The sequence below is a fragment of the Bifidobacterium sp. ESL1133 genome (genome assembly GCF_058107325.1).
On the sequence record NZ_JBYLUI010000002.1, the window covers coordinates 230,686 to 346,028 of the forward strand.

Below are 115,343 nucleotides of genomic sequence, written 5' to 3' on the forward strand. Positions count from 1 at the left end.
GGCATCCGGATCGCTTTGCTCGTCGCCCGGCTGACCGTCCTTCGGGGTGCTGCTGTCGCCATCTTCAGACTTCTTGGAGTCCTGCTTCTGGCTCTCATCCTTGTTCTTATCGGCATGCTTGCCCGTGGATGTATCTCCATTGGCTTCATCGGGATCGACGCCGTTATACGGCAGCAGGCTACGATTTGCCTTGGCTTTATCCACGGTGCCGTCCTTGTTGACCGCACCATAGATGAGATTCATACCGTCTTCGGTATCAACGGTCTGTGGGCCGGTACCAGCGAAAAGCTGCATGCCCAAGCCGAGCAGGACGACAAGGACGAGCGCCCAGAGCCACGGGGACTGCCAGAATGACTTGTTGCCGTCCCCTTTGCCATCGTTACCGTTCTGGCCACCGTCCCCGCGTGAGAACGGATTGTTAAAGCGAGGGCCCTTATCGCCCGGAGCACCGTTGCCGGGGCGGCCACCGCCTTGTCCCGGATCACCTTGTGGGTTCGGGCTCATGTCGTTCATCTGGCCCTGTTGCCGAGGATCGCTCATGCCTGACCTCCTTCGTAGACTTCCGGTTTCAATACAGCTATCGAATCAAGATTGCGGAATCGTTCGGCATAGTCCAGACCGAAACCGACTACGAATTCATCCGGCACAGTGAACCCGGTATAGGCGATATCCACGTCCATTTCACGACGTTCTGGCTTTTCCAATAATGCAAAAACCTCCACCGAAGCCGCCCCGCGTTCAAGAAGCTCCTGCTTCAGCCATGTGAGTGTGCGGCCTGAGTCCACGATGTCCTCGACGATGAGCACATCCCTACCCTTCACATCGGTGGAAAGATCCTGGCGAACCTCGACGGTGCCTCGGCTTTCCGTTCCTGAGCCATAGCTTGACAGACTCATGAAATCCATCTCAACGTGAATACTCAACGCCTGGGAAAACGCAGCCATGGTATTTACGGCACCTTTGAGCACAGAGAGCAACAGTGGAGTGCGACCACGGTAGTCCTCGCTCACTTGGTCCGCCACTTCGTGGATTCTAGTCATGAGGCGCTCATGGGAGATCAGCTCATGGTCGATTTCTTCTTGTACATCAGCGATTCGCATGCGCTCCATTTTTGCACACGCGAATGACGTGTTTCTTGCGTTTTGCTGAATAACCTCTGGGAAGCGAAACTTGTCCTTGCCCATGCCAATGTGTGGCAAGCTGCTCTACCGCAGCCACATGGCGCGCAGAGAAGCGAACTCCTAGATATTCCAGCGCAAGTTTCACTACGCGCGAACGCATGGCCGGCGGTTGGTTTGCCAGTCCTATGGCATCGAGCCTTACGCAGGTTTCGCCTTCTCGACATGCCAACTGCTCATACAGGTGCACGGCGCTGGCGTTGAGGAAATCTTCGTCCGCTTGAGCCATCGCGGTTCCATGAGCCAAGTGGGAAGCGGCACCGGAACCGAAAAGCTGTTCGATGACCGGCATAAGCGTATGCCTGACGCGCGAGCGCAACGGGAATGTCACAGGAAGATCTTCACTGGCAGGCACGTGCTCGCCGTTGGTGGGATCGTCCCACCAACTGAGATTGAGGAGTTCACAGATCGATGTGGTGTCAGCACGCGTGAGTTCCATGAGCGGTCGGGCAAAAAGAACCGTCTTATAACGTTCAATGACACGTCGCATGCCGGCAAGTGACGTTGTTCCCCCCGATCGCAGCAACCCCATGAGCACAGTTTCCGCTTGGTCATCAAGCGTGTGAGCCAACAGTACTGCGGCGGCATCAAACCATTGAGCCACGCTCGCCAATGCCTGGTAACGAACCTCGCGAGCGGCGGCTTCCTCGCCGTCGCCACGGCTTTCATCCACATGCACCTCATGAATCACGACTGGGGAAAGGCCGAGCTGCAAGCAGTCGCGAGCCGCCTGACGCGCCGCTTGCGCCGACTCGATTTGTATGTGGTGGTCGACGATGACGGCACCGCAGCGCAAGCCCAGCGACGCGCACACTTTCTGACTCACCGCAGCCAGCGCCATGGAGTCCCTGCCACCGGAGCATGCCACCAGCACCAACGGAGCATCGGCTGCAGGCCTGTGGTCACCATGTTGTGCAAAACGCTCGTCTTGCGCGCGCAGACCTAGCGAGGACAGGCAGGAACGTACAGCACCCACGGCATGTTTGAGCGCCGGAGCATAAACCATATGTACCTCCCCCAATGTGCCTTACCATATCAATTCACTTTCGGATACCGTCACGTATCCGAGGGCTGCTTTCTGCCACACCGCTCGATATCTTCTAAAGTGCCACCGTACCGGCCTGCAATACCGAGCCACACATGCTATAGGTCGGCAAGACTGGCCATGAGCCGATCGACAGCCTGTTTGGCACCGCCCAAATCAGCCGGCCGGTTCACAATGACCGCGAAGGCCAGTACACCACCGTGTTTGCGCGACACGTTGCCGGCCATGGAAGTCACATCTTGCAATGACCCGGTTTTGACACGCAACAGCCCCGCTGCGGAATCGTCGGCAAGTCGATTTCTCGCCGTGCCGGCAAGCCCGGGAACGGACAGCCCCTCCGAAGCTCCTACCGCCGCGCCAGGCAGCAGATAGTGGGTCTGCACTTGTGCCAAAGTGAGCGCGCTGAGCGAAGATCCGGGCGAAAGCCCTGAACAATCCGCCATCGTAACGCCGTTGACGTCCAAGCCGAGTGCGGTGAGAGCGGAACGCACCGCTTGGACCGCACCGGCCGGCGAGTTGTCGGCGTGCGCGTGCAACGCCACCAAACGCCCGAATTCTTCGGCCAGTGTGTTGTCTGAATGCCGCAGAGCGAATCCGAGTATCTCGCTCAACGTGGCCGAGCGCACGTATCCCACACGTTTGGCTCCCCCTGCCTGCGGCACGTCGCTGCCGTCTTCTCCTGCTCCGCTTTGCGTCAGTTGTTCGGCAGTGGACGCCACACCGCCGAGCTCCACATTGATGCCGCGATCTTGCAGCAGCGAGGCAAACGTCTTCTGCGTATCGGCTGCTGTGGTGGTGGAGAGCGCTGGATAGTCGTTGAAGTCGTCGGGGCTGTGGGCAGTGCCACCCCATAACCGGCCACCGTCCACCGCCAACGAGGAGACACCGGTGAAGTAGTTGCCTTGGTCGTTGTTCTGCGCAATATGCTCCGGCGAGCGAACCGCACCGAACAGCGAATCATCACATACCAGTCTGACGCGGTTCACCCTCCCCTCTTTCAACGATGAAGCGACCTGATCCGCCAGTGAGGCCAGACCGGCACGACCGTTGACATGATTCGGGTCGTTCTGCCCCGCCCCGAGCAGCATGTCGCCGTTGCCTTTCAGCGTGAGCACCGCTTCTGCACCCACCGGGTGATCGAGATAGACATCGGTTTCGAAACGCGACCCCATGTCGAGCGTGGTGGCCGCAGCCAAAGCAGTCAGGGTTTTCATAGTGGACGCGGGTTCTCTCTGCGCATCCGGATTCAGCGAAGCGGCAACCTTGCCTTTCGCATCCACGACCACGACCGAAGCCGAGTCCCCCACTCCCGCAGAGGCAGCGAACGCATCGACCAGTTGCCTGGCTTGATCGGCATCTATGGGTTTGTCCAAGTCCGCTTGTTTCACCAGCTGGGAAGCAGGACGCACACTGAGCGGAGGTTGTGCCGAGGTGCCGGTCTGTGCCGAGGAGAAGGAAAGCGGACCTGGCACCAAGTCGAGCACATCTCCAGTCACATACCCCAACGTGAGCACTCCTGCGATCACAGAGGCAAGACCTACACGCCATGCTCGGCGCACGCTCATCGCCCTCCAGGCATAGTTGGCAGCCACGCGCGCGTCCGTCTGCTCACGAACTCTGGCGTCAGAGTCCATCCAGGCTTCCACCCAGTCCCCCGAATCGGCATTGATTTCCGCTTCCAACGTGGAGTCCACTCCCCCGGTGAAACCGGTCATGTCCTGGTACCCGCTCACGCTGTGGCCCCCTCGAAGGCCGCATCTCGCTTATCGCAATCCGTACCCGGTTCATCAGAGTGCATTGAACTGCCTTGAGCATCTGCACTGGCGATCTGAGCAGCATCCCGTTGCGCGGCCTCAATCGTCGCCTTGTGTTCAATCGGTTTCCAGTCGGCCTTTGAGAAGATGGCCTGGAAGGCGATCGGCACGTAGCTGAACATGTAGATCGGGAAACTGAGCACGTAAGCGAACAGTTCCTTGTTGGACGCACCGATCTGGTCGCGTTCCGCGAAGATGGTGAGAGCGGCCAAGCCCATCAGACCGAACATGCCCAGCACGCCTCCGGCCACCCAACTGACCAGAGAGCCGAGCTGCGAGGACCATGAGACGAAACCAAGCATGGCGAAAAGCGCACCAAGCACCACACGAATACCACTGAGCACCGTGAACGGGCAGATGATCAGCGTCAGATCGACTGCTGAAAAATCGCGCTCCCGCACCGCTCGTTTGATGAGCTGCGGCCCATAATAACGGAAAATCTGCAGGAATCCCTTACTCCAGCGCAACCGCTGGCGCCAGCTCTGCGTGAAGGTAACCGGCTGCTCATCGTAGAGGATGGCAGTGCCGCAATAACCAATGCGGTCACCGTGCAGTACGGAGTCCATAGTGAATTCGAGGTCTTCGGTGAGCAGATGGAATTTCCATCCGCCGTTGCGTTTCATCACGTCGTGAGAGAACATGAAGCCGGTACCACCCACATGGCAGCTTGAACCGAACATCATGCGTGAATTGTTCAGGAAACGGGATTCACGGATGAACCAAAGCGCCGATCCGGAAGACACCCAGTTATCAGCGAGATTCACGGAGTTGCGGTAGCTGGTAAGGATGCGGAACCCGGAGCAGAATGCCTTGTTCATCTCCTCGATGTAGTGGCTGTCAAGCAGGTTGTCTGCATCAAAGACGAAGAACGCCTCATAATCGTCCGCCTCACCGGTTTCGATCATGTGGGACAGCAGATAAGACAGCGCGTAGCCTTTGCCGACCTGGCTCGTATCTTGCCGTTGCACGACATGGCAGCCCAATTCCCTGGCCACCTCGGCGGTGCGATCGGTGCAGTTGTCTGCTACGACCCAGATGTCCACAAGTTGCGTAGGGTACGTCTGCGCACGGATTGAAGCGATGAGATTGGGCACCACATGCTCCTCGTTGCGCGCGGAGATAAGCACCGCATATCGGTTGCTCATGGGCGCCACCGGGAAAACGATCTGATGATGGAACAGCGACGCCAGAATGCATACGGCTTGGTAGATCAAGCTAACCGCACCCATGATGAACATGAGCACGTCAAGGATGGAGAGAAATACCATTTATCGCCACCTGTTCCTCGGGTTGTCCTCCGCATGTGGAGACGGAGTCGAATCGTCATCCTCGCCACTGCCGTCAGCGTCGACGCTCTCGCCTTGCTGGCCGGCACAGGCGTCGAGTTTATTGCCACCGTCAGCATCAGCATCAGCATCAGCATCAGCAGAGTCTGAACGACCCACAAGACCGTTCACAGCGAGGTGCATCGTCATAATGTTATCGGCAATATTGTTCTCCGCTGTCTCGACCTTGGCTCCGCCACGGGCCGACCCGTTGAGCATGCCTTTGGGAATGGCGACTGTGAGAGACTCATCCGCACTGGCACCACTATGCTCATCGCGTTCGGTGAGATTGTAGACCTCACGCTGCAGCGCACGCACCTCGTCGTTCACCGGCACTTTGGCACTCGACCCTTTCGCCGCTCTGGGCATGTGGTCCGCCACCGGTTTGATGATGTGCTCGTTGAACGCTTCGGCGCCTTCCACCACCTTCGACTTGGAGACCGGAGCGGGGTCGCTCATCAACGGAGATTCCACCAAGTCATAACGCTTGGTATACACCTTGAACAACGCTTGCAGACTGGCTGTGATGGGTAAAGCCAGGAACGCGCCAAGCGCTCCGAATACGCCACCGAGCACCAGAACCGACAGGAAGGCGATGGCGGGATTCAAGTCCATGGTGCGTTGGGAGATCTTGGGAGAGAGCACCAGGTTCTCAATCTGCTGGTAAATCACGATGAACACCACTACGGCAACCGCATACCCCAAGCCTCGCGACCCCCATGCAAACACCACCGGCAGCGCGCCGCCGATGTACGTGCCCACTGTAGGCACAAACTGAGCGGTGATACCACAGAACAAAGCCAAAGGCAGCCAGTTGGGCACTTGTATGGCCATAAGGAAGATCGACGTGCAGAATGCGTTGACCAGAGCCAGAATGGTCCGGGAGAACAGGAATCCGGAAATCTGATCCTGCACCACCGTCCAGACGAGCAGGAAGCGACGCTGAGCATTGGGCGCAAACCACTGGCACATGCTACGGCGCATCTTCGGACCCGCAGCGGAAATGTAATAGGTCACCATGAGCACCGTGAGCAAGTTGATAAGGAAGCTGAAGACGCTCATGGTGGTGTTCACCGCTTGCCCGGCGAAATCGGTAACCCACGAAGTCTGAATATTGTGGAGAATCTCAGTGCCCAAGTTTTTGATCTCCGGCAGTTCGAAATCGGTATAGTGCTCGGTGAATTCACGCAGCTGGTCATACAGCGCAGGCAGATCCCTGACCATGGAAATGACCTGGTCCACAAACACTTTGCCGAACATGGACAACAGCACGACCACCACGACGACCAAGCTCACGAGCACCACACCGGCCGCCACGCCTCGCTTCCAGCCGTGCCTGACCAAACGCACCACCAGAGGTTCCATGGCCAATGCCACGAACACGGAGATGACGATGTCGAGCACAATATAACTGACTTTGCTCCACGACTGCCAGACAAACACGGCAAGGAAGATTGCGATGGCCGTATACAGCAATGCCCGCCCCCACCAGTCCGGTGGGCGCCGGGAGTCACCTTTCGAAGGAAAAACCGCTCCGAAGTCAAATTTCCGAGTATCGTGTTCGCTCATACGCCCCATACTAGCAACGGGGTCTGGGCACGTGGACGGACACTGTGCATGCAGCGCAAAAACATCTCGTCTCCCGCCACGAACGCACACACCTCATGTTCGGCACTGTATGGTTCTTGCCTTACAGTAGAACACATGCTGAAGGTTTCGATCGTCATTCCCGCGTACAACGAGCACGAGCATATCGTCAACTGCTTGATGAACGCGACCTGCCAGAGCGTGGCACCTCACGAGGTCATCGTGGTGGACAACCGCTCCAGCGACGATACCCGAACCTTGGTGGAACAATTCATCGCCGAACACCCGCAAGCTCCGGTACGTCTGGAACAGCAAGACGAGGAGCAGGGACTCATCCCCACTCGCAACTACGGCCTGTCCATAGCCACCGGCGACATCTACGGACGCATCGACGCCGACTGCATGCTCAAGCCCGACTGGGTGGAAGTGGTGACAAACATCTTCGAGTCCGACCCGCAGGCCATGGGTGCCACAGGCCCAGCGGTCTACTATGACATGCCCGCACACCGCGTGGCGTTCGAGGGCGACAACGTGGTACGCCAGACCACCTACCGCGCCGACAACAACCAAGTGCTGCTGTTCGGCTCGAACATGGCTCTGCGCGCCAGTACATGGGAACAGATCAAAGACTCAGTATGCCGGGATAAGGCGGACGTGATGCACGAGGATATCGATATTTCCCTGCATATGATGGATCACAGCCTCAAAACCGTATATTCCAGTCGCATGATCTGCGGGGTCTCCGCAAGACGCATGGACACATCGTTCAACTCGTTCCGCGCCTACATGAAACGCTTCAAGAACACGTTCGACGCTCACCCCAACCACTCCAGAAAACACAGTACGGAGCGGGCACTCTTCGCGCTCTACCCGGCGCTGCGTCTCTTCTACCCTGTGTACCAGAAATATCTGGATGCCATGGACATCGACCCGGCGGAACGTATTTGGCTGAAAGAGCAAATCGAAATCGCAGAGCGCGCACAGGTACAACCTGAGCTACAGTCATAGGCACAGGTACCGCACAAGGAGCAGAGGAAGATATGCACGGTTTCCAGTTCGACATGTGGGATCAACAGGCAATCTATCTGCTGGCGGCGTTTGTGCTCTCCGTGGCCATCGGCATCGAACGCCAGGCGCGGCACAAGGACGCCGGTGCCAGAACCCACTCACTGGTCGGTGTGGGATCGGCATTGTTCGTCATCATCGGCAAGTACGGGTTCCTGGACATGCTCAGCATCGGTGTGAAGGCGGATCCGTCGCGCGTGGCCGCGCAAATCGTCTCTGGCATCGGGTTCATCGGTGCCGGCGTGGTGTTCACCCAGCGCAGTCACGTACGGGGCCTGACCACGGCCGCGTCCATTTGGATGACTGCGGCCATCGGTTCGGCCTGTGGCGCCGGTCTGCTCGTGCCGGCGGCCATCGGCACCGTCATTTACTTCCTGACTGTGCTGCTGGTGCCTTTTGTCATCAAAAAAGTAGCCCCTTCGGCAGGATCTGACGACTTGCTGCGCCTGCGCTATCTAGACGGACACGGCACGCTGCGTTCCATTCTTTCCGTATGTGCCTCGCATGGCGTGACGGTGGAAGGCTTTTCCACCCGCGCCACCGAACACGGGACAGACCACGACCCCAGCGGCGACGCCGGCAGCGATAACGGTGTCGTCTCCGCCAATCTGGCCATTCGTGGGCGTGACTCGGCAGAACTCATCGCCGACCTTTGTGGGCTCGATGGTGTGATTTCCGCTACACGGATCAACGGCGGCGAATAGCATTTTCGTTGAGTCAGCGAGGTTTAGCGCATATTCCCCAGTGTTTCCATAGGCGAACGCAGCAGCAGTTATCACGCCTGCACACGTACTATATACGCGTTGCTATATTAGGGAGCAACACTGAGCGGCAATACTGATACGAGCTACAACGGAAACGGCATGGAACACCACAGAATCGAGAGCGGCATGACACTTCGGCACGCAGCGCTACTGCAGCGGGACCTCAAGCGTGTGGTGGAGACCATGCACAACGAAGAGGATCATCTCACCCCATACCGAGATACCTACCGCACCCTGCTCGACAACCACGGCAAGATGATTCGGGCGTCGTTGGCATTGGTCTTCTCCTATGCTGCAGCGGCCGACACCACTACAGCCGATAAGCCGCAACCTGCACCACAACGTGTTATTCGAGCGGCGGCGGCCTTGGAAATGCTGCATTTGGCCACGCTGGTACATGATGACGTGCTCGATTCCGCCCCCATCCGTCGCGGCGAACCAACCGTGCAGGTGCTGCACGGCAACAAAGCCGCCATCTACTTGGGGGATCTGATCCTCGCCCGTTATATGGAAATCATGGCGGATGTGGCGCCCGATACCGCTTTCCTGGCCCACCAGGCACACACCGTGGGCGAAATCGTCTCGGGAGACCTGCTGCAGGAGTCCGCTCGTCACAATACATCCACCACCAAAACGCACTATGTGCGGGCCATCACCGGCAAGACGGCGGCTTTGTTCCGTTTGGCGTGCACCACCGGGCTGACACTCGGCTCAGCCGATGGTGCTGTATGCAGCAAAACCGCGCAGCAACAGGCGGCAAACTTCGGGGAAAACCTGGGCGTAGCATTCCAGATTGCCGACGACATCGAAGATTTCAACGTCGGTCACGACACCGGCAAGCCCAAGCTTGAGGATATTCGCGACGGCATCTACACGCTGCCCGTACTGCTCGCCCTGCAGTCAGACTGCAATTTCGAGGCGATTGTGCGGCAGGACGACCCACAGGCCGTACTGGCTTATCTCGACGAGCATCCTCAGTTCATCGAGCAGAGCCGAGACGAGGCGAAATCACGGTTGCAGGCTGCAAAGCAGGCGGTGAACGGCAGCATTGACGCACAAAGCACAACCGATGTTGATGCCGATACTGCCGGCATGAGCGATGCGGCAGTTTTCACCGACACCGGCATCGCCCCTTTGCTCAACAAGCTGGTCGATAAGTTCGCGGCCACACTGTAGGCGATATCTGTACAGATTCCGGCTTTCTGGGATTCTGACTTCGCAATTTCCTGCTTCCTGCTTCCCGATTCATCGCCTCCCGCTTCCCCGCTCCCGGCTCCCCAAGCCATCGCCTCCCGCTTCTCATCTCCACATGTAACGCATGTCACATGTGTAATATATGCTCAAAACAAGTTGTTTTATGCACTCACAGTGCTGCCAATCAACAGACCTTACACACAGTGCCACCAGAGGTGTTTGCGCAGGCACACGGAAACGGAGCAGTCACACCATGTCACTCTTCAGCACGTCACACCGCACAGGTACCGCGAACACACATCGTACTGCGGGAATGCTGTCCATCATCCTCGCCGCGTCCACCATCGCCCTTACAGGAGGCATCACCGCTTATGCCGCAGGCATCGGAGACAACGCCAACACCTCAGCGGCCGCTTCCAGCGATGCCAACCCCTCGGCAGCATTGAATATCACCCCCCCCCCGCGAGCCTGAAGCTCTAGATTCCAGCACACCGCTGCTTGCCACGGCCAACGAAGACCAGCCGCAATCAGCAGATGCCACCTCCACACGACCAGATGGCTCCTCGCAGCAACTTTCCGGCGACGGCCCCCTCGCCCTCCGGTTCCGGTGCCGCCATTTACGGTGCCACACCGTCAACGCAGGGCGATAAGCCCAGCCTCTCCACCATGGGCACCGGCATATGCAACGTGGGCCTGACTAACCTGTTCGGCCTCAGGATGGATTACTACAGCGGTCCCGCATACAACGCAATTACGGCCATTACCACTACAGCCGACAAACTCACCGGTTACTTGGGCAGCCAGTCACCGACAGCACAGACCTTCACTGCCACAGGATGCGACTACACCGCCACCAACACCGTACAGTTCCGATATTCCAACGGCAGTTCGGCTGGAGGTGACGTCAACCAGAGCATCATGTACGAAGTCGTAAGCGCCGGCTCCGTCACCTTCCAATTCGGCTCCGGCGGAGGAGGAGCCATCTCTCAGCCAGGTTTGCCCGGTAAACCAAGGCCCACCCCTACCAATCCTGTGCCCGCCGGCAGCGAATGGGGAGAACTCGTCCTCACCCTCAGAGGAGCGGACCGCCTCTGGAACACCCCGGTCGCTTGCAACCATGGTGGCGCTTGCGGTTCGTTCAAAGGCACGTGGCCTGTCCTCGTGAACTCGTTCAACTCATACTCGTTGAACGGCACCTACTACAACGCCGGAAACGCACAACCCGGCTACAGCGGCGTCTACGTGCCTGTCAAGCCCGGCTACGACGTCTCCGTCACCAACGGCAGTTGGAATCCCAGCACCCGCATCGTAACACCCAACGCACCGGTCAACGCAGCCGGCGCACCCGTCTACGGCACCGACCTGATGAGCGCCACCAACGCGGTAACTACCATCACCTATGTCAAACCGGCCGCCAACGCCACCGTCCACTGGAACGTGAACGGAGTCGAAAACACCGGCATGCAGCAGTCATTCAACGGGCGCCAGGACGATCCGCTCAGCGCCGTTTTGACTGCACGCATCCCTGCCGGCTACTACGCCCAACCAGCAAGCCCCGGCCTGTCCTGTAACGACACCACCTGCTCAATCAACACCACCTACCCCGCAGGGCATTCGGACTACTGGATCAACTGCCAACCACTGCCCGCCAAAGTGCAAACCAAAACTCAGACGCGCACCATCCACTACCAGTACCAGCACGACCATACCCAAGCGGCTCCTGACCGGGTGGACACCGTGACCTGGACTCGCGAACAACGCACCAACCCCGTCACCGGCACCGTCTCCTACACCAGCTGGGTTACCGCCAACAGCAACGACGGCACCACCAAAACCACCGGCTACTACCCGCAGGCAGACAGCCCGCACCTCGACGGTTGGACCACCCACACCCCGACCACCCAAGCGCAAACCACCGCCCACACCGATGGCACGCCTGTAGCAGACCCAGCTAATCCCGCCGCTCCTGTGAACCCCGAACTGACCAACCGCACCAGCGAGATCACCATCACCTACTACCCCGCCGTCAAAGCGCTCCCCTTCACTGGAGGCGCCACCACAGCGGCCATCATCGCGGTCGCGGGGCTCATCATCGCAGTCATATTCCTCGCCATCGCCTCAGCACTGAAGCACAAGCAACACCACACCACCGCTGATTGATCCCCACCACCTGCCCATACTGGCCGGTTGCATACCAGCTGCCCGTACCGACCGCGCACCCACCTCACCGAAACGTACCCATGTCCCACATATCTCAAGCGAATGGGTACGATTCGGTCAGATTACGCCGCAGTAATGAACGAAACGTACCCAATCACCACAGAACCCGAACACATAGGTACGTTTTCATCCAAATACTCACAATGAAACAAACGAAACGTACCCATATCATCCCACCAGACTTCCGTCGTCTGCCACAATCTCTCTCACTTCCGGCAGACGACGGAACCCGGGGTGGATACCGCAACTCCACAGCTGCCACCATCCACCCCACACAACCCAACGCATCACCACACAACCCAACGCATCACCACGCAACCCAACGCAACAAAACGCAACCCAACGCAACAAAACGCAACAGAACCGACGCTAGCCCTATTTCACCGTCGCTTCTGTAGCTCGCTAACGCCACCAAGCAACACAACCGACGCTAAATCTATTCCATCGACGGTTCCGCAGCGCAGCAACACCTCCACGCTACATAACCGTCACTAATCCTATTTCACCGACGGTTATGTAGCGCGATAACGCCACCAAGCAACAGAACCGTCGCTAACCCCACTTCATCGACGGTTCCGCCGCACATCAATACCTCCACGCAGCGGAACCGTCACTAACCGCATTTCATCGACGCTTCTGTAGCGCGCTAACACCACCACGCAACACAACCGACGTAAACCGCACTCCTACTGGCAATCCCGTAACTCGTTCGACATCGCTACATACCAACACCACGCAACAGAACCGTCACTGACTCCATTCCACCGACGGTTCCGCCGCACAACAACAACCCAACGCAACACAACCGACGCTAACCCTACTTCGCCGACGCTTCTGTAGCGCCGCTAACACCTCCACGCAACAAAACCGACGCTGACCCCATTTCACCGTCGGTTCCGCAGCGCGTTGGCATTACTGCAGCAGTACAACCATTACAATCAGACATCATCCCCGCCGAACCGCATCATCGCGGTCGGCATCGCAGATCACAAGCAACCGGCAATAACAAAACGGCGGAATACTCAACACGATACAGTCTCGAGTATTCCGCCGTAACGGTGCGCCAGACAGGATTCGAACCTGCGACCTGCTGATCCGTAGTCAGCTGCTCTAATCCACTGGGCTACTGGCGCGCATCGCCCAACAGCCAACGCCGAAAGGCAACTTGAATAGAATACCGCAACTCCTCAACTTTCGCCACCTCGGCGCGTCGAAACAGTGCGATACTCTTTCTCCTCCCTATCCCAGCGCAACAGTCAGCATGACTCCCGGCGCAACAGCCCGCACGATGTCACCCAAATAGCAGGCGCCGCCACACATGTTCACGCGCCTGCACTCAAGCATCCACTCTCACACATACACACGCTAGCATCCCTCTGCGCCGCAATGCCGCGCCTCAAGCATCCACATCCGTACATACACGCAAACGTCCGAACACAAACGTCCGATTTTTGCATAGGCGACCGCAGTACAGCGCACAATCGCAACCATTCAGGCACAACCAAGCACTCACGCCCAGTCACACATAACTGGCTACACACGTCAAGCACACGCACCCAGTCACGCACAACCAAGCCACGCAACCGGTCACCCAATCGAATCAGTCGCACGCACCAGTCACGAGCATTAGTCACGCACAACCAAGCACGCGCCCAGCCACGCACAATCAGTGCGTCTGGTCAAGCCCCGGGTAGAGCGGGAACTCGTGCGCAAGCTTTACCACTCGGGCACGCAGCGCGTCCACATCTGCGCTCTTGCCCTGAGCTAGCGCTGTACCAATCACGTCAGCGATTTCACGATACTGTTCCTCACCAAATCCGCGGGACGCCAGTGCGGAGGTGCCGATTCGCAGACCGGAAGCCACGGAGGCCGGGCGCGGGTCGAACGGCACTGTGTTGCGGTTGATGGTGATGCCGCATTGCGCCAGCAGATCCTCGCCCTGCTTACCGTCCATCTCACTGTTGCGCAGATCGACCATCACCAAGTGAACGTCGGTGCCACCGGTAAGCAGTGTGATGCCTTGCGCTTTCACGTCATCGGCAAGCAGGCGCTCGGCCAGAATCTTGGCCCCGTCGAGCGTGCGCTGCATGCGATCCTTGAACTCGGGCGTCGCCGCTTGGCCGAAAGCCACAGCCTTGGCGGCAATGACGTGCATGAGCGGGCCACCCTGCTGACCGGGGAACACAGCTGAGTTGAGCTTCTTGGCATACTCCTGCTTGGCCAGAATAAACCCGGATCGCGGACCGCCGAGCGTTTTGTGGGCCGTGGAAGAGACCACGTCGGCATAGGGCACGGGGCTGGGGTGCAAGCCGGTGGCCACAAGGCCGGAGAAGTGGGCCATGTCAACCCAGAACTTAGCGCCCACCTCGTCCGCAATCTCCTTCATCGCTTTGAAATCCTCGATGCGCGGGTATGCGCTCCAGCCGCCGATGATGAGCTGCGGGTGCACTTCCAACGCACGCTGACGGATGATCTCGGGGTCAATACGGAAGGTCTCCGGATTCACCCCATAGGCCTCAGCATTATAGAAGCGCCCTGAAAAGTTGATTTTCATGCCATGCGTCAAATGCCCGCCATGGTCGAGTGCCAACCCGAGCACCGTGTCTCCCGGCTTGACGAGCGCCTGGTAGACGGCGGCATTGGCCTGCGCGCCGGAGTGCGGCTGCACGTTGGCATATTCCGCACTATACAGGCTCTTGGCTCGCTCTTGTGCGATGGTCTCCACCTGATCGACCACCTCGCAACCACCGTAATAGCGCCTGCCCGGGTAACCTTCGGCATACTTGTTCGTAAGCACCGAGCCCTGGGCTTGCAGCACCGCGCGCGGCACGAAGTTCTCGGAGGCGATCATCTCCAACCCCTCCTGCTGGCGGCGCAACTCCTCGTCCAGCAAGGCCGCGATCTGCGGATCGGCTTCGGCGATGGGGGCGTTGAATGCGTCCGAGGCACGCTGTGCCAGTGGCTCATCACTATTGTTCGTAACTTCGGTCATATTGCCTCCTTGAGGAAAACTACCTGCCTAAAGAGCGCCGCAAATATCGGCACTAGCCTTTATCCGAGGCTAGCACATAAGGCACCGGCTACGCTCGGCAAGTCGCGCTTTCGCTCGCCGCCGTCATACATTTGCTTTATGACGCGCATATCGTTCAAAGTCGTCATTGCCGAGCAAGAGGTGAAATCAGAGCCGCCACACCGGCTGCCGCGCGTACGCCTCCTGCAATGAGTATGACCGTAACCATCGAATACCCTTGTTCAAGCAGCAGGCCGGAGCACCATGAACCCAGCGGTATGGCGGCATACGAGACCATTTCAGCAACGCGTCCCTCACCAACGTATTGCTGGTGAGGGACGCGTTGAGAAGATACCAAGGCTGAGAAGATGCCGGACCGAGCTGCTGACTTGGCCCGAGTCTCAGGCTCAGATCTCAGGCTGCGGTCTCGAGCTTCAGGTTTGAAAGCCCAAGGCTTGAAAGCATCAGAATTGAAGCATCAGGCCTTAGCAACACTGACGGCCAGCTCGGTAGCTGCAGCATCTGGGACCACACTGAACAAAGTCGCCAGTGTCTCCTCGGCGATGAGCGTGCGGAACTGCTCGACCTTCGCCTCATCGGCGGCAGGCACGGTGAGTTTCAGCGAGATGCGGTCGGCCACGTCAAGGCCGGCATCCTTGCGCGCGTCTTGCACAGCGCGGATGGCATCTCGAGCGTAGCCTTCGGCCAGCAGGTCATCGTTGAGCGCAGTGTTGAGAATGACGAAACCGCCGGAAGGCAATGCTGCGGAAACGTTGCTCTCGCGGTCGGCGTCGCTGGTCTCTTCAACCTGGTTGACCATCTCATACTCACCTGCCTCTAGCGCAATGTCGCCGTTCGGGGTGTGCACCACGGGAGCCCCGTCAGCGTTCACTTCCCAGTCCCCCGACTTGGAGGCACGAATGGCGAATTGCACTTGCTTGCCCAAACGCGGGCCGGCGGCGCGGGCGTTGACCTTCAGGTCGTGCACGATAGTCAACCCATGATCAGCAGCGTCGGCGAGCGCCGAGAATTCAACGGTTTTGACATTGAGCTCGGAGACCAGCAGCGACTCGTACGGCTCGAGCGCAGCAGGGTCGTCCACCAGCACAGTGAGCTTGGCGAGCGGCTGGCGCACACGAATCTGGCTGGCTTTGCGCAGGGAGAGCGTGCCTGAAACCACTTCGCGCACCTGCTCCATCGCGGCCACCAGAGCCGGGTCGTCTTGCAAGAGCTTCCCCAGTTCGGTGGGGCTGGCGCCAGCACTATCGGCCGCGCAACCGGCGCCTTGCTCATTGACAGCCAGGAACGGCCAGTCTGCCAGGTGCACAGACTCGCCGCCGGTCAGCCCGCGCCAAATGCTCTCGGCTTCCATCGGCGCGAGCGGTGCCATGACGCGCATGAGCACTTCGAGCACGGTGTACAGGGTGTTGAACGCCTGCTCGTCTTCGTTCCAGAAGCGGTCACGCGTGTTGCGAATGTACCAATTAGTGAGCACGTCGATGAAATCTTGGACTTCAGCGCACGCCTGCGAAATAGCGAAGTCGTCGAGCGAACGCTCCACATTGCTCACCAGGCGGCGCAGTCGAGCCAGCAGGTAGCGGTCCATGCGGGGCAAACCGGCCACCTCGTCGGCACGCAGCTGACGAGCCGCATAACCCTTGCCGTCGTTAGCCGCGTTGGCATAGAGCGTGAAGAAATAGTAGGAACTCCACAACGGCAGCATGACCTGACGCACCGTGTCGCGGATGCCGTCGGCGGTGACGATGAGATTGCCGCCGCGCAGGATGGGCGAGCTCATCAGGAACCAGCGCATGGCGTCAGATCCGTACTCGTTGAACACACCGTTCACATCCGGATAGTTGCGCAGATGCTTGCTCATCTTCTGTCCATCGTCGCCGAGCACGATGCCGTGGCAGATCACGTTCTTGAACGCCGGCCGGTCGAACAGGGCGGTGGCCATGACGTGCAGCACATAGAACCAGCCGCGGGTCTGGCCGATGTACTCCACGACGTAGTCCGCCGGGAAATGCTGCTCGAAGTACTCCTTGTTCTCGAACGGGTAATGGAACTGGGCGAAGGGCATGGAGCCGGACTCGAACCAGCAGTCCATTACGTCTGTGATGCGGTGCATGTGAGACTTGCCAGTGGGGTCGTCGGGATTGGGGCGCGTGAGATTGTCGATATAGGGGCGGTGCATGTTGACTTTGCCCTCACCGTCGCGCGGGTAGTCACCAAAGTCCGCCTTCAGCTCATCGAGCGAGCCGTAGACATCCACACGCGGGTATGCAGGGTCGTCGGAAACCCAGACCGGGATGGGCGAACCCCAGAAACGGTTGCGCGAAATCGACCAGTCACGTGCGTTGGCGAGCCACTTGCCGAACTGGCCGTCCTTGACGTTGCCGGGGATCCAGTTGATCTCCTGGTTGTTGGCCAGCAGACGATCCTTGATCTTGGTGACGCTGACGAACCAGGAGGAGACCGGCTTGTAGATCAGCGGGGTGCCGCAACGCCAGCAGTGCGGGTAGGAGTGCACGTAGCTCTTCTCCTCGAAGAGCAGAGCGCGGCGTTCTTCGGGAACTCGCGCCAGCGGGCCGTCACCGTTGCGCAGGTTGCGCACAATGGGCATGTTGGCGTCGAACACATACATGCCCTCGTAGTCGGGGCAAGCGGAAGTGAAGTTGCAGCCGGCGTCGAGCACATCAATGGAATTGATGCCGTTGGCGTTGAGCGTATTCATATCGTCTTCGCCGTAGGGCGCCTGGTGCACCAAGCCGGTGCCTTCCACCGTGTCCACATAGTCGGCGGTGAGAATCTGGTAGGCGTTCGGGCCAGGCACATGGCCTTGCGATTCCGCCTCATCCCCTGCAAAGAAGGGGAACACCGGCCAGTAGCGCCAGCCGGCCATGTCGGCGCCCTTGAGCTCACGCACCACCTCGTAGTTCTCACCGAGCACCTTCTCGTAGTTGCTCACCAGTGGCTTGGCCAAGTAGAATTTCTTGCCCGCGAACTCGCCTTCAGTGGGTTTCACTTCCACGTAGTCGATGTCAGCGCCCACCACGATGAGGAAGTTCGTAGGCGTGGTCCACGGCGTGGTGGTCCAGAACACGGCGTAGGCGTCGTCCTCGTCGCGCAGCTTGACCGCCACAGCGACCGTGGTGTCCTGCTTGTCCTGATAGACGTCGTCGTCCATACGCAGCTCGTGGGCGGAAAGCGGCGTACGATCCTTGGGGCAGTAAGGCAGCACACGGTAGCCCTTGTACGCCAAGTCCTTGTCGTACAGCTGCTTGAACGCCCACATGACGGACTCCATGTAGTTGGTGTCCAGCGTCTTATAACCGTGCTCAAAGTCCACCCAGCGAGCCTGACGGTGCACATAGGCCTGCCATTCGTTGGTATACTTCAAAACGGACGTGCGGCATGCATCGTTGAACTTTTCGATGCCCAATTCCTCGATCTGATCCACCGACTCGATGCCGAGTTCCTTCTGTGCCTCCAGCTCGGCGGGCAGGCCGTGGGTATCCCAACCGAAGACGCGCTTGACTTTGCGGCCCTTCATGGTCTGGTAGCGCGGGATGACGTCTTTGGCATAGCCGGTCAGCAAGTGGCCGTAATGCGGCAGGCCGTTGGCGAAGGGCGGGCCGTCGAAGAAGACGAATTCGTTGTCGCTGTGGTCGCCGGATGGGTTGCGCTCCACAGACTTGTTGAACGTATCGTCCTTGTCCCAATAGTCGAGCACAGATTCTTCAAGTTTGGGGAAACTTGGGTTAGGCGCGACGCTCCCTTGCTGCCCGGCTGCCGCCTTTGGATATAGTGTGGAAGAATTGCCGGTTTCACTCATGTTGTGACTCCTCAACAAGCAGGTTGACATTACCTGCGAGGACGACGCAACCCGTTGCCGGACTGACCGCGGTACCACCCCGCTTGTCGCGCCTATTGCTTGCAGCTCGAGACCGGTTACTAGCCACCGTCTCGCGCCTCGTCGCAGCGCGACCGCTTGACCGGGCTCACGGGCCCTCCCGCCGGTTCTAGTAAGACGCGCACCGGTTCAAGCCCTGCGACTCGAACCCGCCCACGCCCGTTCTTCCGGAAACTCCCCGCTGATAGACGGATCAACACTTTGCTATGTAGCCTACCACCTCAGCCGGAACTCGTCCCCTATCCTGCCGAACCGTACCCACTATCGGTAGCCCTGCGCCGACGAAGCTTCTGCGCCTGACGAGTTGTGGACGGCACCAGACAGCGAGCGAAGGAATGACCCATGCCTATGCCGTACTCCGGTGCCGTCTGGTTGTGTAAATAGTTCATATGCCGAATGCAACGGATATAAGCTTCGCAGGAACGCATCATCGAGCAATGTGACCGAAAGGTACAAGAATTCGACACGCGGTGGATAAGTGGGCAACAATAAATCTGCTGTGTATATATCAAGAAATGCGTGCAAAACATTCATACTGCTACTGGCATCCAACTATCATACCGATTCGCGCTGGAGACGGTGAGCATCTTTTGCTTTCCAGTAGTCGCGCGCGGCATCAACCATCACCCTCATGGAAACCACGCGCACCGTACCACTCCCGAGCATGGCGGTGCTGACGGCATCTGGATGTTCGCGTTCGAACTGTTCGCCGAACTCGTTGAAATCATCGTAGGGCTCAAGCTCAGGCTGGGCGAACCGCACCCACACAGCTCTCCCCTGCTCGTCACGAACCTTGGCCGACTCGCTACCCAGCGACCTGCCGATAGTGGATTCAGCTAGGTGCAAGGCGGTGCACTTGTCATAACCGGTGCCCAGCATGACCACCTTGGCATCCACGTCGTAAAGTTTGCGCAAAGGGCTGTTGCTGCCAAACGGCACATCGAAGCGGTGCTCGTCATCCGCCTCACCGTCGGCGCAAACCTCTTGGGCAGCTGAACCCCATGCGGCGAACGAATACAACGGATGGCTGCTGCGCACGGTCGAATCAAGCGTGCGGAAATATTCCGGTACCGCCCCCATACCCGAGCATGGGGTCAGATCACGGTCAAACGGCGGTATCCCCTCACGAACTTTGTCCAGCAATGCCGGTGCCACCGATGGGTAGCCCCAGTCCGCAGGATCCGACCAGTCGGCGCTCTGCGTGGGCATGACGATCGTGCCGTGCGATACCACCGACTTCAGCGCGTTCACCACAGTCATAGCCGAGCCGGGAATAAAACCGAACGCACTCATTCTGGTGTGTATGATGCAGCTGTCGGTGGGCTCCAACATGGCGGCCAGGCACTCACGCAGCTCGTCGCCAGTAGTCACTTGCGTCACCTGTCGTTCGTACCACTGGTTCTCACTGGACGATGCAGCCTCTTCACTTGTGCCGGTGTTGATATCGGCCATAGTATTCTCCAACTTCTTTGTTTCTCATGCCGCCGCATCACACGCCCCACCCAAGTTAACGCCGCGGTATACCACATTGCACTTCAGTGTACCGGTTGCCCACCTCCACCATGCAAATCGACGTGACGCTTTCCGACGTCCCCTGCACTTCAGCGCACCCGCCACCCACCAACATCATGCCTGCGCCGGCTGCCTTAGTCTCCTTTTCGATACCGAGAACGGAGCCATGCGTATCATCACCAGCCCCCACATATGCCCATACCCCACACACTTCCGTTATGGGCACATTTCGCTCAGTTTTCGCCAAAAATCTGAACGAAACGTACCCACTACCGGAGAATCCACGGCTTCACGCCCACGACGGCACCGTTGCTTTCTGCAACCAATTCGAGTGACCGACCCGTGCACAGAAATATGCGGCACCGCTTACACATGGAGCCAGTGCCGCATATCCGTTCATTGTTAAACAGTGACGGAGCGCTTGTTAGCGAATATTGAGATCCGGTTCGCGATAGCCTGGGACCTGCACTTTGCACGAATCGATGGCGCGCTGCATCTCAGCTCCCTCACCGTCGCTCGACATTCCCGCCGACATACCGCCGCCCGGAATCTCCTTGCCTTCAGACATGCCGCCTTCGAAAACCACGTTGTTGTCGTCCTGAATCACCGCTGGCAGGCCCTGCCCCCGCAAACAATCGCGATAGCGCTCAGCGTCGGCTTTGCTCGAGGTGTTGGGTTTCCCTTTTGCGATTTCTTGAGCGGTCGGCCCGGTGACCTCTTTGCCGTCTACGAGCACCTTATCATCAGCGACAGTGATTCCAGATGCGGACTGCACCCATTGACCGATATCGTTGGCCGAAACTTTGGTGGCCGCCACGACCGACAGGAACGCGACAGCGCAGAGCGCCAGAGCCGCTACGATAGCCAATCGCGTACGCTTCTTCACCGTATTCTTCTTGATGTTGTGCATGATGTTACTCCTTGTACTTGGATTGTGTTGCACATCCCCAGTAAAGCCGACTCCATGTGAGCGCTACGTACATGCCGCCGTTACCCGACGCTCACCCACCACACTGAGAACGAGGCCGTGCGCATCATCACGCATGATTCATATATGCCCATACCCCACACACTTCCGTTATGGGTACAGTTCGATCACTTTCCGCCAAGAATCTGAACAAAACGTACCCACTACCGGAGAACCCACGGAAAGGTGCGTACAGTTCAATCACTTTCCGGCGATAATTTGAACGAAATGTACCCATTACCAGAGAACCCACGGAAAGATGGGTACAGTTCAATCACGTTGCAGCAATAATTTGATCGAAGCATACCCCCGAGCAGAAAGCCCAGTGATTGCCTTCCCACCATTACTCAGATATCCCTTCATCTACCCAAATCCAGGAGCTATAGATGCTTGACATACCAACGTCCGCAATCCTTTACCTCACGTAAAAATGGTTGCCTTCCAGCGTACAGGGAACGCTGTAAAACAGCATCGTTGGCGGCATTATCCACGCATCCAATTACTCGCACTCGGACACGCGCACATCGGGAAAGCGAATCGTCGCGCAGAACGCAGTAGGGCTTGGATAAGAAAACACCACAGACACTCCCAGCGCTTGCGCGATTTGCTGCACGATAGAAAGCCCCAAACCGTGCCCGGGACGGCCTGACATGCGGGTGAGGCTGCCGCGATAAAACGGCTGGGCGAGTTGGGTTTGCAGCTGCGGGGCCGAAGACGAATCCGGAACGATATCCGTCGTATTTTCTATCGTCAGCGACAGTGCGCCAACATCAGCGTCATCTTGCCCGGCAGCGCTTATGCCATCGGTCGATACGCATATCCGCCCGTCGTCAACGTTATATGCCACGGCGTTGCGAATCAGATTGTCGAGCAGAATATCGAGATAGTCCGGGCTGGTACTCACCTCCACGTCGGCAACACCGCTCATATCCACCACAATGTGCTTCTTGGCTATTTCCCCGCGGCAATTTTCCAGTATTGCGTTCAGACACTCGCGCAGCGAGACTCGGCTCGTGTCCAACTCTTCGGAAACGCTCCGTTCACTCACGCGCGACAGTGTCAGCAGGCTCTCGATGAGATGCGCGCTCTTATGATTGGCGGCGATGGCACGATGCACCGTCGGCTCCACGTCCTCGCTCAGACGGTGCTGGCTGACCAGCGATTCCAGGCTTGTGCCGATGGTGGCCACCGGGGTCTTCAGCTCGTGCGCGGCATTGCGCGCGAAGTTGCGCTGCCGGCTGGAGGCCTGATCGATACGGGAGAGCATGCCGTTGAGTGAATCGGCCAGATCGTCCACTTCGTCGCCGCCCCGGGCGGAGAGGCGCGTCACCTCAATTCTGGCGCCTGGGGACGCGCCGTCCAGCCGCGCGGCTTGGGCGCTGACCGAACCCAACCGCGCCGTCATACGCCCGGAAAGCGACCACACGAGCGCGAGCGCCAGCACGGAAAACACTGCGAAAATGGCGAGCGACCAGTATTGCATGCTGCGTACGATGGAATCCTTGGCGTCGATGACCGCGCCTTTGACGACGCCGTCGCGACTATCCACCACGTACGAGCCGGCAGGGCCGCAATCGCTGCCGCTGCACACCGTCGCGCTTTTGGGGTCGGCTGGCGCTCCCCTCGCGCCGTCGCCGGCTTTCCCTTCCCACATCGCATTGGAATCGGTGCCGGAGTTGGTGACGCTGTCTGCGCTGGAACCAGTGTCAGCACTGCCCTCGCTACCGCCGGTTTCGCCGTCGATTTTGCCGCTGGTCTTACCAGCTTCGCCGCCGTCACCGACGGAGTCTCCCTTACTCTCTACCGAGATGCTCATCTGCGAGATTTCCTGATTGAACGCGTGGTTCAGCAGCGCGTTCTGCACGACGACCACCAGCGCCATCATGACCAGAAACAGCGCGCCCATGCCCAGAGCAAGCTTGACGCGCAGGCTAATGCGGCGGCCGTGTTTCGGGGTTGCGGTGATACCGGAGGTTAGGTCAGAACCGGCGCTTGCGTCGGAACCAGAGGTTGCGCTAGAACCGGCGCCAGACGCACCGGAACTCACGCCCGGCCTGGGCATGCCGTCGGCTGCTTTCTGCGTCATGGTATGCGGTACCCCTGCCCTCGGCTCGAAACGATGATACCGGCATCCGGCAGTTTGCGGCGAAGCCCGTACACAGCCGTCTTCACCACCTCATATTGCGCGCCGTCGCTCGGCTCCCACAACAGATCGAACAGTTCCGCAGTGCTGACAAAACCACCGTCGGCGTGCATCAGCTCTTCAAGCAGCGCATACTCTTTCGGCGTCACATACACCGGCTGCCCGTCGCAATAGACCAATCGTCTGGCGGTGTCTACGCTGAGCCTGCCACGCTCGAGCACCACGGCAGCACCCGAGGTCTCTCTTCTGCACAGCGCGCGAATCCTGGCGAGCAGTTCCGGGTAGGCGAACGGTTTGGGAAGGTAGTCATCCGCGCCCATATCCAGCCCTTGGACACGGTCGTCGATGCTGCCGGCTGCGGTCAGCATCAGTACTTTGGCGGGGATGCTCAGCCGTTTGAGCGTGTTGAGCACTTCGTCACCGCTCAAGACCGGCAGGTCGCGGTCGAGCAGGAGCAGATCCGGCTCATCCTGTGTCACCGCAGTGAGCGCTTCCACTCCCGTGGCTGCCACCCTGGTGCGGTAGCCTTCGTGGTTGAGCGCATCCTGCAGCACGGCCGCAAGGTCGGGGTCGTCTTCCACAATCAGAATTTTTGCCATGCTTCACCTTACCTGACGTGCACTTTATACACCATTGTGTCTCAGCAAGGTAACGGTTGGGTAAGCTTGGCGAACGTACTGATATTCCGCACCCGTTCGCCGGGCAGGCTCACGGAGCAAAACTTCAGTATGCGCGTGTTCCCACATTCGTTCAGCATTGCCTTGGGGTGGAGTCGAGACCCTAGCAAACCGCCTTTTCCTCGCGCTTGGGGCTCAGCATAGATGCCACCAGCACAATGAACGCGTTAATGACCAGCGCAATGAACATGTTGCGGAACGAACCCACCTTCAGAGCACCTCGCGCCGCACCGAACACCAACAGCCCCAAAGCCAGGCCGGCCGCTCCCACAGCCGTCATCATGCTCAGGGAGTGTGCGCGCCCCTGCAGGCCACCCGCCTGCGAAGCGACCGTCTGCAACGGGGCACCCAGCAGCGCACCGAGCCCCACGCCCAGCAGCACAAGGGTGAACTTGGCTATGGTCTTGTTCTCCACAGTCACCACCATGCACAACGTCGCTACAACGACGACAGCCGACGCCACTATCAGCGCAGTTCGCGCGCCACTCTTGTCGTTCATCACACCGCCGAGCCAGGCGCCCAGCAGCGCGCCAAGCCCCACATGCAACAACAGCAGGGCCGCAGCCTTGGGCTTCATAAGGAACACGGTCTGCGCGTAGGTGGGAACATAGGCCAGCACCGCCACCATCATGCCGCCCAAGAAAGCAATCGCCAGCAATACCACATAAAACTTGCTGCGGAACAAGTCGCGGAACACAAAGGGCACATCGTGTCCAGCTCGGCCGTCATTGCCATCTCGCCCATCCTGGTTCCGGGCACTGCCAGTTCCACTGTCGAGACGCCACCATGCCAGGGCGAACACCACCAGCATCAGCAGCGGCACCGCTTTGTAGAACATCCGCCATGCGTCGGCCTTGACCAGCAGCGCACCGCAGACGAGCGGAGCGACCACGAGCGCAACGCCGGACACCATGCCGATCACTGACATCTTACGGCCTTGCTGATTGTCGCCGGCACGCTCAAACGCCACTTTCGACGCAATAACAAGGACACCGCTCGCACCAATGCCCTGCAGGAGACGGCCCAGCAAAACGAGCACATAATTCGGCGCAATCGCCACGACCAGACAGCCGATAATCCACAGTGCCGCATCGATGAGCACGACGCGCTTGGCACCGTATTTGACGGACAATGGAGCCACTGCAAGAACACTCACTGCCATGCCGAGCGCATACACACCGATAAACCACAGCACGTTCGAGAACGAAACGCCGAACGTGCGGCTTACTGCGGGGAATACAGCGAGCGCTGCGCCGAATTCCAGTTGCGTGACAAATACCATGAGAACGTATGGCCACATCGACGTGCGTTGTTCACTGCCGCTGGCTTGCACTCGGGGCTCTTGCGTCTCACTCACCGCTGAACTCTTACTCATATCACCCTCCGGGTGTTGTCCATCAATTCTCTCTGAGCGTAGAATAGATTGCTCCAAAAAGCAATGCTTTCTGCGCATTTTAGGAAATCATGCACATTGTTCGCTCTTCAACACCCGGATTCGGCAGGTCCAGTACGACGTTCGCCACCCCTGCCCGTTCAAGGCAAAGGTGGCGAACAGCGAACTCGGACGTGATCAGGCGGCGTATTTTGCCGGGTCGGCGGCAAAACTGTCGGCGCAGCCCTGAGCGCAGAAATAGTAGGTCTTGCCTTGGTATTCCTGGCTTGCGGCAGCAGTCTTGGGGTCGATCATCATGCCGCATACAGGGTCTTTGACAGTGCTTGTCTCAGTGTTCATGTTCATAGGAGTTCCTTTCTCGAACTGTTCTGATTGTTGGGATTGTTTGAGCGCTGATGCGTCGGATGACACGTCGGCACGTTGGAGCGAGGAGACCGGACCTGCGTCGCGAGCGCCACTGGCCACATTCCCATCATATTCGGAGCCTGCGGATTGCGATACACTCCGAGTACCGTCGGATTGCGCAGCGACCGCATGCCGCCCGCCGGTCGCCCCGGCTTGGCGTACATTCGCTTCGTCAAGCGTCCGCCGCCTGGCAAAAGCGAGGCGCCTAGGCGTTACGCTCGCTGGGTCGAAACGGTTGAGCCTGCTGGCGTTCAAGACCACTGACAGTGAAGAGAACGCCATGGCGGCACCTGCGATCATGGGACTGAGCGTCACATGGAAGAACGGGTACAGCACACCCGCCGCCACCGGTATGCCGATAGCGTTGTATCCGAATGCAAAGCCCAGGTTCTGCTTGATGTTGCGCATTGCGGCGCGAGAAAGGTCGACGCTGGTCACCACGCCCTGCAAGGAGCCGGAAACCAGCGTGATATCCGCGGCTTCAATGGCCACGTCGGTGCCGGTGCCGATGGCAAAACCAATGTCGGCCTGAGCCAATGCAGGCGCATCATTGATGCCGTCGCCAACCATGGCCACCATACGCCCCTGCCGCTGCAACCGTTCCACTTCAGCAGCCTTGCGTTCCGGCTTCACGCCAGCCACCACACTGGTGACACCGACTTGATTCGCCACGGCGCGGGCAGTGCGCTCGTTGTCTCCGGTCAGCATGACCACGTCAATGCCACGATTCATCAGCGACCGTACCGCCTGAGCCGAATCGGGTTTGACGGTATCCGCCACACTCAACACGGCCACCGTCTGCCCGTCAAGGGACAGCAGCACCGGAGTCTCTCCACGCTCAGCGCTCTGCCGCATCACCTGTTCAGCATGGCCAGAAGCCCCCGTATCGACTCCCGGTTCGATCAGTTCTGCGTTGCCGATCATCACACGCCGTCCGTCAACCCGCGCCGATACTCCGCCACCGGGAATAGCTTCGAATGATTCTGCCGGCTGAATCTGCAGACCAAGTTCCTGCGCGGCGACCAGCACAGCCTGGGCGAGCGGATGTTCAGAACGCTGCTCAGCAGATGCGGCAATACGCAACACTTCATCCTCGCTCAATCTTTCGCCATTCGCACCGTCGCCCAGTCCCCAGTCGCCGAGCACCTGCACACCCACCAATCGTGGTTTTCCTTGGGTGATGGTGCCGGTTTTGTCAAGCACTATGGTGTCGATGCCGCGCACTGTCTCAAGAGCAGCAGCCGAACGGATAAGCACACCGAACCGTGCAGCCTTGCCCGTAGAGATAGTGACGGATAGCGGCGTGGCAAGACCGAGAGCGCAGGGGCAGGCGATGACCAGCACAGCCACCGCTGCCACCAACCCGTGCACCCCTTGCGGCGCAGGCCCCCATATCCACCAGACCACAAACGTCCAAATGGCAATGAGCATGACTCCCGGCACAAAATAGCCGGAAATGCGATCCGCCAACCGCTGGATGGGCGCTTTTGAGGTTTGCGCGGCACGCACCAAACCGATGATTTGCGCCAGCATCGTTTCCTCGCCCACCTTGGTAGCTCGGTACATGAATGATCCCGTGCCGTTCATGGTGGCTCCGGTCACCTCGCTGCCAATTGTCTTCTCTACCGGCATGGGTTCTCCGGAAATCATCGATTCATCGACGCTGGACTCGCCTTCCAACACCACACCGTCCACCGGCAGCTGCTCACCAGGGCGAATAAGGATGACATCCCCCACTGCGACTTGATCAATAGGTACCTCGAGCGGTGCGTCATCGCGCAGCACACGAGCACGTTTCGGCTTCAGCCCGATAAGCGCACGAATGGAGTCCCCGGTGCCCAGCCTGGCATAAGCCTCCATCAACTGGCCGACAAGCATGAGGGTGATGATGGTGCCCACAGTTTCAAAATACGGTTCCCGAGCGTCAGCCGGCAGTATGCCCGGAGCAACCATTACCACCACACTGTAGCCATAGGACGCAGCCGTGCCGAGCGCTACCAGCGAGTTCATTTCGGGGGAACGGTGCGCGAGCGCCAGCCAGCCGGTGCGGTGGATAGGCCAGCCGGAATAGAACATGACCGGGGTGACAAGCGCAAACTGCACCCATGGGTTGAGGAAGAAACGAATGATGCCGTCCGGTATCCAACCATGCATCCACATATGGAACATAGCGAAGACGAAAACGGGAAGCGTACATACGACAGCTACGAGGAGACGGCGTTTGAGTACCGCTATCTCGCGGCGCCGTTCGCTGTCATCACCTGTGACCAATGGCTGAGAACCCTCTGATTTCATACTGCAACACCCCATTTCCACATCTTAGACAATCCCAAGCACCCACCTGGAACCGTCACATCTTGATACATCCTGATACATCCTGATACATCTGAACTCGCCTATGCCGTCACTGCTCAGGCAGGACCTTGACCATGCCGTGCAGCATGTTCATACCGCAGGCATAGGGCAGGTCACCCTCGTGGGTCGGCGTAAATTCGACCACGGTCTTTTGGAACGCCGGCAGCATCCGATCGATTCCCAGATCGGAGAACACGACGTGCGACGAACACTCGCCATCCTCCTGACGGTCGAATTCCAACCGAACCGGAGTTCCGGCATGCACTTCCACCGTCTGCGGCGTATAACCGCCTTTCACTACAATGCGGGCAGTCTGCACGCCGCCTTGACGTTGCGCCTGTTCAGAGCGGCGAGGCGCAAAGAAATACCACACTATGAACACTGTGAGCAGCAGCGCCGCCACAACCACTACCGTATTGCCAATCACTTGCACTGCCATAATCGCCTCATTCCATCTGTCCCGATCAACAATACTATACCCCCCAGGGGTATTCAAGGGCAAGCGATTCCCACCCTCTTTCCGCAACAACACGCCCCACACACGTCCACTATGCGGGCGCAGCCGGCGCGCAGCAACGATGTACGCTACATTGAAATCATGCAAATGCGCTCACATAACATCATGACCGGCCGTATGTTCGCCGGCGCCCGAGCACTCTATCGCGCCGCAGGCGTGGCAGGAGACGACTTGGGCCGCAAACCCATCGTCGCCATCGCCAACTCGTTCTCCGAGTTCGTTCCCGGGCACGTCCACCTCAACAAGGTAGGACGCTTGGTGTCCAAGGCTGTTAAAGAGGCCGGCGGCATTCCGCGCGAATTCAACACCATCGCCGTGGACGACGGCATCGCCATGGGCCACACCGGCATGCTGTACTCACTGCCAAGCCGCGACATCATCGCCGATGCCATCGAATACTCCGTCAACGCGCATTGCGCCGACGCACTCGTATGCATTTCCAACTGCGATAAAATCACTCCGGGCATGCTCATGGCTGCGCTTCGCCTCAACATCCCCACCATCTTCGTCTCCGGCGGCCCCATGGAAGCCGGAAGCACCGAACTGTCAGACGGCAGCGAACTGACCACCGATCTCATCGACGTGATGTACGCCTCCGCCGACGACAACGTCTCCGACGAGGACCTGCTCGCCTATGAGAAGACCGTATGCCCCACCTGCGGGTCGTGCGCCGGCATGTTCACCGCCAACTCCATGAACTGCCTGACGGAAGCCTTGGGACTGGCGCTACCGGGAAATGGAACCACGTTGGCCTCACACGGCTACCGCAAGCAGCTCTTCGAACGCGCCGGACACCAAATTGTCACTCTGGCCCACCGCTATTACGACGAAGACGACGACTCCGTTCTGCCGCGCAATATCGCCACGAAGCACGCCTTCGAGAACGCCATGACGATGGACGTGGCCATGGGCGGATCAACCAATACCGTGCTGCACATCCTAGCCGCCGCCCAGAGTGCCGACGTAGACTTCACACTCGACGACATCGAACGCATCAGCCACACTGTGCCGTGCATCTGCAAAGCCAGCCCTTCCGGTGATTGGGAAATCACCGACGTGCACCGGGCCGGAGGCATCTGCGGTATCCTCGGCGAACTGGATCGCGCCGGCAAACTCCACCAAGACGTGCATTCCGTAGACTATCCCAGCCTGCAAGCCAAGCTCGCCGATTGGGACATCATGCGCGAAACCTGCCTGCCTGAAGCCAAAGAGTTCTACCGCGCCGCCCCAGGCCACATCACCTCCCCCGAGCCGTTCACCCACGAGACGCTCGCGGACGGTCTGGACACCGACCGCGTGCACGGCGCCATCAACGACATCGACCACCCAGCAGTCAAAGAGGGCGGTCTGGCGATTCTACGCGGCAATCTCGCTCCGGACGGATGCGTGGTCAAAACCGCCGGTGTGCCCGAGAACATCTGGAAGTTCCACGGGCCGGCGCGCATCGTCGAATCCCAGGAGCAGGCCGTCGAAGTCATCCTTGGCGACAAGCTCAAAAAGGGCGAGGCTCTGGTCATCCGCTATGAAGGCCCCAAGGGCGGTCCAGGCATGCAGGAAATGCTCTACCCCACCTCGTTCGTCAAAGGAAAAGGCATCGGCAAAGATGTGGCACTGATTACCGACGGCCGCTATTCCGGTGGTTCCTCAGGACTGTCCATCGGCCACGTAGCACCGGAAGCCGCCAACAAGGGCCCCATCGCCCTGATTCGCGACGGCGATATGATTGACATCGACATTCCTGCTCGCACCATCAACGTGGAATTGAGCGACGAACAGTTCGCCGAGCGCCGCCGGGAACTGGAGGCCGGCGACGGCTACGTGGCTCACCGCGACCGCAAGGTCTCTCAAGCCCTCAAGGCTTACGCCGCATTTGCTCGGTCTGCCGACAAGGGCGCCACACGCGACCCCGAGCTCATCAATCAGCTCAGCGGTTTGGCATAAGCTGAGGCGCAGCATAACGCAAGAGGAGGGTTTCCATATGGTATGGATACCCTCCTACTCTATGTGGTAGCAGCTTCTACCTACCGGTATTGGGGAATGTAGGGCATCGCCAAATCGGCACCGTGGCCGGTTCACTAAGCCATCACCGGCAGGCATAACGGCCGCAGCTTAAGTAGACCGCAACTCACTATTCCTCAATCTATTTCCCAGTCTATTCCTCAATGCCATACTCTTGTGCAATAATGCGCCACAATTCGTCGGCCGCATGCTCAACGGTGTCGTTAGTGATGACGACATCAAATTCCCGTTCAGCCGCCATCTCAACTTTGGCAGTCTCCAAGCGCCGCGCCTGCTGCTCCTCACTCTCAGTTCCTCGACCAACCAAACGATGCACCAACTCGTCATAGCTGGGCGGCGCAATAAACACGAACACAACCTCCAAATTGAGTTCAGCGGCACGCTGCTTCACACGCCGCGCACCTTGCAAATCAATTTCCAGAATGGTGGGGATATTCTGCGCCAAATGGTCGAGCACCGGCTGCAACGGAGTACCATACCGAGCCATACCATGCACGGTGGCCGTCTCCAAGAACCATCCTTGACTTTCCTTCTCGAGGAACTCCGCCTCGCTCATAAACCAGTAGGTCTTACCGTTCTCTTCCCCGGGGCGAGGCTCGCGCGTGGTTCCAGACACCGATACCCACACCTGCGGGTGCGATGCGCGCAGTTGCGCCTCAACCGTGCCTTTGCCCACGGCGGTCGGCCCGCTCAGCACAATAAGCCTCCCCCGAGGCTGCGCACCCATCTGTCCGGCACCTTGCATCGGCTGTTCCATCTCACTCACCCGTTCCTGCTTTCCATACCAATTGTTGAACTCAAGTCTACAAATTACAAGGAATAAACGCCCCGCATGACACACCCATTGCAATGCCTGCTCCGGCAGACGCATTTATCCATCCTCGACGCGCATTCCCTTATGACACACTCCCTCCAATTCGCTCTCTTGACTTCGAGTGCGCTTAAAGAGTTAAAGTGGAATATCTGAACCATTCATCATGCATTCGCCATGGGAGGAAAGCATATGACCAATATCATCATCTTGGGCGCGTACGGGCAGATTGCCAGACTGGTACGCCAACGTCTGCTGCTCGAAACCGACGCCCACCTCACCTCGTACTTGCGCGATTCCACGCGCATTGACGATGCCGATCCGTCACGCGAAACCGTCGTCGAAGGCGACGTGAACGATTACGCTACGCTCGTTGCAGCCATGCAAGGCCAGGATGTGGTCTACGCCAATCTTGGAGGACAGTTCGAACCAATGGTGGCCAACATCGTCAAAGCCATGGACGAGACCGGCGTAAAACGACTCATTCATGTGACCGGCCTCGGCCTGTACTTTGAAGTTCCCGGTGAGTTCGGCCAGTGGGTTGAGGAAAGCTGCGGCAAGGCAGTGATGGACGATACCCGACGTGCCGCAGCCGTCATTGAAGACTCCGACCTGAACTACACCATCATTCGCGCCGCCTACATGGACAACGAAGACGACACAAACTATGAGCTGACGCAGAAGGGCGAGCCATTCCGCGGCACCACTATTTCACGTGCCTCGATTGCCGACTACATCATGCGTCTGGTAGCTGATCCGACGCTCGACAACCATGCCAGTGTAGGCATTGATCGCCCAGGCACCGACGGCGACCGGCCCATGTGGTGAGCCTTACGCATGCCAACAACCACCATAACTGACAGCTCTGCAGCAATCGTCATCATCAGACCTTCTACCCACTGAGTTCGTTCAGTAGGGACGAATACGCACATACACACAAACTGGAATAGTGAAAATGGCTTGATACCAACAACACACAATAAGCAATCATCCCAATATTGCTCAAAACGTCCCTATTGAATGACTCTGCACGATAACAAGGACTTCAACAACCCTGTATGAAGGTTATTGAAGTTCTTTTCGTTCCGTGAGTACTTTTTCACAAGTCCTGGCGATAGCCTGATATGAGCAACGCTGAAAACTCGCCATTCTCATATTCGCTAACACGCAATACTCCTGTCAAAGCACTCACGGAACGAAACACGGGCATCACTGCGTCTACTGCTGCCCGGCAAAGAGATGCGCGGCATGCTCCTGAATACTCATCACCTGGTAGTCATCAGCTTTCACTGCCTCAATGGCCAGCAGCACCGCAAGAAACTCGGTGACCGTGGTGAACTGAGGCACATCCGCAATCACCGCCGCAGCACGAATGGCATAACCGTCTGAGCGCGAGTCGCGACCCGAAGGCGTGTTGAGCACCATATCGATCTTCCCGTCCTCAATCATCTGCACCGGGTTTTGCCCGATGGCATCCGCCCCGTACCGTTCGCGCAACGCACACTCAGCCTCGATCGAAGAGGAAATCTTGCTCACCACCTTCGATTCGATGCCGTATCGTTGCAGCACGGAGGCGGTGCCTTCGGTGCAGCATAGCGTGAAACCGAGCTCCTGCAAACGCACAGCGATAAGCGGCAGCTGTCGTTTGTCAGCGTCCGCCACCGACAGGAACACATTGCCCGTGACCGGCAGACCACCCGGGTAGGCAGCCAGCTGACTCTTGGCAAAGGCATGAGGGAAGTCCCGGTCGAAGCCCATCACCTCGCCAGTGGAATGCATCTCCGGCCCCAGCAGCGTGTCGACAGAACGACCGGCCTGAGTACGGAACCGCTTGAACGGCAGTACAGATTGCTTGACCGCCACCTGCTGACCATCATGCATGGTGCCTCCGTCGCCTTGAGGCAACAGCAGACCACGCCGGCGCTGATCGGCGACAGACTCCCCCACCATGATGCGCGAAGCCGCCTTGGCGAGCGCCACACCGGTGGCCTTGGACGCAAAGGGAATGGTACGTGAAGCACGCGGATTGGCTTCGATCACATAGAGTGTATTGGCCATGTACGCGAACTGCACATTAAGCACACCTTGCACACCGCAGCCTTGGGCTATGGCGAGGGTGGCGGCACGCAGACGTTCGATCTGATCGTCGGAAAGCGTGCTCGGAGGTAGCGTGCAAGCGGCGTCTCCAGAGTGCACACCAGCCTCCTCCACGTGTTCCATGATGCCGCCGATGTAGAGTTCAGTGCCGTCGTAGAGCGCGTCCACGTCAATTTCGATGGCATCTTGGAGGAACTTGTCGATGAGCAACGGCGAAGGCAGCCTGCCTGAGACAACCGTATCCGACTGGGCTTGCGCCAGGGCACGATTCACATAGGTTTGCAGCTGGGCGTCGTCGTAGACGATTTCCATACCACGTCCGCCCAGCACATAGCTGGGGCGCACCAAAACGGGATAGCCGATATCGTGGGCGGCCTTTCGCGCTTCGTCGAGGCTCAGTGCCGTGCCGTACCGCGGCGCATTGAGACCCTCCCTGCGCAGTACCTCACCGAACAGTTCACGGTTTTCCGCCAGGTCGATGGACTCCGGGCTGGTACCCAAAATCGGAACGCCAGCGGCCTTGAGTCGTGCCGCCAAAGAGAGCGGTGTTTGACCGCCGAGCTGCACGACAACACCTTTGACCGGCCCAAGCTGCAGCTCTGCCTCGTAGATTTCCATCACGTCTTCGAAGGTGAGCGGCTCGAAGTAGAGCCTGTCGGACATGTCGTAGTCAGTGGAGACAGTTTCGGGATTGCAGTTGACCATGATGGTGTCAAAGTCTTGCCCCAGCTCCTGCACCGCATGCACGCACGTGTAGTCGAACTCGATGCCTTGTCCAATACGGTTGGGACCGGATCCCAAAATAATGACGGCTTCACGTTTGCGTTGTTCCAGCTCGCTCTCGTCGGCGTAGCAGGAGTAGTAGTACGGTGTGGCCGCGTCGAATTCGGCGGCGCATGTGTCGACGGTCTTGTAGACCGGGCGCAACCCGTAGCGTTGACGCAACTGGCGAATCGTCTCCTCGCCTTCGTCGCCCAAGTAGCGCAGATGGGCGATCTGGAGGTCGGAGAGGCCGGCGCGTTTGGCTTGCCTCAGCAATGCCGGGGAAAGCGTTTCGGTGTAGCGCACTTCAATGGCGGTTCGGTTGATGAGCGCGAACTGGTTGAGGAACCATGGGTCGATCTTCGTGGCATCAAAGAGCTGTTCGACACTCGCCCCGCCCCATAGCGCGCGTTGGATCTGCAAGTACCGGTGCTCGGTGGGAGTACGCATCTGCTCGAGCAACTGCGCCACTTCCGCCTCGTCAGGTTTTGGCCCATCCCAGGAGAAGCCCATATGGCGTTTGTCTATGGACCGCATGGCTTTGCCCAATGCCTCCTGGAAGTTGCCGCCCAACGCCATCGCTTCTCCCACCGACTTCATGGAAGTGGTGAGCGTGGGATCAGCCTCCGGGAATTTCTCGAAGGTGAAGCGCGGCACTTTGGCCACCACATAGTCGATGACCGGTTCGAAGCTGGCCGGTGTGGAACGGGTGATGTCGTTGTCGATTTCGTCGAGCGTATAGCCCAAGGCCAGTTTGGCTGCGATCTTGGCGATGGGGAAACCGGTGGCTTTGGAGGCCAAAGCCGACGACCTGGAAACGCGCGGGTTCATTTCGATGACGATGATGCGGCCGTTGACCGGGTTGATGGCGAACTGAATGTTGCAGCCGCCCGTGTCGACCCCCACACCGCGGATGATGGCGATGCCGATGTCTCGCATGCGCTGATATTCCCGGTCCGTCAGAGTGAATGTAGGAGCCACAGTGATCGAATCGCCGGTATGCACGCCCACCGGGTCGACGTTCTCGATGGGACATACGACCACTACGTTGTCGTTGCGGTCGCGCATCAGTTCAAGCTCGTACTCCTTCCAACCTTCGATGCCTTCTTCGATAAGCACTTCGTCAGTAGGTGAATCGTGCAGGCCGGCACCCGCGATGCGGTGCAGTTCGTCTTTGTCATGAGCGATGCCCGAGCCCAGGCCTCCCATGGTGAAGCTGGGGCGCACCACCACCGGGTATCCGCCCAGACATTCCACCACGGCGTCCACTTCCTCCATGGTGTGCGCTACGTCGGAACGGGCAGATTCGGCTCCGGCCGCCTCGACGACCTGCTTAAACTGTTCGCGGTCTTCACCGCGGTCGATCGCCTCGAGCGAAGCCCCGATGAGTTCCACATGGTACTTGTCGAGAATGCCTTGCTCCCCCAACGCTTTAGCAGCGTTCAGCGCAGTTTGTCCGCCAAGAGTCGGCAGCAGCGCATCAGGCCGTTCCTTGGCTATGATGCGTTCAAGGATGGCCGTGTCAATGGGCTCGATGTAGGTGGCATCGGCCATCTCCGGATCGGTCATGATGGTGGCCGGGTTCGAGTTGACGAGGATGACCCTTACGCCTTCCTCGCGCAGCACCCGGCAAGCCTGAGTGCCGGAATAGTCGAATTCTGCCGCCTGCCCGATGACGATCGGACCGGAGCCGATCACCATGACCGACGAAATATCACTTCTCTTAGGCATCGTTACTCCCCTTGGTGTTCCGCACCGTTGGACTGGCCGTCCATAAGCGCGACGAATCGGTCGAACAGATATGAGGCATCGTGTGGACCTGCGGCAGCCTCAGGATGATACTGAACAGAAAGGGCCGGAATGTCTAAACATTCCAGCCCTTCCACGACATTGTCGTTCAAATCAACGTGGGAAACACGAACTCTGCCGTAACGCCCATCGGCGAACGGCGCATCCACATCCTCACCAATCGGTGCATCCACGGCGAACCCGTGATTATGCGCCGTAATTTCAACTTTGCCGGTACGCAGGTTCTTCACCGGCTGGTTCACACCGCGATGCCCGAATTTGAGCTTGTACGTGCCAAAGCCCAATGCTCGGCCCAACAGCTGGTTGCCGAAGCAAATACCAAAAAACGGCAAGCGCGCGTCAAGCACCTGGCGCAACAATGCCACTTCACGGTCGGCGGTGCTTGGATCTCCTGGGCCGTTCGAGAAGAACACACCATCGGGGTTGAGCCGTTCGATGTCTTCCATAGTGGAACTGGCAGGCAACACGTGCACACGGCAGCCACGCTCAGCCAGACGATGTGGCGTCATTGCTTTGATGCCCATATCCAAGGCAGCTACAGTGTGCAGGGGCTCTTTGCCCTCCCATTGCCCGGCAGGCTCGACCGTATATGGCTGCGAGCAGCTCACTTCGTCGCTCAGATTGGCGCCTGCCATGCCAGGCGACTGGCGCACCACCTCAACCAGCGATTCCACCGAACGCTCATTACCGTTGGAATCCAGGCGCACACGGCCAGAAAAAACGCCGGCCCGCATAACGCCTGCCTGCCGCAGATGTCGTGTGAGTCGGCGAGTGTCGATACCTGAAATACCAACAATTCCTTGTTTTGCCAATTGGTCTTCCAACGGGTCTTGCGCCCTCCAATTACTGACGCATGGGCTGGGTTCACGAACCACATACCCAGCCACCCATATGCTTGGCGACTCTTCGTCTTCCCTGTTCACACCGGTATTGCCGATGTGAGGAAACGTCTGTACCACAATCTGACGGTCATAGCTAGGATCGCTCAGAGTCTCCTGATAGCCGGTCATGCCGGTGTTGAAAACAATTTCTCCAGTTACTTGGCCTACCGCACCGTAAGCGTTCCCGGTGTACACTTCGCCATCTTCAAGTACAAGCAAAGCATCCATTGGGGAACGACTTCCAGCTGCAGTGGCGTTGGTGTCGTGATAACTCACCTATACCCCTTTTCACAGCGGACATTCTGGTCTAGTGTAGCGAGGTGCTGCGATTTCGCTCACAGTGACGGAGTTTCAGTCGCTATCCGACTGGCTCTCATCGTCGCTGCTCCAGTCCATCGGCTTGCCGTCTCCCCTACCGGAAACGCCGCCGGAGGTAAGGAACCCGGGAGCGGTCGGCGCGTGGAGCGCCGCTTCTTGGCGACGCTGTGCCTCACGTTCCTGCTCTGCCTTGGCTATACGTTCCAGTGCTGCATCCTTGTCGTTACTCAGCGCGCTGAGCAGACCGTGAATGAAGGCTGGAGATTCGTCGTCGCACAGCGACTTGGCCAAGCCAAGAGCCTCATCAATGGCCACACGGTCCGGAACTTCGGCATTGAACAGTATCTCCCAAGCGGCCACTCGCAAAATATTGCGATCAACCACCGCCATACGTTCCAGGCTCCACTTTGTCGAATGCTCGTCGAGCGCATCGTCGATGTCATCTTCATGCTCGGCAACACCGCGCACAATGTCAATGGCATACTGCGGCAGCGGGGTCTGCGCCCCTGGCTGAGCGATGCGTTCCTCGAGCAATGAGACGATGTCCTGATCTTTCTCATCCGCCTCGTACAGTGTGTTCAGCGCCCGCTTGCGCGCAGTGGAACGTGCCATGTCACCTCTACCTCTTAAAAATGCGTGTAAACAATGTTTCCCATGAGCCACCCGGCTCACGGGAAACGATATGCGCGAGTGCGTCGCGCGCAAATACTGTTGTGTGACAGTTGCACACCAACATTGCTCTACCGGCCGATCTCACGTTTGTACGTACGAGACGCAAAACGCATCAGCAACAGATAAGATTCGAAGTGCAGCCGTACAACGGCATTTCCTTCAGCAACCTGTTCCTGCACCGGCAGCAAGTGCGATATGCCTCAATCAGCTGTTTTCGCGGCCCAGGTATGAACCGTCGCGCGTATCAACCTTTACCTTCTCACCTTCGCCGACGAAGAGCGGCACCTGAATCTCAGCACCGGTCTCGACCGTTGCTGGCTTGGTACCTGCGTTGGAACGGTTGCCCTGCACGCCAGGCTCTGTAGCGGTGACCGTGAGCACCACTGAAGCCGGGAGTTCAACGCTCAGAGGGGTGCCGTCGTGGAAGCTGACGATGCAATCCGTGCCTTCCAGCAGGAACTTGGCCTGATCGGCGACGAGGGTCTTGGGGATGTTGACCTGATCGTAGGTCGTCATGTCCATGAAAACGAAGTTATCGCCTTCGTCGTACGAATACTGGAGCGTACGGTTGTCGACAGTCTCGAACTCCATCTTCATGCCGGCGTTGAAGGTCTTGTCCACAATCTTGCCCGTCAGCACGTTCTTGATGGTGGTACGCACGAAAGCCGGGCCTTTGCCAGGCTTGACGTGCTGGAACTTCGTGACGGTCCACAGCTGGCCGTCGAGATTCAGAACAGAACCGTTCTTGATGTCATTACTAGTCTGTGCCACGTTTATTCACCTTAACAATCTCGGGGGAACCGAAGAAGCCGTCCCCATACTGAAGCTCAGCCCATTATGCCATAACGTCTAGAGAATAAACGAAAAGGGCCGGTTCCGAAGAACCGGCCCTTTATGCCAGCAGCTACGCAATCAGCGTGCTGTCAGCTGTAGATGTTGACTACTCAACGATCTTGGTGACTCGACCTGAGCCGACCGTGTGGCCGCCTTCACGCACAGCGAAGGTCAGGCCTTCCTCCATTGCGATGGGCTGAATGAGCTCAACGGAGAAGGTGGCGTGATCGCCAGGCTGAACCATCTCGACGCCTTCCGGCAGGGTGATAACGCCGGTGACGTCGGTGGTGCGGAAGTAGAACTGAGGACGGTAGTTCGAGAAGAACGGCGAGTGACGGCCACCCTCGTCCTTGGTCAGAACGTAGACTTCGCCCTCGAACTTGGTGTGAGGAGTCACGGAGCCGGGGACAGCCAGAACCTGGCCGCGCTCGACGTCGTCACGGTTGATGCCGCGGAGCAGCAGACCGGTGTTGTCGCCGGCCTCGCACTCATCCATCTGCTTGTGGAAGGTCTCGATGGAGGTGACGGTGGTGGTCTGCGTATCGCGGATACCAACGATTTCGACGGTGGTGTTGATCGCAAGCTTGCCGCGCTCCACACGACCGGTGACCACGGTGCCGCGGCCGGAAATCGTGAAGACATCCTCGATAGGCATGAGGAAGGGCTTGTCCAGATCGTGGACCGGGGTGGGGATGTAATCATCCACAGCGTCCATAAGATCCTTGACGGTCTGTACCCACTTGTCGTGATCCGGAGCATCGTCGTGCAGTGCACCGTAAGCGGAGGTACGGATGACCGGGCAATCGCGGTCGAAGCCGTTCTCATCCAGCAGATCGCGGACTTCTTCTTCAACGAGCTCGATGAGCTCGTCGTCCTCGACCATATCGCACTTGTTCAGAGCGACGAGAATCTTCGGCACGCCTACCTGACGGGCGAGCAGCACGTGCTCGCGAGTCTGAGCCATGGGGCCATCGGTGGCCGCGACCACGAGGATAGCGCCATCCATCTGGGCAGCACCGGTGATCATGTTCTTCACGAAGTCGGCGTGGCCGGGGCAGTCCACGTGAGCATAGTGGCGGTTGGCCGTCTGATACTCGATGTGGGCGATGTTGATGGTGATGCCGCGGTCCTTCTCTTCAGGAGCAGCATCAATCTGATCGAAGTCGTATGCCGGGTTGAGATCCGGGAACTCCTCGTGCAGCACCTTGGAGATAGCTGCGGTCAGGGTCGTCTTACCGTGATCGACGTGGCCGATCGTACCGATGTTCACGTGCGGCTTAGTCCGCTCGTACTTTTCCTTTGCCATTAGTGTCCTCCTGGACGTTTTGAGCTTGCCCTCGCCACTCGGGGGCGAGACTCGCTGCAGTTTACTGGGTTTCTGGGTTACCTGCCACTTAGTGCCCTAACCCAGTCAGCGTTAAAAAATCTTAACGCTGACTGGAGACAGCGGAACACGCAGCAGGCGCGTGGTTATTCGCCGCGCTGGGCCTTGATGATGTCGTCCGCGATGTTCTTCGGAACCTCGGCATAGGAGTCCATCTGCATGGAGAACATACCGCGGCCCTGCGTCTTGGAACGCAGCTCGCCGATGTAACCGAACATCTCGCTCAGCGGCACCTTCGCGTCGATGACCTTGACACCAGAGGAATCCTTCATCTCCTGGATGTTGCCACGGCGAGAGTTGATGTCACCCATCACATCGCCCATGTACTCTTCCGGAGTATGAATCTCGACGGCCATGATCGGCTCGAGGATGACCGGCTTGGCCTTGGGGGCTGCGGTCTTGAACGCCATGGAACCGGCGATCTTGAACGCAAGCTCCGAGGAGTCGACGTCGTGGGTCTGGCCGTCGGTGACGGTCGCCTTGACGCCCACCACAGGGAAGCCTGCCAGCACACCGGACTCCATGGCCTCCTGCACACCCTGATCGATCGAAGGAATGAATTCCTTGCCGATGTGTCCGCCAGTGACCTCGTTGGAGAACTCGTAAGTCTCGCCGGCTTCGGTGTCCAGAGGCTCGAAGTTCATGAGCACCTTTGCGAACTGACCGGAACCACCGGTCTGCTTCTTGTGCGTGTACTCCTGGTTCATGACGGCCTTGCGGATGGTCTCACGGTAGGCGACCTGCGGGTTACCCACGTTGCACTCCACCTTGAACTCACGACGCATACGGTCGACGATGATGTCGAGCTGCAGCTCGCCCATGCCGGAGATCAGCGTCTGGCCGCTCTCCTCATCGGTCTTGACCTGGAAGGTCGGATCCTCGTCGGACAGCTTCGCCAACGCGATGCTCATCTTCTCCTGATCGGCCTTGGTCTTGGGCTCCACAGCCACCTCGATCACAGGATCAGGGAAGGTCATGGACTCCAAAGAAATCGGAGCCTTCTCATCGCAGAGCGTCTCACCGGTGGAGACGTTCTTCAGACCGACGAGCGTGTAGATGTTGCCAGCCTCTGCTGCATCTACAGGGTTCTCCTTATCGGCGTGCATCTGGAAGATCTTACCGATGCGCTCCTTCTTGCCCTTGGTGGAATCGAGCACGGAATCGCCGGGCTTGACCGAACCGGAGTAGACACGCACGAAGACGAGCTTGCCATAGAAGGGGTGCGTCGAGATCTTGAAGACCAACGCGGAGAACGGGTCGTCCATGGTGGGCTTGCGGGTGATTTCCTTGGACTCGTCCGAAGGATCGAAACCAGCGATGGCCGGCACGTCTTCGGGGCTGGGCAGGAAGTCGACCACGGCATCAAGCATGGGCTGAATGCCCTTGTCCTTGAACGCGGAACCGCAGAGCACCGGGTAGGCCCGGCGGGAGATGGTCAGCGTGCGGATGCCCTGACGGAGCTCCTCTTCGCTCATCTCGCCGGTCTCAAGGTACTTCTCCATGAGCTCGTCGCTGGACTCGGCCACCTGGTCGAGCAGAGCGGCGCGGTATTCCTCAGCCTTGGCCTGCAGGTCGGCGGGAATATCGGTGGTGTCGTAGTGGGCACCCATATCGCCGGAGACATCGTTCCAGACATAAGCCTTCATGCGGATCAGGTCGACAACGCCCAGGAAGTCGTTCTCAGCGCCGATAGGCAGCTGCACGACGAGCGGGTTGGCACCAAGCTTCTCCTTGATGGTGTCCACCGAGTAGTAGAAGTCAGCGCCGAGCTTATCCATCTTGTTGATGAAGCAGATGCGCGGCACGCCGTACTTGTCGGCCTGACGCCACACAGTCTCGGACTGAGGCTCCACGCCTTCCTTGCCGTCGAAGACAGCGACGGCACCATCGAGCACGCGCAGGGAGCGCTCCACCTCGGCCGTGAAGTCCACGTGGCCGGGGGTGTCGATGATGTTGATCTGGAACTTTTCTTTGTCGTCATGCGTCTGGCGGTTCCAGAAGCATGTCGTTGCCGCGGACTGAATGGTGATACCACGTTCCTGCTCCTGCGCCATGAAGTCCATGGTGGAGGCGCCGTCGTGGGTCTCGCCGATCTTGTAGTTCTTACCGGTGTAGTAGAGGATACGCTCCGTCACCGTGGTCTTGCCGGCATCGATGTGAGCCATGATGCCGATGTTGCGGACCTCATTGAGGTCATTGAGCACGTCAAGTGCCATAACAATTCCTTACGCTTGAGATTCCTGAATTACCAGCGGTAATGAGCGAAGGCCTTGTTGGCCTCTGCCATCTTGTGCGTATCCTCGCGGCGCTTCACGGAAGCACCCAGGCCGTTAGAGGCGTCGAGGATCTCGTTGGCCAGGCGCTCTGCCATGGTCTTCTCGCGACGCGCGCGAGAGAAGTCGGTGAGCCAGCGCAGGCTCAGGGCGTTGGCACGGTTCGGCTTAACCTCGACCGGCACCTGATAGGTGGCGCCGCCGACTCGGCGGGAACGCACCTCAAGGCTGGGACGGATGTTGTCGAGCGCACGCTTGAGCACGGCGACCGGCTCCTGCTCGGTCTTTTCCTTGACCATATCGAGCGCGGAGTAGACGATGTCCTCGGCGATGGACTTCTTACCGTCGAGCAGAATCTTGTTGATGAGCTGAGCTACGACGACCGAACCGTAGATGGGGTCCGGGAGCAGCTGATGCTTTTTTGCGGGTCCTTTACGTGACATATCTTACTTCGCCTTCTTTGCTCCGTACAGGGAACGACCCTGCTTGCGGTCCTTGACTCCCTGGGTATCGAGCGCGCCACGCACGATGTGGTAACGCACACCCGGGAGATCCTTGACACGGCCGCCGCGCACGAGCACGATGGAGTGCTCCTGCAGGTTATGGCCTTCGCCGGGGATGTAGGCGGTGACTTCAACGCCCGAGCTCAGGCGCACACGGGCGACCTTACGCAGAGCCGAGTTCGGCTTCTTCGGGGTGGTGGTGTACACACGGGTGCACACGCCGCGGCGCAGCGGGCTCCCCTTCATAGCCAAAGTCTTCGACTTCTTCGGCTTTACCTTGCGTCCCTTACGGACAAGCTGTTCTATAGTAGGCAACTTATATTCTCCGATTCGTTCATTCTTATTTCGGTGAAGCCGCCACCGTGCGGCTCCTCCCGACGAATCGGTTAAAGCAGCCCAGTCCACCGGCCCGATGGCCCTCTGCCCTCCTGCTGCGACATTACTGCCGCGCTATCTGCGGGTCAAGGGATATCCCAACGCGCACGCCTGTTACATAAGGCATGCCATTGGCACACACAATCCAAAGTCTATGCAACAACGCCGACAATCAATCCGCAGGCAGCAATCAGACTCGTACTCTCGCTTGCACCTGGTCACATTATCAATTGCGGATCAGATCGTTCTTCGGTCGATCAGCTCAGCAGCTCTTGCGCCACGCGTTGCAACACTTCGGGGTTATGACCTTTTCTCGCGCCAGCACTCCAGAAGCGACGACGCCGTACCTGAGAATCGAGTCCTTCGGTTTTTCTGGCCACTTTGCGCCCGAGTTCCCATGCCGCTTCCTCGAACGCACCCTGCTCCTGAGCGGCACGTACGGCCTCGCTGGCAGCACGAGGTTCTGCATCCTTGCGTCTCAGCTCTTGCAGCGTGCCACGCGCGCCGAATTGTCTGGCTACACAGGAACGTACAGCAGATGCGGCGTACTCGACATCATCGATAAGGCGCAATTCTACCAGGCGCACCACCACATCGTTCGCGACGACTTCGCCATACCCTTTTTCAATAAGTCGCTTGGTCATGCCCAGTGATGATTTGGGCGAGGCGTCCAGCAGGGTCAACGCCGCCTCACGGCATGCATCCATATCGTTCGGATCATCGGGCACTCGCCTGACAGCCGGTTGAGAACGATAGCGGTACGTGCTACGTTTGCGTTTTGCTCTGCGGCCACTCCCCGACTCGGACCAGCCAGCATCGCTGTCACTAAGCGACCCACCGAAAGCACTGCTGTAGGGACTGGAAACGGGAACCGTGTGCGTGCGTGACCGACTTGAATAAGTGCTGCTCTGCCGCTTGACAGAGCGCGCATTCTTAGCATCCACGACATCATCAATGCCGCCACCCGCGCCCGGAGCACCATATGAGACATGCTCATCGTCTCCGGGCACGGGGTGTTTGGCAAGGAAGTCTTCGACGTCAATCATGCTTCCGCTTTGTCGGCCTTTTCGGCTCCGCTCGTTGCCTCGTCATCGGCGGCATCTGCTTCACCTTCCGGCTCTTCGGCATTAGGATCTGGGATGAGGCCGAATTTCATCTTGACCTTTTCTTCGATCTCCTCCGCCACTGCGGGATTGTCTTTAAGGAAGGCACGCACGTTTTCACGCCCCTGCCCCAGCTGACTGCTCTCGTAAGTGAACCATGACCCAGATTTCTTCACGACCTCGCACTGCAAGGCCATATCGAGAATCGACCCTTCCTTTGATATGCCCTCACCGTACAGAATGTCGAACTCAGCGAGTTTGAACGGCGGAGCCATCTTGTTCTTCACCACTTTAACCTTGGTGCGGTTACCCACGGCATCCTCACCGTTCTTGATGGTCTGCACCCTGCGAATGTCAAGACGTATGGAAGAGTAAAACTTGAGCGCCTTTCCTCCGGTCGTGGTTTCTGGACTGCCGAACATCACGCCGATTTTCTCTCGCAGCTGGTTGATGAAAATGGCAGTGGTACCGGACTGAGAGAGCGCTCCTGTCATCTTGCGCAGCGCCTGACTCATGAGCCTGGCCTGCAAGCCAACATGGCTGTCTCCCATGTCCCCTTCTATTTCAGCCTTGGGTGTCAGCGCAGCCACAGAATCAATAACGATGATGTCAAGCGCACCGGAACGCACCAGCATGTCAGCGATTTCCAACGCTTGTTCACCGTTGTCTGGCTGAGAGATGATGAGCGAATCAGTATCGACTCCCAATTTCTTTGCATATACCGGATCAAGGGCGTGCTCGGCATCGATGTATGCCGCGACACCTCCGTTACGCTGAGCATTTGCTACCGAATGCAATGCCAACGTGGTCTTGCCGGACGATTCAGGACCATAGATCTCAATGATTCGACCACGCGGCAAGCCGCCAATGCCCAGTGCCATGTCCAAGGCCAAGGAGCCAGTGGGAATGACTTCCACATCCTCCACAGGCCTGTCTCCCAGCCGCATGGCCGAGCCTTTGCCAAAACTCTTTTCGACCTGTTTGAGCGCGGAATCCAGCGCCGCTTGACGACGCGGATCAATGCCGCTACCAGGTTCAGCGCCGGTCTTCAGATTTTCCACCGGCCCTTTCGAGCTTTTCGATTGATGCGCCATATCTCTCCTTGAGTTTGAGGGTGTTGTACCCTTCTACCGTACGGGACGGAAGCCACTCACGCAGCCTTGCCAGAGCAATGTGGACGAACACTCGGCATTTCGACACGCCGAGCGACTCAGCACCATTGTGCATCACCATCATTGCGATTGCTAAGTGTCATCATAAAGCATGATACGAACATTTGTTCGAATGCGTTCTATCGCAAATACTGCACCAATGCACGCGCCAAGTTCCGACAGTACAGCATTACCGCACCGGCAACGGAGGCGCATTATGATCGCTCCCCCAACGCCGTCCATCAGGAATCTGCAGATGATCGCACAGCACATTCCACACCACTCGGGGTTCCTCGCCACTCTCCAGCGCCTCGGTCACACATCTGTCCCCGAGTTCCGGCAACACCAAATCCCTCGCCACGCTTCTGCCGTACGACCGGCCGAGCACCTCCTCAAGCAGCGCCCAAAATTCGCGTTCGTCCATCACGAGCCTCCCATTCACCCATCACCACTCTACAATCCCACTGCCCCGCTCACCTCAGTGCGCCACACCACAGCGCCACACCGCACCACATCACTGCTGCAGATCACATCGCTGCGCCGCACCATGCACAACGCAAAGAACCCGCCACCACAGGGTAACGGGTTCTTGCAACAGCGTCGGAGAACAAAATCCGACACCCTATTGTTCTACATCTCGACCGAGTCGAGATAGTCGGCCACCATACGCAGCATCTGCGCAGTACTCAGCCCCAAGGATTCGGCGATGGAAGCCAGCAGTTCGGAACTGGCCTCCTTCTGCCCGCGCTCCACCTCGGAAAGATATCCAAGAGAAACACCGGCCTTCTCACTCACCTCACGTAACGTCTTGTGGTCACGAGTACGCAGATCACGCAACACATGGCCAATAGCCTCTCGCAACGATACCGTACGCACTTCGCCTCCTTCGTCACGATTGCCCACCGACACACGAGAACGGGACTGATCAACATCTTCTTGCTGCCACATCTTATTGAGTGCCGCCTGCCGATCATCCTTCGCTTTTTTTGCCGCACGGGCTTTCACCACCTGCTGCTGAGCAAATGCCACCGCCCGGCGTTGCGCCGGTGTTAAATTCCTGTTGCGTGCCGAGCCGGGACGTGCTGCACCTGGCATAACGCCCATCGCTTGGGTAGTTTCACGTGTTCTGGTCATCGTTTCCATTTGTGCCACCCCACTTACAAACGTTCTAAACTACTGTATTCACTTCCTTCAACAGCGAAAATTAGAAATTTATTCCGCTTTTGGCTATGTGATTTGGTTCACTTTTGCCAATAGCGCGATGACAGCACCTCGTCGCACCTGTTCACGGTCACCGGGAAGCTCAAGCTTAAATGCCGTGGTGGAACGCTCGCAATCCCTTGATTTTCCGGGCATTGAGATGCCTACATAGACCAGTCCCGCAGGCTTTCCTCCATCGCTACCCGGACCCGCGACACCAGTAGTAGATAGGCCGATGATTTTTTCGTCATATTGAGGCTGATTGTAGAGTTTTGCTGCACCTTGCGCCATTTGACACGCCACTTGCGGATTCACGGCACCCTGCTCACGCAGCAGACTCGCATCCACACCCAATACCGATGCCTTAGCCGCAATGTCATAGGTGACAGCTGACCCCAAAAACACTTGTGAAGCGCCCGGAATACGCACAAACGCATCAGCCAGCAGACCGCCTGTCAGCGACTCGGCTGCAGCGATTTTCAAGCCGCCCCTCTTCGCTTTGTCCAAAACTCGGGCAGCCAGCTCGTCACCGTCCAAATCGTTCACCGGCGCGACCTCACCACACCACGCACATAAGCGAACCCTGAATACAGGCACAGCACCAGCGCCACAAAGATGACAATGTAGGTCAACCAGTAATAAGCGGACAACCATCCCGGCATAGCTGCACCTAAATTCGGCAGTACACCGGGAGTCTGGCGCGCAGGAGCCGCAGCCCACAACGGGGACACCAGCATGCCCAATCCGATGGATTCGGCAAGCGTCTTGTATTTGCCGGCATTGGACGCGGCAATCACCTGACCGCCTGTGTCGATGACCATGAAACGCATCACGGTGATGCCGATTTCACGAATCAAGAACAATGCCGTAACCCACCAGCTCAACTCGCCAAACGCGGACGAGACCACCATCGTAGAGCAGATGAGGAGCTTGTCTGCAATGGGATCCATGAGCTTGCCCAGCTCGGTGACTTGGTCGAATTTGCGCGCCAGCCAGCCATCCAGCTTGTCTGTGGAAGCGGCGATCACAAAGAGCACCGCAGCCCACACACGCATTGCCACATTGCCTGAACCCCAAGGGCCGGCTGCAATATCGAGTCCCAAAAACACCAGCACCAAGACAATTCGGGTATACGTGACCAAGTTGGGCAGACTGTTCCAGCCGTCCAACAAGGAATGACGTTCATCGCGTTGTTGCATATGCCTCACCTTAGCGCGACTGCACTACTGCCAGCGTAAACCAAGTGTTGCACGCCCTCACGCTTCCGCACTCCCGGCCGAGCCGCCGCCCTTGCCGCTGATGAACGCAATCGCCTCATCCAAACCTTCGGGTTTGATCAGAACCTCACGCGCCTTGGAACCCTCCGAAGGCCCCACCACCCCATGGGACTCCAGCAGATCCATCATACGGCCTGCCTTGGCGAACCCAATGCGCAGTTTGCGTTGCAGCATGGAAGTGGAACCGAACTGCGAGGTAATCACAAGTTTGGCTGCTTCCAACAGCGTGTCCATATCACCGCCGATTTCCTCATCAGGATGTGCTTCCTGCTCCTCGGCCTTCTTGGCCATCTCTTCGATGTCCTCACGGTATTTCGGCTTGCGCTGAGCACTGGCAAACTCGACGGCTTTGCGAATCTCGGACTCGCCCACCCAAGAACCTTGCACGCGCACCGGCTTGGCCGACCCCATAGGCAGGAACAGGGCATCACCCTGACCGATGAGCGCCTCAGCTCCGGTCGAATCAAGAATCACTCGCGAGTCGGTGGCCGAGGAGGTAGCGAATGCCAGACGCGACGGAATGTTGGCCTTGATCAGACCGGTGATGACGTCCACGGAGGGGCGCTGGGTGGCAAGCACCAAGTGCACACCGGCGGCACGGGCCAACTGGGTGATGCGTTGAATGGAACTTTCCACATCGTTCTTGGCAAGCATCATCAAGTCAGCCATCTCGTCCACCACAACGAGAATGTAAGGATACGGTGCCACTTTTCGATTCGAGCCAAGCGGTGCGTGCACTTTTCCGGCACGCACGGCCTCGTTGAAGTCCTTGACATGGCGGAAGCCGAAATACTGGAGATCGTCGTAACGCGCATCCATCTCCTTGACCACCCATTCCAAGGCTTGTGCCGCCTTCTTGGGATCGGTGATGATGGGCGTGAGCAGATGCGGTATTCCGGCGTAGGCGGAAAGTTCCACACGTTTGGGATCAACCATAATCAGGCGCACCTGTTCGGGTGTGGCACGCATGATGATGGAGGTGAGCATCGAGTTGATGAAACTGGACTTGCCGGAACCTGTGGCGCCGGCCACCAGGAGGTGCGGCATCTTGGCAAGGTCAGCGGTCACGAAATGACCTTCTACGTCTTTGCCCACACCTGCAAGCATAGGGTTCGGATCGTTGCGAGCCTTGTCGGAACGCAGCACATCGCCCAAATGCACAATTTCACGGTCAACATTCGGAATCTCGATACCGATGGCCGACTTGCCTGGAATCGGAGAGAGGATGCGCACGTCAGAACTGGCCACAGCGTAGGCGATATTGCGCTGAAGATTGGTGATCTTCTCTACCTTGACTCCCGGCCCAAGTTCCACCTCGTATTGCGTGACCGACGGGCCGCGCATGAATCCGACCACTTTGGCATCCACCTTGAACTGGGCGAATGTGGAGGTGAGTGCATGAATCACATTGTCGTTGGCCTGGGTGCGAGCAGCGTGAGGCTTGCCATGAGCAAGCAGTTCGAGAGAAGGCAACTGGTATGGCGCTTCGGCTATTGCGTCTGCACTCCCAGCGCTATCGTCACCATTCGCTGCGCCATCAGCGTTGTTCTGCCCGGCGTCAGCGGCCGTACCTGCAACTGCTGCACCAGCTGCAGGAGCGGACTGAGGCACAACAGCGCCCCCTGCAACTCCTGGAGTCGCAGATATATTGTTCACGGCCGGGAAAACCGCAGTCTGGCCGTTGCCGTTCGCGCTCTGATCGTCAGTGCCGATGGCTGCCCACGGGTCAGATACACCGGCACCGACCGCAGAAGCCGCGCCGGAACGCGGTATGGCAGATGTAGCAGTGGGCGCACCGGCCTGCTGCGCAGCCCCATCTCCACCCGAGTTGAAAGCTCCGTTGAGCACCGACGGCACCGGATCTGCCGCACTTCCCGCCGATGCCGGAACCGTGAAGCTTGGCGAAACCGGAGCTCCTGCAGTCCCTGTCCCCAAAACGCTCGGCACATCAATCCCGCCCATCGGCGTTTCCGCAATGATGCCGGTGTCAGGGTCAACCATCATCTGCTCGGTGGCGAACAGCCCATCGTTCTGACCGGCCGAACCTTCACGTAAATCCGCGGCCTTATCAAATGCGGCATCGCCTTCATACCGCTCGAGTGAATGATCTTCGCCACCTTTACCTTTACGCTTGAAACCACCAAACAATCTCGAGAACAATCCGGGCTTCTTAGTCTGCTGCGCTATGCCGCGTGTGGCTTCAGGTGCTTCTTCCGTGCCGTCATGCGTGGGCACACCTTCGGCAAACGCCATGGTCTCCTCACCAAGTTGCACCTCGTTGGGGAACTGCTCGCGTTCTGCTTCCTGTACGCTGTCGTCATCACGCTCACCGGGTACTGCGCCACTCTTGGTTTCCTTGCCGAATACGGCAGAGCGGAACCAGTCCAAAATATCATTGATATGCAGTTGCGCGATCATGACGATTACAGCAAACAGCGCCACCAGCACGAAAATAGCAATGGCGAAGCCTCCGGACAGTCCCCAAGCCAGAGGGGAACCGACCACAAACCCAAGCAAACCACCGGCCTGCTGCACCTGCGCCCAGTCAAAACGACGCTCGGGAGCCGCCACCACAACGTCGATGATCGAGCAGACAGCCCACAACAGCAACACCCAACCGCCGATTACCTTCGGATTGCCTGAATCCTTGCCGGAATTGCGGAACAGCCTGATGGTGAGCACCACCAGCAAAGCAGGCAGCACCACGCTGGACACTCCCAACGCGCTGGAGGCTACAACATGCAGCCACCGGCCAAGGAATCCGTCGACCCGGAACCATTCCGAAGCGCAAAACAGCACGGCAAACACCATCAGAACAAAGGACCAGCCGTCATTGCGTGATTCTTCGTCGAACTCCCCCACACCGAACAGCAGACGCACCGCGGAACCGATGAGCCGAGGTACGAACAGCAGGGCCTTGACCCACCACGGTTCCATCTCAGGCATCACTGTGGTTGACGCCTCGGCCGAAGACGACCGCTTCGAAGCCGTGGAGGTACTACCGGTGCGCTTGCGAGCGCTGCTGGAATTCTTGCGTGAGGGTGATGCTGTTTTTCGTGCCATAACAGCACCGATTCTACTTCATGCCCGCCACCAGAGCACACACATAATCCAGTGCCTCAATTCGCTCCCAGATGATGGGTTGCATACTCATCAGCGTGTGCATCCCGCTCATCGAACTCGCCCGAATCGGCTTGTTGCACCAGTCCAAGCGCTTCTTCCAGCAGATTTGGCGAAAGCGCGGAAAGCCAGTGGATACGCGGATCTCGGCCAAACCATCCCATCTGTTTGCGCGCCAGGCGCTTCGTTTTCTGAGCGACACGGTCATGCGCCTCCTCGAGACTGATCGCGCCGTCCAAGTAGTCGCACATGTCGCCGTATCCCAAGGCACGCGCCGCCGTTTTGCCCAAACTAGGCCGAAGCCGGCGTACTTCGCCAGCAAAATCTTGTGCGAACATGCGCCGTGTGCGTTCCTCAACGCGTTCATCGAGAGACTCTCGAGGCAAGTCAAGGCCGATTTGCACGGACGGAATCACGTACCGGTAGCGAGGCAGCGTGGCGGAATACGGATGGCCAGTCAGTTCGATCACTTCTAGGGCGCGTATGGTACGACGCGGGTTACGCGGATCCATACGGGCCGCGGCTTGGGGGTCTTTGGCTTGCAGTTCTGCGTAAAGCGCTGCTGCACCTTCTGTTTTCTCTCGCTGCTCCAAGGCCTCTCGCACAGTGCTGTCAGTTCCGGGAAACGCGATATCGTCGATGGCGGCACGGGCGTAAAGCCCTGATCCACCGACCAGTATTGGCCTGATGCCCCGGCTAGTCATGTCTGTGATTTCCTTGCGTGCCAAAGTCTGGAATTTCGCAGCACTCATGGTCTCGCTGGGGTCGATGATGTCGAGCAGATGGTGTTTGACTGCTTCCTGTTCTTCTGCTGTCGCTTTGGCAGTACCGATATCCATGCCTTTATACATCTGATACGCATCGGCGTTGATGATTTCGGCGCGCTCTCCCTTGGCCTGCAGCGCACGCGCAAGCGCTATGCCAAGCCCCGTCTTTCCCGAAGCCGTAGGCCCTACGATCGAAATCACTTTCTTCTCCATAGCCGCCATCCTAGCGGCTCTGTTCGCCAAGCCCAGCGTGTTTTCAGTCCATACACAGAAATGATACTGGTTTTTCAAGCGGTCAACAGGTAGAATGTGCGTGTGATACTTGACCGTCATGAACGCATAAACTCCGCCGAGATTCAAAACCGTCTGTCCCGGGTACAGGACGTCGCAGGCGGCGAACGGCCGCACCATTTCACCCCCGACGACATTGCCGAATTCGTCGACATGATGCAAGTCTATGAGGGGGCGATGTATGAGATCAGCACCAAGCTCGAGATTTTGGACAATGAATTCGATGTGCATTTCTCCCACGACCCGATTCACCATATGGAACGTCGCCTCAAATCCGTGGACTCGATTGTAGAGAAGGTTCAACGCCGTGGGTTGGAGCTGAGCATCACATCGATTCGCGACAATCTCTTCGACGTGGCAGGCATCCGAGTGGTCTGCAACTACCGAGACGATGTCTATTCCGTCGCCAATTACCTCTCCAGCCAGTCCGATATCCAGGTGTTAAGGGTCAAAGACTACATCAAGCATCCCAAGCAGAACGGGTATCGCAGCTTACACGTCATCTACGCGGTACCGGTGTTTCTCTCCAACGGCGAGCATTACACACCGGTCGAGGTGCAGTTCCGCACCATCGCCATGGACTACTGGGCCAGCCTCGAACACGCGTTGAGATACAAGACGGATTTGCCAGATGCCAAACTTAGCGAACATTCGCAGACACTGCTGGACTGCGCCAAAAGCCTGCAGAACATTGAAGCGCAAATGCAGAATATTCACCGCGACATCAACGGGGCTCCGCGCGAGGAAGAAGCGCCGAAATCCGCGCCGCTCGTACGTCCTTGAACGTTTGAGGATCAGCCGCTTTATACCGTCTCGGAGACATTTTACCCGGCTGGCATAACCGAGCGAGGCTACCCAGCAAGAACTCAGCATCTACCTATAGACTTGACATCACAATCCTTGCACAAGGAGGGACAGCAATGACATACGGTAACGAACCGCAGAACAGCAGCCCGAACCAAGGCGCTCAGAATGGCTATGGTCAGCCCTATGCAGGCCAGCAGCAGCCTTACGGGCAGAACAACGGGCAGCCATACGCCCCCAACTATCAGCAGAACTACATGCCCAATGGGCAACAGCCTTACGGACAGCAGCCTTACGGACAGCAGAGCGGGTATTACCAGCAGCAGAACAGCTATGGCCAGTCCACGCCTGCCACCACCATGAACGCACAGGCCGCGTATTCGTTTGAGAAGGCGCGCAACACCTCCATCACCAGAGCTTACGGGCAAATGACGCTGGGACTGTTGCTCACCGCCGTCGTGGCGGTACTGGCCGACATGACCGGCCTGTATGCCGCGTTTACCATGGCCACAGGCACACTGGGGTGGCTCATTCTCTCGGTAGTGCAGATCGGTATCGCCATCTATATGGGCGCGCGTCTGGAACGCATGAGCACCGGCACGATGAAGGCGTTGTTCTACGGATACGCGGCACTCACCGGGTTTACGCTTGGCTCGATTTTCTACGCGTACGATTTAGGCTCCATTGGCATAGCATTGTTCATGACCGTAGGTCTGTTCTTCGTGCTCACCATGCTTTCACTGACCACCAAGAAGGACATGCTCAAGGCAGGCCCCATCCTATTTGCAGCGCTGCTGGTGCTGCTGATCGGCGAGGTCATCCTCATGTTCGTGGCACCGAACAACACCACGCTCATGGTAACCGCCGCCATCGGTCTGTTCATCTTCGCCGGTCTGACCATGTACGACGCACAGCAGACTCGCGCATTGTTCAACCAGATGAGCATGAGTTCGGACACCGCAATGTTTGAGAAGATCTCTACTATGTGCGCGATGAATTTGTATCTCGACTTCGTCAACATGTTCCTCTACCTGCTGCAGCTGTTTGGCAGCCGCGACGACTGACGGGTGCGGCCTTCGGGGGCGCTGACTGAAAGCTGACCAAGCAAAGCTGACCGGAAGAGATAGCCAGCAGAGATATCTGAAGAGCTAGACAGCAAAGCTAACCAGCAGAGACCACCCTGATGAGACACCCAACGAATAGGGGGTTCGACTTCATACAAGTCGAACCCCTTTCTTCATGCACAATATCTCTGTCCGATCATGCAGTGCATTTGCCTGCCCTGCACTAGTTCGATGACATTGATGCCTTCGATACGTATCTAATCGTGCGGTAATTGTCCACCTACAGTCAGACGCGTCTGACTGATATGGGGTAACTTGATGAGAACCACTCCACCCAATGCAACGAAACCAACGCAACAGAACCGACGCTCATATCATCTCCGCGACGGATTTGTCGCGCCATTCACACTCAACGCGACAGAACCGACACTGACGTCAGCTGAGCGACGGCTCTGTCGCGCCATTCAGACCCAGCGCGACAGAACCGACGCCCACGCTAACTTAGTGACGCTTTAGCTGCTTTCCCACATTCAACGCGACGAAACCGACGCTGATATATTCGCCAAACCACATACATCGTCACATGAAACACGCATCTAGGAGATGCTACCATCGGAAGTACCGGCGCGCCGTGCATCGATGCGCTTGGTGACAACAGATTCCACCGCCATGACCAGTGCGAAAATAATCACGGCAGCTGCCAGACTGATGATAAGCGCGAACCACGTCTGAGCGTCACTCGGCAGATGCAGGGAGAAGAAATCAGCCACAAACGGCACCACTGTGCCCGCTACGCCGACCAAGGCAAACGCTGCCACCAGCACACCGCGCCACGAGTTAAGCGGTCGAGCCACACGAGCCAAGACCAGCACACCAAGCACAAACAACACGCTGGCACAGATGTTGCGCACCGTCAACAGGTCGTCGGGACGACTCAAACTCCACCCCATCTGTCGCGGCAAGAACCACTCGGTAAGTAGCACCGGCAGAGCCACCGCACAACCGGCCGGCAGCGCAAAGCGCACCACACGTTTCAAAAACCCGGGAATGTAACGTCTGGTATTGGGAGCCAGAGCCAGAATGAAGGCAGGAATACCAATGGTGAGTGAACCGATATAGGTGATATGGCGCGGCAGATACGGGAACGGCACAAATGTGCAGACCACACCCAGCGAGATGAGCGCGGAATACACCGTTTTCACCAAGAACAAACTGGCCACACGTTCCATGTTCGCCATAACCTGGCGACCACGCGCCACCACATCAGGTAGGTGGGAGAACTTGGAATCGACCAGCACGACTTGAGCCACAGCTTTGGCAGCCGGTGCCGCGTTGCCCATGGCGATGCCCAAGTCCGCTTCCTTGAGCGCGAGCGCATCGTTCACACCGTCGCCGGTCATGGCAACCGTGCGATGCTGTGAGTGCAACGCCTGAACAATGGCCTTCTTCTGCTCGGGGAGCACCCGGCCCAACACGTCAACGCCTTCGAGAACCTCAGCCAGTTCATGGACATCATCAGGCAGCTGTCGCGCATCCATCGCAACCGGTTCCCGGTCGCCAGTGAGCTGCACGGTGCGTGCGATGGCACCTACCGTGGCCGGATTGTCTCCGGAAATGATACGGCAGCGCACGCCTTGGTCGCGGAACCAGGCGAGTGTGCGCTGTGCGTCCTCGCGAATATGTTCAGAACACAGTACCAGCGCCACCGGCTCAGCCTCACACGACAGTCGCGGAGCATCGGCAAAGCCCGCAGCACCAGTGCCATGGGCACGCATCACCATGAGTACGCGGTATCCCTGATTGGCGTAATCGTTGACACGCGCCAAAATTTCTCGTGTACTGGAGCGCGTCTGCTCACTCTCTTCCAGTGCGGACAGGAGCACCTCGGGAGCACCCATATACCAGATGCCTTCACTCTGCGTAACGATCGCACTCCATTTGCGTGCCGAGGAGAACGGCACCCTTTCGTTCACCGTCCCAGCTGCCATGCCGCGCTGCGACAACGCTTCCAACACAGCTTTGCCGGTACCGTTCGGGTTTGCCTCGTTGGACAGGTCATACAGTGCCTGCAGCGCTTCGATTTCCGCTTCGCCCCCAGCTGCCGAGGGATCAAGCATCTCCAGCCGGTCGAAGACAATACCGCCATCGGTGATGGTGCCGGTCTTATCGAGATTCAGGCAGTCAACCCGCGCCAGCGTCTCCACCGATTCCAGCTCCTGAACCAGTGTGTTCTGACGAGCCAGACGCATGGAGGCGAGCGCGAAATTGATGGAAGTGAGCAGCACGAGACCCTCGGGAATCATGCCTACCACACCGGCGACCGCAGAGACCATGGCAGGACGCCAAGCGCCGGTGGCGATGGCTTGGCTCCAGCCGCCCACACTGCGCATCTGCGAGAGAATGAGCAGGATGCATAGCGGGATGACGAGCATGGTCATCACTTTGAGAATGGTGTTGATGCCCTGACTTAAATCGGACACCGTCTTCTTGTAGACCTTCGCTTCAGCAGTGAGCTTGGCTGCATAGCCGTGTTCACCAACGGCGGTCACCTGAACCAGCGCCATACCAGACACTGCAGTGGAACCGGAATATACGCTTTGTCCCTCGGTCTTGCGCACGGTGCGCGACTCGCCGGTGAGCATGGATTCATCCAGTTCCAGCCCCCAATTGTGCAGCACCGTAGCATCTGCCGGAACCTGTTCGCCCGAACGCACCCACAGCAAGTCGCCAAGCACAATGGCACTGTGCGCAATTTCCTGGTTGACGCCGTCACGACGAACGGCAGACGTGGACGATACCAGAATGGACAGCTTGTCGAGTGTATGCTTGGCTTTGAGCTCGGTGAGCACACCAATGGCGGTATTGACAATGATAATGAAGCCGAATACGGCATCTTTCCAGTCACCGGCGACGAGTACCAGCACCATGGCTGCGAAAATGATGCCATTGAACAGCGTAAAGACATTGGCACGGATAATCTGCCATACCGAACGTGACGTCTGCGCTTTCACCTCGTTGACCTGTCCGCGCTCCACACACTGCGCCACTTGCTCGGCACTCAAACCGCGCTCCTGCACGTCAGGCAGAGCTGCCGCGTGAACTCCGCGCACTGTATCTTGCTGTCTCTTCGCTTGTTCAGCGCTCATCTGTTTCCTTCCGATGCCAGTTCAAGCCTCAGACCCTACCGGATCGCTCTGCCCCATGCCAGTATGCTACCGCAGCTCACTACTGTTGCGGCGTATCGTATGGCTTCCAAGTGATGTTCATGACCTTGGGGTGAGGGTTGTCGTTGACCACCAAGTCTAACGCATCGATGAAGCGCTTGGAATGATTCTCATCGCTCTTAGCTGAGCTACCTGCCATATGGCTGGCGTTTGAGGGCGAGCGCAGTTCAGCTGCGTATAGCGTGGGTTCAGGTCTGGCACCTTGCGGGTCGAGCAGAACTACTGGAACGCCGCCTTTTCTGGCTTGTTCCAGTGCAGGGCTCCAGTCGGATATCCCGGCTTTGTCGGTGTGCAAACCGGCAATCACCATGACTTTTACATGACGCGAAACAAAACCACGAACACCGTTGTTCGCGCTATGAACTGGGCTTTCCTCTTCACCGGCAGATGCGTAGACGGCATCGATCTTAGACTGGTGGCAGGCTGCGAGCACCTGCTGGTCAAGGCCAGCGTCCCCTGCGGCAACCACGCCGATGGTCATGCCGGGATGGTCGGCACTGTCGTGAACGGTGTTGGTCTCAACGCTCTGTGTGTCTCCCACCGCCTCATTGTTCGGGGTGCATGCGGCCAAAGACGGCACTAACAACAGGGCAAGAAGCGCAGCTACTGTCTTGCGCGCACGCACTTTCCTGCCACACGCACGAATGCTGTTACCGCACCGCAAACCGGAACCCGGCCGTACATTGTGCTCTTTCCCGCACATAATCCCTTCGGCCGCGCTTGCGCTACGGTTTGTCCCCCAACGCGGCCGGCCGGTCATGCTGCCTGGCTTTTGACGAACAGCGCCACTGTTTCCACATGGTGGGTCATCGGGTAGATATCGAAGGCGTGAATCTGGTTCAACTCGTAGCCCAAAGAGGTGAGAGTTGCCGTGTCACGGGCCAAACTCGTGGGGTCACAGGCGATATACACCACATGGGAGGCTCCGGAAGCTGCGATGGCATTGCACACGCCTGCTTTGGCCCCGGCGCGCGGCGGGTCGAGCACCACCACGTTCGGGTTGATGAATTCCTCAGGTACGTTCCGCAGCTTCCTGGCCACATCTCCGGCCAGCACCTGAGCATTGCCCACCTTGGACATATGCAGGTTGCGTTCTGCATTCTTCACCGCCACACGGCTGCCTTCGATACCCATCACACGAGCGTGTGAGAACGTTTTGGCAAGCGGCATGGTGAACAGACCCGAACCGCTGAACAAATCCCAGATGACCGCCGACTGCACGCCATTCAACGACTGGCTGACCAAGCGCATCACGTGCTTGAGCAGAGCGGGGGGCGCCTCGCGATGCACCTGCCAGAAGCCGCCGGCGTCAACGCCGAACTTGTACCGTTTACCATCCGCGTCCACGATCTCTTTGAGCCGTTTTGATCCGGCCCTCACCCGGCCGTCCACACTGATGGCAAAGTTGGAGCCCACCTCGTCGGCAAGAGCCTTTGCCGTCAGCCGAGATGTGTGCACGTCGCGCGGCTCGGGCACTGCCACGCGAATCTGCGCCCCCGGCTCGAACGATTCGTCCCACAGCCCTTGCCTATCTGCCACAGCAAGCAGTGAACGGGAGGCCAACGGCATGGTGTCAATGCGTACCCGTTCGTGAGAGCCTCTTCTGCGCATGGAGGCATGGCCGCGCTCGTCAGCGACCAATTCGATGCGCGTACGCCAGTGCAAGCCGTTTTCATCACCGTCGGCTTGCAGTCGTGTTACTGCAACATCAGGAATATCAACGTGCCCCAGTCGTCGCATCTGTTCTGTTATCACGGCAGACTTCCACTTAATCTGCCCCGGCCCTGAAACATGGATGAGATCGGCACCGCCGACACCTCCGCCTTGACTCAGCGGCCCCGCCAGCTTCCACGCCGGTTCCACACGATCCTCACAGGCCTCAAGCACTTCGATCGCCTCACCGGTCCAGAAACGGTCCGAACGCTCGTGCGGCTCGTCGAGCTCAACCACAACGCGCTCCCCAGGCAGAGCGAAGCGCACGAAGACAACGCGCCCGTCGATGTGAGCCACGCACCGACCTTGGTCAGCGTACCGTTCAATTTCCACTTCTGCCTGCATGTGTACCTTACCCTTGTTTTCCTTGGCATTCATACGGTTCTGACTTCCATAAGCCTACCGTTTGCGCACATTCTTCTCCAACAGCCGCTCAAGCGGCATTGGTTTTCCATACTACCCTTGACCGCCGTCGCTGCTGCCAGTGGCATGTCCATCTTCTGATGTGTCTGCCGGTTCCTTTTCAGCCCCCTGCTCACTGACAAATTTGGGGTGCCGGCTCAACGGATCTGCGATCATCAAGTATGATACCCAAATGGCCAACGCCCAGAACGGAAGCCCCATAAGCAGCCTCGCCGTACCCAAAGCGGTGACCTGATTCAGGGCGTACAGAGGGAGCTGAACAGCCAAGCGCAACGCGAACACCGCAATCCACAGCCATGTGACACGTTTATACGCCTTGTACAGCGCAGCATCCTCACGCCAGTCGTGCAACCAGTCCTTAAGCCTCTCGGTAGGCAAAGACCGAATGAACTCGACGATGAACCCTACACCGGGAACACGGACAGCCAATGTGATGAGCAGCACCACCGCATAGACGATATTGGTAATGAACCCATATGCGTAGTAGTTACGAGCCTCGCCACTCTTCCACGCCCAAATCAGACAGATACCCACGGCGATAAGACCACCCAGCGCACCAAGCGCCGACTGACGCTGCACCAAACGCACCAGTACCTGTGCCACCGCCAACACCGCAGAGACGATGACGGTGAGCTTCAAGTCACTGGTCACCACAAACAGCACCACAAAAACAAAGCCAGGCAGCATGGACTCCACCACACCTCGCACGCCGCCTATGGCTTCGATAACCGAAAAGTCCTCATCCTGCCCGGCCCCAGCCAAGGCTGCGAAACCGGTACGCTGTCGATGCTGCTTCATAACGTCCTTGATCTGAGCTGTTCCTGACGGAGCTGTTCGTGACTGAGCTGTTCATGGCAGCCGCCGGGAACTAATCTGCGCTTAGCGCACTTCGGAGAACATGGGACCGCGCGAGATGGTGGTCTGCACTTCGGTCTGCTGATCTTGGTCGAACGGACCGTCCGGACGTGCAGGAATAGTGTTGCCATTCTCGTCGGTTTCGTCACCTTCACTGTCATCCTGGTTGATAACCGGCGGGTGCATGGGAATCAAATCCCGCGGAGCAAGAGGCTCTTCGCCACGGCTTACCACCACACTGGAGAACAGGCGGTTCAGTGTGAATGCCTCGTCGCTGTCCGGACTGCTGGCAGCGGGGCCGGAGAAGATGCCGCGCAGCATCCAACGAGGTCCGTCCACCCCTGCGATGCGGGTGGTCAGCGTTTTGCCGCCCTTGAGCGTGACGGGCAGCAGCACTTCCATGCCGAAGATGCCCGGCTCTTCGCTGGCCTGGCCCTTCGATTCGAGCAGGTCGGCACGCACATCGTCCCACAGCCCCATGCTTTTGGGGGCAGCCATTGCCTCGATCTGCAGGCTTGATGAGCCAAACGTGACCGTGCAACTCGTCACCTCGCCGGTGGCACGGCTGGCGCGAAGCTTGATTTCAACACCCGGGACGGCCGGCATGCAGTATGCGCCGAAATCAAGGTACTGATCGAAATCAGGTGCCTCATCATCGTTCACATCCCAAGGCCCGTACACATCACCGCGACCCTCATACTCGCGTACCGCCTCGCTGGGGAACTGCACTTCAGATTCGCTCTCCGACGGACTTTGCTGACCGGCAACATCGTTAATGCCCTCTTCACTTTGGGCTTCGGTTCGTTCTTCGGCAGCTGTCTCATCGAGTTCGGCGTTCTTCTGTTCTGCGGCTTCATCCTCGTGATGCTTTTTCTTGCCGAAACCAAACAATCCCATGTCCCCTCGTTTCTGCGTTTCCGCCGTTGCGACACCTGTTATGCTGCTAGCCAGCCTACACCAATGGTGCTATCAGCACTGAGATTCTCGGCTGGCATCAGGCAGCTGTCAGATGTCGTAGTCGACACTCAACGGTGCATGGTCGGACCAACGGGTCTCATAGCTGTCGGCCTTGTCGATCTCGAATCCGCTCGCAGTCGCCGCCAGAGCAGGCGTGGCCAGCTGATAGTCGATTCTCCAACCCACGTTGTTGTCGAACGCCCGTCCACGCTGACTCCACCACGTGTACGGCCCTTGCACGTCTCCGGCCAGTTGGCGCAACACATCCACATAGCCTCCCTCGCCCAGCCAGCGATCCACATAGGCGCGTTCCTCGGGCAGGAATCCCGCATGCTTTTCGTTCGCCTTGGCGTTCTTGATGTCGAGCGGGGTGTGGGCGATGTTGAGATCGCCGCACAACAGCGCCTGCCTGCCACCTTTCGCCTCCGACTCCTCTTTGAGTTCAGCCATGCGTACCAGCATCTTGTCTAGGAACCGGTATTTCTGAGTCATCTTCTCGGGGTCATCCGTATTGCCGGCGTGTACGTAGATGCTGGCTACGGTAAGTTTCATGCCGTCTGATGCAGTGATATCCTGCTCGATCCACCGCCCGGAATCCACATCCTCACTCAAATCAAGCAGTCCGTGACGTTCTGCTTCCACCTTAAGAGCGGAAATCAGCCCTACCCCGGCACGCCCTTTGATGCGGCACACCTCATCCATCAGCGCCACATCGGCAGCGTGCGCCACCATGCCGGCGTCCTCGTACCCCTGTGCGATGGAACCAAAAATCGGATCGATCTCTTCCTGCGGGGCACGCACCTCCTGCATGCACCACACGTCAGGCGTGGTTTTGGCCGCCCAGTCGAGCAGCCCTTTGCGTTTGGCGGCGCGAATGCCGTTGAGGTTCGAAGTGGTCACGGTAATACTCATGCCTCGAGCCTACACCAACGACCGGCTGCAGGCGCTGAATTCGCCATCGAATAACATGCTGAACGGACCTTGACCGGCATGTCAAAGTCCGTTCAGCATTCCGCCCAGCAGCATGGCAGCTAGGGAATCGGCGTGTAATCCGAAGAAACCTGTACAACATATGTCATGTTGCGCACGGTATCCTCCTCGATGATATCCACATCGTGCCGCGCCTGCCACGCGCCTTGCCATAAGACCCACACAAACGGTGAATAGCTCACTGGCTTGTGGCTGCGATCGATGGGCAGCCGGTCAGGCAACTTCCATTGCAAAGCGCGTTGATCGGAAGGTGATGCGACGCCTCGCGCTTTCACCATTTCTTCCACGCCTGACGCCGCACTGGCTGCCTCATCATGCACATACCAAGCATAGTCATATGCCTTCTGCGACTGATAGGCAATCACCGCCGACACACCCCAGCACAACGCGTAGAGCACAATCAGATACACTGCCGTGCGGAAGAGGCGATGCCGGCGGAACCAGTCACGCATCGGTAACGTACCTGTGAATCGTATGACTCAATCGACTTTCCATTGTAAACCTTTCCATACTGTCCTATTCCCATGCTGTTCTCGAGCTTTTTGCTGGGAAGTAGTGAAGGGATAATCATAACGATTTACTGTTTTCTGACAGATGACCGGAGTTGGATGTGCACCGTTGATATTGCCAACCACAACCATCGCATGTCCGATATTGCCGGTGCCTTCCCAATCCGCATAGATCAACCCTCCGGTCCCTATGTGGTAAGGATTATTTTCTACAGTGAACGCACCTGAATAGTTTCGCATGTAATTGTAATTTTTCTGAGCACCAGACCAAGTGCGCGATGCACCGGCGATACCTGACAAATTCCAAGTCCACACTTTATCACTCCACAATTGAAGAGACGTACCACGTGTGGTACGTAATCCACCTGCATACACTGATTGCGACACAAAGTTGGCGCAATTGCCAGATTCTCCTTCTTCTTTATATATTGGAAAATCGGGATTCATCTTATCGGCAGCAGTCCATTTTTCAGCGTACAGTGCCATTTTAATATAATCCAGGCCAGCAGAATTCGTTGAAAAACCCTTGCCCCGCTGCAATCGGCCATCGTTATTCTCCTCCAAAAGAGGTTGCATCTTCGGCACATTAAGTTGTTCCTGCTCTCCTCCTTCTACCGCTTCATCAGGATCCTTTATCTCATCATTTACAATTGCCTCAGGTTTCCCACTTCCGACGCCTTTACTGATCTCGATAATATGTTGGTCAGTTGCGCTCGAATCTAAGTGATCGCGATTCTCTCCTGCAACGGTAATAGTAGTTCCATCGATTGGAGCCAAATACAAATCTCTCTTAATCTCCGCAATGACAGAGTAACTATTATCCGTCTTATCGACTGAAATAATACGCGATGAAACTTTGGCTTGCTTTACCACCAAGCCCATATTGCGCATTTCATCTTTATCACTGCTATTTTCCTTGGCTAACTTTGACTGCCTCGAATCATCTCCACCCTTCAGACTAATTCCCTTATAATTGTTCTCAATCTGTTTTCCATATTCTTTAACTATGGAATTGATTTTATTGTGAGATATATTGGTTGAGACGGTATCGCTGCTTGCAGCATGTGCCGGCAACGGCAATAAGACTGCAGAGCTAATCAATGTTATAGAAGCTAGTAAATGTATTTTTTTCATCGGTGTTGTCCTTCATATCCGTAATCAAATATGGAGTGCGCACTGCCTGCTCCAACAACCATGGTGGCACAACATCCATTCGCTGCATGCAACTATCCCGCATGATGGGCATCGTTATTGAGCTTAAGCTTTCTCAGAATTATCATCACAAGACGGGCACCCATGAGACGAGACGACATTAACATGCAACTGTTAAAAATCTTCTGTAAGAAAATCAGGGTGCTGCAACAAAAACGACGCTAACCCTATCTCACCGACGGTTCTACAGCACATTGCCACTCCTGCGCAACAAAAACGACACTGACTCCATCTCACCGACGGCTTTGCTACGCGTAAGCACCCCCACGCGCCAAAAACGACGCTAACCCCATCTCACCGACGGTTCCGCAGCGCGTTGCCACTTCTGCGCAACAAAACCGACGCCACTAACCTGCACAGCATGGTCTACCGTCCCGCACCACCACTATCCGCACCCGCACCACCACTACCCGCACCCACCCACGCCCGGCAGCAGCACCACCATCGAATCCAACGGCGAGAACGGGCTCCATGTCCGGAAAGGATGGATCAGCAACCACAGAACACGACATCACACCACACAACACCACACAACACAACACAACACAACACAACATGACACACCAAACAGATCCCATTAGACCCGCATTGGCTACTTAACCCCACATTTTGCTATATAACCCGTATGTCCTGCGCATGAACGACGTAAGGGACCCGAGCCCATGTCCGGCAGCGGCACCGCCATTGGGCGTTATGGTGAGGATGGGCTATATGTCAGGAAAGGATGGGCCCGTAATCACTGAGCGCAACAAACGACACGCTGAACCAATCCGTAAACCCCACATTTTGGTACATAACCCGAAAATCACGTATGCCAAAGACCCTCATAAGCTTGCCACATACAACTCATAAGCTTGCCACATACGCAGTAGGGCCGAACGCCACAGTGTGCGTTCGGCCCTACTGGTTTGCTCTCAATGAGAGTTATTTCGTATCAGACGTCGAGTCCCAACTCGAGCTTGCCGCCGGGGATAGCCTCGAGCAGGTCGCGGGTGTACTGCTGCTTGGGGTGGTCGAAGACCTCGTCAGTGGTGGCGTGCTCCACCAGACGACCCTTCTGCATGACCACTACCTCATCGGCGATCTGGCGCACCACGGCCAAATCATGGGTAATGAACAGGTAGCTCAAGCCACGCTCAGCCTGCAAATCGTTGAGCAGCTGCAGCACCTGATCCTGCACCAGCACGTCGAGCGCGGAGACCGCCTCGTCGCACACGATGACATCAGGGTTGAGCGCCATGGCGCGTGCGATGGCGATGCGCTGACGCTGGCCGCCCGAAAGCTCGTTCGGGTAGCGCTGCATCACCGAACGCGGCATCTTGACCAAGTCAAGCAACTCGGCCACACGCTTCTGCCGGCTCTTCTTGTCACCGATCTTGTGGATGCGCAGCGGCTCCTCGATGGAACGATAAATCGAATACATCGGGTCGAGCGAACCGTAGGGGTTCTGGAACACCGGCTGCACGTGACGGCGGAAGTCCAGCAGTTCCTTGCCCTTGAAGCTCGAGATGTCGCGACCTTCGTAGGTCACGGTGCCGCTGGACGGTTCGAGCAGCTTGAGCACCATGTTCGCCACAGTGGACTTGCCCGAACCGGACTCGCCCACAATCGCGAGCGTGGTACCACGCTTTACGGAGAAGGAGACATCGTCTACGGCCTTGAACATCTCCTTCTTGCGCGGCAGCTTGAACTCACGGGTCAAGTGATCCACGGTGATGATGTGCTCACTACGCTCAATGTCGCTTTCGCTCTTGACGTGATGCTCCATGAGCTTCTCAGCATCCTGACCGTGCTCCTTGGCGGAGACGATGCGCTGCGAGGCCAGAGACGGTGCAGCGGCGACCAGACGCTTGGTGTAGGGATGCTGGGGATGCTGCAGCACCTCGAGCGAAGGACCAGACTCGACGACCTGCCCCTTGTACATCACCACAATGTGCTGGGCGCGCTCGGCAGCCAGACCAAGATCGTGGGTGATGAACAACACTGCGGTGCCAAGCTCGTCGGTAAGGTTATGCAGATGGTCGAGGATCTTCTTCTGCACGGTCACGTCGAGTGCGGAGGTAGGCTCATCGGCGATAAGCAGGTCAGGACGGCAAGCCAGACCGATGGCGATGAGCGCACGCTGGAGCATACCGCCCGAGAACTCGTGCGGGAACTGGCGTGCACGTGTGGCCGCGTCAGGAAGACCAGCCTCGTCGAGCAGACCTGCCACACGATCGTTCATGGTGCTGCCGGTCACATATTGCTTGGCGATAGCCCAAGCCTTGTCGTCGTTCACACCTGCCTTGATGAGTGCATCGGCGACGCGCCAACGGGTTTCTGAACCCGGAATCCAAGCCGCCTTGAAGCTTTCCATGGCATGCTCTGCTTTGTCGCCCTTCACGCCGGCCTCGGCAAGCGCTTCCTTGGCGGCGGCGAGCAGACCTTCCAGCTGCTCGGAGCCGAGGAAGGTCTCGTCGTCGTTGTTCTTGATGCTCACATCGTCGCCGGCCAGAGCCTTGGCCAACTTGGACCGCTTCTCGTGGGAGATGTCCATGTGGTTGGCCTTGAGCGCCTCCTCCACCTGGGTGCCTATGCGCCACACGGGGTTGAGGTTGCTCATGGGATCCTGGGGAACGAGTCCCATCTTGTCGCCGAGCAGCTGTTCGTACTGCTTGCGGGTGTATTGAGAAATCTCCTCACCCTCAAGCTTGATGGAGCCGCCTGCTACCTTGCCGGTGCCGGCGAGCAGACCGAGCACGGCCATGGCGGATGTGGACTTGCCCGAACCGGACTCGCCCACAATCGCCACCCATTGGCCAGGATAGACGCTGAAGGAGGCATCGCGCACGGCATGCACCACGTGCTTCTGGCCTGTGGTGAAATCGACCTTCAAGTCTTTTACTTCGAGAATCGGGCCTTGCTCAAGCTGCATGGCACGCAGGTTCTCTTGACTATTCACAGTTTCACTCATGAAAATTCCTTACCTTCACGCCGTACGGCTCTTCGGGTCGAGCGCGTCCTTCACCGCATCGCCCATCATGATGAACGCCAGCACGGTGATGGCCAGAGCGGCCGAGGGATAGAACAGCACCGAAGGATTGGTACGCAGCATGGCCTGCGCGTTGGAGATGTCGCCGCCCCAGCTCACGGTCGTGGACGGCAAGCCCACACCCAGAAAGCTCAGCGTCGCCTCAGAGACGATGTAGGTGCCCAGTGAGGTGGTGGCCACCACGATGATGGATGCCAACGAATTGGGGAGAATGTGACGCATCAGGTTGCGCATGGGCGTGGAGCCCAGAGCCGTGGAAGCCTTGTTGAACTCGAGGTTCTTGGTCTCCATCACTGCGCCTCGTGCAATGCGTGCGGTCTGCGTCCATCCGAAGAGGGTGAGCACCAGGACGATCTTCCAGATCGAGCCGGAGGTGCGGAACATCTGCAGCACCACGATGGCGCCCAGCAGCAGCGGGATGGCCATGAAGATGTCGGTGCAACGGCTCAGCACCGCGTCGACCCAGCCGCCGAAGAAACCACCGAGTGCGCCGATAAGCGAGCCGAGGATGACCACGAGGATGGTGGTGAGGATGCCGACGCTGATCGACGTGCGAGTGCCGTATATGGTACGGGTGTACACGTCGCAGCCCTGGGTGTCGAAACCGAAGGGGTGCCCAGCTGAGCTGGGGTTCAGCGAGTTGTCGAGCGTGCAGTAGTTCGGATCCTGATGGGTGAAGACGCCCGGGAAGAGCGCCACGAACAGCACGAAGATGATGAGCAGCCCGGAGATGATGAACATGGGGTTGCGCCGCAGCTTGCGCCAGGCGTCCGCCCACATGCTGGTGGCGGGTGCGGACTCGTCAATGGAGTCCACATCCTGAAGCGGGGTATCACTCTCTTTGGCCACGAATCGCTCTTGGCCAGGAAGTACGGAAATAGCTTTCTTGAGCATATCAGTCATGGTTCCTCTCCCCTCACGCGTACCGAATGCGGGGGTCAAGCGCCGCGTAGAGCATATCGACAAGCAGGTTGCAGACCACGAAGATGAGGGTCAGCAACGTGACGATGGAGACCACCAGGTTGCTTTCGCCCTTCAGAATGCTCTGATAGGTCAGGTAGCCGATGCCGTGGATGTTGAAGATGGTCTCGGAGATCATGGCGCCGCTCATCAGCGCGCCCAGATCCTGACCGAGGTAGGTGACGACGGGAATCAGCGAGTTACGCAGTACGTGCCGCACCATGACGGAGCGGTTACTCATGCCCTTGGCACGGGCGGTGCGCACATAGTCTTCAGCAACGTTGGAGGAGACCTCGGAACGGGTGAGACGGATAATGTAGGCCATAGAGACCGAGCCGAGCACCATGGCCGGCATGAGCAGGTCAAGGAAACCTGGGTCCGCGCCTGCGGTGACCGGCAGAATGCGCCATTTGACACCAAGGAAGTACTGAGCCACGAAACCGGTGACGAAGGTGGGCACGGAAATGAGCAGCAAGGAGACGATCAGGATGACCGAGTCGTACCACTTGCCCTTCTTCAGGCCGGAGACGATGCCGAAGATGACACCGAAGATGGCCTCGAAGACGAATGCCATAAGAGCAAGCTTGATGGTGACGGGGAACGCCCGTCCGATCTCGGCGATGACCGGCTGTCCGGCGAACGTGTTGCCGAAGTTGAGCGTCAATGCGTTCTTCAGGAACAACAGGTACTGCACGATGAACGGTTTGTCGAGATTGTATTCTGCACGGATCTGGGCTGCAACGGCCTCGTTCACGGGCTTGTCTCCGAACATCGCCTTGACGGGGTCGCCAGGCAGCGCGAACACAAGTGCGTACACGAGTAGTGTTGTACCGAGAACCACGGGGATCATCTGCAAAATACGACGCAGAAGATATTTACCCATCGATTTCTCCTTGATTAATCTTGCCGGTAGACCCGAATAACATTCAGACCGACTTGCACTTTCGGGTAGTTTAGCGCAATGCCATGCCAAAGTTATGTATTCCAGTGAGCCAGCACACTATACGGGAGGCTTCAAACAGCATCGCCGGGGCGCACGCCAAACGGCATGCACTCCGACGATGTGCTCAGGTTCCATGGCCCAGCGGCCACGCCACCCCTTATGTTTCAGTTATGCATATTCAGTTATATGGCGATACGTACGACCCGCATCACTTCTTGGTGATCTGCGAGTAGGTCGGGTAGGACTGCCAGTCGATGGCGAAGCCCTTGACGCCCTTGGCGGCCACACCGTCGTTGTTCTTGTAATACATAGGAACAGCAGGCAGGTCGTTGAGCAGAATCTCCTGGGACTGGCTGTACAGCTTGTTCGCGTCATCCACGCTCTTGGCCTGGTAGGCCTCGTCCATGAGCTTGTCGAACTCGGCGTTCTTGTAGTCACCGTCGTTCGAACCGTTGCCGTCAGCAGCAGCCGAGTCGAAGTTCTGGTAGAGATAGTTCTCAGCAGAGGGATAGTCAGGCATCCAGCCGGCACGGAAGCCGCCGGTCATCTGGCGCTTTGAGACAGCGTCGCGGAACTCCTGGAAGGTGGGAACCGCAGTGCTCACCACCACGTCCTTGCCGAGCGCGTTGTTGATCGAATTCGCCATGGCGTCGTAGATCGGCTTGTTGCCGCCGTCCGCGTTGTAGGAAAGCGAGAACTTGCCGTCAAACTTGGAGATGGCATCTGCCTTGTCCCACAGTTCCTTGGCCTTCTTGGGGTTGTATTTGACATTTTCGCTGCCCTTGAGACCGGAGACATAGCCGGGGGTGAGCGGGGAGGTGAAGTCGTCGGCGGGGGTGCCCACACCGTTGAGCACCTTGTCGACCAAGCCCTTGCGATCGATGCCCATGGAGATGGCCTGGCGGCGCAGCGTGCCTTCTTCGGTGCCTGCCTTGAAATGCTCAAGGTTCGACGGGATGGTGAACTGCTGAATGACCGAACCGGGCTTGTTGTAGGCCACGACGCTGGAATCCTTCTCAAAGGTCTTCGTATCGGCGGCGGGAACTGTGTCCATCACATCGAGGTTGCCGGCCTGTACATCGGCGTAGGCGGCGTCGTCCTTGGTGTAGATCTTGAAGGTCACACCGTCGTTCTTCACGGATTCGGGACCCTTGTAGTTCGGGTTCTTCACCACCTCAATGCTGGTGTTGTGATCCCACTTCTTGAACTTGTACGGGCCATTGCCCACCGGGTTCTGGCCGAAGGCCTTGGGGTCCTTGTAGAAGGAATCAGCCAACGGGGAGAAGGCGGAATAACCGACCTTGATCGGGAAGGTCGCGTCGGGCTTGTCGAGATCGACGGTGAACGTGGTGTCGTCGACGTCCTTGAGACCGGAAAGCTGCTCGTCGCCCTTGAGGTTCTTGTCCTGCAGATCCTTGTATCCCTTGATGGACGAGAAGAAGGATGAATTCTTCTGAGCGTTCTTTGCGTTGGCAATATAGCTCCACGCGCGGGTGTAGGACTTGGCGGTGATAGGTGAACCGTCGCTGAACTTCAGGCCCTTCTTGATCTTGATGGTGTACTGGGTGCCATCAGCGTTGGCCTTGATGGAATCAGCCTGATCGTTGGAGGCCTCACCTTCGGGGTTGAACCACACGAGCTGGGAGTAGAGGAGACGGATGACTTTGCCGCCGCCGGACTCATTCGTGTTGCCCGGAATCAACGGGTTCTGCGGTTCAGAGGCGAACACCGAGATGATGTTGTTGCTACTGCTGTCCGACGCGCTCTTGTCGCCACCTGAGGCGCCGCAGCCGCTCAACAGCATGGCTGCGGCCGCAGCCACCGCCGTCACTGTGATTATTCTCTTCTTCATACCAACTCCTGTTCGGTAGACTTCACACACCAGCTTAGAGAATGCGTGAAACAATAAAGCCGCCCGTACATAGGCAACTTCATCGTATTAGGCCATAATTGTGGCGCATCGCGCCGATTTTTACAACTTACTATCCAGCATTTGGTCACATTGACAAAAATCGCCCATCACATACCTCCAGAACGGCATCTTGTGCCTGCTCTATATGCAACCATGCACATCATTGTGCAGCGCTTCTGTGCAGAGAATGCTCAATATCGACGCCGCACCATCATCGAGACGACAATCGTCGCAATCACATCGCCACCATATCCAACGAATATTCGCCGACAGCGTGAACGCGCAGAGCCCGCACATGCGCGACGAAGCGCAGCACTTCGTGAACTATGGGCACATGGCAGACACCTAGAATGACCAATGCGCCAGCAACATCTATCCGACCATATTGATATCAGAAGCGCAACTCAAAACCGCACGACCCAACCGTAAGATAATTAACTTATGGACTCAGGCCCGAGGAAAGGCTTGAGCGTAGCGGGCTTTGAGCTGCTCCATGGAGACGTGGGTGTATCGCTGCGTGGTGCGGATGGAGGAATGGCCGAGCAGCTCCTGCACCTCGCGCAGGTCGGCACCGCCGTCGAGCAGATGCGTCGCCGCGCTGTGACGCAGAGCGTGCGGGCTGATATCCGGCACTCCGGCTCGCGACGACTCACGGTGCACCACATCACGTACGGTACGCTGGTTGACGCGAGCGCCGCGGGCGCCCAGAAACATCGCCTGCTCATTCGCTTTGGCCGTTTGCCCCGACAGCAGCACCGCTCTCCCCTCCTCCATCCATGCCTGCAACGCCTTGGAGGCCGGCGCTCCGAACGGCACGACGCGCTGCTTGTTGCCTTTACCGGTCACTTTCACCGTGCGATTGGCGAAGGCGACATCGTTCACATCCATGCCGACCAGTTCGGCCACACGCATGCCGGTGGCGTAGAGCAGTTCGAGCATGGCGGCATCGCGCAGCGCTATGGCCTGCGCTTTGCCATCTCCCGCATGATCGCCCGTTGCCGAAATCGCCCCGTCATCGGTAGGCGTCTCGGTAGGCGTCGAAGCAGCTGCTCCGGCTTCGTCCTCGACGGTGTCCATAAGCAGACCGGCTTGTGATTCGTTGAGCACGCGCGGCAGCGCGTCCGGGATTTTGGGGGTCATGAGCGCGGCTGCCGGATCTGAGGTTATCAGGTCGCGTTCGAACGCCCAGGCAAAGAACCGGCGCACAGCCACGGTTTTGCGAGCCATGCTGGAGCGGGCATGTGATGGGGTTGCAGCGGCCATCCAAGCACGCAGGTCTTCGAGCGTCACCGAGTCCAGATCGTGCACCCCGCGCGATTCCAAAGTATCTAGGCATTGGGCGATGTCGGAGGCGTAGGCCTTCACCGTGTTGGCGCTCAGCCCTTTGTTGGACTGCAGGTACGTTACGAACGCGTCCAGTGCCTGGTCCATACCGCCCTCCGTTCATCGCCGTGGTTAGACTCCTATACTATCAATGTTCAAGTTGCCGTTAGGAGTTCACATGCCGTTGCCCGCCACACTGCCCGCCGGATTGCGCGTTATGGTGCGCACGTTCGACGGGCGCAATGAGGCCACAGGACGCCAGGAGTTCCGCGATTTTGTGGGGCATGTGCTGCGTTACGACGGCACAAGCCTGGTGATGGAACGAGATGCGGCGGCGAACGGGTCACGCCCGGCGGAACGGGTGGCAATCGACGCGAAGCGCATCGCCGTCATCAAGCCGGTTCCCGAACGGCACGCCGCCCCACGCCCCACTCACCCAGTACCGCCGGCATCTTGACCACACAGGCACGACGCCTTAGCCATATAACGTGCAACGCGGAAGCCATTGCAGAGCCGAACGTTACTGCAGTGCGGAACGTCGCTGTACCAGTAGACCACCGTCCTGATTGAAGCCCACAATATGTTCGCCGGCTCGAGCCAATTCCAGCAGTTGCTCTTGCCAATCGCACCGGTCCACCTCGACCGCTCGGACAGGACCGAACTCCCCCGCTGCCGATTGCGCGCGCTGCCGCGCTTTGAAGTCTCGGAACGGCTGACCTTGAGCAAAGAATTCAGTAAGGGTCTGGCTCTCGCCGCTTTCCAACGCTTGCGCCACACCGGTAAGCCGGTCGGCCATGGCACGTGCAAGCTGCGCCACGTTTTCACTGTCCTCTTCGATCATGGCGCGGGTTCGATGGGGATCGGTGAGCGCCACGCGTGTCATGTCCCGCCAACTGCCGGCAGCCAACGCCACGGCGATATTGCACTCTGAGCTGGAGACCAGAGTATTGACCATGGCAGTGGCCACGGCATGCGGCATGTGCGAGATCATGGCTGCGGCACGGTCGTGGGTGGCATCATCGAGCACGATGATGCGGTTGCCCACGGATTGCACAACAAGCCGGGCGACCTGCTCGAACCGCCAATATTCGGTGTCCCGGTCAACCGTGAGCGCCCACAAGGCTTCATCGAACAGTGCGGGATCGGCCGCGGCGAACCCGGAATGTTCGTTGCCTGCCATGGGGTGCGCCCCCACATAACAGTCAGCAAGCCCTGCGTCTTCGACCTGCTCGCGCACCTGCCCTTTCACACTGCCTACATCGCTCAATGTGGTGGTCTGCGGGTTAAGCACCGGTTTGAGGGCATGCAACATGTCTGGCATGACGCTGAGCGGATTGCAGAGCATGAGCACGTCCGGCTCCGCCAACGCCACATTCTCGAGCCTGTCCATGCAGTCGATGCCTGCTTGGCGCGCCGCAGCATACGGTTCAGGACGATGATTCCATGCCACCACGCGCACGCCGCGAGCCACGAGCCGTTTGGCCAACGACCCGCCGATGAGTCCCAGCCCTGCAATGCCAACCGTCGTCACCATAACAGCTCCTCCTGCCACTCACTCATGCCCGCATCCGCAAGTCCGGCCACATCATCACCGTGTGCATGTGCAGTGCCGGTATGTTCGCAACTCTCGGCACTGCCACGCGCACCGCCTTGCGGCAGCATCCACGCGCTCACCGGCGGATTCGGCCGCTCTCCGCGCGGATAGACGGCCAGGGTCTTGGCCCAGTCACCGGCGGAGACGATACGTTCGAGCACACTGCGGAACTGCGGTTGCCATGGCGCGGCGTCGAGGGTGACGATGAAGCTGTAGGTTCCCTCATGACCTTTGATGGGGCGCGAGATGAAGCTGGTCATATTCAGCCCGGCATCGCGTATGGTGTCCAGCAGGTTGGCAAGCACGCCGGGGCCGGTATGCAACGGCACCACGGTGACAACCGTTTCAAAACGCTCCATGCCTTGAGCACGCATGTCACGCAGCCTGGAGACGACTTGCCGACGGGGTGCCACCACCACAAAATCGGTGCGGGCGCCGTCATAGTCCTGCACGCCGGTCTCCAATGTTTCCAAGCCATACAAATCACCGCATATGGACGGTCCCAAAGCCACCTGACCGGGCTTGATGTCGCGGCATGCCGCCGCGTTGGAAGCGGCGGGCACAGACGACAGACCTCGACGTTGGGCAAAGTTGGAGCATTGCGCCAACCCGTGCGGGTGGGCACTCACCTCATGCAGCACAGTGCCAGCCGGCGAGGCAGCATGCTGCGCCATGCGATTGTCCCGCAGCGTCCCCTCTTCGGGACGAACGAACGCATCGAAGGTGATATCGATGCCAAGGCGCAGCATGCCGGCAGTGCCTGCCGCATCGATAAGCATGTCGAGATTGGGCATGACATAGCCTTCGACGTTGTTTTCCAACGCCAGCACACCCCAGCCTTCGCCGTGTTCCACATGTTCCATGATCTGCACGGCGGTGCCGCACGGTTCAGGTTTCAGGCCCTGCTCCCCCAATGCACGGACGGCTTCGAGCGCCGCCTGGTGCGTGAACGAACCTTCGGGCCCAAGGAAATACAACGGTGTGACGGCACGCGATGCGACGGTGCCCTGCATGCCCGGTTCCGGCTGTGACGTGTGCGCGGTGTGTGCTGCGCGGTCCGCATGCGCAGAATCGGTCATATCGGTCATATCTGTGATATCTGCCGTGTCTGTCATATTTGCCATACGGTTCATACGGTTATCATCCCATCTTTCCCGCGCTCCACCGCACCACCGGAGACAAACCGGCGAGGCACCATCAACACCGCCACCTGCACAATGATGGCACCGAACGTCCAGAAATATCCGGCGTTCTGACTGAAGAACGGCACTTTTCCGCCGAAGCCGATGGGTGCGAGAATGTCTCCGGTCACACCGAACAGAAACAGCGCTGACACCACGGACGAGACAATAAGGTGCACCGCCAGGCCAACCGCACCGCTGCGCGCCCGGGCAGCCCATGCTGACATGCCCACTACCGTCAACGCCAACAGCAGGCCGTACGGCACGTTGGCCGAAGCTCCTGCCCGATGCACCAGCGTGCCCACAAACGCCACCGCAGCACCGGCCGCAGCACACACCAGCAGACGAGCCCACGCCGGAATCCTATGGCTCCACGGCGCTGGCTCCTCGTCTTGTGGTACCGCCATATGCCGCACCGTATCCTGAGAAGTTCCCATACGCCAAGTATGCCTCACCGGGTTGTCAGCCATAAATTCGGCACCGGAAAGGCCGCGACGGCGCGTATACGTTCAGCGGCGGCGAGCTCACTTGACCATACGGCATTGCTCGCTACGGTATAGCTAGCTGCGGTATGGGTCACCGGAATGGTAGGCGCGCATGGAGGGAGCACCGATTCGGTCGCATGCCAGAACGGCCAGCCACAGTCCCACAATGGCAAGCAACGCCCCGGAGCGCGTGTTGTCGCGCTGCGAAGACGGCACGCTTGCAGGGGCATTGACCCGATGCCCAGTGACGAGCAGACGGGCGGAGTTGACGAACATCGGCGTGCAGGTTTCCAGCGTGAGCAGATCCCGACCGGGAACCGGTTCGAGACTAGTGCCGTCGGTGTTGGCTCCGACTTGGCGCACACTCTCGACGCGATACCACAAATCACCTGCCGCACCGCCTTTGATGCACAGCAGATCGCCCTTGACAAGCTCGCCCAAACGTATAAAATCACTGAATTCTCCGGCACCACGATGGCCGGAGATGATGGCACGGGTGCCTTTGCCGCCCACGGGCAGCGAACTGTTGTAGAGATGACCTGCGGAACCATCGGCCAAGGCCTCGTCGTCGGCGCCATGGCTGATGGGCATGTCCACACTGATTTTCGGGATGACGATGCGTCCCATCTGCTCGCCCGGCAGCAGATTCTGGTAGCGCGAATCGGAACGTCCTGTCAAATCCGCACCATAGGGAGGATTGGAGGAACGACCTGGAATGACGCCGTTCTCTTCCGTCAAAGTCACGTTGTATCTGTGGGCGTCAGCGACCAAAGCCCGGGCCGCAGGACTGCTGGGATGTGCACCTGCGTCATGTGAGGAGCCATCGCCATTGAGAGCCGCGGGAGTAAGCCACACCACCAGTGCTGCCGCGCACGCACACACCACTGTGGCCACCCAAAGCAGCGTGCGAGTGCGCGCGGACGCATGCAGCCGTACGCTGCGCCGAGCACCATGCACATGGCGAACCGCTGCACTCGAACGCTTATGGCGCGGCGAGGCAGGCCGGGCGGCGACGCGATCTGCAGCGCCACCCGACCTATCATGCCGTGCCATAACTACCCATTCCTGATGGTTCAGAAGCCCAAGGACTGACCGGAATTCTGGCGCTTGTGGCGCGACAGCAGCGCGGCGAGCAGCACCAGCAGAATAGCAAGCACCACAACGGCCAGCGCCAAATCCTTGAGATACTTGGAACCGGTCTGCGGCAGCTCGGTCAGTGAGGAGATGTTGGCGATGGTGACGAGTGCGTATTTCTCGCCAACCGATGGATCGAGTCTCACAATCAAACTACTTGGGGTGCTGTTTGCCTTGTCTTCGGTGATATTGCCCCTCTGGTCAACATCGAATCCGAATTCGACCGGCACCGGAAGTATGTGATCGTTCCCGGGAACAAACTGAACCAGCTTGTATTTGCCGGTACCGAAGTTGTTGATTTCCGTTATGCCGTTGATTCCGGTGTTCACATACCCGGCATCCGCCTCATCCGTTTCGTCGTAGCCAGTGAACGGGTAAGTGCCATTCTCATCATTGGAGAACTGAGGGACGTACTTGATGTATTTGTTCGTCCCCAAATCCAGCATTTTGAATTGTGCACCAGCCACCGCTTGGTCCTGCTGCGCAAAATCCACAGCCTTGATATCGATGTCGGAAGTCCACAGATTATCGGTTGCCGTGTAATTGGTGCCGCCATTATTAGCACCATAGTATGCAATATTCAATGCACAGTTTATGGCGTCGGGGCTGGCAGCTCCAGCAGCGACAGTTCCGGCGAAGGGACGGTCCGTCAAATTCTTGTAGGTGACGGAAATGTCGATCTTGCGCGAAAGCAGGTTATCCAGCTGGGTTATCGTCGGCTTCCAAGTCACCGACGCACCGCTGTAATCCGCATTCCTTGTCTGATTGATGACCGGCTTGGCATCGTTAATGCTTACAAATTGGCCGGAGTCACCGCGATAATATGCCGTTGCATCCTTGATATCCACATATTTCGGGAACCTGATGGTGGCGGTGATACCGTTTGCCGTTCCTATCGCAGGCGTGGTAAACGTCACGTTCGCCGTATACCGCATACCGGTCGTCAAGGCCATATCGCCAGCCGGGTCGCCCTTCACGTACGTTTTGCGGGTCTGTCCGAAGGGGACATGGCTGATGGTGAGTTGCGAATCAGTGCTCTTCACGGTCACCTGGCCTAGAGGAGACGAGAAACCATTCTCCCAGTTCAGCTGCGTACCGTTATCGTCAACCGTGGTACCTTCTATCATCGGATGGCCTTGGGAGTCGGCGATGAGGTACACGCCTTGAGGCAAGGATACGCTGAGTTTGCCCTGATTGGTGGTCTGCTTGGACAGAGTGGCCGAAGGCGCACCGGACGCACCAAGCGCTTTGCCCAGTTTTGCCGAATCGACGGCACGATCGCTATCGCTTGCCTTCAGTAATTCGCCTACAAAACTGATGTCTTTCGAATGCTGGGAGATGCCGGCCTGCGAGCCGATCCACTGGTCTACAGAGTCGCTGACTTTGTCAACAAAGAGCGACCTCACGGTCTTGGGAGTTGCATCGGTCAGCTCGATGTTGGAGTATGAACCAATCTGGTAAAAGTCAAACGAGTGACCACTCAAGGATTCGCCACCCACGCCGCTGATGGTGAGATTTGGCGTCGCCGAACTGGGGGACGGGGCCGCGCTTGCCGTCACGCATCCTCCTGCAAGCGAGGCGGTAGCTATCAGTGCCGCTGCAGCAGCGCTGAGCCTTTTCATAAGTCGGGATTTCATTGTTCTCCTACTCTTCTCTTGTGCTGACGCCGATACGATCCGGGCCGGATACCGACTTGGCGGCGGAACGATGCGCAGCATGCAACGTGTGCCTTACAGCACTACGCACAATAGTGTAGGAAGAAAGCGTTATTTAATTAGTCGCCAGTAAGCTATATGTGTAATTAGTAAGAAAAATCATAGTTCAGAAGTGGTTTTAAAGCAGCTTTCGCACAGTATTTGTCGCAATTCCATTGGTTATTCTATGCATATTTGCCTATTTACTGAGAAAGCCGTCTGCCAGCGTACAAGGGCAAACACAACAAACCGGACGTCATTCTCCACAGCGCACATAGAACCAGGAGTCGCCGTTCACCACAGACAAAAGCGCCGCCCACCTCTACAATAAGGTGGACGGCACTCAAGCCCAGGTGCTGCGAACTACTTGTTCTTAGCGGCGTTCTGGCGGCGCTGCTTGGCATGCCACTTGTACCACTCGTCACGGTTCAGAATCACCTTGCGCACACGCACGGATTCCGGCGTCACCTCAACACACTCATCCTCGTTGGCAAAGTCGAGCGACTCCTCCAAGCTCATCTGGATAGGCGGGGTGAGGGTCTCGAGCACGTCGGCGGTGGCGGAGCGCATGTTGGTCATGTGCTTGGCCAAGGTCACGTTCACATCAAGCTCCTCAGGCTTGTTGTTCACACCGACCACCTGGCCCTCATAGACCGTGGACTGCGGCTGGATGAAGAAGTTGCCGCGAGCCTGCAGGCGCTGCATGGCGTACGGGGTGGCGGTGCCCTGACGGTCGGCGACCATCGAACCGTTCTGGCGGGTGGAAATCTCGCCGGCCCACGGGGCATAGCCCGCGGAGATGGAGCTGGAGATGCCGGTGCCGCGGGTGGCGGTGAGCAGCGCGGTACGGAAGCCGATGAGGCCACGGGAAGGCACGGTGAACTCCATACGCACCCAGCCGGAGCCATGGTTGCTCATCGAGTCCATACGCCCCTTGCGGTCGGCCATGAGCTGCGTGACGGCGCCCATGTACTCTTCCGGCACGTCGATGGTGTCCGCTTCCATAGGTTCGTTGATCTTGCCGTCGATGGTCTTGGTGACCACCTGCGGGCGGCCGACGGTCAGCTCGTAGCCCTCGCGGCGCATCTGCTCGGCCAGGATGGCCAGCGCCAGCTCGCCGCGGCCTTGCACTTCCCAGGCATCGGGACGGTCTGTAGGCTCCACCTTGATGGAAACGTTGCCGATGAGCTCGCGGTCGAGGCGATCCTTGATCATGCGTGCGGTGAGCTTGTGATCCTTGCCCTCGGTGCCGGCGATCGGCGAATCGTTGATGCCGAAGGTCATGGAAATGGCCGGGTCGTCCACGTGAATGAGCGGCAGGGGCTTGGGATCGGACTGGTCAACGATGGTCTCGCCGATCATGATGTCGTTCACGCCTGCCACAGCCACGATGTCTCCGGGACCGGCCTGCTCTACAGGAGTACGCTCCAGACCCTGCGTGCGCAGAATCTCGGTGAGCTTGAAATGTTCGATGGAGCCGTCCACACGGGACAGACCGTACTGCTTGCCTTTCTCCAGCGTGCCGTTGTAGATGCGCACGAGACCCAGACGGCCCAGATAGTCGGAGGAGTCGATATTGGTGACGTGTGCCTGCAGCGCCGCACCTTCCTCATACTCGGGGGCGGGAATGTTGGAGATAATGGTGTCGAAGAGCGGTTCCAGGTCCTTGTTGTCCGGTTCGCCGCCGTCCTCGGGCTGATTGCGCGAAGCGAAGCCCGCCTTGGCCGCGCAGTAGATGACCGGCAGATCCAACAGGGAATCGAGGTCGAGATCCACGCCCTCTTCGATCACATCCTGCGCCAAGCCGAGCAGCAAGTCGGTGGTCTCGGAGACCACTTCGGAGATACGCGCATCGGGGCGATCCACCTTGTTGACGCACAGAATGACGGGCAGCTTGGCCTCAAGCGCCTTGCGCAGCACAAAGCGGGTCTGCGGCAGCGGGCCTTCGGAGGCGTCCACCAGCAGCACCACACCATCGACCATGGAGATGCCGCGCTCCACCTCGCCGCCGAAGTCGGCGTGGCCGGGGGTGTCGATGATGTTGAGGGTGATGCCATCGGGCTCGCCGTACTTCTCAGCCAACGGGCCGTGATATTCCACAGCCGTGTTCTTGGCGAGGATGGTGATGCCCTTCTCACGCTCCAAATCGTTGGAATCCATCACACGATCCGGCACCTCTTCGCGCTCGGAGAACACATGCGACTGCTGAAGCATGGCGTTGACCAGCGTGGTCTTGCCGTGATCGACGTGAGCCACGATCGCCACATTTCGAATATCACCACGTACCGCCATAAAAAGCCTCTCCTACTCACCTGTTCTGATGTTGTTCGGTAACAATCTGACATGCCCTCCAGATGGAAAGCATAAACCTTCACCATGGTAACGAGACATTGTGACAGTTCGCACCATCTACAAGCCCTGAGCGAGCGGATCAACCTCAACGCCGGCCTGATCGAGCACCTCGCCGGCCCGGGGCATGAACGGTGCCAACTGCGGCAGATCATCCAAGGATTCCAGACCCATATGGTCAAGGAACAACGCCGACGTGACCAGCAACGCCGCACGAGAGTCGGGGTCCACACCGGATTCAAGTACCAGCCCTCGCGCGGTCAAGGAGCGAATCACGCCATCGGAGTTGACTCCACGAATAGCGGCCACACGCGCTCTGGTGACCGGCTGCTGGTAAGCGATGATAGCCAAGGCTTCCAGTGCGGCCTGCGACAGTTTTGCGCTCTGCCCATCAGTGACGAAGGAAGAGACGACCGGCTGGAATACCGCCCGGCTGCCAAACTGCCATCCGCGAGCGGAATGCCGCAGCTCGAACCCGTGGAATCCACTGCCCGGTGCGGTGCCGTCGTAACTTGCAGCCAACGACTGAAGCGCCTGAGATACGCGAGCTACCCCCACACCGAGCACCCGTGCCAGATTCTCGTCGCTCTGCGGCTCATCGGCCGCCATGAGCACCGCTTCGAGGCATGCCATGAGACCTCCGGGGAAGTCATCCACGTCACATGCGCCCTCCCCCGCCGACACCCCTCGGTAGAGCACACCCTGCACGCCGACCGTGCCTTGGGCGGCATCACCATCCAAGACATCAGAACCCACGGCGGCAGTACCCATATCGTTGACGTCCGTGTTATCACCGCCGGTGGTATCGCCGTCCATGGCATCACCGTCTACAGTATCGCCCTGTGCATACTCGTCAATCATGAAAAGTCATCCTCACTGATGTCCATCTCAACACCGTTCGTGCCGTCGGTCGCCGAACCGTTCGCCGCACCGTCGCGCGACCAGCGCAGGTGCAGGTCCTCGAATGGACCGTCCTGCCGGTAGCGCAACAATCCCTGTTTGAAGAACAGGAGCAGCGACAGAAACCGAGCCACCACCTCGAGTCTGCTCGCCCCCTGCACCAGCTCGTCGAAGGTGAGCGACTCGCCCTGAGGCAATGCGCGCAGACGGGAACCTACTATGCGTAACTGGGCTTTCAAGTCCACTTTGGAGACGTGGAGCTGCCGTACCGAAACTTGGGGAGCAGGCGCGTTGCGCATCACCTGTGCGGCCAAACTCGCCAACTCTTGAGGGCTCATTGTCCATTCCAGTTCCGGCAATGCGTCCCGGCTTGCCGAATCGAGGGCGGCAGGATGGGCGTATCTGCCGGCATTGCCTTGCATACGCTCACGAAAGTCGCTGGCGGCACCCTTGAACGCGCGGTACTGCACCAGTCTGGCAAAGAGCATGTCGCGTTCACGCAGCGCCTCCAAGCTCTGCTCGTCGCGCTCCTCATCGAGCCCCCCAGGCAGCAGGGCCACGCTTTTGGCTTCCACCAATATGGACGCAACGTCGATGAAGGCACTGGCCTCATCCATATTGCGACTCAGGTCGAGCGAGCGCACGTAGTCAAGAAATTCCTCGGTGATGGCGAACAGGGATATCTGGGTCAGTTCCAGCTTGTTGTTGGCGATCATGGAAAGCAGCGCGTCGAACGGGCCGGCATAAGCTGGAAGATCGACCATGAAGCCGGTGGCATGCTCCTGCGTTCGCAGCGTGCCGTCCGAACCCTGCGAACCATCGCCGCGCATGCTGCCGCCTTCGCTCGAGGTCAGTCGATCACGCCACGGGCGATGAGTTCGCGAGCGGTCTCGCGGTATTCCTTCGCCGTCTTGTGTTCCGGGGCGTAGATGGTGATGGGGGCCGCGGCCACCGTGGAATCCGGCAGCTTGATGGAACGGGAGATAACCGAATGCAGCACTTCGTCGCCGAACGCCTCGTAGATGCGCTGCAACACCTCTTCACTGTGCAACGTGCGGGTATACATGGTGACCAGCACGCCGAAAATCTGCAAGTCAGGGTTGATGCGGCTGCGCACCTTCTCGATGGACTGCATGAGCAGCGCCACACCACGCAACGCGAAGAACTCGGCCGCCAGCGGGATGACCACGCCATCGGCAGCAGCGAGCGCGTTGACGGTGAGCAAGCCAAGGGAAGGCTGGCAGTCCACGATGATGACGTCGTACTCGTCCTTCACTTGGCGCAGCACGCCGGAAAGAATCTGCTCGCGCCCGACCTCGGAGACAAGCTGAACCTCGGCGGCGGACAGATCGATGTTGGCCGGGATGATGTCCAGGTTCTCGAAGCTGGTGTGCTGAACCACGTCGTGCACATCAACCGAAGCGTCGAACAAAGCAGTGTAGATGGTGTTCTCCACACTGTTGGCATTAAAGCCCAAGCCCACCGTTGCCGCGCCCTGCGGGTCGAAATCGACGATGAGCACGCGCCGGCCGTACTGGCTGAGCGCACCGCCGATGTTGATGGAGCTGGTGGTCTTGCCGACACCGCCCTTTTGGTTGCACATGGCAATCACTCGCGCCGGGCCGCGATGAGTCAGCGGCTCCGGCGCCGGGAAGGTCTCATATTCTCGTCCAAGCAAATCGGTAGGCATGCGCTTAGTCTAGCAAAGGGTGTGCTCACCGTCTGGTGCGGCTGGGCACAGCGCCGCACTGCACCCGCAAAACCTGTCGTTACGCACGGCTTCATGCGCGCGGATGCGAAGCAGCATACATCTCGATGAGGTTCTCCGGGCTGACATGCGTGTAAATCTGCGTGGTGGTCACCGAAGCATGCCCCAGCAACTCCTGCACCGTGCGCACGTCGGCGCCGCCTTGGATGAGATGCGTGGCGAACGAATGACGCAGGGTATGCGGGTGGAGAGGCCTGGACAGGTCTGCCCGCTTGCCTGCGGATTCCACCACCTCCCACACCGACTGGCGCGACATGCGCCTGCCCCGCTTGTTCAGGAACACCGCCTCACGCTCCACGGTGGCCTTGCCCCTCCCCTCCAGCACCGCCCGCGCCCGGGAAATATAGCGCTGCAATGCCGAAACGGCGTGGCCTCCCATCGGCACGAGACGTTGCTTCGAGCCTTTTCCGGTCAATCGCACCAACGCTTCGGTGAAGTCGATGTCGGCCAGGTTCGTCCCCACAGCCTCGGAGACACGGCAGCCGGTGGCATAGAGGAACTCCATCAACGCCTTGTCGCGCAGCTGCACCGGGTCGTCGCCCTCCCCGGGGTTCACCGCGTCCATGAGCGCGCTCACCTCGTCGACGGAAAGCACGTCAGGCAGCTTGCCGGCGGACTTGGGAGCCTTAATCTTTGCCGATACGTCGGCCTCTACAACGCCTTGGGAGAGCGCGAACTTGTGGAACTCGTGGATACTGGCCAGATGCCGAGCCCTGCTGTGCCCACCTTTGCCCTGCTCATCGAGTACGACCATGTAGTTTTCGATGTCGCGGGCGTCCACGTCACTCAGTTTGTCGATGCCGCGATCCGCCAGCCAACCGGTGTACCGCTGCAGGTCGGCGGTGTAGGCCTGCACGGTGGCGGCTGCAAGTCCTCGCTCCACACCGGTATGGGTGAGGAATTGCTCAAGCAGCCCGGCGTATGCGCCTGCTGTAACACTCATGGTTGTCATCGTAACATTGCCGATCGGTACACACGACGAGGCGGCGACACCGCATGTGCAGTGTCGCCGCCTCCGGAAGGGCTTGGGAAACGCCGCTTGCGCCACGTTCCCGTCAGCCCTCATATGCCGCTCAGGCCTCTTGACTCAACGCCTTTTCGCCACGACGGGTGAAGACGTAGATGGCGCCTGCGCCCATGAGCAGCACGGCAATTGTGAGACCTGCCACAATCACTCCGGCACCGCCGGTCATCGGCAGCTGGGAGAAGGATGTGACCTCACGAACCTGGATGACGTGGGTCGCGTTCTCGGCTGCTGTCCAAGTGCCCGCGGTGACCAAGCTCCAATCATCAGTGGTGTTGCTGTAGGCCGGAGCCTCGAGCGTGTTCGGCGCGTCGGTGCTGATGGTCACGTGGAAGGTGGACTTCCACGCGGCACCGAACCCGGCGGGAACCTCGGTCTGCACTACCTTGTAGGTACCGGCGGCAAGACCGTCGACGTGCAGCTGGCCCTTGGCGCGGGAGGCGCGGGTCACACCGTCGGAGGGGTGCAGGTCGGCAGTGGCGTTGGTGTTGGCCTGGTTGGCTGCCTTCTTGTAGTCTCCGGTGGCGCCGTCACGCAGGAACTTGACGGTGGTTCCGTTGGGATCGACCACTTGGAAGGTGCCTCCGACCAGCTTGTTGTTGGCATCGGACTTGGCCACGTTCTCGAGGGTGAAGCCGTAGAAGTGGATCTTCACCTGTCCGTCGGGGTCGTCCCTGTTGTCAACGGTGCCCACGGTGCCGCCGTTGCCGTCCACGTCCGTGGGCTGGTTGGCGGAATCGTTGGAGTACTCGAGCATGATGCCGTTGCCGAGGTTGGCCGGGTCGGCCTGGTCGGTGACCTGCATCTTGTAGTCCACGCGAATGGTCTGGCCGTAGTGGTCCGGGTTGAGCTTCACAATGCCGCGGGAGAGGTTGAAGACGATGTGGTCGCCTTCGGCCGCAGGAGCGGTGACGGTGTAGTCGGTGCCGGCAACCAGTGTGGTTTGCAGCGCATTGACGTCATACACACCCACCGTCACGGACTCCGGGTCGAACTGCAGGCCCTTGGTCGGGGTATCGGTGAGTTGGTACTTGTAATACGTGAAGCCAGTGGTCAGCGGGACGCTGCCGGTGATGCGGAAGTCGAGCATGTCGCCGATGGAGGCGGAGCTGTCCTTGGCGGCGGAACCGTTGGAAATCATCTCCTTCTTGACGATGGGGGTATCGCTCTTGAGCGATACCACGCCGAGGGAAGGCTCGCCGTTGCCGCCGAAGTCGTCGTACTCCGTGTTGTCGCCGAGCACCTTCGTGCCCACCAGCATGGGGATGGCAGCCGAGGTGTTGGTCGCTCCCACCGCCGTGTTGCCGGCGTCACCGGTGGTGTCGATCACCAGGTACATGCCCATCGGCAGTCCGGAGAAGACAGCCGTTCCTGCGGCGTCGTCGGCACCGGTAGCCGTGACGGTGGCCACCGGGGTGGTCGCCTTGTTCAGTTCCGCCTTGAACCCTGCGGTTCCCACCAGGTTGGTGACGAACTTACGCAGGTCGCCGTCCCAGGCCTTGTTGTGGTTGTTCGAGGTTTCGTCGGAGTTGCCTGCCACGGACTCGGAGTGGAAACCGAGCCACTTGTTGGCCACCGCACCGAGCGGGTTGCCTTGGAACTGCGAGGGCAGTGCCTCTCCACTGACCGTCGTATAGGCGTCGGTCATTTCGGTGAGCAATGCGGAACGGTTGGAGGACACGTTCACGGACTTCAGCGCAGGGCCTTCATGCGTCGCGCCACCGTAGGTGGACAGACGCACCGCCTTGAACTGGTGCTCGCGCAACGCCGAGTTCGTGCCGTTCACGGTGATGGTGGTCGAGTTGGCTGTACCATCGGCCAACACAACCTGTTCTTCGGCCGCCGAAGCCGCCGGTGCAAAGGCGAGCAGCGTAGCAGCTGCCGCCGCGATTCCTACGAGAGCCTTGGCTCCCTGGCTTACATACCTGTTCATTTTCTTATCTCCTTCTCATTAACGCATCATTGGGTTTCACATCTTGTTGGGTCACCCCGCCGGGCTTCTGCAGAACCTCCGCAGCCGCTTGAGACGGTCGAACCGCTGACTGGCTATCGCATTCATCAGGCCTCCACCGCCTTTCCGGATTTGGTGCATCTCGCTACAAGCGTCTGTGTCATGGATCCTGCGGAGAGCAGGGCCACCACCAGGCAGGCCACCAATCCCATCAGGTTCTGCGGCCGGTCTCCGGTCATCGGCATCTGACGTATCGGAGTGACGAGCTTGAGGTCGAAGTCCACGGTCACCGACTCGTTGGTTTCGGTGTCGTCCGACTTGAACTTGGTCAACCCCGAGGTCATACCGTTCGGTACCGCGAACGACCAGCTGCCGTCTGCCGCCACCGTGGTGGCGCCGGTGCTGCCGTTGGGCCAGATGACCGTGATGACGGCACCTTGGTCGCCTTCAGTGCCTTCCGGCAGGCGGTAGGCCTTGCCTCCCACCTTGGCGTTGGCACCGGTGCCTTCCAGCGCAACGTCAGCAAAGCGCGAAGGCGTCATATCGATCGTGCGCACCGTGGTATCGGTGGACCATGCGGACTGCATATTCTGCGGATTGGTGAGGATGGCGCGAATCACGTACCGCTCCCCCACCTGCCGTTCGGAGGTGAATGTGCTCGGTGTGGCCGAGCAGGTCCACGGCTGGTTCTCGCCGGCCGCTGCGAACGTATGGTCGCATTCGGCAAGCAGATCACCCGGGGCGGGATCAGCCTGCGGCTGCACCGCGGTCCTCGCGCCCCTTACGGACTGGGCGTTCGCGGCAGCCTCATGCTGCGCGTAGACACTCAGCTTTTCGCCGGGCTGATAGGTGGTCGCCGTGCCATGAATCTTCACCATGGATCCTGCAGGCAGCTCTCCGTTGACGGTGTGAGGCGCCTCCACGGAACTGACCACGGGAGCGGGGCTGACCGGGGCGGCGCCCAGCCGAACCGTCTGGATGTTGGAGAACTTCGAAGCCAGCTCGTATCCGCTGTCGGGCTCGACTTGCCAGGCGTGGTAGCGCTGCGTGTATTCGCCGACGCCGCCAGGGTTGGGGTTGGTGTCAAGCATGTCCTGGAACTCCCAGTCACCGTTCGAGTTCACCAGTGCAGTGCCCACGAAGCGGCCTCGCGTGCCGACGTTGTCCGGATCGCTTTCACTGATGATGTGCCCGGGTTCTTCGGCGTAGAGATGCACGGTGTAGCCGGGAGTGCCCCTGCCTTTAAGCGTGGGGTGCTCGAGGATTTGCGCGTTGTCGTCCGGCTCGTCGATGGTCGGAGGCTCAGGAGCCGGCACCGAGAACTTGTAGAACGCGGTGTTCACGTCCCAGCCCTTGTCCATGATGGCTTGGGCCTCACTCTGAGGCATGCCTGCCGTCACACCCTTGGCAGCGGCGGCCTGATCATAGAGCGGGTTGTATGCATCTTTGTAGGGAGCAGCGGCACAGTTTCCGATGGAATCGTCTTTATTGGTGGTAACCGGCCACGTGACGAGTTTGAAGTAGCCGTCAAGGCTCTCTTGGTCATCCTTGGCTTTCTTGAAGTCGATAGAGCCATCTGCCTTCTGCGCCGGCATCAGGTTGCCATCGGCATCCGTGGCCATGAGGCTGTTGGAACTCGGGTGTTGGAAGTTAGGCCAGCTATTCGTCGGAGCAGGAGCGTTAAACGAGGAATCTTGCCCCAAAGTGCCGTTGCCGGTCACATCCTTCTGCCCGGTAACCAACTTGGCGGTAGGCGTCAGATCCCTGACCGGCACCCAGTCCTTGCCGTTTGCCAATCCCAACCACTGGAAGTAGTAAGATGTAGTCTTCTGGCAAGGCGCATTCAACCAAGCAGGATTATTCCAGTCCAAGAAGAAGGAATAGGGCGGGGCCGTGCCTTCGGGAGCGTTCTCGGCAGTGTAGGTTTGATTCCACTCGTTTTTTACACCCGCGAATCCATAATCTGTAACCAAGCCCCAATTGGACTGTCCATCACTCCAAAGCGTCGGCTTATCGTCATAGCCCACGAAGGAGCGCGGCCCATTGCCGTACTGGGTTGTTCCAGAGGGCGTTCCTAAGCCGGAGTAAGCTCGAACAGAATAGCCGGCAGCTATGTTGACTCTGGGAGCACCTGACGAGAAGTCCCCGCTTATGCTGGTTCTAGGTTTGCCGGTATCTACGAACACATACTCCGGTATGGCTGTGCCTCCGAGAGTGGCGCCGTTGTTCACATTCAGGAACGCTCTGTCACCAACGGCAGAGATTGACAGATAGTCGTAGTCTCCCGAAGCGAGGATGGAATGGATGGTGAAGACTTGAGAGGTGTTCTCAGCCCATTTCACAGCGCCCGCCTGACCGTTGGCCGTGTTCAGATACGTCAATGACGTTCTATTGGGGTTGCTGGGGTTGAGGTTTGACGCATCAGGATAGAAGTTGTAGAACATCTGAATCCCACAGCTACGAGGCTGACTCACGTCAGCCCCGCTGGCGCACTGCGTAGGATTGTCGATGTTTACCTGGTCATGGGCCACTCGCACCATGAAATCCATGCGAAACTCGTCAAGGCGCGTATCCATGCGGTTGGTGTAGGCCAACATCTTGAAGAGCTTCGGCGTGTAGTCAATTGCCTGCGACCCGACGCCCTGCGCCGCGATCGACCCTTGTGCGCCTGCAGCCCCGCCGGCTTCGGGCTTGTCCGCCCAAGCGACAGCCGGCAGGCCTACCGCGCCGCAGAGCGCGATGACACTGGCCGCAGCAAGCGCGACCAGGCCCCTATGCACCCCGTGATTTCGGTTCCCTATCATAAGACCCACCTCCTAGTGTAGCCAGCCGAACGGCTTATTGACCAACACCATCGGGCTGATAGTTACATAGTAGACCTTGTGAACTGCATCACTAAACAAACCTGACCATTTTGCGCAGTTTGAACTGTATTTTCGTTTCCTGCACTACTTTTAGCTAGTAATAAATCAGTATTATTCCCACTGCTGCCTGATTTATCAGGTATTTCTCAGAAAACAGCAGAGCTACTCAAAAGTTATGTCCGCAGCTTAATATAGGCAACTTTTTGCATAGTATAAGCAACTTCACGCAAGAGCCACTTCGCCCGTGCACCAGCCGGTGCCCCCGTCAGCACCAGCCATCACACCACCGCATCCATCACGCCAGTAGCAGCACCAGCGGCACTGGCAGCACCCTTGCATAACCAGAACCGTCACATCTCATGCCCACACCGGCAGAGCCGCACGCACGCCCCCTGCTCAAGCTCAGGAATCACATCTCACCCTGCCTGCACCGGCAGAGCGTGGCGCACCGGCCAACGCCTGCGGTTGTGCACCGCCACCACCGTGACCCCCAGCAACGCCAACGCCACAAAGGTCACCGCCGACACCATAAGCGCGTCACCGTTCGCATCTCGCAGGTAGGGAATGTCCTCAGGAATCGGACGGCGCTCAGCAGTGAACACCAAACGGTGCGTGTTGACCCCGTAGGGGGTGCAGGTCATGAGCGTCACCAAGTCCTTTCCCGGCACCACCGTGTACAGGTGTGTGTCATCTGGATCCACCACGTTGATGGCGGCAATGCGGTAGCCCATGGTGCGGTCGAGCGTTTCGATATAAAACACATCGCCTACTTCCAGCTCGTCGAGCCTGGTGAACAACAGAGCATTCGGGCGTCCTCGGTGACCGGTGAGCACGCTGTTCGTGGACGCACCGCCCACCGGCAGACTGGTTCCATACAGATGCCCGGCACCCTTGTCGAGCACAGTATCGGAAGTGCCGTGATAAATCGGCAGTTTCAGCGAGATTTCAGGCGCTTCTACCACACCCATCACACCTGCGCCCTCGTTGAGCAGGCTCTGATACTCACGATCCGTATCGGCCTTGGTCGGAGTACGGTCGCTCTTGGATTTATGGCCGCTTTTGCCGTTGTCTTTTGCGGACAGGAACGGGTCGGGGAACTCTCCCATGAATTGCTGCCCCGAAGCGGCAATGGCCGCGTTGTAACGTTCCGCCCGGTTGAATTCATCGGCGATTTTGCCCTGAGGCCACTTCTGCACGCGGCTCATGGCCGCGATGGCTTCGGCCTCCTGTTTACGTGCGTTCAGGTATTGGCTGGTGGGCAGGTACAAAGCCAGCCCCAGTGCGGCGAGCAGCAGGAATACCATCACGCCTTTGGCTGCGGTAATGACCCTGCGCCGGCGCAGGACGGCAGCGAAATGGTCGAATCCATCCTGCATGACCTGTACGAACGAGGGCATCTCAATGCGGCCATCCGACGCATCACTTCGTCCGTTCGAAGGCCGAGGCAGTGGCTCAGCCACCGTCTCGCTTCGTTGCTGCCCCTTCGTGTTCATACTCACACCATAGCACTCCTCAGCCGTTCACCTATAGCAAAAGGACCCTGTGCATAAGCGCAGAGTCCTTTACTGAGGCGGAAACCGCCTTACAAGATGGTTCAGGCAGCCACCGGAGCGTTCACATCGGCGGGCAGCGCAGCCTTGGCCTGCTCGACGATCAGGTTGAACGTCGCCTCGTCGCTTACGGCCAGCTCGGCCAGAGCGCGACGGTCAAGCTCAATGCCAGCCAGCTTCACACCCTGCATGAAACGGTTGTAGGTCATGCCCTGAGCACGAGCTGCAGCGTTGATACGCTGAATCCACAGCTTGCGGAAATCTCCCTTGCGAGCCTTGCGGTCGCGGAAGTTGTAGTTGAATGAGTGCAGCAGCTGTTCCTTGGCCCTGCGGTAGGAGCGCGAACGCTGGCCGCGGTAGCCCGAAGCCCTCTCCAGAACGACGCGACGCTTCTTATGCGCATTTACCGAACGCTTGACACGTGCCATAACTTTTCCTCCAAATATAAAACGTTAAATATTACCTGCGGCAGGTCGCGTTCAGCGATTCAGCAGCTTCTTCATGGTCTTGCTCTGTGCGGTGGGCAGCACGGAGTCGCGGGACAGGTCGCGGCGCTTCTTGGAAGACTTGTGCTCCAGGTTGTGGCGCATGCCGCCGCCGGCGTGCATGATCTTGCCGGTTCCGGTAACGCGGACGCGCTTCTTGGCTGCCGAGTTGGATTTCATCTTTGGCATTGCTGCCCTCCTTGTCAATGGGTATCAACTGATGACGCCCTGTGCTTAGACATACCGCCGAAGCACAAAGTTCTGTGTTATTCCGCCTTGGTCTCAACACTTGCCGGTTTGGTGGACCCAGCAGGCTTGGCCGAAGCTTTCTTTGCGGCTGGTTTCGCCTTATCAGCAGAACCTGCCGGCTTCTTGGTATCGGAAGTCTTTGCGACGGGCTGAGCTTCGGCCTTCAGAGACGCACTCGCCTCTTGCGCCTGAACCGCTTGGGACTCCTGCTTGGCCTTAAGTCGTGCCGCCTGTCGAGCTTGGCGCTCAGCGCGCGACTCAGCACCGCGACGGCGCTGCTCGGACTGAGTGTGTACCTTCTTGCCCTTGGGCGCCAACGTCATCATGATGTTGCGACCCTCCTGCTTGGGGTAGGACTCGACAGTGCCCAAATCAGTCACTTCGTCAGCCAAGCGCTGCAGCAGTTCCACACCGCCGATGGGGCGTGACTGCTCGCGGCCGCGCAGCATGATGGTGACCTTGACCTTGTCGCCGCCTGAAAGGAAGCGGGACACATGGCCCTTCTTCACTTCGAAGTCATGCTCGTCGATCTTCAAGCGGAAACGAATCTCCTTGATTTCGGCCGAGCTCTGGTTACGACGCGCTTCGCGTGCCTTGATCTTCTCGTTGTACTTGTACTTGCCGTAGTCAATGAGTTTGGCGACCGGAGGCTTCGCGTTCGGAGCCACCTCAACCAAGTCGAGATTCGCTTCCTTCGCCAAGTTCAGCGCCACGGAGGTCGCGATGACCCCCACCTGCTCGCTGTTCGGGCCGATCAGGCGGACTTGGGAGACGCGTATCTCGTCGTTAATGCGTGGTTCTGTGCTGATGATGAACTCCAATCCTTCTTCGCTCTCGCGAGCGCGCTGCTGCATACCGTAACGATGAGTTCAAACACAAGCTAGTCTCAATCTATCCATGAGACATACTTGTCTGCGCCATAACGGCGCGACATATTGACACAACAGGCCATATGCCTTGAACCCGAAGCTACGACAAGCTCCCAGGTGGGGCGCACCCACTTTCTTGATTGCTCAAGCTACTTGCCATTATACCAACCGCCCGGACATAGCAAGAACGGCCGTTTCACGGCGGAACTATCCAGCCACGTAGCCACCCCAACCACGCAACCGCGCAACCACGCCAACCACCAAATCACGCAACAAAACCGACACTGAATGCGAATAAGCGACGGTTCTGTTGCACAATCACTCAACAACGCAACCAAACCGACGCTAAACACACGTAAGCGACGGTCTAGTCGCGATTAGCATATGCCACGCTACAAAACCGACACCAAATTCCTACAAGCGACCGTCCAGTTGCACAACCACCAAGTCACGCACCGAAACCGACGCTGAATACGAATAAGCGACGGTTCAGCTGCGCAACCACACAACCGCGCAACAAAACCGACGCTGAGTATAAGTAAGCGACCGTTTAGCTGCGTTGGGCGTATGACACGCTACACAACCGACACTAAACACACGTAAGCGACGGTTTAGTTGCACAATCAATCAACCGCGCAACACAACCGTCGCTGAGTATAAGTAAGCGACCGTTTAGCTGCGCTTAGCGTATGACGCGCTACAAAACCGTCGCTCACACGGATATGCCGCCACAACTGGCCCCTCAGTTACGACCGCTGACCTCAGTTACGACCAGCGACCCTAATTACGACTCGCGTCCTCAGTTACAGCTGTTGTCCTCGATTACGAGTTACGACCGGTGACCCCAATTACGACTGGTACCCTCAGTTACGACCCGCGACCTCAATCACAAGTTATGACTGGCGCCCTGAATCGTCGAGATTACTTGTCGAAGACTGCTTCGATGTTGTTGCCATCGGGATCAAGCACGAACGCGGCGTAATAGTTGGGACCGTAATCGGGGCGCGGACCAGGCTCACCGTTGCTGGTGCCACCAGCGGCGAGCGCTGCATCATAGAAGGTCTGCACCTGCTCCTCATTTTCAGCAACGAAAGCGAAGTGGCCGGGAGCTGGAACGACACCTTGCTTGGGCGCTGCGATCCACACGCCGTCGTGGTCACGCATGTCAGCAAACATGGAAGTTCCAGGGAATTCAACTGCTTTGACATAGCCGAGCGGCACCAAAGCAGCCTCGTAGAAGGCGGCTAGCGCATCGTGATTATTGGTGGCGATGGTAAGGTGATTAATCATGTTCTCTCCTTGGAAGGTAGGCGGCCGCAGCCGTATGTACCGGACATATTAATGTGTGCCCTACACCACAAATCTCGTTCAGTTTGATAGTCATTTTGATAGTCAGTTTGATAGAAAGACGGCAATCCTACAGCTCGATGGGAAAGACCACACCGCAGCAGGAACGCTCACCCGAAGTATCAGGAACGCTCATCCGAAATAGCAGTTGACCTGCAACCACGCCGTCGTCATCTACACCGCACAGGAACGCTCACACGTCAGAACAAACAAAACCCGACAGACAGCAAAACACCCACTCCATTAAGATACGCATAAGATATGTCTGACAAGTCCAGACAACGCACGCGCTACAGTAGGGGCATGAACAGCACGTATGATTGCGTCGTTTTTGCGGCGGGTGAATATTACGGCAACGAACCGGGCACTGCCGAATTGCCCGACGAATGGCTGGTCGTGGCGGCGGACGGCGGTGCCGCCCATGCCCGAGAGCTGGGCGTACGACCGGACATATTCATTGGCGACTGCGACTCGTACCCAGGAGGCGCAAGCTCAATAGATGCCGACACGATCATCACTCTGCCTCCCGAGCATGACGACCCGGACATGCTCTCTGCACTCAAAGCAGGTTGGAGCCGCGGGGCTCGGCGCTTCCACATATACGGCGGTCTTGGCGGACGTACTGACCACGCCATTGCGAACATGCAACTGCTTGCCCTGCTGGCACAGTGCGGCGGTATCGGGTTCCTGCACGGTCGGGACGACGTGACCTGCGCCCTGAGCGACGGCACGCTCAGCTTCCCCGCCACATCCCATAGCCAGACCGGTATGGTGTCCGTGTTTCCGCACGGCGGCACCGCACGCGAAGTATGCGAAACCGGCCTCAAATATGAGCTGAGGAACGCCTCTTTGGACAGTGCCGCAGTGCAGGGAGTAAGCAACGAATTCGTCGCAGGACGCGCAGCCGACATCACCGTCGGCCATGGCACACTTCTGGTCGTCTTCCCGGCGGGCGCTCCCCTGCCTGGCGTTGCCACCGAACGTGAAATGCCTGAATCCTTGGGGCCGCTCGACACCACGGTCACATCCGCCTTGGCACCCTCGCCACGCTGACCTTCTGCACAATCGATCGCACGCAGCAGCGACACGACATTGTTTCGCAATCCCGATCCAGAAAGGACATCATCAATGACATCCGCACACACCGATTCGCGCGACATCACACAGCGCGATGCTGCACCACAACACAGCGCAGCACCTCACCGCAACGCAGCACAGCAACCCACCGACACAACGCCTCACACCGCGCAACCAGAGCAACCAACACAACCAACGCAGACAGCTCAGACAGCCGAACAACCGGCCGGCAGCGAGGCGCTGTTCCTGTGTTACCAGCGTTGCACCACCTGCGCCAAGGCCCGACGCTGGCTCAATGAGCACGACGTGGCGTTTCGTGAGCGTGACATCAAGAGCGACCACCCCAGCTACGAGGAACTGAAGGAATGGCACCGGCTCAGCGGTTTGCCGATCCGCCGGTTCTTCAACACATCCGGGCAACTGTACCGCGCGATGAACCTCAAAGACAAACTCCCCGAGATGAGCGACGACGAAGCCTTGCATCTGCTGGCAAGCGACGGCATGCTGGTCAAGCGGCCGATAATAGTGAGCGCTCACAATATCTTGGTCGGTTTTACGCCGAATGACTGGGCCGAGGCCCCGCTCGGTACAGCAGCCAAGCTAAACTAGGATACGTTGGCAAAGAACGGTCGGGACACGTTCGCCCCGGCCATACCCAAGGGAGAATTACATGACTGTAAAGATTGGTATCAACGGTTTCGGCCGTATCGGTCGTCTTGCTTTCCGTCGCATCTTCGAGCTGCAGGCTCGCGGTGGCGAAGCCGGTGACATCGAGGTCGCGGCAATCAACGATCTGACCACCCCGTCCATGCTGGCCTACCTGCTCAAGTACGACAGCACGCAGGGCACCTTCCGTCACGACGACGGCACCCCGGTCGAGGTCACCTCCACCGACGACGCCATCGTGGTGGACGGCAAGGAATACAAGGTCTACGCCGAGAAGGATGCCCGCAACATTCCGTGGGTAAAGAACGATGGCGTGGAGTTCGTGCTCGAGTGCACCGGCTTCTACACCTCCGCCGAGAAGAGCCAGGCTCACTTGGATGCAGGCGCCAAGAAGGTTCTCATCTCCGCTCCCGCCAAGGATGCCGAGACCCCCACCATCGTATACGGTGTGAACCACGAGACCCTCAAGGCCAGCGACAACATCGTCTCCGCCGGCTCCTGCACGACCAACTCCTTGGCTGCCATGGTGCAGCTGCTGGACAACGAGTTCGGCCTCAAGGTGGGCTACATGACCACCATCCACGCCTACACCGGCACCCAGATGCTGCTTGACGGCCCCCGCTACCCCAAGGGCCGCAACAACCGCGCCGCCGCCATCAACACCATCGAGCACTCCACCGGCGCCGCCAAGGCCATCGGCAAGGTCGTGCCCTCCGTCGAAGGCAAGCTGCAGGGCCACGCACAGCGCGTGGGCGTTCCTGACGGCTCCCTGACCGAGCTGACCTCTGTGCTCAACAAGGAAGTCACCGCCGACGAGATCAACGCCGCGTTCAAGAAGGCCTTCTCGGACACCGAGTACTACGGCTACAACGAAGACGGCATCGTCTCCTCCGACATCATCGGCGACACCCACGGCGGCGTCTTCGACCCCACCCAGACCGATGTGAACACCGTTGACGGCACCACCCTGGTGCGCACCGTCGCCTTCTACGACAACGAGAACGGCTTCACCTGCAACATGATCCGCACGCTGCTCTACTTCGCAGAGCTCTCCAAGTAAGACTCGCCTAGCAGGCACAGACGGCGCATGTCAGCAGATGACATAGCTCGGATAGGCTCCTTCGGTTTCCCGGAGGAGCCTTCTTCTAAGTCAGAACTCAAGACAATCCAACATTCATGTGAATATAGCATCTACTTCCACAGCGTCAACTACGATTTTAACGGTCAAGCTGCGGACTACATCGCTCATGCCGCGTTCGTTGACTTGGAATCCAACAAACATGACGCATTCAGGTTACTAAAACAGACAACACCTCGATAACTCATGTCGCCATTGCATAAGATGAAATGACCACCCGGCCTATCGGGTCTACATACAGAACCGAAGAACTCCCGGAGTTCTTGTCAGCCGAGTGGAACCTTTACTGCAATGCTACCAGTGAAACACCAATAACGCAACAGATACCTCACAGAAGAGAGCCATCCGCTGTGTTCGACAGGTCTTAACGACCAAGGACAGCTCGGCGACGGCACCATCACCAACCGCAGTGCCTTCTGCCGCCGATATGAGCCATGTCCCTGCAGACGTACGTTTACCCACATCGTGGCAGGTTATCATTCCAACATGGCCATCGGCTCCGACGGAAACCTCTACGCTTGGGGTGACAATCAATTCATGCAGCTGGGAGACGGCAGCACCGCCAACCCCGATGCCACACAGTCACTCACCTACACTCGCTCATACGATCAAGATGACAGCGATTCCGCACCTCCTCAAACCGGAGTAGAGTGGGAGGCACTGCCACTTTTGAGGAGGAAACCATGGCATTTGCACCAATCCCGCCCCGTTCGGGCCAACAGTTCACCATCACTTACGGTGACTACACGGCAGTAGTCACCGAACTCGGCGCCACGCTGCGCAAACTCACCTACCAGGGCAAAGACGTCATCGTGCCGTGGGATGCCGACAAACCGGTGCCCTGCACCAATGGCGAGCTGCTCGTCCCCTTCCCCAACCGCATCGAGAACGGCTCCTACACCTTTGAAGGCAACGACTACCAGCTGCCCATCGACGAAGTGGAACGCGGCAACGCCATCCACGGTTACGGGTACCGCTCCTTCTGGAAGCTCGAAGCCTTGGAGGACGCCAGAGTCACGCTCTCATGGCGAGTTCCCGGCATCAAGGGATATCCCTTCGACCTTCGCGTGCTCATCACCTATACCTTGAGCGAGCAAGGGCTCGGCATCGAAGTGACCGCAGAGAACCACGACCATGTCGCAGCCCCGTGGGCGTTGGCCCTCCACCCGTGGATCGCCAACGGGTTCAACGGGTACGGCGACGAAATCGATCAGCAGAACGCACAGTGCCGGGTCACCATTCCCGCAGCCACGCATGTCACGGTCAATGAGAACCTCATCCCCACCGGCACCGAACCTGTGGACGGCACAAAATATGACCTTCGTCAACCCACCGCGCTCACCGAGCAGCCGTTCGACGACGCGTGGACCGACCTGGAGCGAGATGCCGAGGGACACGCCTGCGCCGAATTCTCGCGGCCTGACGGCATGCATGTGCGATTGGGGGGCGATAAGAGTATCACCTCGTTCCAGATGTGCACCGGCACCGGGTTCGCAGCCCACAAGCACCCATCCGGCGTGGCCATTGAACCGCAGACCGCGTATGCCAATGCGTTCAATACCGGTAACGACCTCATCACCATTGCGCCGGGTGAATCCAGCACGACCACTCTGTTCATCAATGCACGCTTTGAATAGCGCATGCTTTGAGTAGAGCACGCTCTGAGTAGGGGGCTGCGACACTTCCAATATTCTCGTTGCATATTTTCGGGCGAAATAGCGCCGAAAGTCGCGCGAGTGTGCGAGAATAAGCCAAGTTGAATACTTTTCCGATGTAAAGGAGTCCATCATGGGTATGCGCGGACGTAAGCGTAAGGATCGCCGCAAGAAGGCAGCCAATCACGGCAAAAGGCCAAATGCCTGAGTAGCAGACCTATTGAGAATGCCCCTGTAGCACACGCTTGCAGGGGCATTCTCATATGCGCTGACACCTCATATGCACTGACACCTTGAGGGCATCACTCGACGCTATCGCGTGCCTCGCTCTCCAAACAGCACCGGTCAAGCGTCGATTCAATACGAGAAATCAGTTGTTCCGGAGCGGCTACAGGACGCAACATATGCCTGAGTCTGCTAATGAGCATCTGTTCGGCCGCATCGCAACACGAGGCCGGGTCAAAACATTCATCGGGCGATTGCGAACCGCAGGCATGGACCTGCGAGGAGTCTTCGTGCGCCTCGTACGCGCTGGTCACACTCATGCTCACCGAGCCTGACTCAACATCCACTTCACCTCGGGCACTCACAGTTCGCCGCACCACACCGCTCATGTTCGTCCTCTCGAGACTGCTTCACTGCATTCGTCTTTCAACGCGCACCATTACCGTCTTATTCTAAACGTTCAATCCCCTGCACGCTAGTGATTCGCCGGAAGTGAATCAGCAGCAGGACGATCAGCATACCCATGGTCCACCGCGTAGTCGGTCAATTCCTTCTTGAGCTGCGTGCGAGCGCGGTTGAGACGGCTCATCACCGTACCAATCTTCACACCTTGCTCCTCGGCTACCTGCTTATAGGATTTTCCGTCAATCGCCGTGTCGATGAACACTTGCCGCCGTTCAGGGCTCAGGTTGTTGAGCGCCGCCATAATCTCCTGTGGCGCGAACGCGTCAAGATATTCTTGCTCAGCGGATTTCAAACCGTCGGAAGCATGCTCCGAAGAGGCGTAGATGTCCCAGTCATCGTACTCACCAGTGGCATCGTTGGCCCTTGCCGGCCGCCTCTTGGCCTTGGCATACTGGTTGAAATACGCATTGCGCTCGATAGTGGTCATCCAAGCTTCAAAATTGGTGCCTTCATGGAAGCTGTCGAAGGCCTTGAAACCACGCTCATATGCGTCCTGTACCAAGTCCTGTGCATCCTCGGGATTATTGGTGAGCTTCATGGCGTAACGGTAGAGCCTGTCTACAGCGGGAAGCGCAAGACTCTCAAACCGACGTCGTTTCTCCGCCAAAGTTTCGCTCGCAGAAGAGGCCTGCACTGCGGGATTCTCCATGCTCACAGGCATGACTGACCGCCCGGCGGCAGAAGCACCTGCACGCTGCATCACGGTCGTTGTCATTGTCTGTTCCATGCCTCTATTGTAAATGGCAAGCCGTGCCATACCGACACTCATTGCGCGATTTGCACCATTCGTGGTGTTTACTGCATCACCTCGTCCACAAATCGTGCATGCAAACTTGGCGTATCGCGCCTTTTGAGCATAATAGAAGTATGCATGCTTCACCAGACACACTCATCACAGCAATCAACAACTCGCCCGAACAAGACATCGCAACCACGCTCGGCAATTCATATCTTCTAGGATTCGATACGGAAACCACCGGCACTTCCAGCCGTGACGCCATCGTCTCTGCGGCACTGGTGCTGCGCAACCCCGAGACCGGGTTCGAGGGTGATGTCACGGCGCAATGGCTCGTGAACCCACACCGTCATATCGAAGCAGGAGCCAGCAAAGTCAACGGGTTCACCGACGAGTTCGTGCAGGCCAACGGCGAAGAACCACAGGTCGCCATAGCTCAGATAGCCCAAGTCATTGCTGCAGCTCAAACCAAGCGCATACCGTTGCTGGCGTACAATGCCCCGTTCGACGTACGCATGATCGCCGGCGATCTGAAGCGCTGGAAACTGGATCCGCTGCCAGAAGAGCTGCTGGTGGTCGATCCGCTGGTCATCGACCGTGAGGTTTCCCACCGTTCCGGCAAGCGCACCCTGAGCGCCACTACTGAATATTACGGTGTGGAACCGCACGGTGACTTCCATGACGCCATCGCGGACACCATCGCCGCCGTCGATTTGATTGCTCCCATGGCTCGCTTGTTCCCGCAAATCAACACGCTGAAGTTGGAGGATCTGATGGATTGGCAGCGCCAAGCGCATGGCACATGGCGCGAATCGTTCAACAAGTGGCTGGAGAGCCGGGGTCGCAGACCCGTCAACGACACGTGGCTGTGACTTGGGACCGGCGACCGCTTGCGAGCCGACTCTTCCCGGCATCGTAGCAAGCTGAATCGGCAGCACCATCGCCTAGGCCATGCGGTACCCTTTCCTTGAGATTTCTCATCGTTTCGCCCTGCACATTCAGGCGAATTCCCACAGAAAGGGCGGGTATGGCATTCACGTTGGCCGATGCGGCACGATTGCTGCGCGAGCATCACATGCTGCGCGAGATGGTTCAGGGTGACACGTGGTCGCTTAACCCCGCTGATTTCGACAAGCAGACCGGTACCGGCGGCGCTGTCTCCACCCTCCCCATACAGGCGCTCACCTACGACACCCGCAGTATCACCACCGGTACCATGCTGTTCTGCAAAGGCCGTTTCCACCCCGAATACCTGAGTTCAGCTGACGGACAGGGGCTGCTGGCTTACGTCTCCGAAGCGGAATACAGCGCAGCAACCAAGGCCGTGGGGCTCATCGTCGATGATGTGTATCAGGCCATGAGCTTGCTGGCGGACGAATTCTATGGGCATCCCCAGCGTGACCTGACCCTCATCGGCATCACAGGCACCAAAGGCAAGACCACCACTGCCTACTTCACGCAGGCCATCCTCAACGCAGCAAGCGAGGGACGGGCCGCGCTCTTCTCTTCGGTGGCCAACTGCTTGGACGGCACCACCTACGCCGAATCGTCCCTGACCACCCCCGAATCGTTGGACGCACTGCGCATGATGCGGCATGCCGTTGATAACGGCATGCGCTACCTGGTCATGGAGGTCTCCTCGCAGGCGTACAAAGTGGGACGGGTATACGGGTTCACCTTCGACGTAGGTGCGTTCCTGAACCTCTCTCCCGACCATATCAGCCCTATCGAGCACCCCACGTTCGAGGATTATTTCCATTGCAAACGCCAACTTGTGGCCAATAGTCGCACACTGGTGTTGGGCGCCGACTGCACGCACGCCGATCTTATCGAACAGGATGCCGCGGCAGCGCATGTTCCCGTGCGGCACTTCCGTGTGCTCAATGATGAGCCTACCGAGGACGAGGCAAGGCAATTCTTGAGCCACGATGCCGATACGCTTGCCTGGCCCGACCTTGGCGGCACCGGTTACCGAATCGTGAGCGGCAGCGAGGCGAACATTCCTCTCGAGGGGCGTGGCGGCACTGAATCGGAAACCTCACACAACACCCTGTTCCATTTGAGTATGGACGGTGACTTCAACTATGCCAACGCTGCCGCGGCATTGAGCATCGTCCGCAGCGCAGGAGTGGACGTGAACGCGCATGATGCCGCGCATGCTATCGAAACCGTACGCATCTCGGGGCGCATGGAAGAGTTCGAGGATTCAAGCACCAACACTGCGGCCATCGTCGATTTTGCGCACAATTTCGCCAGCGTGAACGCCGTCATCGACTTTGCCTTGCACCGTTATGCAGACCGATCTCCCCGTCTGACACTGGTCACGGGTTCGGCCGGAGGCAAGGCCATCGACCGGCGCCAAGGCATTGTGGAGGCTGCCCAAGGCCGGGTCGACGAAATCGTTCTGACGGCAGACGACCCGGACCGTGAAGACGCGGCGGATATCTGCGCCCAGATGCAGCGCCATCTCACCGACCCGTCCACCTCGTCGCGTGTCATACTCGAGCGGGGCGAGGCCGTGCAGCATGCCCTGCGTCAGGCGCAAACGCACGATGGTTTCGACGTGGTGCTCATCATCGGCAAGGGCGAGGAACAGTGGATTAAAATCGACGGCAAACACGTGCCATACGAAGGTGACACAGCCATCGTCAAGCGCATGTTCGCGCCGTCTGCCGTTGCGCGATGAGCGCCACACTGCAGACCGTTCTCAAGCGCAAATCCACGTCACAGCCCAACGCCGAACGCACATCACCCGGCATGGCAACCAACGTCAATCACACCAATGCAATCACACTGAGGTAGAGTTACAGATATGAAGCAATTTCAGCCAGTCCTGCTCGGCAGCGACATCAACGCCTATGGCATGGCCCGCGCATTTCATGAGCAATACGGCATCGTTTCCACCGCGTTCGCACATTTTCAACTCGCCCCCACACGATTCAGCCGCATTGTCGACATGCACATCGTCGAGGATTTCGGGCACGACGATACCTTCCGCTCCACGCTGCTCGAATACGGCAAGCGCATGCGTGAGCAACGTCCGGATACCACACTGCTGCTCATCCCCTGCGGTGACCTGTACGCCAACCTGCTGAGCCGGCACTCGGCCGATCTGGGCGAATATTTCGTCTTCAACACGCTCGACCCTGCGCTCAACCGTCAGCTCAGCTACAAGAACACGTTCTACGAGACATGCGAGCGCTACGGCCTGCCTCACCCAAAGACCAAAGTGCTCACCGCCAAGGATGTGGAGCAAGGTGAGCATAACAACCTGCCGTTCAGCTTCCCGGTAGCCATGAAGCCGGCGGATTCCGCTGCATGGCTCGACGTTGATTTCCCGGGCCGCAAGAAGGCGTTCATCATCGAGACCGCCGACGAGCTCGATACGTTGATTCGCCGCGCTTACGCAGCCGGTTACCGCGCCGAGATGATCGTGCAGGACTTCATTCCCGGCGACGACAGCCACATGCGTGTGCTCAACGCTTACGTGGATCAACATCACCGAGTGCGCATGATGTTCCTGGGCCACCCGCTGCTCGAAGACCCTACCCCTGAGGCGGTCGGCAACTATGCGGCCATCATCCCGGACTACAACGAGCGGATCTGCATGCAGATCAAAGCGTTCTTGGAAGATATTCAGTACGAGGGCGTTGCGAACTTCGACATGAAATACGATGAGCGCGACGGGCAGTACAAACTGTTCGAAATCAACTTGCGGCAGGGGCGTTCCAGCTTCTTTGTGACGCTCAACGGCTACAATCTCGCCAAGTATTTCGTCGACGACCTTGTGGAAGACACTCCCTTCGACGGGCAGACGACCATTGGCCGCGGGTCCAAGCTGTGGATGGAAATACCGCGTTCGGTTTTCACCGACTACGTGGCGGAAGGCAACGAGAAAACGCTGGCCGAATCCATGATCGCCAAGGGCGACTGGGGCACGACGCTCGAATACAGCAACGACCGCAATCTCAGACGCTCCATGCTGATCAGGCACGCCTATTCCATCTATAAGAAACGGTATGCCGAATTCTTCAAGCAGAAGGCCGATCTGAAATGAGGCGGCCGTTCTTCGCTGTGATCGGAGGCATGGGCACGCTCGCCACCCAGTCCTACATCGGTTTGGTCAACCAGCTCACCGGCGCCCGCACCGACCAGGAATTCCTGGACTATGTGGTGTTCAACGACGCCTCGGTGCCTGACCGTACCGATTTCATGCTGGGAGCAAGCCAGGACGATCCCTTCCCGGTCATCGCCGACGACATCGAGAAAGCCACTGCGCTCGGAGCATCGTTCATCACCATTCCCTGCAATACGGCGCATGCCATGTTCGACAGGTTCCAGGCGCTCACTGATGTGCCGATTCTCAACATGCTCGATGGGGCCGTGCGGCATATGAGTGAGCATTACCCTGTCTCATCCCATCCAAGGGTCGGGTTCATGGGCACTGAAGGGTCGCGCGCTTCGGGCGTGTACCAAGCGGCGGTGCAGGCGGCAGGATATACGTTTGTAGCGCCTGATGCCACATTGCAGGCCAAAGTTGACGATCTGATCTACCGGGATGTGAAAAGCGGCGGACCGTTGAGTCAAGAACGCTACCAAGACGTATTGCACGAGCTACTCGACACGAGCGAACATGCTCAATACCGGTGCGATTCGGTAATCTTGGGCTGTACCGAGCTGTCGGTGCTGGACGAGGCATTCCCCTCCCCCAGTGTGCCCATCATTGACGCACAGCACATTCTGGCGGAAGATACCGTGACCCGGGCTCTGGCGTTGCGCCGGCAATCCTGACGACTTCACCTTTGCCTGTCACCGCTCAGCATCCGCTTGACGGTCGAGCTTCTGGCTGATGACCGCACTCACCCCATCGGCACGCATGGTGATGCCGTAGAGCGCGTCGGCGATACTCATGGTGCGCTGCTGATGGGTGATGATGATGAGCTGGGCATGTTCGCGCAGATCGTTCAGCGCATTGAGCAGGCGAGTCAGATTGAGATCGTCGAGCGCCGCTTCCACCTCGTCCATCACATAGAACGGGCTGGGACGTGCCGTAAAAATGGCAAACAGCAGCGCCAGGGCGGTCAGCGATCGTTCACCTCCCGAAAGCAGGCTCAGCTGCTTGACGCGTTTGCCTGCCGGACTGGCCTCTACAATCACACCAGTGGTGAGCATATCGTCCGGGTCTTCCAAACGCAGTCGTCCCGTACCTCCGGGGAACAGGGTGGCGAACACCTGCTCGAACGCTGTGGCCGTGTCGTCAAAAGCTTGCCGGAACACTTCCACCATGGTGGCATCCAAGTCCTTGATGAGTTGCAACAGATCGTCCCGGCTTTTGGCCACATCGTTACGCTGCTCGTTCAGGTACTGGTTGCGTGCCTCCAGCGCCTCGAATTCCTCGGTGGCCAGCGGATTGACCTTACCGAGCGCTTTCAGGTCGCGCTGTGCCTTGAGCACGCGCTTCTCCTGCTCCTGTCTTACATACGGCACACTCTGGTACGGCACAACAGCATCGCTTTCACCGTCCGTGCCGCGCTGCTTCTCTAACTCCGTCTCCATCATCTCCGATGTTGGGGGCAGAGCCTCTGCCCCCGCAACCGGCACCGGTCTGCCGTTTTCGTCAAGAACCGGTACCGGTAGGTTCGGCCCGTACTCGCGCACCAACTCTTCCAGACCCAGCCCCAGCTCGTCGGAGCTTTGCTGTTCCAACTGACCGTATCTCGCCGCCAGACGCTCACGTTCCACATCCAGATCATGCTCTTGGCGCTGAAGCTGCGCCACAGCAGGTTCGGCTTGGCTGCGCTGTTCACGCAATGCTTTCAGCTCGTTGTCGGTGCCACTGGCTTGCCGTTGCAGATACACGCGATACTGCCCCACGGCTTCCAATCGTTCACGTACCAGACGTGCCACCGCTTGAGCGTCGCCGGCTATGGCTGTGGCATGGCTTGCCTCACGTTGACGTTGCTCGTTGATCCGCTGCATGCGTTCACGCCGCTGTGCCGCATCGCTGGCTTGAGTGTGCAGCAATCCTGCCTGCCGTTGCAAGGATTCGGCCTTGCGATTGGCGTCGTTCCAAGCGATTTTTGCACTGGTCTCGACTTCACGAGACTTGTCCAGCTCGCGTTCAAGCAGCCCGGTGCGGTTTTCCACATCGTTGAAATCGGTGCCGTCCGCAGCACTCTCATCCACCCGTTCCAGCGCGGTTTTGGTGTCGTCCAGTTTTAACTGGTGCTCTTCTAGATCGTCATGCAACCTGTTTTCACGCTCGTCGAGCGCACGTATTTGGCCATCCAGCCGCTGCAATCCCGCATGTGCCTCATGCAGGGATTGCTCAGCCTGCTTGGCTCTGGATCTGGCTTCGGCACGGGCGGTAGCTTGTTTATCGACTTCTCGCCCTGCTTCATCGCGATCGCGCTGAGCTTGCTCCACCTGCTGTTGCACCTCGGCGGCCTGTTCAGCCACCAGTGCCGCCTCAGCCAAAGCTTTGTCCCGTTTGGCTGCCAAGGACAGGTCGCTCTGCCGCAGAGCGGAACCTCCGACCGCTCCCACCGGGTTCACGATCTCGCCGTCGCGAGTCACCGCTTGCCTGCAGCCACGCTTCACCGCAGCAAACCCGTCATCCAACGTTTCTACGGCAGCGATGCCCTCCAGCAACAGACGCACCGATTCCACCACATAAGCCGCTTGACTGGGGTTGTGTGCCTCTGCGTTCGCGCTGACCAGACTCGCCATAGAATCCGCCCTTGGCTCATGGACAGTATTACTCGTCATGGCGCCGGCACCAGTCTCGCCGCCGGTGTCACCGGATGCATCACCGCTGCCAGCAGCATTCCCCTCACCGGACCGACCATCACCAGTCAGCGGGTACAATGCCACCGCGCGTCCCAAATGCTCGTTTTTGGCGCGCAGCAAGGCCGCACCCGCCCCCTGCTCGTCCGGCACCACCAGCGCGTTGGCGAATTGCCCCAAGGCCTGAGCCACCGCTTCTTCCCAACCATCGCTCACATGGATGAACTCGGTCAACGAACCCAGCACGGTCACATCGTCATCAGCTTTGAGTTCCTCTGCCGCATTACGACTCTCTAACGTATCGTCCAGCGCCTCGGCCTTGGCTTTGAGCGCAACGACGTTTGAGTCAAGGTCACGCTTGTGCCGGCTCAACTCCTCGAAGCGTTCGGTACGTTCACGCAATGCGTCTCGTGCCTGATCGAGCTGATCGGCATCATGCTCATCATCGGCAGGCCTGTCTTGTTCCAGCCCAGCGATGCGCGCACGCATGTCGTCCCGCTGCTGGCGCAGCCCTTCACGCTGCAAGTCAACATCGGCGAGACGTGTCTGCGCCAACTGCGTAGCAGCTTCCTCCTGTGCCAGCAGAGAACGCAGGCCGGACTTCTGGCTTTCTCGCTGCTGCGAGACACGGCGCAGCTCATTGAGCGTCTGGCGTGCGGCAGCCAAGCGCTTCTCAGTTCCGGCACGTTGTTCTGTGGCTTGATCGAATGCCAATCTTGCATCGTCAGCGGTCTGAGCCGCTTGCCTGGTTTGTTCGTCCAGTTCGCAGGCCCGGGCTTCCAGCACGTCGGGGTCTTCCCCGAACCCTGTAGACACTTGCTCACGTGCGTGGCGAGCGCGTTCTGCGGCAAGGGCGGAAAGGGCTTCGAACCGTTCCTCCAACTGGGAATAGTCATGCCATATCTCATTGGCCTGTGCGATGGCGGGGCTGGAACGCGAACTCAGTGCTTCCGCCTGTTCGATACGCTCCTTGATCGTCGCCAAGCTGCGCTGAGCCTCTTCCAGCTCCCCGCGCACCATGCCCATGCGATTACGCGCCTGTTCTCGCTGTTCCACCACCTCTTGCGCATCGTCGGCAAGCAATCGTGCCTGGGCGTCCCTGAGCGTGACCTGTATGCCGTCGGCACGCCGGGAAATCTTGGCTTGCCTTCCGAGCGGACCGAGCTGTCGGTGAATTTCCTGCAGCAAGTCGTCGGTACGAGCCACGTTGTCTTCAGCGTGCTTGAGTTTGCGCAGGGCACGCTCCTTGCGCTTGCGGTGTTTGAGGATGCCTGCCGCTTCTTCGATGAACGCACGATGACCGGCAGGATCCGCTTTCAGAATCGCATCGAGCCTCCCCTGCCCGACAATGACGTGCATCTGCTGTCCCAGACCGGTATCCGAGAGCAACTCCTGGATGTCAAGCAGCCGGCACGATGAACCATTGATGGCATACTCGCAGGCTCCCCCGCGGAAGATGGTGCGCGATATGGTCACTTCGGTGTAGTCGATGTCGAGCGCACGGTCGGTATTGTCGATGGTCAGGCTCACTTGGGCGCGGCCCAACGGAGGGCGGTCGGACGTACCGGCGAAAATCACGTCTTCCATGGCGGTGCCGCGCAGATTTTTGGCACCCTGTTCGCCCATCACCCAAGTGAGCGCATCGACAATGTTGGATTTACCCGAGCCATTGGGCCCCACCACTGCGGTAATGCCCGGCTCGAAGCGCAGTGTGGTAGCCGACGCGAACGACTTGAATCCGCGAAGCGTCAGCTCTTTCAAATACATGGCTTACCGTGGCACCCGTCTCATTCTGCGTTCCTAATGTAACGTAGCTTACTCTTATGGCACCACCGTCGCCAGCACGCGCTCCTGTCAGTCACACACCAGCGCAATCAGCTCTCATCGGAAAAATCACCGAAGGTGGAGCCGAAAATCTGAGAAACGATGTCCCCATTATCGTCGTTCGCATCATCCTCAGATGCAGCCGCTGCCTCGCCATAATCTCCGCCGAAGTCTTCGGTACCGTCGAAACCATCCTCGCGAGCCACGTCTGCCGGTTCAGCGTCGAGCACACGCTCGCCCTTGGGCTTGGCCAGATTGGCGTCATGCCGCTCCTTGAGAAGTGTGCGAGCGTCTCCCGCAAGCACAAAGCTTCCGCAGATCAGCACGCCATGGCCGTACCCCACGCCCATTTCATCTTCGCTGTCCACCATGTCGACCGCGGTTTGGATGGCATCGGGCAGGTCGTCGACACGGGTCACGCGATCACGGCCGAAGACACGCACCGCCACTTCCTCAAGGTCTTCAGGCATCATGGCACGCTCGCGCCAGGAATTGCCGGTAACGATGATATGGCTCAGAATCGGCTCCAGCGTGCCCAGATACTCCTCCACCTGCTTGTCCTTCATCATGGAGACGACACCGACAAGCTGCTCGAAATCATAGTTTTCCTCGAGCGCCTGACGCAGCGATTCCGCAGCGTTCAGGTTGTGCCCGCCGTCAATGATGATGGTTGGCGACGTGCGCACCTGCTCAATGCGACCGGGAATCTTCACCCCGCCCAAAGCTTCGGCCACGACCTCCTGGCTCAATGCCCCGGCCACCGGTATCACCGCTTCGGCAGCTGCGAGCGCCGCGAGCGCGTTATGCGCCTGATGTTCGCCGAACTTCGCTACCGGAATATCCTCATACACCCCACCAGGCGTGCGCAGCGTGACCAGTTGCCCGCCTACGGCCGGCGCACGGGAGACGACCTCCATCTCCTCGCCGTCGCGCACCATGGTGGAATGGGCGGCCACCGCCGCATCTTCGAGAATGGGCATGACCGCTTCTTCGTGCGGCTGAGCACCGATGACAACGGTTGATTCCGGCTTGATGATCCCTGCCTTCTCGCGGGCTATCTGTTCAACGGTGTCGCCCAGCCACTGCGTATGGTCCAGGTCCACCGGCCCAATGACCGCCGCATCTGCGGTCAGCGCGTTGGTGGCATCGTACAGGCCGCCCATACCCACTTCAAAGACCGCCACATCGACTGGCGCATCAGCGAACTTCCATACGGCCATGGCGGTGAGTACGGCGAAGAAACTCATAGCCGGGGCGCCGTTGTTTTCCATCTGCCGGTCCACCAACGCCACAAAATCCTTGATTTGCAGCCACGCGTCAACAAAATCCTCGTCGCTCAGCTCGTGCCCGTCCACGCTGATGCGGTCGTTGATGCGTTCCAGGTGCGGAGAGGTGTACAAGCCGGTACGCATGCCGTAGGCCCGGCAGATGGACTCGGCCATACGCGCGGTTGACCCTTTGCCGTTGGTTCCGGTGACGTGGATGATGCGCATCGATTCCTCGGGATGTCCCAGCAGATCGAGCATCATGTTCATGCATTTGAGGTCGTGCACTTTGTCTATGTGCGAGGTGGGACGGTCCATGATCTCGCGTTCGACCTTGCGGATGGATGTGCTGGTGTTGGGATGTTCGAATGACATGGAACCTCTGCTCTCTCGCCCTAACCTCGTGCAAGCGGCGCATGCCGTGAAACAGGCCGCGAATACCGCCTCTCATTCTAAGATGTGGCTTGCCCATATCCCGCCTCTTGTTTCTTGCACGGTGAACGGTCAGCCAAGCACCACCTTGCAAGACGGTTCAAGGCAAAGCCTAGGATGGGAGCGTACATACGCTCGACTCCATACGTTGAGATTTGACTTTGAGGAGAGGCCATGAGCACTGTCATCACCGACAACGACAAGACATACGAGGCTAGGGAGGCTGCGGCGGCACCGCACAACCAAGCGTTGAGCGACCGGGTCAACAACCGTTCCCTACGTCCGAACTCCGACACGTTCCGAGAGTTCATGAAAACCGGCTGGGACAATCAGGAGCCCGCCATCGAGGCCTTGGAATCCAGCGCCTTTACCCCCGCGAGGCTCGAAGCGCTGAGCAAACATTTCCCCGGCGACCGTCTCGTTATTCCCGCCGGCACGCCCAAGGTGCGCAGCAACGACGACGACTATGCGTTCCGTCCCGACACGTCGTTCTCCTATTACACCGGACTTGGCCAGGACTACGAGGCCGGCGCCGTGCTCGTGCTGGAACCGAACAGCTCGGCGAGCGGCGAGTCCGGGCACACGCCGGAACTGTTCGTCGCCCCCCGCGCAGACAACAGCACCGAAGCCTACTATAAGGATGCGCACTACGGCGAGTACTGGGTGGGTCCTCGCGCCGGCCTTGTCGAGCTCAACGCCATGACCGGCATCGAAACGCATGACATTGCCGACCTGCACGACGTGCTGAGCCAAGGTGTCTCACAGCAAGAAGGCAAGGCCACCAGGCTGCGCGTTATTCGCGAAGCCGATCCCGCCATCACCGCGCAGGTCGACGCCATTCGCACCGATGCAGGGTTGGACATGCAAGAAGGTGAGCGTCTTGACGACACCTTCCACGAGTTCGCCGCCGAAGCACGTATGATCAAGGATTCATATGAGATCGGCGAGATGCGCAAGGCCGTTGATGCCACCAAGGAAGGCTTCGACCGCATACTCACCCGCCTGCCGCAGGCCATGGGCAAGCCGCGCTCTGAACGCATGCTGGAAGGTGAGTTCACTGCCGTGGCACGCGAGCGGGGCAATACGGTGGGATACGACACCATCGTGGCTTCCGGAGCGCACGCACCGGTGCTGCACTGGATGCGCAACACCGGAACCGTGAGCAAAGGCGAGCTGCTGCTCATCGACGCCGGTGTGGAAGTGGACAGCCTGTACACCGCCGACATCACCCGCACCTTCCCTGTGGGAGGCAAGTTCACCGACTTGCAGAAGAAGCTCTACCAGGCAGTGCTCGATTCGCAACAGGCAGGCTTTGAGGCCGCACAGCCGGGTGCCACCTATTCCGACATTCACCATGCCTGCATGCGCGTCATCGCCGAGCGTCTGCACGAGTGGGGCATCCTCAAGGCCGACGTGGAGGAGTCACTCTCCCCCGAAGGCCAGCAGCACCGCCGGTGGATCGCCTGCGGCGTGGCACACCACTTGGGGTTGGATGTGCACGACTGCGCACAAGCACGCTACGAGTCCTACCAGGGGGCAGCCATCGAACCCGGTATGATCTTCACCATCGAGCCGGGCCTGTACTTTGCGCAAAACGATCTGATGCTGCCCGAGGAGCTGCGCGGCATCGGCATCCGCATCGAAGACGACGTGCTCATGACCGAGCACGGCCCCGAATGGATCTCCGCCGGCATCCCCAAGCAGATCGACGAGGTCGAAGCCTGGATGGCCGAACGCGCCCAAGCGTGACATCGTAACGTCGTCATGTTCTATGGTTGTGCCGCCAAACAACACCATTTGGCGGCACAACAGCGCGTACGCCAAAACGCCTGACAACCGCTCACTTCCCTGTTGCGCCAAACAGAACTTATCCTCTCGTTCCTTGCATGTCTGCAATTACCGCACAGGAATCATCTTGCGCATGGCATCTCGTATTTCCCGACTCTGCACCTGCTCACACCACTGTTGCGGTGTCACAACCGTTACCCACACGGCATCGACCGTATGGCACACCATGGCTTTATCGTAAGTCACACATACGCGAGCACATTGGCCGGACTCGTACCTCGCCATGCGCGCACACTGCATCACTTCACCATCCTCATGGTCGAGTGGGGGTTCGCAATAGGTTTTCGAACGAGGTACGGCATGGTTGCCGCCGGTCTTCGCGCACACGATAACAATAAGATTCACTATGCTCTGCGCCTGCCCGGCATCCCAGCCGAGCCCACGCTCTTCCTCATTAGCGGCATCACGGTCTTGCATCGCCTTGAACAGCACCGTCTCCATGATATGCACGCCGCTCCATACCTCCACACTGCCGACACCCTCATACGGGGTCAGCAGTGTGGCAAACAATGCGAATACGTCACGCTGCCGCTTATCCGAACGCCGCACCGCAATGAAAAAATCCTCCACATCAAATCCGGCACCCAATTGCTCCGCCACCGTAAGCCACACATTAACGTCTGGAGTAACAACATATGTCTTTGGAAATTCCAGCTGCCTCATGCAGAATTCCCTACTGCTTGTTCAGATACGTTTGTGCAAAACGTTCCGCTTGCGCAATACTGTCCCCAAATTTACCTATCATATCTGCAGGCAAACGGTAGGTTCCCGAAGTCTCATCGTGCCGTCCACTGTTTTGCTCAACATAATTCTCAATACGCTGCTGATACTGTGGCCAGGCATCTGAGAACTCCTGCCATGGTATAACGCTGAAATTATTATTTTCATCGCGATATTGTTTCCATGGTCCTACTTCGTGCGTCAATTGCACTAACTGTCCTGATGTCAACGGCGCACAAAGGCTCCATACACGCGCGATTGCATCAAGCTGAGCATCTGGCAGCTGGCGTACTTGAGTTTTCGGTTCCGATATTGAGTCTCTACTCCCCCCATACAGGTTGAGCACCGGCTTTGTGACCGGTCCATATTGAAACGCATAAACCGGCTCTTGATACATTTGGGCACCATGCGTGAACCCATACATGCTTTGCGTCAGCGTGACCATCTTTTGCAGCGGCAGCACGGAAATATCATGCTCGGCATTGTTCGCCATGCTGATAAGCCATGCAGCAACGTCCACGCTACCTGTCTCAGACTCAACATGCTTCATCTTGACTCATTTCGCTCATCACAACATATCAACCATTACCCAACACACAACCGCACAACCACTGCCACATCACGGTCATGAAATTCAGCTTACCATATGTCCAGCTTTACCTTCACCACCTGCGCACAACCACGACAGTAAGAACCAGACACATAGCATCCATCCTTATACAGCCACATACAACTGACTGACATCCGAAACATTCCCGGATATATCCCAGCTGACGAACGCTATGCGCTCACAGCATTCAGTTCTTGAAACTGTGGATGGGGGCGGGGATGCGGCCGGTGCGGGAGACGAACGCCTCACACGAGGTCTGGTTGACCGGCATAATGGGCGCATAGCCCATCAACCCGCCAAAGTTGGCCATTTCTCCTACGCCCTTGCCATACACCGGAATGATGCGCACAGCAGTGGTCTTCTGATTGACCATGCCGATGGCCGCCTCATCGGCGATGATGCCGGAAATGGTAGAAGCCTGCGTATCCCCGGGGATGGCGATCATGTCAAGCCCCACCGAGCAGACGCAGGTCATGGCTTCCAACTTCTCAATGGTCAGGCAGCCCGAACTAGCGGCCGCGATTATATTGCGATCCTCTGAAACGGGAATGAACGCACCGGAAAGTCCTCCCACGTACGAGGAGGCCATAATCCCGCCCTTCTTCACCTGATCGTTGAGCAGTGCGAGCGCCGCCGTAGTACCGGGAGCACCGGCTTGGGCCAACCCCATCTTTTCCAGCACTTCTCCTACCGAATCCCCCACTGCCGGTGTGGGCGCCAGAGACAGATCGATGATGCCGAACGGCACACCCAGACGTCGCGAAGCCTCTTGCGCCACCAACTGGCCGGCGCGCGTAATCTTGAACGCCGTGCGTTTTATGGTCTCGCACAAGGTTTCAAAGTCCTTGCCTTGCGCACTGTCGAGTGCGCGGGAAACCACACCCGGGCCGGAAACACCGACGTTGATGACGGCATCCCCCTCACTGACCCCGTGGAATCCTCCGGCCATGAACGGGTTGTCGTCCGGGGCGTTGCAGAAGGCCACGAACTTGACGCAACCGTAGCTGTCGTTGTCGCGCGTGCGGTAGGCGGTGTCTTTGACCACCTGACCGAGCATGGCCACCGCATCCATGTCGATGCCGGTTTTGGTGGAGCCGACGTTCACTGACGAGCAGACAATGTCGGTTTCGCTCAGTGCCTGCGGCAACGATTCGATGAGCAGACGGTCAGCTTGAGTCATCGACTTGTTCACCAAGGCGGTATAGCCACCGATGAGATCCACGCCTACGGTCTTGGCGGCACGATCCAGCGCATGGGCCAACTGCACAAAATCTTCCGGAGTATGGCAGCAACTGGAACCTACCAGGGATATGGGGGTGACGGTGATGCGTTTGTTGACAATGGGAATACCGTAGTCGCGACTGATGGACTCTCCGGTTTCCACCAAGTCCCGAGCACGCTCGGTGATCTTGAGATATATGTTATCCGCCGTCTCCTCCACGCTCGAGCTGGCACAATCCAGCAGGGAAATGCCCATGGTGATGGTGCGAACGTCGAGCTTTTCCTGCTCGATCATCTGGTTGGTCTCATCGACCTCAGCTATATTAATCATGACGCGATCCCCTTAAGCTCACACGCGATGCATGGATGTGAAAATCTCTTCACGCTGGCAATGAATGCTCACGCCGATCTGCACGCCCAGCTCTTCAAGGCCGGTCACCAGATCGCTGAACTTCTCGCTGGAACCTGAGGTGTCGGCAATCATCATCATGGAGAAAAACCCGTCGGTGATGGTCTGTGAGATGTCAAGCACGTTGACGTGCGCCTGCGCCAGATACGTGCATACGCGCGCGATAAT

General features: G+C 58.5%; 92 protein-coding genes, 1 tRNA gene and 1 pseudogene (2 of these 94 only partly in view). 21 read left to right on the forward strand and 73 right to left on the reverse strand.

Translation table 11 applies throughout. The features are described 5' to 3' along the window. From ftsH to AC3B5A_RS03125, 6 genes are all read right to left on the reverse strand, one after another. Nucleotides 1-540 carry the 5' end (the start) of an ATP-dependent zinc metalloprotease FtsH gene (gene ftsH, locus AC3B5A_RS03100; protein ID WP_489798764.1) on the reverse strand. It extends 1,950 nt beyond the left edge of the window, so only the first 540 of its 2,490 coding nucleotides appear in the window; the start codon lies at nucleotides 538-540; its stop codon lies off the left edge, out of view. Then, a complete protein-coding gene (hpt, locus tag AC3B5A_RS03105; RefSeq protein ID WP_489798766.1) occupies nucleotides 537-1,100 on the reverse strand; it encodes a hypoxanthine phosphoribosyltransferase in 564 nt (187 codons plus the stop codon). Before hpt ends, ftsH begins: the two co-directional genes overlap by 4 nt. Next, on the reverse strand, nucleotides 1,087-2,184 hold the full coding sequence (tilS, locus tag AC3B5A_RS03110) for a tRNA lysidine(34) synthetase TilS (protein ID WP_489798768.1): 1,098 nt from the start codon (nucleotides 2,182-2,184) through the stop codon (nucleotides 1,087-1,089). The genes hpt and tilS overlap by 14 nt, the downstream gene beginning before the upstream one ends. Nucleotides 2,185-2,321: 137 nt before the next feature. Beyond that, a complete protein-coding gene (locus tag AC3B5A_RS03115) occupies nucleotides 2,322-3,956 on the reverse strand; it encodes a D-alanyl-D-alanine carboxypeptidase (protein ID WP_489798770.1) in 1,635 nt (544 codons plus the stop codon). Next, nucleotides 3,953-5,305, reverse strand: coding sequence for a glycosyltransferase family 2 protein (locus AC3B5A_RS03120; RefSeq protein ID WP_489798772.1), 1,353 nt, complete (start codon nucleotides 5,303-5,305; stop codon nucleotides 3,953-3,955). Before AC3B5A_RS03120 ends, AC3B5A_RS03115 begins: the two co-directional genes overlap by 4 nt. After that, on the reverse strand, nucleotides 5,306-6,931 hold the full coding sequence (locus AC3B5A_RS03125; RefSeq protein WP_489798774.1) for an AI-2E family transporter: 1,626 nt from the start codon (nucleotides 6,929-6,931) through the stop codon (nucleotides 5,306-5,308). A gap of 135 nt (nucleotides 6,932-7,066) precedes the next feature. Between AC3B5A_RS03125 and AC3B5A_RS03130 the strand changes: the two genes are divergently transcribed. The 5 genes from AC3B5A_RS03130 to AC3B5A_RS03150 all read left to right on the forward strand — a co-directional run bounded on the left by AC3B5A_RS03130 (nucleotide 7,067) and on the right by AC3B5A_RS03150 (nucleotide 12,132). After that, nucleotides 7,067-7,957 carry a glycosyltransferase family 2 protein gene (locus AC3B5A_RS03130; protein ID WP_489798776.1) on the forward strand — a complete coding sequence of 297 codons (891 nt, stop codon included), beginning with the start codon at nucleotides 7,067-7,069 and terminating at the stop codon, nucleotides 7,955-7,957. A 32-nt stretch (nucleotides 7,958-7,989) separates the two neighbouring features. Continuing rightward, the gene (locus AC3B5A_RS03135) at nucleotides 7,990-8,718 is read left to right on the forward strand and encodes an MgtC/SapB family protein (protein WP_489798778.1); all 729 of its coding nucleotides are present in this window, start codon (nucleotides 7,990-7,992) and stop codon (nucleotides 8,716-8,718) included. A gap of 186 nt (nucleotides 8,719-8,904) precedes the next feature. Continuing rightward, on the forward strand, nucleotides 8,905-9,954 hold the full coding sequence (locus tag AC3B5A_RS03140) for a polyprenyl synthetase family protein (RefSeq protein ID WP_489798780.1): 1,050 nt from the start codon (nucleotides 8,905-8,907) through the stop codon (nucleotides 9,952-9,954). 271 nt (nucleotides 9,955-10,225) lie between these two features. Then, nucleotides 10,226-10,444, forward strand: coding sequence for a hypothetical protein (locus AC3B5A_RS03145; protein WP_489798782.1), 219 nt, complete (start codon nucleotides 10,226-10,228; stop codon nucleotides 10,442-10,444). A gap of 62 nt (nucleotides 10,445-10,506) precedes the next feature. Continuing rightward, nucleotides 10,507-12,132 (forward strand): mucin-binding protein, encoded by a 1,626-nt coding sequence (locus AC3B5A_RS03150; RefSeq protein ID WP_489798783.1) that lies wholly within the window; start codon nucleotides 10,507-10,509, stop codon nucleotides 12,130-12,132. 1,119 nt (nucleotides 12,133-13,251) lie between these two features. On the opposite strand, the gene AC3B5A_RS03155 is transcribed toward AC3B5A_RS03150, so the two are convergent. The 12 genes from AC3B5A_RS03155 to AC3B5A_RS03210 form a co-directional block, all read right to left on the reverse strand. Then, nucleotides 13,252-13,325, reverse strand: a tRNA-Arg gene (locus AC3B5A_RS03155). A gap of 533 nt (nucleotides 13,326-13,858) precedes the next feature. Further along, nucleotides 13,859-15,184 (reverse strand): serine hydroxymethyltransferase, encoded by a 1,326-nt coding sequence (gene glyA / locus AC3B5A_RS03160; protein ID WP_489798785.1) that lies wholly within the window; start codon nucleotides 15,182-15,184, stop codon nucleotides 13,859-13,861. Nucleotides 15,185-15,347: 163 nt separating this feature from the next. Continuing rightward, on the reverse strand, nucleotides 15,348-15,560 hold the full coding sequence (locus AC3B5A_RS03165) for a hypothetical protein (protein WP_489798787.1): 213 nt from the start codon (nucleotides 15,558-15,560) through the stop codon (nucleotides 15,348-15,350). Nucleotides 15,561-15,680: 120 nt separating this feature from the next. Next, a complete protein-coding gene (gene ileS, locus AC3B5A_RS03170) occupies nucleotides 15,681-19,040 on the reverse strand; it encodes an isoleucine--tRNA ligase (protein WP_489760765.1) in 3,360 nt (1,119 codons plus the stop codon). 317 nt (nucleotides 19,041-19,357) lie between these two features. After that, nucleotides 19,358-19,507 carry a hypothetical protein gene (locus AC3B5A_RS03175; RefSeq protein WP_489760764.1) on the reverse strand — a complete coding sequence of 50 codons (150 nt, stop codon included), beginning with the start codon at nucleotides 19,505-19,507 and terminating at the stop codon, nucleotides 19,358-19,360. Nucleotides 19,508-19,673: 166 nt separating this feature from the next. Continuing rightward, nucleotides 19,674-20,570, reverse strand: coding sequence for an AAC(3) family N-acetyltransferase (locus AC3B5A_RS03180; protein WP_489798788.1), 897 nt, complete (start codon nucleotides 20,568-20,570; stop codon nucleotides 19,674-19,676). 484 nt (nucleotides 20,571-21,054) lie between these two features. Further along, nucleotides 21,055-21,540 (reverse strand): hypothetical protein, encoded by a 486-nt coding sequence (locus AC3B5A_RS03185; protein WP_489798790.1) that lies wholly within the window; start codon nucleotides 21,538-21,540, stop codon nucleotides 21,055-21,057. A 556-nt stretch (nucleotides 21,541-22,096) separates the two neighbouring features. Continuing rightward, nucleotides 22,097-23,683 (reverse strand): sensor histidine kinase, encoded by a 1,587-nt coding sequence (locus tag AC3B5A_RS03190; protein ID WP_489798792.1) that lies wholly within the window; start codon nucleotides 23,681-23,683, stop codon nucleotides 22,097-22,099. After that, the gene (locus AC3B5A_RS03195) at nucleotides 23,680-24,339 is read right to left on the reverse strand and encodes a response regulator transcription factor (protein ID WP_489798794.1); all 660 of its coding nucleotides are present in this window, start codon (nucleotides 24,337-24,339) and stop codon (nucleotides 23,680-23,682) included. Before AC3B5A_RS03195 ends, AC3B5A_RS03190 begins: the two co-directional genes overlap by 4 nt. Nucleotides 24,340-24,520: 181 nt before the next feature. Then, nucleotides 24,521-25,792 (reverse strand): MFS transporter, encoded by a 1,272-nt coding sequence (locus AC3B5A_RS03200; protein ID WP_489798796.1) that lies wholly within the window; start codon nucleotides 25,790-25,792, stop codon nucleotides 24,521-24,523. Between the two features lie 195 nt (nucleotides 25,793-25,987). Continuing rightward, nucleotides 25,988-28,510 (reverse strand): heavy metal translocating P-type ATPase, encoded by a 2,523-nt coding sequence (locus AC3B5A_RS03205; RefSeq protein WP_489798798.1) that lies wholly within the window; start codon nucleotides 28,508-28,510, stop codon nucleotides 25,988-25,990. 109 nt (nucleotides 28,511-28,619) lie between these two features. Beyond that, nucleotides 28,620-29,009: a cupredoxin domain-containing protein gene (locus AC3B5A_RS03210; protein WP_489798800.1), complete on the reverse strand. Its 390-nt coding sequence runs from the start codon at nucleotides 29,007-29,009 to the stop codon at nucleotides 28,620-28,622. A gap of 159 nt (nucleotides 29,010-29,168) precedes the next feature. On the opposite strand from AC3B5A_RS03210, the gene ilvD reads away from it, so the two are divergent. Next, nucleotides 29,169-31,028 carry a dihydroxy-acid dehydratase gene (gene ilvD, locus AC3B5A_RS03215; RefSeq protein ID WP_489798802.1) on the forward strand — a complete coding sequence of 620 codons (1,860 nt, stop codon included), beginning with the start codon at nucleotides 29,169-29,171 and terminating at the stop codon, nucleotides 31,026-31,028. 211 nt (nucleotides 31,029-31,239) lie between these two features. Here ilvD and gmk read toward each other — a convergent pair whose 3' ends face one another. Further along, entirely contained in the window at nucleotides 31,240-31,833 is a 594-nt protein-coding gene (gene gmk / locus AC3B5A_RS03220) for a guanylate kinase (RefSeq protein WP_489798966.1), read from the reverse strand. A 276-nt stretch (nucleotides 31,834-32,109) separates the two neighbouring features. Here gmk and AC3B5A_RS03225 point away from each other — a divergent pair, with 276 nt between their 5' ends. Beyond that, nucleotides 32,110-32,745, forward strand: a complete 636-nt coding sequence (locus tag AC3B5A_RS03225) for an NAD(P)H-binding protein (protein WP_489798803.1) — start codon at nucleotides 32,110-32,112, stop codon at nucleotides 32,743-32,745. A 390-nt stretch (nucleotides 32,746-33,135) separates the two neighbouring features. On the opposite strand, the gene carB is transcribed toward AC3B5A_RS03225, so the two are convergent. The 16 genes from carB to miaA all read right to left on the reverse strand — a co-directional run bounded on the left by carB (nucleotide 33,136) and on the right by miaA (nucleotide 52,665). Continuing rightward, the gene (gene carB, locus AC3B5A_RS03230; RefSeq protein WP_489798805.1) at nucleotides 33,136-36,507 is read right to left on the reverse strand and encodes a carbamoyl-phosphate synthase large subunit; all 3,372 of its coding nucleotides are present in this window, start codon (nucleotides 36,505-36,507) and stop codon (nucleotides 33,136-33,138) included. Between the two features lie 2 nt (nucleotides 36,508-36,509). Continuing rightward, nucleotides 36,510-37,742, reverse strand: coding sequence for a glutamine-hydrolyzing carbamoyl-phosphate synthase small subunit (gene carA, locus AC3B5A_RS03235; protein ID WP_489798807.1), 1,233 nt, complete (start codon nucleotides 37,740-37,742; stop codon nucleotides 36,510-36,512). A gap of 75 nt (nucleotides 37,743-37,817) precedes the next feature. Continuing rightward, a complete protein-coding gene (gene nusB / locus AC3B5A_RS03240; RefSeq protein WP_489798809.1) occupies nucleotides 37,818-38,396 on the reverse strand; it encodes a transcription antitermination factor NusB in 579 nt (192 codons plus the stop codon). 264 nt (nucleotides 38,397-38,660) lie between these two features. Further along, nucleotides 38,661-39,227 carry an elongation factor P gene (gene efp / locus AC3B5A_RS03245; RefSeq protein ID WP_489798811.1) on the reverse strand — a complete coding sequence of 189 codons (567 nt, stop codon included), beginning with the start codon at nucleotides 39,225-39,227 and terminating at the stop codon, nucleotides 38,661-38,663. Between the two features lie 169 nt (nucleotides 39,228-39,396). Further along, nucleotides 39,397-40,596 carry an elongation factor Tu gene (gene tuf, locus AC3B5A_RS03250; RefSeq protein WP_489798813.1) on the reverse strand — a complete coding sequence of 400 codons (1,200 nt, stop codon included), beginning with the start codon at nucleotides 40,594-40,596 and terminating at the stop codon, nucleotides 39,397-39,399. Nucleotides 40,597-40,760: 164 nt separating this feature from the next. Next, nucleotides 40,761-42,890 (reverse strand): elongation factor G, encoded by a 2,130-nt coding sequence (gene fusA, locus AC3B5A_RS03255; protein ID WP_489798815.1) that lies wholly within the window; start codon nucleotides 42,888-42,890, stop codon nucleotides 40,761-40,763. A gap of 29 nt (nucleotides 42,891-42,919) precedes the next feature. Beyond that, nucleotides 42,920-43,390, reverse strand: coding sequence for a 30S ribosomal protein S7 (gene rpsG, locus AC3B5A_RS03260; protein ID WP_489798817.1), 471 nt, complete (start codon nucleotides 43,388-43,390; stop codon nucleotides 42,920-42,922). A gap of 3 nt (nucleotides 43,391-43,393) precedes the next feature. Continuing rightward, nucleotides 43,394-43,765, reverse strand: a complete 372-nt coding sequence (gene rpsL, locus AC3B5A_RS03265) for a 30S ribosomal protein S12 (protein WP_489798818.1) — start codon at nucleotides 43,763-43,765, stop codon at nucleotides 43,394-43,396. A 317-nt stretch (nucleotides 43,766-44,082) separates the two neighbouring features. Then, entirely contained in the window at nucleotides 44,083-44,871 is a 789-nt protein-coding gene (locus AC3B5A_RS03270) for a regulatory protein RecX (protein WP_489798820.1), read from the reverse strand. Then, on the reverse strand, nucleotides 44,868-46,022 hold the full coding sequence (gene recA / locus AC3B5A_RS03275) for a recombinase RecA (protein ID WP_489798821.1): 1,155 nt from the start codon (nucleotides 46,020-46,022) through the stop codon (nucleotides 44,868-44,870). The genes AC3B5A_RS03270 and recA overlap by 4 nt, the downstream gene beginning before the upstream one ends. A gap of 247 nt (nucleotides 46,023-46,269) precedes the next feature. Continuing rightward, the gene (locus tag AC3B5A_RS03280; RefSeq protein WP_489798823.1) at nucleotides 46,270-46,503 is read right to left on the reverse strand and encodes a DUF3046 domain-containing protein; all 234 of its coding nucleotides are present in this window, start codon (nucleotides 46,501-46,503) and stop codon (nucleotides 46,270-46,272) included. A gap of 206 nt (nucleotides 46,504-46,709) precedes the next feature. Continuing rightward, nucleotides 46,710-47,222 (reverse strand): helix-turn-helix domain-containing protein, encoded by a 513-nt coding sequence (locus AC3B5A_RS03285; protein ID WP_489798968.1) that lies wholly within the window; start codon nucleotides 47,220-47,222, stop codon nucleotides 46,710-46,712. 84 nt (nucleotides 47,223-47,306) lie between these two features. After that, complete coding sequence (locus AC3B5A_RS03290; protein ID WP_489798824.1) at nucleotides 47,307-47,825, reverse strand: CinA family protein; 519 nt, start codon at nucleotides 47,823-47,825, stop codon at nucleotides 47,307-47,309. Then, nucleotides 47,822-48,478 carry a CDP-diacylglycerol--glycerol-3-phosphate 3-phosphatidyltransferase gene (gene pgsA, locus AC3B5A_RS03295; RefSeq protein WP_489798826.1) on the reverse strand — a complete coding sequence of 219 codons (657 nt, stop codon included), beginning with the start codon at nucleotides 48,476-48,478 and terminating at the stop codon, nucleotides 47,822-47,824. The genes AC3B5A_RS03290 and pgsA overlap by 4 nt, the downstream gene beginning before the upstream one ends. Nucleotides 48,479-48,535: 57 nt before the next feature. Then, nucleotides 48,536-51,619 carry an FtsK/SpoIIIE family DNA translocase gene (locus tag AC3B5A_RS03300; protein ID WP_489798828.1) on the reverse strand — a complete coding sequence of 1,028 codons (3,084 nt, stop codon included), beginning with the start codon at nucleotides 51,617-51,619 and terminating at the stop codon, nucleotides 48,536-48,538. Nucleotides 51,620-51,675: 56 nt separating this feature from the next. Beyond that, nucleotides 51,676-52,665, reverse strand: coding sequence for a tRNA (adenosine(37)-N6)-dimethylallyltransferase MiaA (gene miaA / locus AC3B5A_RS03305; protein ID WP_489798830.1), 990 nt, complete (start codon nucleotides 52,663-52,665; stop codon nucleotides 51,676-51,678). A gap of 87 nt (nucleotides 52,666-52,752) precedes the next feature. Here miaA and AC3B5A_RS03310 point away from each other — a divergent pair, with 87 nt between their 5' ends. Together AC3B5A_RS03310 and AC3B5A_RS03315 are read left to right on the forward strand one after the other, a co-directional pair. After that, the gene (locus tag AC3B5A_RS03310) at nucleotides 52,753-53,517 is read left to right on the forward strand and encodes a GTP pyrophosphokinase (RefSeq protein ID WP_489798831.1); all 765 of its coding nucleotides are present in this window, start codon (nucleotides 52,753-52,755) and stop codon (nucleotides 53,515-53,517) included. A gap of 137 nt (nucleotides 53,518-53,654) precedes the next feature. Then, nucleotides 53,655-54,602 (forward strand): Bax inhibitor-1/YccA family protein, encoded by a 948-nt coding sequence (locus tag AC3B5A_RS03315; RefSeq protein ID WP_489798833.1) that lies wholly within the window; start codon nucleotides 53,655-53,657, stop codon nucleotides 54,600-54,602. A 596-nt stretch (nucleotides 54,603-55,198) separates the two neighbouring features. On the opposite strand, the gene AC3B5A_RS03320 is transcribed toward AC3B5A_RS03315, so the two are convergent. The 13 genes from AC3B5A_RS03320 to AC3B5A_RS03380 all read right to left on the reverse strand — a co-directional run bounded on the left by AC3B5A_RS03320 (nucleotide 55,199) and on the right by AC3B5A_RS03380 (nucleotide 72,762). Beyond that, nucleotides 55,199-57,748, reverse strand: a complete 2,550-nt coding sequence (locus tag AC3B5A_RS03320) for an HAD-IC family P-type ATPase (protein WP_489798835.1) — start codon at nucleotides 57,746-57,748, stop codon at nucleotides 55,199-55,201. Between the two features lie 79 nt (nucleotides 57,749-57,827). Then, entirely contained in the window at nucleotides 57,828-58,367 is a 540-nt protein-coding gene (locus tag AC3B5A_RS03325; protein WP_489798837.1) for a hypothetical protein, read from the reverse strand. A gap of 215 nt (nucleotides 58,368-58,582) precedes the next feature. Then, nucleotides 58,583-59,884, reverse strand: a complete 1,302-nt coding sequence (locus tag AC3B5A_RS03330) for a class I SAM-dependent RNA methyltransferase (protein WP_489798970.1) — start codon at nucleotides 59,882-59,884, stop codon at nucleotides 58,583-58,585. 111 nt (nucleotides 59,885-59,995) lie between these two features. Beyond that, nucleotides 59,996-60,760: a DUF3159 domain-containing protein gene (locus AC3B5A_RS03335; RefSeq protein ID WP_489798839.1), complete on the reverse strand. Its 765-nt coding sequence runs from the start codon at nucleotides 60,758-60,760 to the stop codon at nucleotides 59,996-59,998. Nucleotides 60,761-60,841: 81 nt separating this feature from the next. Continuing rightward, nucleotides 60,842-61,714, reverse strand: a complete 873-nt coding sequence (locus AC3B5A_RS03340; protein WP_489798841.1) for a DUF3710 domain-containing protein — start codon at nucleotides 61,712-61,714, stop codon at nucleotides 60,842-60,844. A gap of 108 nt (nucleotides 61,715-61,822) precedes the next feature. Continuing rightward, the gene (locus AC3B5A_RS03345) at nucleotides 61,823-62,686 is read right to left on the reverse strand and encodes an exodeoxyribonuclease III (protein WP_489798843.1); all 864 of its coding nucleotides are present in this window, start codon (nucleotides 62,684-62,686) and stop codon (nucleotides 61,823-61,825) included. 119 nt (nucleotides 62,687-62,805) lie between these two features. Further along, the gene (locus AC3B5A_RS03350) at nucleotides 62,806-63,216 is read right to left on the reverse strand and encodes a hypothetical protein (protein WP_489798845.1); all 411 of its coding nucleotides are present in this window, start codon (nucleotides 63,214-63,216) and stop codon (nucleotides 62,806-62,808) included. Between the two features lie 27 nt (nucleotides 63,217-63,243). Beyond that, entirely contained in the window at nucleotides 63,244-64,407 is a 1,164-nt protein-coding gene (locus AC3B5A_RS03355; RefSeq protein ID WP_489798847.1) for an amidase domain-containing protein, read from the reverse strand. A 1,012-nt stretch (nucleotides 64,408-65,419) separates the two neighbouring features. Further along, nucleotides 65,420-67,438, reverse strand: coding sequence for a dipeptide ABC transporter ATP-binding protein (locus tag AC3B5A_RS03360; protein WP_489798849.1), 2,019 nt, complete (start codon nucleotides 67,436-67,438; stop codon nucleotides 65,420-65,422). A gap of 15 nt (nucleotides 67,439-67,453) precedes the next feature. Then, nucleotides 67,454-68,419 (reverse strand): ABC transporter permease, encoded by a 966-nt coding sequence (locus tag AC3B5A_RS03365; protein WP_489798851.1) that lies wholly within the window; start codon nucleotides 68,417-68,419, stop codon nucleotides 67,454-67,456. A gap of 13 nt (nucleotides 68,420-68,432) precedes the next feature. After that, the gene (locus AC3B5A_RS03370; RefSeq protein WP_489798853.1) at nucleotides 68,433-69,359 is read right to left on the reverse strand and encodes an ABC transporter permease; all 927 of its coding nucleotides are present in this window, start codon (nucleotides 69,357-69,359) and stop codon (nucleotides 68,433-68,435) included. Between the two features lie 268 nt (nucleotides 69,360-69,627). After that, a complete protein-coding gene (locus AC3B5A_RS03375; protein ID WP_489798855.1) occupies nucleotides 69,628-71,271 on the reverse strand; it encodes a peptide ABC transporter substrate-binding protein in 1,644 nt (547 codons plus the stop codon). Between the two features lie 507 nt (nucleotides 71,272-71,778). Beyond that, a complete protein-coding gene (locus AC3B5A_RS03380; protein ID WP_489798857.1) occupies nucleotides 71,779-72,762 on the reverse strand; it encodes a tyrosine recombinase XerC in 984 nt (327 codons plus the stop codon). A gap of 70 nt (nucleotides 72,763-72,832) precedes the next feature. Between AC3B5A_RS03380 and AC3B5A_RS03385 the strand changes: the two genes are divergently transcribed. Further along, nucleotides 72,833-73,111 carry a DUF6725 family protein gene (locus AC3B5A_RS03385; RefSeq protein ID WP_489798859.1) on the forward strand — a complete coding sequence of 93 codons (279 nt, stop codon included), beginning with the start codon at nucleotides 72,833-72,835 and terminating at the stop codon, nucleotides 73,109-73,111. Nucleotides 73,112-73,174: 63 nt separating this feature from the next. Here AC3B5A_RS03385 and AC3B5A_RS03390 read toward each other — a convergent pair whose 3' ends face one another. The 17 genes and pseudogenes from AC3B5A_RS03390 to AC3B5A_RS03470 form a co-directional block, all read right to left on the reverse strand. Next, complete coding sequence (locus AC3B5A_RS03390; RefSeq protein WP_489798861.1) at nucleotides 73,175-74,188, reverse strand: prephenate dehydrogenase; 1,014 nt, start codon at nucleotides 74,186-74,188, stop codon at nucleotides 73,175-73,177. After that, nucleotides 74,182-75,261, reverse strand: a complete 1,080-nt coding sequence (locus AC3B5A_RS03395; protein WP_489798972.1) for a prephenate dehydratase — start codon at nucleotides 75,259-75,261, stop codon at nucleotides 74,182-74,184. The genes AC3B5A_RS03390 and AC3B5A_RS03395 overlap by 7 nt, the downstream gene beginning before the upstream one ends. A gap of 116 nt (nucleotides 75,262-75,377) precedes the next feature. Further along, nucleotides 75,378-75,866, reverse strand: a complete 489-nt coding sequence (locus tag AC3B5A_RS03400) for an alcohol dehydrogenase (RefSeq protein ID WP_489798863.1) — start codon at nucleotides 75,864-75,866, stop codon at nucleotides 75,378-75,380. A gap of 123 nt (nucleotides 75,867-75,989) precedes the next feature. Beyond that, on the reverse strand, nucleotides 75,990-76,967 hold the full coding sequence (locus tag AC3B5A_RS03405) for a sortase (RefSeq protein WP_489798865.1): 978 nt from the start codon (nucleotides 76,965-76,967) through the stop codon (nucleotides 75,990-75,992). 20 nt (nucleotides 76,968-76,987) lie between these two features. After that, nucleotides 76,988-78,670: a hypothetical protein gene (locus tag AC3B5A_RS03410; protein ID WP_489798867.1), complete on the reverse strand. Its 1,683-nt coding sequence runs from the start codon at nucleotides 78,668-78,670 to the stop codon at nucleotides 76,988-76,990. 435 nt (nucleotides 78,671-79,105) lie between these two features. Then, nucleotides 79,106-81,034, reverse strand: a complete 1,929-nt coding sequence (typA, locus tag AC3B5A_RS03415; protein ID WP_489798869.1) for a translational GTPase TypA — start codon at nucleotides 81,032-81,034, stop codon at nucleotides 79,106-79,108. Between the two features lie 117 nt (nucleotides 81,035-81,151). Further along, a complete protein-coding gene (gene scpB / locus AC3B5A_RS03420) occupies nucleotides 81,152-81,724 on the reverse strand; it encodes an SMC-Scp complex subunit ScpB (RefSeq protein WP_489798973.1) in 573 nt (190 codons plus the stop codon). Between the two features lie 224 nt (nucleotides 81,725-81,948). After that, nucleotides 81,949-82,821 carry a segregation and condensation protein A gene (locus tag AC3B5A_RS03425; protein ID WP_489798871.1) on the reverse strand — a complete coding sequence of 291 codons (873 nt, stop codon included), beginning with the start codon at nucleotides 82,819-82,821 and terminating at the stop codon, nucleotides 81,949-81,951. Nucleotides 82,822-82,841: 20 nt separating this feature from the next. Beyond that, nucleotides 82,842-83,681, reverse strand: coding sequence for a ParA family protein (locus AC3B5A_RS03430; RefSeq protein ID WP_489798873.1), 840 nt, complete (start codon nucleotides 83,679-83,681; stop codon nucleotides 82,842-82,844). A gap of 91 nt (nucleotides 83,682-83,772) precedes the next feature. Beyond that, nucleotides 83,773-84,702, reverse strand: a complete 930-nt coding sequence (gene xerD / locus AC3B5A_RS03435; RefSeq protein ID WP_489798875.1) for a site-specific tyrosine recombinase XerD — start codon at nucleotides 84,700-84,702, stop codon at nucleotides 83,773-83,775. A gap of 130 nt (nucleotides 84,703-84,832) precedes the next feature. Beyond that, nucleotides 84,833-86,716, reverse strand: coding sequence for an isopeptide-forming domain-containing fimbrial protein (locus AC3B5A_RS03440; protein WP_489798876.1), 1,884 nt, complete (start codon nucleotides 86,714-86,716; stop codon nucleotides 84,833-84,835). Nucleotides 86,717-86,841: 125 nt separating this feature from the next. Further along, a complete protein-coding gene (locus AC3B5A_RS03445) occupies nucleotides 86,842-89,538 on the reverse strand; it encodes a hypothetical protein (RefSeq protein ID WP_489798877.1) in 2,697 nt (898 codons plus the stop codon). 476 nt (nucleotides 89,539-90,014) lie between these two features. After that, nucleotides 90,015-91,091 carry a class C sortase gene (locus tag AC3B5A_RS03450; protein ID WP_489798879.1) on the reverse strand — a complete coding sequence of 359 codons (1,077 nt, stop codon included), beginning with the start codon at nucleotides 91,089-91,091 and terminating at the stop codon, nucleotides 90,015-90,017. Between the two features lie 101 nt (nucleotides 91,092-91,192). Further along, complete coding sequence (gene rplT, locus AC3B5A_RS03455; RefSeq protein ID WP_489798881.1) at nucleotides 91,193-91,576, reverse strand: 50S ribosomal protein L20; 384 nt, start codon at nucleotides 91,574-91,576, stop codon at nucleotides 91,193-91,195. Between the two features lie 51 nt (nucleotides 91,577-91,627). Continuing rightward, nucleotides 91,628-91,822 carry a 50S ribosomal protein L35 gene (rpmI, locus tag AC3B5A_RS03460; RefSeq protein WP_489798882.1) on the reverse strand — a complete coding sequence of 65 codons (195 nt, stop codon included), beginning with the start codon at nucleotides 91,820-91,822 and terminating at the stop codon, nucleotides 91,628-91,630. A gap of 215 nt (nucleotides 91,823-92,037) precedes the next feature. Beyond that, a pseudogene (gene infC / locus AC3B5A_RS03465) lies at nucleotides 92,038-92,736 on the reverse strand (translation initiation factor IF-3); the annotation flags it as partial. A 936-nt stretch (nucleotides 92,737-93,672) separates the two neighbouring features. After that, on the reverse strand, nucleotides 93,673-94,041 hold the full coding sequence (locus AC3B5A_RS03470; protein ID WP_489798884.1) for a VOC family protein: 369 nt from the start codon (nucleotides 94,039-94,041) through the stop codon (nucleotides 93,673-93,675). 360 nt (nucleotides 94,042-94,401) lie between these two features. Between AC3B5A_RS03470 and AC3B5A_RS03475 the strand changes: the two genes are divergently transcribed. From AC3B5A_RS03475 to AC3B5A_RS03500, 6 genes are all read left to right on the forward strand, one after another. Next, nucleotides 94,402-95,151: a thiamine diphosphokinase gene (locus AC3B5A_RS03475; protein WP_489798885.1), complete on the forward strand. Its 750-nt coding sequence runs from the start codon at nucleotides 94,402-94,404 to the stop codon at nucleotides 95,149-95,151. Between the two features lie 75 nt (nucleotides 95,152-95,226). After that, a complete protein-coding gene (locus AC3B5A_RS03480) occupies nucleotides 95,227-95,784 on the forward strand; it encodes an arsenate reductase family protein (protein WP_489798887.1) in 558 nt (185 codons plus the stop codon). Nucleotides 95,785-95,845: 61 nt separating this feature from the next. Then, nucleotides 95,846-96,901: a type I glyceraldehyde-3-phosphate dehydrogenase gene (gene gap, locus AC3B5A_RS03485; protein ID WP_489798889.1), complete on the forward strand. Its 1,056-nt coding sequence runs from the start codon at nucleotides 95,846-95,848 to the stop codon at nucleotides 96,899-96,901. Nucleotides 96,902-97,444: 543 nt separating this feature from the next. Then, entirely contained in the window at nucleotides 97,445-97,735 is a 291-nt protein-coding gene (locus AC3B5A_RS03490; RefSeq protein WP_489798891.1) for a hypothetical protein, read from the forward strand. Continuing rightward, nucleotides 97,663-98,616, forward strand: a complete 954-nt coding sequence (locus AC3B5A_RS03495) for an aldose 1-epimerase family protein (RefSeq protein ID WP_489798893.1) — start codon at nucleotides 97,663-97,665, stop codon at nucleotides 98,614-98,616. The genes AC3B5A_RS03490 and AC3B5A_RS03495 overlap by 73 nt, the downstream gene beginning before the upstream one ends. A gap of 151 nt (nucleotides 98,617-98,767) precedes the next feature. Continuing rightward, on the forward strand, nucleotides 98,768-98,842 hold the full coding sequence (locus AC3B5A_RS03500; RefSeq protein WP_003817083.1) for a 50S ribosomal protein bL37: 75 nt from the start codon (nucleotides 98,768-98,770) through the stop codon (nucleotides 98,840-98,842). A 94-nt stretch (nucleotides 98,843-98,936) separates the two neighbouring features. Here AC3B5A_RS03500 and AC3B5A_RS03505 read toward each other — a convergent pair whose 3' ends face one another. Beyond that, nucleotides 98,937-99,248 (reverse strand): hypothetical protein, encoded by a 312-nt coding sequence (locus tag AC3B5A_RS03505; protein WP_489798895.1) that lies wholly within the window; start codon nucleotides 99,246-99,248, stop codon nucleotides 98,937-98,939. An 86-nt stretch (nucleotides 99,249-99,334) separates the two neighbouring features. Next, complete coding sequence (locus tag AC3B5A_RS03510) at nucleotides 99,335-99,973, reverse strand: sigma-70 family RNA polymerase sigma factor (protein ID WP_489798975.1); 639 nt, start codon at nucleotides 99,971-99,973, stop codon at nucleotides 99,335-99,337. 218 nt (nucleotides 99,974-100,191) lie between these two features. On the opposite strand from AC3B5A_RS03510, the gene AC3B5A_RS03515 reads away from it, so the two are divergent. The 4 genes from AC3B5A_RS03515 (at nucleotide 100,192) to AC3B5A_RS03530 (ending at nucleotide 104,851) form a co-directional block, all read left to right on the forward strand. Continuing rightward, the gene (locus AC3B5A_RS03515) at nucleotides 100,192-100,932 is read left to right on the forward strand and encodes an exonuclease domain-containing protein (RefSeq protein WP_489760432.1); all 741 of its coding nucleotides are present in this window, start codon (nucleotides 100,192-100,194) and stop codon (nucleotides 100,930-100,932) included. 155 nt (nucleotides 100,933-101,087) lie between these two features. Continuing rightward, on the forward strand, nucleotides 101,088-102,746 hold the full coding sequence (locus AC3B5A_RS03520) for a UDP-N-acetylmuramoyl-L-alanyl-D-glutamate--2,6-diaminopimelate ligase (protein WP_489798897.1): 1,659 nt from the start codon (nucleotides 101,088-101,090) through the stop codon (nucleotides 102,744-102,746). A gap of 126 nt (nucleotides 102,747-102,872) precedes the next feature. Next, the gene (locus AC3B5A_RS03525; RefSeq protein WP_489760430.1) at nucleotides 102,873-104,117 is read left to right on the forward strand and encodes a carboxylate--amine ligase; all 1,245 of its coding nucleotides are present in this window, start codon (nucleotides 102,873-102,875) and stop codon (nucleotides 104,115-104,117) included. Next, a complete protein-coding gene (locus tag AC3B5A_RS03530; RefSeq protein ID WP_489760429.1) occupies nucleotides 104,114-104,851 on the forward strand; it encodes an aspartate/glutamate racemase family protein in 738 nt (245 codons plus the stop codon). The genes AC3B5A_RS03525 and AC3B5A_RS03530 overlap by 4 nt, the downstream gene beginning before the upstream one ends. An 18-nt stretch (nucleotides 104,852-104,869) precedes the next feature. Here AC3B5A_RS03530 and AC3B5A_RS03535 read toward each other — a convergent pair whose 3' ends face one another. Both AC3B5A_RS03535 and AC3B5A_RS03540 read right to left on the reverse strand, forming a co-directional pair. After that, complete coding sequence (locus AC3B5A_RS03535; protein WP_489798899.1) at nucleotides 104,870-108,613, reverse strand: AAA family ATPase; 3,744 nt, start codon at nucleotides 108,611-108,613, stop codon at nucleotides 104,870-104,872. Between the two features lie 107 nt (nucleotides 108,614-108,720). Next, nucleotides 108,721-110,310, reverse strand: a complete 1,590-nt coding sequence (locus tag AC3B5A_RS03540; RefSeq protein ID WP_489798901.1) for a bifunctional folylpolyglutamate synthase/dihydrofolate synthase — start codon at nucleotides 110,308-110,310, stop codon at nucleotides 108,721-108,723. Nucleotides 110,311-110,541: 231 nt separating this feature from the next. On the opposite strand from AC3B5A_RS03540, the gene AC3B5A_RS03545 reads away from it, so the two are divergent. Beyond that, nucleotides 110,542-112,116: an aminopeptidase P family protein gene (locus AC3B5A_RS03545; protein WP_489798903.1), complete on the forward strand. Its 1,575-nt coding sequence runs from the start codon at nucleotides 110,542-110,544 to the stop codon at nucleotides 112,114-112,116. 147 nt (nucleotides 112,117-112,263) lie between these two features. On the opposite strand, the gene AC3B5A_RS03550 is transcribed toward AC3B5A_RS03545, so the two are convergent. The 4 genes from AC3B5A_RS03550 to AC3B5A_RS03565 all read right to left on the reverse strand — a co-directional run. Continuing rightward, on the reverse strand, nucleotides 112,264-112,878 hold the full coding sequence (locus tag AC3B5A_RS03550; protein ID WP_489798905.1) for a hypothetical protein: 615 nt from the start codon (nucleotides 112,876-112,878) through the stop codon (nucleotides 112,264-112,266). A gap of 10 nt (nucleotides 112,879-112,888) precedes the next feature. Then, nucleotides 112,889-113,485, reverse strand: a complete 597-nt coding sequence (locus AC3B5A_RS03555) for a Panacea domain-containing protein (protein WP_489760424.1) — start codon at nucleotides 113,483-113,485, stop codon at nucleotides 112,889-112,891. 247 nt (nucleotides 113,486-113,732) lie between these two features. After that, entirely contained in the window at nucleotides 113,733-115,097 is a 1,365-nt protein-coding gene (locus AC3B5A_RS03560; RefSeq protein WP_489798907.1) for a PFL family protein, read from the reverse strand. 18 nt (nucleotides 115,098-115,115) lie between these two features. Then, a protein-coding gene (locus tag AC3B5A_RS03565; RefSeq protein ID WP_489760422.1) for an ACT domain-containing protein crosses the window boundary here: on the reverse strand, nucleotides 115,116-115,343 show its 3' portion. Its footprint extends 45 nt past the window's final position; 228 of the gene's 273 nt are visible here — the last part of the coding sequence; its start codon lies beyond the right edge, outside the window; the stop codon is at nucleotides 115,116-115,118.

What these genes read in the sequence shown, in the direction of transcription:
- hpt (WP_489798766.1), bottom strand. Translation starts at nt 1,100, where the DNA reads ATGCGAATCGCTGATGTACAAGAAGAAATCGACCATGAGCTGATCTCC.
- tilS (WP_489798768.1), bottom strand. Translation starts at nt 2,184, where the DNA reads ATGGTTTATGCTCCGGCGCTCAAACATGCCGTGGGTGCTGTACGTTCC.
- AC3B5A_RS03120 (WP_489798772.1), bottom strand. Translation starts at nt 5,305, where the DNA reads ATGGTATTTCTCTCCATCCTTGACGTGCTCATGTTCATCATGGGTGCG.
- AC3B5A_RS03125 (WP_489798774.1), bottom strand. Translation starts at nt 6,931, where the DNA reads ATGAGCGAACACGATACTCGGAAATTTGACTTCGGAGCGGTTTTTCCT.
- AC3B5A_RS03130 (WP_489798776.1), top strand. Translation starts at nt 7,067, where the DNA reads ATGCTGAAGGTTTCGATCGTCATTCCCGCGTACAACGAGCACGAGCAT.
- AC3B5A_RS03135 (WP_489798778.1), top strand. Translation starts at nt 7,990, where the DNA reads ATGCACGGTTTCCAGTTCGACATGTGGGATCAACAGGCAATCTATCTG.
- AC3B5A_RS03140 (WP_489798780.1), top strand. Translation starts at nt 8,905, where the DNA reads ATGACACTTCGGCACGCAGCGCTACTGCAGCGGGACCTCAAGCGTGTG.
- AC3B5A_RS03145 (WP_489798782.1), top strand. Translation starts at nt 10,226, where the DNA reads ATGTCACTCTTCAGCACGTCACACCGCACAGGTACCGCGAACACACAT.
- AC3B5A_RS03150 (WP_489798783.1), top strand. Translation starts at nt 10,507, where the DNA reads ATGCCACCTCCACACGACCAGATGGCTCCTCGCAGCAACTTTCCGGCG.
- glyA (WP_489798785.1), bottom strand. Translation starts at nt 15,184, where the DNA reads ATGACCGAAGTTACGAACAATAGTGATGAGCCACTGGCACAGCGTGCC.
- ileS (WP_489760765.1), bottom strand. Translation starts at nt 19,040, where the DNA reads ATGAGTGAAACCGGCAATTCTTCCACACTATATCCAAAGGCGGCAGCC.
- AC3B5A_RS03175 (WP_489760764.1), bottom strand. Translation starts at nt 19,507, where the DNA reads ATGAACTATTTACACAACCAGACGGCACCGGAGTACGGCATAGGCATG.
- AC3B5A_RS03180 (WP_489798788.1), bottom strand. Translation starts at nt 20,570, where the DNA reads ATGGCCGATATCAACACCGGCACAAGTGAAGAGGCTGCATCGTCCAGT.
- AC3B5A_RS03185 (WP_489798790.1), bottom strand. Translation starts at nt 21,540, where the DNA reads ATGCACAACATCAAGAAGAATACGGTGAAGAAGCGTACGCGATTGGCT.
- AC3B5A_RS03190 (WP_489798792.1), bottom strand. Translation starts at nt 23,683, where the DNA reads ATGACGCAGAAAGCAGCCGACGGCATGCCCAGGCCGGGCGTGAGTTCC.
- AC3B5A_RS03195 (WP_489798794.1), bottom strand. Translation starts at nt 24,339, where the DNA reads ATGGCAAAAATTCTGATTGTGGAAGACGACCCCGACCTTGCGGCCGTG.
- AC3B5A_RS03200 (WP_489798796.1), bottom strand. Translation starts at nt 25,792, where the DNA reads ATGAGTAAGAGTTCAGCGGTGAGTGAGACGCAAGAGCCCCGAGTGCAA.
- AC3B5A_RS03205 (WP_489798798.1), bottom strand. Translation starts at nt 28,510, where the DNA reads ATGAAATCAGAGGGTTCTCAGCCATTGGTCACAGGTGATGACAGCGAA.
- AC3B5A_RS03210 (WP_489798800.1), bottom strand. Translation starts at nt 29,009, where the DNA reads ATGGCAGTGCAAGTGATTGGCAATACGGTAGTGGTTGTGGCGGCGCTG.
- ilvD (WP_489798802.1), top strand. Translation starts at nt 29,169, where the DNA reads ATGCAAATGCGCTCACATAACATCATGACCGGCCGTATGTTCGCCGGC.
- gmk (WP_489798966.1), bottom strand. Translation starts at nt 31,833, where the DNA reads ATGGGTGCGCAGCCTCGGGGGAGGCTTATTGTGCTGAGCGGGCCGACC.
- AC3B5A_RS03225 (WP_489798803.1), top strand. Translation starts at nt 32,110, where the DNA reads ATGACCAATATCATCATCTTGGGCGCGTACGGGCAGATTGCCAGACTG.
- carB (WP_489798805.1), bottom strand. Translation starts at nt 36,507, where the DNA reads ATGCCTAAGAGAAGTGATATTTCGTCGGTCATGGTGATCGGCTCCGGT.
- nusB (WP_489798809.1), bottom strand. Translation starts at nt 38,396, where the DNA reads ATGGCACGTTCCACTGCGCGCAAGCGGGCGCTGAACACACTGTACGAG.
- tuf (WP_489798813.1), bottom strand. Translation starts at nt 40,596, where the DNA reads ATGGCAAAGGAAAAGTACGAGCGGACTAAGCCGCACGTGAACATCGGT.
- fusA (WP_489798815.1), bottom strand. Translation starts at nt 42,890, where the DNA reads ATGGCACTTGACGTGCTCAATGACCTCAATGAGGTCCGCAACATCGGC.
- rpsG (WP_489798817.1), bottom strand. Translation starts at nt 43,390, where the DNA reads ATGTCACGTAAAGGACCCGCAAAAAAGCATCAGCTGCTCCCGGACCCC.
- AC3B5A_RS03270 (WP_489798820.1), bottom strand. Translation starts at nt 44,871, where the DNA reads ATGATTGACGTCGAAGACTTCCTTGCCAAACACCCCGTGCCCGGAGAC.
- recA (WP_489798821.1), bottom strand. Translation starts at nt 46,022, where the DNA reads ATGGCGCATCAATCGAAAAGCTCGAAAGGGCCGGTGGAAAATCTGAAG.
- AC3B5A_RS03280 (WP_489798823.1), bottom strand. Translation starts at nt 46,503, where the DNA reads ATGGACGAACGCGAATTTTGGGCGCTGCTTGAGGAGGTGCTCGGCCGG.
- AC3B5A_RS03285 (WP_489798968.1), bottom strand. Translation starts at nt 47,222, where the DNA reads ATGGAAACGATGACCAGAACACGTGAAACTACCCAAGCGATGGGCGTT.
- pgsA (WP_489798826.1), bottom strand. Translation starts at nt 48,478, where the DNA reads ATGCAACAACGCGATGAACGTCATTCCTTGTTGGACGGCTGGAACAGT.
- AC3B5A_RS03300 (WP_489798828.1), bottom strand. Translation starts at nt 51,619, where the DNA reads ATGGCACGAAAAACAGCATCACCCTCACGCAAGAATTCCAGCAGCGCT.
- miaA (WP_489798830.1), bottom strand. Translation starts at nt 52,665, where the DNA reads ATGGCGGCTATGGAGAAGAAAGTGATTTCGATCGTAGGGCCTACGGCT.
- AC3B5A_RS03315 (WP_489798833.1), top strand. Translation starts at nt 53,655, where the DNA reads ATGACATACGGTAACGAACCGCAGAACAGCAGCCCGAACCAAGGCGCT.
- AC3B5A_RS03320 (WP_489798835.1), bottom strand. Translation starts at nt 57,748, where the DNA reads ATGAGCGCTGAACAAGCGAAGAGACAGCAAGATACAGTGCGCGGAGTT.
- AC3B5A_RS03330 (WP_489798970.1), bottom strand. Translation starts at nt 59,884, where the DNA reads ATGCAGGCAGAAGTGGAAATTGAACGGTACGCTGACCAAGGTCGGTGC.
- AC3B5A_RS03335 (WP_489798839.1), bottom strand. Translation starts at nt 60,760, where the DNA reads ATGAAGCAGCATCGACAGCGTACCGGTTTCGCAGCCTTGGCTGGGGCC.
- AC3B5A_RS03340 (WP_489798841.1), bottom strand. Translation starts at nt 61,714, where the DNA reads ATGGGATTGTTTGGTTTCGGCAAGAAAAAGCATCACGAGGATGAAGCC.
- AC3B5A_RS03345 (WP_489798843.1), bottom strand. Translation starts at nt 62,686, where the DNA reads ATGAGTATTACCGTGACCACTTCGAACCTCAACGGCATTCGCGCCGCC.
- AC3B5A_RS03350 (WP_489798845.1), bottom strand. Translation starts at nt 63,216, where the DNA reads ATGCGTGACTGGTTCCGCCGGCATCGCCTCTTCCGCACGGCAGTGTAT.
- AC3B5A_RS03355 (WP_489798847.1), bottom strand. Translation starts at nt 64,407, where the DNA reads ATGAAAAAAATACATTTACTAGCTTCTATAACATTGATTAGCTCTGCA.
- AC3B5A_RS03360 (WP_489798849.1), bottom strand. Translation starts at nt 67,438, where the DNA reads ATGAGTGAAACTGTGAATAGTCAAGAGAACCTGCGTGCCATGCAGCTT.
- AC3B5A_RS03365 (WP_489798851.1), bottom strand. Translation starts at nt 68,419, where the DNA reads ATGACTGATATGCTCAAGAAAGCTATTTCCGTACTTCCTGGCCAAGAG.
- AC3B5A_RS03370 (WP_489798853.1), bottom strand. Translation starts at nt 69,359, where the DNA reads ATGGGTAAATATCTTCTGCGTCGTATTTTGCAGATGATCCCCGTGGTT.
- AC3B5A_RS03375 (WP_489798855.1), bottom strand. Translation starts at nt 71,271, where the DNA reads ATGAAGAAGAGAATAATCACAGTGACGGCGGTGGCTGCGGCCGCAGCC.
- AC3B5A_RS03380 (WP_489798857.1), bottom strand. Translation starts at nt 72,762, where the DNA reads ATGGACCAGGCACTGGACGCGTTCGTAACGTACCTGCAGTCCAACAAA.
- AC3B5A_RS03385 (WP_489798859.1), top strand. Translation starts at nt 72,833, where the DNA reads ATGCCGTTGCCCGCCACACTGCCCGCCGGATTGCGCGTTATGGTGCGC.
- AC3B5A_RS03390 (WP_489798861.1), bottom strand. Translation starts at nt 74,188, where the DNA reads ATGGTGACGACGGTTGGCATTGCAGGGCTGGGACTCATCGGCGGGTCG.
- AC3B5A_RS03395 (WP_489798972.1), bottom strand. Translation starts at nt 75,261, where the DNA reads ATGCAGGGCACCGTCGCATCGCGTGCCGTCACACCGTTGTATTTCCTT.
- AC3B5A_RS03400 (WP_489798863.1), bottom strand. Translation starts at nt 75,866, where the DNA reads ATGGGAACTTCTCAGGATACGGTGCGGCATATGGCGGTACCACAAGAC.
- AC3B5A_RS03405 (WP_489798865.1), bottom strand. Translation starts at nt 76,967, where the DNA reads ATGGCACGGCATGATAGGTCGGGTGGCGCTGCAGATCGCGTCGCCGCC.
- AC3B5A_RS03410 (WP_489798867.1), bottom strand. Translation starts at nt 78,670, where the DNA reads ATGAAAAGGCTCAGCGCTGCTGCAGCGGCACTGATAGCTACCGCCTCG.
- typA (WP_489798869.1), bottom strand. Translation starts at nt 81,034, where the DNA reads ATGGCGGTACGTGGTGATATTCGAAATGTGGCGATCGTGGCTCACGTC.
- scpB (WP_489798973.1), bottom strand. Translation starts at nt 81,724, where the DNA reads ATGGCATGCCTCGAAGCGGTGCTCATGGCGGCCGATGAGCCGCAGAGC.
- AC3B5A_RS03425 (WP_489798871.1), bottom strand. Translation starts at nt 82,821, where the DNA reads ATGCGCGGCGATGGTTCGCAGGGTTCGGACGGCACGCTGCGAACGCAG.
- AC3B5A_RS03430 (WP_489798873.1), bottom strand. Translation starts at nt 83,681, where the DNA reads ATGCCTACCGATTTGCTTGGACGAGAATATGAGACCTTCCCGGCGCCG.
- xerD (WP_489798875.1), bottom strand. Translation starts at nt 84,702, where the DNA reads ATGAGTGTTACAGCAGGCGCATACGCCGGGCTGCTTGAGCAATTCCTC.
- AC3B5A_RS03440 (WP_489798876.1), bottom strand. Translation starts at nt 86,716, where the DNA reads ATGAACAGGTATGTAAGCCAGGGAGCCAAGGCTCTCGTAGGAATCGCG.
- AC3B5A_RS03445 (WP_489798877.1), bottom strand. Translation starts at nt 89,538, where the DNA reads ATGATAGGGAACCGAAATCACGGGGTGCATAGGGGCCTGGTCGCGCTT.
- AC3B5A_RS03450 (WP_489798879.1), bottom strand. Translation starts at nt 91,091, where the DNA reads ATGAACACGAAGGGGCAGCAACGAAGCGAGACGGTGGCTGAGCCACTG.
- rplT (WP_489798881.1), bottom strand. Translation starts at nt 91,576, where the DNA reads ATGGCACGTGTCAAGCGTTCGGTAAATGCGCATAAGAAGCGTCGCGTC.
- rpmI (WP_489798882.1), bottom strand. Translation starts at nt 91,822, where the DNA reads ATGCCAAAGATGAAATCCAACTCGGCAGCCAAGAAGCGCGTCCGCGTT.
- AC3B5A_RS03470 (WP_489798884.1), bottom strand. Translation starts at nt 94,041, where the DNA reads ATGATTAATCACCTTACCATCGCCACCAATAATCACGATGCGCTAGCC.
- AC3B5A_RS03475 (WP_489798885.1), top strand. Translation starts at nt 94,402, where the DNA reads ATGAACAGCACGTATGATTGCGTCGTTTTTGCGGCGGGTGAATATTAC.
- AC3B5A_RS03480 (WP_489798887.1), top strand. Translation starts at nt 95,227, where the DNA reads ATGACATCCGCACACACCGATTCGCGCGACATCACACAGCGCGATGCT.
- gap (WP_489798889.1), top strand. Translation starts at nt 95,846, where the DNA reads ATGACTGTAAAGATTGGTATCAACGGTTTCGGCCGTATCGGTCGTCTT.
- AC3B5A_RS03495 (WP_489798893.1), top strand. Translation starts at nt 97,663, where the DNA reads ATGGCATTTGCACCAATCCCGCCCCGTTCGGGCCAACAGTTCACCATC.
- AC3B5A_RS03505 (WP_489798895.1), bottom strand. Translation starts at nt 99,248, where the DNA reads ATGAGCGGTGTGGTGCGGCGAACTGTGAGTGCCCGAGGTGAAGTGGAT.
- AC3B5A_RS03510 (WP_489798975.1), bottom strand. Translation starts at nt 99,973, where the DNA reads ATGGAGAATCCCGCAGTGCAGGCCTCTTCTGCGAGCGAAACTTTGGCG.
- AC3B5A_RS03515 (WP_489760432.1), top strand. Translation starts at nt 100,192, where the DNA reads ATGCATGCTTCACCAGACACACTCATCACAGCAATCAACAACTCGCCC.
- AC3B5A_RS03520 (WP_489798897.1), top strand. Translation starts at nt 101,088, where the DNA reads ATGGCATTCACGTTGGCCGATGCGGCACGATTGCTGCGCGAGCATCAC.
- AC3B5A_RS03525 (WP_489760430.1), top strand. Translation starts at nt 102,873, where the DNA reads ATGAAGCAATTTCAGCCAGTCCTGCTCGGCAGCGACATCAACGCCTAT.
- AC3B5A_RS03530 (WP_489760429.1), top strand. Translation starts at nt 104,114, where the DNA reads ATGAGGCGGCCGTTCTTCGCTGTGATCGGAGGCATGGGCACGCTCGCC.
- AC3B5A_RS03535 (WP_489798899.1), bottom strand. Translation starts at nt 108,613, where the DNA reads ATGTATTTGAAAGAGCTGACGCTTCGCGGATTCAAGTCGTTCGCGTCG.
- AC3B5A_RS03540 (WP_489798901.1), bottom strand. Translation starts at nt 110,310, where the DNA reads ATGTCATTCGAACATCCCAACACCAGCACATCCATCCGCAAGGTCGAA.
- AC3B5A_RS03545 (WP_489798903.1), top strand. Translation starts at nt 110,542, where the DNA reads ATGAGCACTGTCATCACCGACAACGACAAGACATACGAGGCTAGGGAG.
- AC3B5A_RS03550 (WP_489798905.1), bottom strand. Translation starts at nt 112,878, where the DNA reads ATGAGGCAGCTGGAATTTCCAAAGACATATGTTGTTACTCCAGACGTT.
- AC3B5A_RS03555 (WP_489760424.1), bottom strand. Translation starts at nt 113,485, where the DNA reads ATGAAGCATGTTGAGTCTGAGACAGGTAGCGTGGACGTTGCTGCATGG.
- AC3B5A_RS03560 (WP_489798907.1), bottom strand. Translation starts at nt 115,097, where the DNA reads ATGATTAATATAGCTGAGGTCGATGAGACCAACCAGATGATCGAGCAG.